The following is a 109797-nucleotide window of genomic DNA, read 5'->3' as shown; positions in this document are numbered from 1 at the left end:
CGGCGTCGACGGCCAGCTGGCCGACAAACTCACGGACGGGAGCGACGGATGACAATGGCACCCCTCGGCGGCGATGTCGCCGGCATCCGCGGGCACGCCTCGCGGTACAGCTCGACCGCCCGTGCGGTGTCGGACGCGGTCGAGATGCTGCAGGCGGTGATCGACGCGTCCGCGCAGGAGACGAGCGAGGCCGTCGAGGCCCTGGCCGGCACGATCGGCGACACGAAGACCTATCTCTCCCGTATCCGGGAGCGCTACGAGGTCGCCGGCTCCGCGCTGGCCACCTTCGCGGACGAGCTCGAGCAGGCGCAGCAGCAGGCGGCGTCCGCGATCTCCGCGCACGACGACGCGCAGCGCCGGCACACCTACGCGCAGCGCAACCTCTCGGAGGCCCGCGAAGCGACCCGACAGACGGTCGATCCCGGCGAGCTCGCCGAGGCCACGGATGCCGCGCGGCGGTACTCGTCGCTGAGCACGACGGCCGCGACCGACCTGTCGCAGGCGCAGGCCGCGTACGACGCCGCCGTCGAGCGCGTGCAGCGCGCCGGCGACACGGCGGCCTCGACGATCTCGCAGACGGTGTCGAGCGACGAGCTCAACGACTCGGCCTGGGACAACGTGCTGGATTGGGTGAACCAGAACGCCGAGTGGCTGAAGGTCGTCAAGGACGTGCTGACCATCGTGACCGCGATCGTCGGCGTGCTGTCGATCTTCTTCCCCGTCCTGGCCCCCATCGCCCTCGGCCTGGCCGTCGTGTCGATGGGACTGAGCTTCCTCTTGGCGTCGTCGGGCGACGGGTCGTGGTTCGACTTCGCACTCGACGCGATCGGCGTGCTGACCTTCGGCGTCGGCACGGCCGCCCTGGCCGGCATCAAGCTCGGCACCGTCGCCCTGCGCGGCGGCCGCGCCGCGACGCTCGCCGTCCGCAGCCCCGGAATGGTGTGGGGCAACGGCGCTCGCCAGGTCGTCGGCAATCTGCTCGACCGCGGCCTGGTGGGCTCGATCCGCCAGCCGCTGCGCATGGTGGCCGAGGAGAGCGCGAGCGTGCTGTCCGCGCGGCCGAACCTGGCACAGGTGGTGACGCGCTGGGGCGACGACGCCATCAAGGGCATCCGCGAGTCGGACAGCATCATCATCTCCGAGTTCGACCAGATCGCCGCGCAGGCCCGACTCGGCGCCGGGGGAGCCGTCGACGACCTCGTGACGAGCAGCGTCGACGGCCTGAAGGCCGTGGTCGGGACCACGGGCAAGATCGGCTCGGCACTGGACGGCTACAACGTGCTCGGCATCGGCATCAAGCTGGGCGACCAGATCGTGCACGGCGTCGAGGATCAGACGGGGGTGCAGACCCCACTGGGCACCCTCACGACGGGCCTCAACGAGGTGTACGGATTCGTTCCCGGCCTCTTCGAAGCGCCGATGGGGGCGGACTGGCGCACCCCCTCCGCCCCGTGAGGCTGCAGCGCCAGGTGGCGTGGGAGGCCCGCTTCGGCGACGGCCTCTTCGTCGCGACGATCCTGTGGATCGTGTTCGGAGCCCTGCCGACGATCGGGCTGCTCATCGGGCAGCTCGTCACCGGTGCCGTCGTCGAGAACGGGAGCGTGCCCGACGGCTTTCCTGCGTTCATGCCGCCGTGGTGGGCGGCGTACCCCCTGACACTGCTCCTGGTCGTGCTGGCGCTCGGCTCCCTGCCATTGCCCCTGCGTGGCGCGCGGGCGACGACACGCAGCACGCTTCTGACGGTGCTCGTGCTCAGCGTCAGCACCACGCTGGTCATCGCCGCCGCGACCGCCGCGGCCGAAGCCCACCAGGGCCGCGTCAACTTCTTCGGCGTCGACACCCTCGTCTTCATCCAGTTCTTCCTCATCCTCCTCACCGTCGCGCGCATGCTCCTGAGCGCGATGCGCCTGCTGCCGCGACCGTGGCGGGAGTACATCGACGAGGACGGCACCGTGGTGGCGCCGAAGGAGATCGTGCGTCGCGCCCCGCGCCGCCCGTGGGACTGGAATCGGGACCGGGCGCAGCGCCGCCCTCCGAGACCGCGGAGGACACCGTGACCGCGAAGGACACCGAGACCGCGACGGGCACCGTGACCGAGATCGCTCCCCCGCGCTACCGGCTCGTGCTGCCGCCGGGGTTCCTGCTCATCCCCGTGGCACGCTCGACCGACGCCGAGATCGCCGACCTCGTCCGTCGGCACTACCGCGACCTGCCGCGCGACAGCTACGGCCCGCAGATCGACAGGACCGCCGCCCAGCTCGTCGCCTCGGCCCGCAGCGCGCGCAACGCGGGCGTGCTCGACCTCATCGTCCCGATGGGCGTGCCGTGGCGCGCGCCCGTGTCTCTCGCGGTCGCGATCAGCACCGGCCCGGCACCGACGACCCCCGAAGACGAGGAGGCGTCGGCATCCGAGGTCCGCGAGAGCGTGACCACCTCCGCCGGGCAGGCCGAACGGGAGACGGCACGGTTCGCGGCGCCCGCCGACACCGCGGAGATGGCACCTCTCCTGCGCCTGCGTTTCGCCTGGCCGATCCCCGGCACCGACCGCCGGTTGCGCGCGGTGTGCACGGTCAGCGGCACAGCCGACCCGCAGCTCGCCCCGATCGTCGACGCCCTGGCGGAGCTCGGCGACCTTCTGCTGCGCACGCTCCGCTGGGACTGAGAGGACCCTCATGGCCATCGACATGGACTACGACCTGGACCGGTGGGTCTACGTTCCGAACGTGTTCCCCTGGGAGTCGTTCGCCGACGAGGAGCAGTGGGCGGATGCCGTCGCGCGCGCCTTCGGCGGAGACGGACCCACGGCCGCGCCGGCCGAGCTCGTCGACTGGCTGCGCGCGTACCTCGTGGGCGCGGTGCGCAACAACCGGTCGGGCACCATCCGCTTCGTGCACCTGCCGAACATCACCGCACCGCACGCGATCGTCGACGTCTACGACCTGCCGCGCCGCGAGGACGTGGCTCTGACCGACCTCACCCATGAGAACCAGGGGCCCGCCGTGCGCGAGCCCGAGGTCGTCCCGTTCGCCTCCGAGACGCTGGGGACGGGCACGAAGTCGACGCGGTGGATCCGCACTGCGGGTGACACGATCGTCCGGGCGACCAACTGGGTGTGGCGCACTCCCGAGCGCGACATCGTTGTGCTGACGGCCGGCTCGGATTTGCCGCTGGCCGAAGCGCTCGACCCCGTGGTCGACGAGCTGGCACGCAGCATCCGCCTGGCCTGACGCCGACGGTCAGGACGCCATCGCCGCCATCGACTCCTGCGCCGGCGTCGCGCACGTGAAGCGCGCGCGGTAGGCGGTCGGGGTGAGCCCGAGGGTGCGCGCGAAGTTCTGCCGCAGCACCGCCGCCGAGCCGAAGCCGCAGGCGGCGGCGATGGCGTCGAGGCCGAGATCGGTCTGCTCGAGCAGTCGCTGCGCGTGGATGATGCGCTGGCGCCCCAGCCACGCGGCCGGGGTCGTGCCGTAGTCGGCCTTGAACCGCCGGGCGAACGTCCGCGGCGACATGTGCGCACGGGCGGCGAGCTGATCCACCGACAGGTCGAGGGTGAGGTTCTCCAGCATCCATTCGGTGACCGGCGTCAGCGACAGCGACGTCGACTCGGGCAGCGGCTTGGCGATGAACTGCGCCTGCCCGCCGTCGCGCTGGGGAGGCACGACCATGCGGCGCGCGATCGTGTTGGTCATCTCGGCGCCCAGCTCGATGCGCAGCAGGTGGAGACATGCGTCGAGGCCCGCGGCGGTTCCCGCGCTCGTGATGATGCGGCCGTCCTGCACGTAGAGCACGTTCGCGTCCACGTCGATCTCGGGGTACATCGCGGCCATCGTGTCGGCGTAGCGCCAATGGGTCGTGGCCCGGCGGCCGTCGAGCACGCCCGCGGCGGCCACGACGAACGAGCCGCTGCACACCGTCAGCACCCAGGCGCCGCGCTCCACGGCGCGGCGCACGACGGCCGCGACCCGCTCGTCCACGTGGGCCCACTGCTCGCGCGGGATGGGCGTGATGACGACGAGGTCGGCCTCGTCGGCGAACGTGAGGTCGTCGTCGACGTTGATCGAGAAGCGCAGGTTGCTGGGCACGGCGCCCGGATCGGGCGCGACGACGCGGAAGTCGAAGCTGGGGATGCCGTCGTCGGACCGGTCGAGGCCGAACGCCTCGCACGCGAGCCCGAACTCGAACGGGGCGAAACCGGGCTGAATGACGCAGGCGATGGTCTTCATGGCAGGAATCCTACTCTCTTGAGCAGTCCTGCCACTCGTGGCAGAACTAAACCCAGCGTAGCTTTTCTGCCATGCTTGCTGTGATCATCCCCCTCGCGACCCTCTCGCTCATCGCGATCGGCGCCACCGTCCGCGCGCTTCTCACCGACGGCCACAGGCAGGTGCCGACGGACCCGAACCGGCTGCCGTGACTGGCCGGCCGCAACTCCTCCACCGCGGGGCGTGACGCCCCTGATCCGCGCCGATCCGACCCGCGGAGGGTCGGAGTGGAGGAGTTCGGGACGCGCCGCGCTCAGCGACCGCGGGCGACGCCGGAGACCCGGGTGACCGCGTCGAGCAGCACGTTCGCCGACCGCTCCCAGGAAAACCGCGCGATGTGGTCCGCGCCCGCCGCGATCACGGCGTCGCGGCGCACGGGATCGTCCAGCTCGCGCACCGCGGCGGCGAAGGCCGCGGCATCCGTGCCGGGGGCGTACAGCGCGCCGCCGCCCGCCACCTCGCGGAAGATCGGCATGTCGGTCACAACGGCCGGCACCCCGAGTGCGAGCGCCTCGGCGACCGGCAGTCCGTAGCCCTCATCGAGGGATGCCGACACCAGCACCGCCCGGTCGGCCAGCAGGGCGGCGTACTCGGCATCTGTGACGCCGTTGTGGAAGCGCACCGTCCCCCCGCGACCGTCGGCGAGGCGCTCGAGCTCGGCGCGCCGCTCGTCGGAGATGCGCGACAGCAGGTGCAGCGTGCGCCCGGGCAGCTCCGCCATCGCGCGGATGAGCGTCTCGACGTTCTTGTAGCCCATGAAGGAGCCCATGTAGACGAGGTTCTCCGCGCCCGGCTCGACGCCGACGCCATCCGGCAGCAGCGCCGCGAGACGCTGCGGGGCGTTCGGGATCACGACGACGGGCCGCGTCGTCAGCCGCACCCGGGCGAACTCGGCGGCGCTGGTCTCGCTCACCGTCGCGACGGTGTCCGCGGCGTTCAGGGTGAGGCGCTGCGGCACGTAGGACAGGTGGAACAACCGCCAGCCGACACGCACGTACCAGGGGAGGTTTCGCGGCGGGGTGCGGTGGCGGTAGTAGATCGTGTCGTGCAGCGTCAGGATCAGCCCGAAGCGCCGGCCGAGCGTGCCGATCGTCTGCATCGGCGAGAAGACGGCATCCGGGCGGTACCGGTTGAGCACGAGCGCCGTGAGCGGCTCCCGCACGGCGGTCGGGGCGTGGATGCGCAGTGCACGTGCGCCGTCGGGGAGGAACGCGCGCTGCGCCTCGTCGTGGATGAGGTACGCGATCTCGACATCGCGCTCGGGCGCGAGGGCGGCGACGGCGGCCGCGAGCTCCGCGGAGTAGCGGCTGATGCCGTCGTGGAAGTCGGTGCGGATGTAGCGGGCGTCGAACAGCAGGCGCATCTCAGCCGCCGATCGGTTCACCGCGATACAGCTTCTCGAAGGTGTCGAGCGTCTTCTCGATGTCGTGGATCTCCACGCCGTCGAGCGATGCCTGCTGCATCCGCAGGTACTCCTCCGGCGAGGCCGTGAGCACGCGCCGGAGCTTGTCGGCGAGGTCGTCGACGTCGCCCGGCTCGAACAGGTAGCCGTTCTCGCCGTCGCGCACGAGGTGCGGGAGGGCGACGGCATCGGCGGCGACGACGGGCAGGCCCGAGGCCATCGCCTCCATCGTCGCGATCGACTGGAGCTCGGCGATCGAGGCGATCGCGAAGACGTCCGCACGCGTGTAGGCGGCGCGCAGGTCGTCCTCTTCGACACGTCCGTAGAACGTGACCCGATCCTGGATGCCGAGGCGCTGCACGGCCTGCTCGAGGGCGCGGCGCTGGTCGCCGCCGCCGACGATGTCGAACGTGATCTCGGGCAGCTCCGGCGCGAGCTTCGCGACCGCGGCGAGCGTCACCTCGACGTGCTTCTCGGTGGTGAGCCGTCCGACGAACAGCACGCGGCGGTGGGTGCGGGGGGTCAGGTCGGGCGTGTAGTTGCGCTTGTCGATCCCGCAGCTGATCGGGATGACGCCCTGGATGTCGATGGTGCTCTCGAGGAACTCCGCCGCCTTGCGCGTGGGGGTGGTGACCGCACGCGACATGTCGAAGGTGCGCTTCGCGTCGTCCCACGCGAGCTTGACGACCACCTTGTCCAGCAGCGGCGGCAGGGTCGTGAAGTCGAGGATGTTCTCGGCCATGACGTGGTTGGTGGCGACCACGGGGATGCCGCGTTGACGGGCGATGCGGGTCAGCGCGCGCCCGAGCACGATGTGCGACTGACTGTGCACGACGTCGGCCGGCACCTCGTCGAGGAGCTTGCGGGAATAGTGCTTCGCCATCCACGGCAGCACGAAGCGCAGCCAGTCGTGCGGAGGCCAGCGCCACCCCGGCGGGCGGTGCACGGTGATCTCCTGACCCTCGATCGTCTCCCGGAACGTGCCGTGCACGGAGTGCTTCACACTCGGCGTCATGATGTGGACGTCGTGGCCGCGCCCGGCGAGTCCGGCGGCGAGGCGCTCGGCGAAGCGGGCGGCGCCGTTGACGTCGGGGCTGAAGGTGTCGGCGGCGATGACGATCGTGAGCGGCCGATGCAGGGGGGTCGGGTCGTCGGGTGTCGCGGATTCGGTCACGGGGTGCGGGGCCTATCTGTGCGGCGGCGGCGAGACCGCGGATCGCGGAGCCGCCGGCGTCGAGTCTACCCGAGGGCCTTCTCTGGCCCGGGAGGAGCCGCGCCGCGTAACGTGGTGCCATGGCTCGACTCACCGCGGATGCGGACCCGGCTCGCTGGGTCGCCGTGACGGACTCCTTCGGCTTCTCCGGGCGTCGCGCCCGCAAGAAGGCGATCCGCATGCTGCTCGGCCAGGCGAACGCGGCCGTCGGCGCGCAGCCCCGGCCCGGCGGCGGGTTCGCGGCCTGGGCGATGAGCCAGGCCGCTCCCGCCCTGATGCGCAAGGCGGCCGGGCGCGTGCTCGTCTGGGTGTGGAAGTCCGATCCCGAGCTCGTGGTCGTCATGGCGCAGATCCAGCAGCTGACGCCCCAACTGCGCACCGCACGGGCGATGATGCCGATCGAGTACGACGACACCGAGAGCTTCCGCGGCACCTACCTCGGCGTCGGCGAGCGGCTCGTCATGCCGACGCCCCCGACGCGCGAGGGGGGCACGACGCCGCCGCCGTTCGCGACCTACACGTGGGACACGGGCACGCACCTGGTCACCGTCACGGCGACCGGCGGAGACCGCGAGCGGTTCGGCACGGTGGTGCCGGCCGTCGACGACCTCGCGCGGTCGCTGCGGGTCGTGGACGACCTGTCGGTCGGCGAGAGCGCCACGGTGCTCCGCATCGACCCGGCATGATCGCGCTGGAGCCGGCGGACGGGCCGGCCGACCCGCCGTCCTCGCGCCCGCACACGGGGGTGCTGGGCGGCGGGGTGTTCCGCTACCGGTTCCGTCCGGCCGACGGCGTCGTCACCGTGGTGGTGCCGGGACTCGACGAGGTCGCGTGCACGGACGACACCGTGCTGCACTGGGCCTTCTACGCCGACGGGGATGCCGCCGTGCACGCCCCGTGGGCCGCGCTGGCGGTGACCGTCGACGCCCGCAGCGGCGAGGACCGGCTGAGCGTTGACCCCCGTGTGCGTGATCGATACGACTTCCCGATCGCCGCGGAGGCGCAGTTCGCGGCCCGGTGGAGCCTGCCCGAGCAGTGGAATGCCGACAGTGTCGGCCTGGCGCCGTTCGCCGGACGCACGGCGGCGGTCGAGGTGATTCTGGGCGCGCCGGGCCTGACCGGCGTCGACGAGGTCAGCGGCTACGTCGAGGTGCGCGTCGAGCGGATGCCGCACGGGGACCGTTCCCCCGCCGAACGCGTCGACACGCGTCGTGGTTCGCACGCGGGCGACCGGTTCTCGCGGGGGAACACGATCCCGGCCGTCGCCGTCCCGCACGGGTTCACCTTCCTCGTCCCGGCCACCGATGCCCGCGACCAGCGCTGGCCCTACCGCCCCTTCGTGCACGACGACGATGCGGGACGGCGCCTGGAGGCGGTGCAGTTCTCCCACCAGCCGAGTCCGTGGATCGGCGACCGCGGGGTGCTCCAGATGATGCCGTTCGACGGCTCCCCCGCCTCCGCCCCGGCCCGCCGGCGGCGATGGATCGCGCCGGGCTCGGAGCGCGCGCACCCGCATGTGTGGATGGCGAGCCTCGACGGCGGCCTGCGCGTGGAGGCGACGGCGACCGACCACGTGGGGCTCTTCCGGGTGCGCGCGCCGCGCACCGATGGGGACGTCGGACTCGTGATCGACCAGCCGGGTCGCCACGGCGCCCTGACCGCGACGGCGGACGCCGTGCACGGCTGGGTCGGCGAGGGCGATGCCGAGTGGGGAAACGGCGGCCGGACGTTCTTCGTGGGCGTCGTGCGGACGACATCCGGGCGGGCGGGCCGCCTCGACGACGACGGACGCGGCGACCGGGCCGGCTTCGTCGCGGGCCGCGGCGAGCTGGAGCTGCGCATCGCGATCTCGTTCGTCTCGCTGGCGCAGGCTCGCCGCTCCCTCGCGCTGGAGGCGCCGGAGCACCTCTCCTTCGATCAGCTGCGCGAGCGCACCCACGCCGCCTGGAACACCGTCGTCGATCGCGTGCGGATCCCCGACCTGCCGGCATCCGAGCGCCCGTTCCGCGGGCTCGCGCACGACGACTCCCGCGCGCAGCTGGCCTCGGCGCTGTACCGGCTGCACCTGTATCCGAACGCGGCCCACGAGAACGCGGGCACGGCGGAGCAGCCCGCACCGGTGTACGCCGACCCGTTCGTCCCGTCCGGCCCGCACTCGGCCGAGGCGACCGGCGCGCCGGTCGTGGCGGGACGCCTCGCCGTCAACAACGGCTACTGGGACACCTACCGCACCGCCTGGCCGCTGTTCTCGCTCGTCGACCCGGACGGGGCGCGACGACTGCTGGACGGCATCCTCGAGCAGCAGCGGCGCACCGGGTGGATGCCGCGGTGGTCGGCGCCCGGATACGTCGACGCGATGGTCGGCACCTCCAGCGATCAGATCCTCGCGGACGGCGAGCGCTGGGGGCTGCTGGACGATGCGGAGGCGGCGTTCGCCTCGGGGTGGCGCAACGCCGGGGAGCGCGCACCGGACGCGCGCCGCGGACGCAAGGGCATCGGCCGCGGCCGCTTCCTCGGCTACATCCCCCGCGACACGCACGAGGGCATGAGCTGGAGCGTGGAGAACGCGATCAGCGACGCCGCGCTCGCCCGGCTCGCCCGGCGGCTCGCGGCGCGGACCCCGGAGCCGTCGGCATCCCGCTACGACGCCCTCGCCCGCTGGCTCGCCAACCGCTCGCTCTCCTACCGGCAGCTCTTCGACCCCGCCGTGGGCTTCTTCCGGGGGCGGGACGCCGACGGCGCGTTCCCGGGCGGGCGATTCGATCCGCGCGTCTGGGGCGGGGACTACGTCGAGACGAACGCGTGGGGCATGTCGGTCAGCGCGGTGCACGATCCGGCGGGGCTGGCGCAGCTGTACGGCGGACCGCGGGGACTGCGCACCCACCTCGATCGGCTGTTCGCGGAGCCGGAGACGGCCGACCGGGCCCACGCCGGCTCCTACCACCAGGTCATCCACGAGCAGCGCGAGGCCCGGGCGCTGCGCAGCGGGATGTGCGCCGTCTCGAACCAGCCCGCGCACCACATCCCGTACATGTACACCGCGAGCGACGAGCCCTGGCGGGCGGGTGGGGTGGCGCACGGACTCGCGCGCCGGCTGTTCACCGGCGGCCACATCGGCCAGGGCTTCCCGGGCGACGAGGACAACGGCGAGATGAGCGCGTGGTGGCTCTGGGCGGCGCTCGGCCTCTACCCGCTCGACCCCGCCTCGGGCGCGCTCGTCATCGGCTCGCCGCTCTTCGACGACATCTCCGTGGCGCGCTCCGACGGCTCGCGCCTGCGCATCCGCACGCGGCGGAGCGGTCCGGACGCCCACGTGCTGCGCTCGGCACGGGTGAACGGGATGCCGCTCGGCGCGCCGACGCTGCCGGTCGAGGTGCTCGCGGGCGACGTCGAGCTGGAGCTGGATGTCGGCGAGGTCCCGGAGGGAGCGCTCTGGACGGCGCCGACGCCGCCGGCCGCGCCCTGGCACCGTGATCTCACGGGCACCGCCGGGCGCGCCCTCCGCTCCCGCGGGGTCTGGTTCGCCGGACGACTCTTCGACGACGGCGCGGCGCGCGGCGACCGCGGCGTGCGTCTGCGCACCGGGGCGTGGGCCGGGTGGGCGTTCCCGGCGACGACCGTCGTGACCGATGCGACGGTGACCGCGGTCGGCGCGGTCGAGGCCGACGCTCTGCAGTGGGAGGCGAGCGAGGATGCCGTGTCGTGGCGGCCCGTCGCGGTGACCGCACCGACGGCCCTGGCCCCCGACCGGACCACCCCGTTCCGCTTCGCCGAGCGGGTGCACGCCCGCTTCCTCCGGGTGCGCGCCCGCCAGTCGGTGCGGCTGCGGCAGATCGAGCTGTTCGACCTGGGCGACGCGCGCTGACGCGCCTGCAGACGGCCGCTAGGGTGGCCGCATGAGCGAGAGGGAGCGCCGCCGGCGGCCGCTGTCGCCGCGTGTGCTGCGGTGGGAGGACCGGACGGCCTGGCCGATGTTCGCCCTGTCGCTGGTGTTCTTCGCGGCGTGGGTCTGGAGCCTGGCGGACACGAAGCTGACCGTGCACCAGCAGAACCTCCTGGTGGGACTGATCGGCGTCCTGTGGATCGTGTTCATCGCCGACATCGTGGTGCGCCTCGCGATCTGCGGGTCGCCGCGCGAGTTTCTGCGCACACGATGGTTCGAAGCGGTCGCGCTGGTGATCGTCTACTTGCGTCCGTTCGTGATCCTCGCCTACCTGTGGCGGCTGCCGTGGTTCCGCGCCAGCGCCTCGCGGCAGCGGCTGCGCCTGGTGATCCTCGTCTCGATCTTCACGCTGCTGTTCGTGTTCACGGCGTCGACGCTCGTGTGGCTCGCCGAGCGGCAGGACGCCCACGCGAACATCGTCAACCTGGGCGATGCGATCTGGTGGGGCTTCTCGACCCTGGCGACGGTCGGCTACGGCGACTTCGTCCCGGTGACACCGCTCGGTCGGACGATCGCCGTGGGGCTCATGATGGGAGGGCTCATCGTGTTGGGTGTCACCAGCGCCACGGTGATCTCCGCGCTCACCGACCAGATGCACCGGGTGGGCCAGCGTCTCCAGCACGAACGCGCGCTCGACGCCGCCCGCGGCTCGACGCCGGGGGACGCCGACGATTCGATGCCATCATGAGCGCATGACCCTCGCTTCCTGGACAGCGCCCACGAGCCGGCAGAGCGCGCACGAGGAAGGCCGCCGCGAGCGCCGACGCTTCCCCCGGAGGATGCTGGCCGAACTGCCGACGCACCGGCGCGACCCCCTCGGCATCCTCTCCGCCCAGAACGCCGCCCGCGTCCCGGAGCTCGTGCCGCTGCGCGACGAGCGCATGTCGGCCAGCCCGTTCGCGTTCTATCGCGGCACCGCGGCGCTCATGGCGGACGACCTCGCGGCGGGGCCGACCAGCGGCATCCTCGTCGCGTCGTGCGGCGACGCCCACGTCGCCAACTTCGGCTTCTACGCCTCGCCCCAGCGCACGCTGGTGTTCGATCTCAACGACTTCGACGAGTCGGCATGGGCCAGCTGGGAGTGGGACCTCAAGCGCCTGGTCGCCAGCATCGTCGTCGCCGGTCAGGCGACCGGACGCGACGACGCCGTCACCGCGGATGCCGCGCGCGCCGCGGTCGTGCGCTACGCGCGGGCCCTCGCCGTCGGTGACACCACGACACCGCTCGCGCGGTTCTACCAGCACTTCGACGCCGCGGGCGGCCTGATCGGCGGCGACAAGGCGTCGCGGAAGGTGCTGCGTGCGGCGATCGCGGACGCCGAGAAGCGCACCGGCGACAAGGCCGTGCGCAAGATGACCGCCCTCGATCCCGACGGCCGGCTGCGCTTCGTGGAACAGCCGCCGACGATGACCCACGTCACCGACGAGATCGTCGCCGCGGTGGATGCCTCCCTCGCCCAGTACATCGCGACCACCCGCGCCGATGTGCAGCTCGTCCTGTCGCACTACTCGCTGTCGGACGTCGTGCGACGCGTCGTCGGCGTGGGCAGCGTGGGCACGCGCTGCTACGTGGCCGTGTTCGTCGACGGCGACGGGGCCGCCCTGCTCATGCAGGTGAAGGAGGCCGGCCGCAGCGTGCTCGAGGAGTACGGGGGCGCCGCGCAGCCCGCCGAGCTCGCCTCGTTCGTGGCGAGCCACGGGCAGGGCGGCCGGGTCGTCGCCCTGCAGCGGATCCTGCAGGGCTCGTCCGACCCGTTCCTCGGCCACTTCCGCGGCGCGAGCACCGACTACTACGTGCGCCAGTTCCGCGACATGAAGGGCGGGATCGACGCGGAGACGCTCGAGGACGCGCCCTTCCGGCTCTACGCCCAGGCGTGCGCCACGGTGCTGGCGCGCGCCCACGGCCAATCCCCGAACGCGGCGCGCGTGGTCGGGTACCTCGGCTCGGGGCGGGCCGCCGCGGAGTCCATCGTGGAGTGGGCGTACGGATACGCGGCGCTCTCCCGCACCGACTACGGCGCCTTCGTCGACGCCGTCGGCGCCCGCACCGTCTAGTCGCCGCTACTGCTCGGGATCGGCGTCCGCCGCGGGCAGCGGTCGCCACAGGACGACTTCCGTCGCCCGGCGCACGCGCGTGCCGTGGCGGAGGGTCACGACCGACCCCGTCGCCCCCGCCGCGAAGACGCGGGAGCGACGGGCGAGCTCCTCCTGTAGCCGCTGCTCCAGCTCGGCGACGCGTCGGCGCAGGCCGCGCGCCTCGTTCTCGAGCTCGATCAGCCGCGAGATGGCCGGCAGGCTCATGCCCTCGGCCGAGAGCGCGGCCACCTCGCGCAACTGCTTGACGTGACGCAGCGAGTAGCGCCGCGACCCGCCCTGGGTGCGGCCGGGGACCACCAGCCCCAGCCGGTCGTACTGGCGGAGGGTCTGCGGGTGCATGCCGGCGAGCTCGGCGGCGACGGCGATCGCGAAGATCGGGGCCTCCTCGTCGGGCTGCTCGTCGCTCATCGTCACTCCCGGGCCTTGGCCATGAGGTCGGCGCGCGGATTCTCCTTCGGCTCCAGCTCGTGGAAGCGCTCCAGCGCCTCCTTCGCCTGGTCGTCCAGGTGCGCCGGGACGGCGACCTGGACCTCGGCGAGCAGATCGCCCGTGCCCTTCGCGGTGTGGACCCCTCGGCCCTTGACCCGCAGCACGCGACCCGACGGGGTGCCGGGCGCGACGCGGAGCTTCACGGGATCGCCGCCGAGCGTCGGCACCTCGATCGTCGCCCCCAGCGCCGCCTCCGTGAAGGTCACCGGGACGGTCACGCGCAGGTTGAGCCCGTCACGCGTGAACACCGGATGCGGCCGCACGGTGACGCTCACGACGACATCGCCCGCCTCGCCGCCGTCGGGCGACGGCCGTCCGCGTCCGCGCAGCCGGATCTTCTGGCCGTCGGAGACCCCGGCCGGGATCTTCACCTTGAACGGCTTGCCGTCCTCGCCGGCGAGCGTGATGGTCTCGCCCTTGACGGCGGTCTGGAAGTCCAGCGTGGTGCGCGCGGTGACGTCGGCACCGCGCTGCGGACCGCCGTAGCCGCGGAATCCGCCGGTCGACTGACCGAAGCGTCCCGAGCCGAAGCCGCCGCCCTGGCCGAACATCGAGAACAGGTCGTCGAAGTCGGCCGACTGCGCCGATCCGCGCGACTGGCCGAAACGGCTGAAGACGTCCTCGAACCCACCGGCACCCGCGCCGGGCGCCTGGAAGCGTGCGCCTCCGGCGCCCATCGCGCGGATCTGGTCGTACTCCTCGCGCTGGGCCTTGTCGGAGAGCACGGCGTACGCCTCGCTCATCTCCTTGAACTTCGCCTCTTTCGCCGGGTCTCCCTGCGTGGAGTCCGGGTGGTAGGTGCGCGCGAGCTTGCGGTACGCCTTCTTCAGGTCGGCCTCGGACACGTCCTTGGAGACGCCCAAGACCTTGTAGAAGTCCTTGTCGAACCAATCCTGACTGGCCATGGACACCTCCTCCCGTCAGTCGGCGGAACCGGCGACGACGACCTTGGCCGGTCGCAGTTCGATCGTGCCCAGGCGGTAGCCGACCTCGACGACATCGAGGATGGTGCCGTCCTCGACCCCGCCGGGGTTCGGGGCGTGGAAGATCGCCTCGTGCTGCTGCGGGTCGAAGGCCTCGCCGGCGACGCCGTAGGTCTCCACCCCGAGGCGGGCGACGACGGCGCGCAGCTTCTCGGCGATCGCCAGCAGCGGCGAGCCCTCGACCAGATCGCCGTGCTTCTCGGCACGGTCGAGGTCGTCGAGCACCGGCAGCAGTCCCTTGGCGACCGAGCCCTTCGCGCGGGCGATCTCCACCTCGCGCTGCTCCTCGGTGCGCCGTCGGTAGTTGGCGTACTCGGCCTGCACCCGCTTGAGATCCAGCAGCAGGTCGCGGTCCTCGGGGGATGCCTCCGCCACCGCGGCCTCGTCCGTCTGCGCCGTGTCGAGGATGTCGTCGACGGTCAGCGCGTCGCCGTCATCCGCGGCCCCCTGCGAGTCGGGGCCGGAGGCGTGCGCCTCCGACCCCTCGTCACCGGGGACTTCGTCGATCGGCTCTTCGAAGTCCTTGTTCGTCATGGCTCGATTCTCTTACTTCTTCTCGTCCTCGTCGTCGACGACCTCGGCGTCGATCACGTCCTCCTCGGGGTTCGGCACGCTGCCGTTGCCCGGGTCGGCCACCGTGGGGTCGCCCTGCTCGCCCGCCGCCTGCGCCGAAGCGTAGATGGCCTCGCCGAGCTGCTGCTGCGACGCGTTGAGCTTGTCGAACGCATTCTTCACGGCATCCTCGTCGTCACCGGCGAGCGCGGTCTTCAGCGCGTCGACGTCGGCCTGGACGGAGGTCTTCACCTCGGCGGGGAGCTTGTCCTCGTTGTCCTTGATGAGCTTCTCGATCGAGTACGAGAGGGTCTCGGCCTGGTTGCGGACCTCGGCGGCCTCGCGGCGCTTCTTGTCCTCGGCGGCGTGCTCCTCGGCCTCGCGCACCATGCGCTCGATGTCGTCCTTGGGCAGCGACGAGCCGCCGGTGATCGTCATCGACTGCTCCTTGCCGGTGCCCTTGTCCTTAGCGGACACGTGCACGATGCCGTTGGCGTCGATGTCGAAGGTGACCTCGATCTGCGGGATGCCGCGGGGAGCCGGCGCGATGCCGGTCAGCTCGAACGTGCCCAGCGGCTTGTTGTCGCGGGTGAAGTCGCGCTCGCCCTGGAAGACCTGGATCGCGACCGACGGCTGGTTGTCGTCGGCGGTCGTGAAGGTCTCGCTGCGCTTGGTCGGGATGGCCGTGTTGCGCTCGATGAGCTTGGTCATGATGCCGCCCTTGGTCTCGATGCCGAGGCTCAGGGGGGTGACGTCGATGAGCAGCACGTCCTTGCGCTCACCCTTGAGGACACCGGCCTGCAGGGCGGCGCCGACGGCGACGACCTCGTCCGGGTTGACGCCCTTGTTGGGCTCCTTGCCGCCGGTGAGCTGCTTGACCAGCTCGGTGACCTGCGGCATGCGGGTCGATCCGCCGACGAGCACGACGTGGTCGATGTCGCCGACCTTGATGCCGGCCTCGGCGATGACGTCGTTGAACGGCTTCTTCGTGCGGTCGAGGAGGTCCTTGGTGAGGTCCTCGAACTTGGCGCGGGTGAGGGTCTCCGACAGCGACACGGGGCCCGAGTCCGTCAGCGACAGGTAGGGCAGGTTGATCGAGGTGCTCGTCGAGCTCGACAGCTCCTTCTTGGCCTGCTCGGCCGCCTCCTTCAGACGCTGCAGCGCGATCTTGTCGCCCGAGACGTCGACGCCGGTGGTGTCCTTGAACTGCTTGATGAGGTAGTCGACGACGCGCTGGTCCCAGTCGTCGCCGCCGAGGCGGTTGTCACCGGCGGTGGCGCGCACCTGGATCGTGGAGAAGTCGTCGTCCTTGCCCACCTCGAGCAGGGACACGTCGAACGTGCCGCCACCGAGGTCGAAGACGAGGATGAGCTCGTCCTCCTTGCCCTTGTCCAGGCCGTAGGCGAGAGCGGCGGCGGTGGGCTCGTTGATGATGCGCAGGACGTTGAGGCCCGCGATCTCACCGGCATCCTTCGTCGCCTGACGCTCGGCGTCGTTGAAGTACGCGGGGACGGTGATGACGGCGTCGGTGACGCTGTCGCCCAGGTACTCCTCGGCGTCGCGCTTGAGCTTCTGGAGGATGCGCGCGGAGATCTCCTGCGGGGTGTACTGCTTGCCGTCGATCGACTGGGTCTTCCAGTCGGTGCCCATGTGCCGCTTGACCGACGAGAGCGTGCGGTCGACGTTGGTGACGGCCTGGCGCTTGGCGGTCTCGCCGACGAGCACCTCGCCGTCCTTGGTGAAGGCCACGACCGACGGGGTCGTGCGGAAGCCCTCGGCGTTGGCGATGACCTTCGGCTCGCCGCCCTCGAGGACGGAGACGACGGAGTTCGTCGTCCCGAGGTCGATACCCACTGCACGTGCCATTGTGTTCCCTTTCGTGAAACGGATCTGAGGAAGTCTGCGGGGTTGAGTCCTACCGGCTCAACTTCGATGTGTTCCACGATAGCCCCGGCATCCACGGCTGTCAAACCCAAGTTGATATGAATCGGCTCAACTTTCGCGACGGATGCCGGGAGTAACGTGACCTGCACGCGCGATGACGCGCCACCCGGTGTTCACCGAAGGGACATACCGTGACGAACATGTCACTGCCCGACCAGCCCGCCCCGCCGGCACCCCTCGCCCGCTCGACCGGTCGTGGCGCCGTGCTCGCGTGGGGGCTGTGGGACTGGGGATCGGCCTCGATCAACGCCGTCGCCACCTCGTTCGTGTTCACCGTGTACCTCACCGGCAGCGCCTTCGGTGACGCGGCGAGCACGTCGCAAGCCCTGTCGCTGGCCCTCACCCTCGCCGGCCTGGTGGTGCTCATCACGGCGCCCATCACAGGACAACGCTCGGACGCCTCGGCGCACCGCAAGCGGTGGCTCGCCATCAACACGGGCGTCGTCGTGCTCATGCTGGCGCTGATGATCTTCGTCCGCGAAGACACCGCCTACCTGTGGTTCGGGCTCACGCTGCTCGCGGTCGGCACCATCTTCTACGAGCTGGCGAGCGTGAACTACAACGCGATGCTCTCCCAGATCTCCACGCCGCGCACGGTGGGCAAGGTCTCCGGCTTCGGCTGGGGGATGGGCTACCTGGGGGGCATCGTGCTGCTGCTCGTGCTCTACTTCGGGCTCATCAAGCCCGACGTAGGACTGTTCGGCGTCACGGGGGCCGACGGCATGGCCGTGCGCGTGTCGATGCTCCTCGCCGCGATCTGGTTCGCTCTGTCGGCCCTCCCCCTGCTGTTCGCGGTGCCGGAGAACACGCCGTCCACGCCCGGCGCGGCGCGCATCGGCTTCTTCGCCTCCTACCGGGTGCTCTTCGGGACGGTCGCCTCGCTGTGGCGCGAGAGCCGTCCGACCGTCTGGTTCCTCCTCGCCAGCGCGATCTTCCGCGACGGACTCACGGGCGTCTTCACCTTCGTCGGAGTGCTGGCGACCGGCACATTCGGGCTCACCGCCGCGGACGTGCTCATCTTCGCCATCGCCGCCAACGTCGTGGCGGGCATCGTGACCATGGCGTCGGGCTTCTTCGACGACCGGTTCGGACCGAAACCGGTCATGATCGTCTCGCTCGTCGCGCTCGTGGTCGGCGGCATCCTGATCTTCGTGCTCCACGACGGAGGGCCTGCCGTGTTCTGGGGCCTCGGTCTCGCGATGGCGATGTTCGTCGGCCCCGCCCAGTCCGCGTCGCGTACGTTCCTGGCCCGCAGCATCCCCACCGGTCGCGAGGGAGAGGTGTTCGGCCTCTATGCGACGACCGGCCGCGCCGCCGTCTTCCTCGCCCCGATGATGTTCGGCGTCTTCGTCACGCTCGGAGGCGATCAGTACTGGGGCGTGCTCGGGCTCGTCGCCGTGCTGCTCGTGGGGCTGGCACTGCTGATCCCCGTGCGTCCGCCCGCCCGCTGATCACGCCGCCCGGTCGCTGAGCGAGCGCAGCGAGTCGAAACGCGGCTCCCGCGCCGATAGATGCCGAGCCGCGCTCAGTCGCGGCGCGGGCGCCGCTCGCCGCGGTCGACACGCTCGCCCCGTTCGGGACGCTTGGCGGAGCGCTGGAAGCGGTCGGGCTTGATCTCGATGAGGCGGCCGCTGATCCGCGTGCCCTCGAGCCGCTGGAGCGTGTCGCGGGGGAGGTCGGCGGGCAGCTCCACGAGCGAGAAGTCGGGACGGATCTGAATCGCGCCGAAGTCCTCGCGACGCAGGCCGCCCTCGTTCGCGAGCGCACCGACGATCTGGCGCGGCTCGACCTTGTGACGGCGCCCGACCTCGATGCGGTACGTGGCGGTGGGTCCGCCGCTGCGCTCACGCCGGGGCCGGTCGCCGCGGTCACCGCGGTCACCGTCACGGACGGGACGGTCGCCGCGGTCCGCGCGCTCGCGGCGCGGCTCGGGGGCGTCCGCATCCAGCAGCAGCGGGGTCTCACCCTGCGCGACGACGGCGAGCGCGGCGGCGACATCCGCCTCGGGCACGTCGTGGTGCGTGACGTAGTGGTTGATGATGTCGCGGAAGCGGTCGATGCGCTCGGTCTCGGCCAGCGCCGCCGTGATCGCGTCGTCGAAGCGGGTGAGGCGCGTCGCGTTGACGTCCTCGGCGCTCGGCAGCGACATCTCGGTGAGGGGCTGGCGCGTCGCCTTCTCGATGGAGGCGAGCATCCGGCGCTCGCGCGGCGTGACGAAGCTGATCGCGTCGCCCGAGCGGCCGGCGCGGCCGGTGCGGCCGATGCGGTGGACGTACGACTCGGTGTCGATGGGCAGATCGAAGTTGACGACGTGGCTGATCCGCTCGACGTCGAGACCGCGGGCGGCGACGTCGGTGGCGACGAGGATGTCGAGCTTGCCGTCCTTGAGCTGGTTGACGGTGCGCTCGCGCTGCACCTGCGCGACGTCGCCGTTGATGGCGGCCGCGGCGTATCCGCGCGCCCGCAGCTTCTCGGCGAGGGTCTCGGTCTCGTTCTTCGTGCGGGTGAAGACGATCATGCCCTCGAAGTTCTCGACCTCGAGGATGCGGGTGAGCGCGTCGACCTTCTGCGGGTACGACACGATCAGGTAGCGCTGGGTGATGTTGGTCGCGGTCGAGGTCTTCGCCTTGACGTTGATCTCTTCGGCATCCTTCAGATACGTGCCGGCGAGGCGACGGATCTGCGCGGGCATCGTCGCGGAGAACAGCGCGACCTGCTTGCCCGCGGGGGTGTCGGCGAGGATCGTCTCGACGTCCTCGGCGAAGCCCATCTTCAGCATCTCGTCGGCCTCGTCGAGCACGAGGAACCGCAGCTCGGAGAGGTCGAGGGTGCCCTTGTCGAGGTGGTCCATGATGCGACCGGGGGTGCCGACGACGATGTGCACGCCGCGGCGGAGCGCCGACAGCTGCTGCCCGTAGCCCTGGCCGCCGTAGACGGGCAGCACGTGCACGCCGCGGAGGTGACCGGCGTAGGACTCGAACGCCTCGCACACCTGCAGGGCGAGCTCGCGGGTCGGCGCGAGCACGAGCGCCTGCGGCGTCTTCTGCGACAGGTCGAGCTGCGAGAGGATCGGCAGCGCGAACGCGGCCGTCTTGCCGGTGCCGGTCTGCGCGGTGCCGAGCACGTCGCGGCCCGCGAGCAGCGGCGGGATCGTCGCGGCCTGGATGGCCGACGGCGTCTCGTAGCCGACGTCCTTCAGCGCCTTGAGCACCGCGGCGTCGAGGCCGAGGTCGGCGAATCCGGGCGCCGCCGGAGCCTCGGCGGAGTCGGCGATGCGGGTGTCGGGCGCGGGAGCGGCCTCGACGGGATCGGTGGAGCTGTCAGAGGCCATGTGACCACGGTAGTCGCCCGGCGCCGTCACCACCCCATCGAGCCGGGCACTCCCTTGAACGGCCCGACGACGTTCGCCGTCACCCACCCGCCGTAGAACCCTCCCGGCTGCGGGGTGACGACCTCCCCGTCGACGGTGCACGCGTCCATCGGGGCGGCGTAGACGGCCACCCGATCGCGCAGGATGCCGTAGCCCGCCGAGGGCTGCGGATAGTTCCAGGCCGCCCCCGGACGGGTGAGGCCGCCGCCCACCACGTCGAGGTAGCGGGCGGCACCCTTGAACTCGCAGAACGAGGAGCCTTCGGCATCCACCAGCGCACCCGGGGCGAAGTCGGCGATCGGCAGGTAGTAGACCGGCGGATGACTGGTCTCGAGCACGCGCACCGCGTCACGCGTGTCGGCGATCAGCTCACCGCCGAGGCGGATCGTCACCCGTGCCGCGACCGGCTCGACGCGGGGCGGGCGGGGGTAGTCCCACACCGACTCCTGCCCGGGAGCCGGCGTTTCGGGGAGAGGGCGGGGCATGCGCCCACTGTACGTGCGTCGGTGTTGACTGGACGCATGACCGTGATGCCGATGTTTCCTCTCGGGGCGGTGCTCTTCCCCCACACGCCCCTGCCGCTGCGGGTGCTCGAGCCGCGGTATCTGCAGCTGATGGGCGAGCTGCTCGACAGCGACGACCCGCAGTTCGGTGTCGTGCTGATCGAGCGCGGACACGAGACCGGCGGCGGCGATCAGCGGTCCGACATCGGCACGCTGGCGCGCCTGGTCAACGTCGCGGCCGGGGCGGACGCTCTGCAGGTGGTCGCCGTCGGCACCGACCGGTTCACCGTCGACGGGTGGCTCGACGACGCCCCCTACCCGCGGGCGGAGGTGTCCCGGCGGGATCCGCTGGTGTGGAACGACGCGCTGACACCGCTGCGCACCGAGGCCGAGGCGATCGTGCGGCGGGTGCTCGGCCGGTTCCCCGACGCGCCGTGGGGAGCGCACATCGAGCTGTCGTCCGACCCGGTGGCCGCGGTGTGGCAGATCGCCGCGATCGCCCCGCTGGTGGAGTACGACCAGCAGCGGCTCCTGCGGGCGACGACGATGGGCGGCCTGCTGCAGCAGATCATCGATCTGACGCTCGAGGTCGACGAGATCTGGCCCGCCGACGACTGACGACGGCGCTCAGCCTCGCGGCCAGGCGGCGGCGAGCTTCGTGAGCAGTCGGGCGAGGTCGGCGCGTTCGGTCTCGCTGAAGTCCGCGAGGGCGGCGGCGAGGTGCTCCCGGCGCCGTCCGCGGAACCCCGTCGCGACCCGCTCCCCCGTCGGCGTGAGCGCGATGCGCGTGCGACGGGCGTCGTCGGGATCGGCCTCGCGCCGCACCAGACCCATCTCGACGCTCTGCTGCACCAGCCGCGACGCCCGCGGCTGATCCACTCCGATGGCCTCGCCGAGCTCGCTCACGCTGAGCGGGTGGGATGCCGCGTGCAGCGCTTCGATCAACCGCAGCCGCGCCGGGCCGCCCATGCGGATCGCGGGGCCGCCCTCTCGGGCGCCGGGCCAGGACGGCGGCGTCCCGACGTCGTGATGACCGCCGTGGCGACCGCGTCCGCCCCTCATCCAGGGCGGGCCGCCCACTCCCTCCTCCGCGCCCGGGGGACGCCCGTGACGGTCACCGCCGCCGGGGCCCGGACCCCGCCCGCGCAGGCGGCCGAGGGCGGCATCGATGGCATCGAGGTCGGCGTCGGAGGGTGAGGAGTCGGCATCCGGCATACCTCGAATTTACATGTCTCTTGACATGTTCCGGCATTGCATGTCACACTGCATGTACATGCACATTGACATGCAAATGGATCGCACCCGCGATCCCTCACGAAAGGACCTCCCATGGAGAACCTCACAGACATCCCCGAAACCACCCCCGCCGTCCCCAACCAGCGCGCCTTCGCCCGCGAGGTGCGCAGGGTCGCTCGTGCCCTCCGGCAGGAGCGCGCCGCCGCGTTCACGGCGGACGACATCGGCCCGCGCGAGGCGCGACTGCTGCACCTGCTCGCCTCCGATCGCGCCGCCGACCTGCCGGAGCACCTGCCGCACGGCGGCAAGCGCCTTCGCCGACTGGCCGAGCGCGGCTGGGCGACCGAGACCGACGGCACCTGGACGCTGACCGAGGCCGGCCGCGCTGCCGCCCAGCGACTCACCCAGCACCTCACCCACCGCAGGGAGGAGATCGGAACCCGCCTCGCCGCGGCCGTGTCGGCCGACGAGCTCGCGTCCGCCACGACGACCCTCGAGGCCGTCGCCCGTGCGCTCGGCGCTCCGGACGGCGACGGCCCGGAGGGCCATCCCCGACACCGCCGCCACGGCTTCGGCCCCGGCGCGCACGGCTTCGGACCGGGCGCGCACGGCCGGGGCCGGGCTCATCACGGCGAGGGCTGCCGCGACCACGCACCGCGTCAGCGCGACGCGGAGAGCGCGTACGAGCGCGGCTTCGCCGCCGGTTTCAGCGAGGGCCGCACCGCCGCCGGCGCGTGAGCCCGTCCCGAACCGGCGCGCGCCCGTCCCGAACTCCTCCGATCGACGCCCTCACCGTCGCCGCAGCCCCGCGTCCACGCGGTTCCTGCGGCGGCACGGGACGCCATTGGAGGAGTCCGGGACCGGGACCGGGCGCCCCGCGCGTCAGCGCGGCGTGCGCCGCCACCAGGACGGCATCCGGACACCCTGCTCGTTGCCGCTCTCGACGTCGAGTCCGTAGTGCTCACCGACGTAGTCGACGAGCTGGGCACGCTCCGCCCGGTCGTAGACGCGCCGCTCCCGGCGGAAGGCGATGACGGTCGACCAGCACATGAGCAGCATGACCACGCTGAACGGCAGCGCGATCGTGATCGCCGCGGTCTGCAGCGCCGACAGCCCGCCGGCGAGGAGCAGCGCGATCGCGAGCGCCGCCGTGGCGAGCGTGAAGAACACCCGCACCCACCGCTTCGGCTCCGCGTCGCCGCCGGTCGCCAGCATCCCCATCACGAGCGCGCCGGAATCGGCGGAGGTGACGAAGAAGATGCCGATCAGCACGATCGCGCCGATCGTCAGCACCTGCCCGGCGGGCAGATGCGCGAACAGCTGGAACAGCGCGCCCTGCAGATCGACGCTGCCGTCCGGGAGCAGCATCGACCCGGGGGCGTTCAGCTCCTGGTAGAGCGCGGAGCCTCCGAGCACCGCGAACCAGATGATGCCCACGAGCGTCGGCACGATCAAGACACCCAGCACGAACTCCCGCACCGTGCGCCCCTTGCTCACGCGGGCGATGAAGATGCCGACGAACGGGGCCCACGAGATCCACCAGCCCCAGTAGAACGAGGTCCAGGCCGCCTGCCACTGCTCCCCCGCCTCGCCCTGGAACGCGCTGACGGTGAAGCTCAGCCCGACGAAGTTCTGCAGGTACGCCCCGATCGACTGCACCCATTCCCGCAGCAGGTATTCGGTGTGCCCGACGACGAGCACGAACACCAGCAGAAGCGCCGCCAGCACGAGGTTGAAGGTCGACAGCCACTTCATACCCTTGGCGACGCCCGACAGCACCGAGAACAGCACGAAGACGGTGATGACGCCGATGATGACCACCTGCATGAGGGTGTCGGGGGTGCCGAACCCGGCGCTGGAGAGGCCGGCGCCGATCTGCATGACGCCCAGGCCGAGCGAGGTGGCGACGCCGAACACGGTGCCGACCAGGGCGATCGTGTCAATCACGTTGCCCCAGGTGCCGCGCACGTGCCGTCCCAGCAGAGGCTCCAACGCCCAGCGGATCGAGATCGGCCGCCGACGGCGGTGGATGGCGTAGGCCAGCGCGACCCCGACGACGACGTAGATGGCCCACGCCTGCACGCCCCAGTGCAGGTAGGTCTGGATGAGTGCGCTCTGCGCGAGCTGTGCGTCGGTTCCGGTGACGCCCGGCCGGGGCGAGACGAAGTGGCTGAGCGGCTCGCTCACGCCGTAGAACACGAGCCCGATCCCCATGCCCGCCGCGAACAGCAGGGAGAACCAGGCGCCGACCGAGAACTCCGGCTCGTCGTCGTCCTTGCCGAGCTTGATGTCGCCGAAGCGGCTGAAGCCCAGCACCAGGGCGAAGGCGACGAAGAAGGCCGAGATCAGCACGTAGTACCAGCTGAACGTGCGGACGATCGTGGCCTGCACCGCGGCGAACGCGCTCTCGGCGGTCGCCGGGAACAGCACCGCGAAGGCGGTGACCAGGACGATGATCGCCGCCGCCGGCCAGAACACCCAGCGGGCGAGCGGGCGTGAGGCCAGCGGGTCGGCCGCCGGCGCCGCCGGGCTCGCCCCGCTCATGCGCCCCGCGCTCCGGCGTCGGTGGACCCGACATCCGTGCGGTGGAAGTTCTGGAACGACCGCGACGCCGTCGGACCGCGCTGGCCGTGGTAGCGGTTGAGGTACGGGCCGGTGCCGTAGGGGTTCTCCGCCGCGGACGACAGGCGGAAGAAGCAGAGCTGGCCGATCTTCATGCCGGGCCACAGCTTGATGGGCAGCGTCGCGACGTTCGACAGCTCCAGGGTGACGTGGCCCGAGAAGCCGGGATCGATGAACCCCGCCGTCGAGTGGGTCAGCAGCCCGAGGCGGCCGAGCGAGGACTTGCCCTCCAGCCGCGCGGCGATGTCGTCGGGCAGCGTCACCTGCTCGAACGTCGACCCGAGCACGAACTCGCCGGGGTGCAGGATGAACGGCTCGTCGGGCCGCACCTCGATGAGGTGTGTCAGATCGGGCTGGTCCTCGGCCGGGTCGATGAACGGGTACTTGTGGTTGTCGAACAGCCGGAAGTACCGGTCGAGCCGCACGTCGACGCTCGACGGCTGCACCATCGCGGGGTCCCAGGGCGCGAGCCCGACCCGTCCGGTGGAGATCTCGGTGCGGATGTCACGATCGCTGAGCAGCACGCCGCCAGCCTACTGGCCGTGTCCGGCGACCGCCGCCGGGTCAGCCGTCGACGGATGCCGCGACGGCCAGAGCGGACCGGGTCAGAAGCCCGGTGATCTCCTCCGCGGGGCGATCGGAGGCGATGGCGAGTTCGATGAGCACGTCCTCCGCGAACGCGACCCAGGCGCGGGCCGCCACCCGCAGCGTCGCCGAGTCGGCGTGGCCCAGTTCCCGGAAGACGTCGAGGATGCGGCGGGCGTTCTCGTCGCGTGCCTCGTCGACGAGCTCGCGCACGACGGGGTCGCCGCTGGCGACGCCCCGTACGAGCGAGTAGAAGGTCCCGGTGTGGGCGCGCACGAACGCGACGATGCGTGCGACGGTGTCGTCGAGGCGCTCGCGCGGCGGCAGCTCCTCGCGCGGCGCGGATGCCGCGATCAGCGCGTCCCGCGCCGTCGTCACCACCGCGGTGTGGAGTCCCTGACGCGAGCCGAAGTAGTGGAACACGAGCGCCCGGGAGACGTCCTCCCGCGCGGCGAGGGCCTCGATCGTGAGGTCGTCGAGCGGCTGGGAGACGAGGAAGGCGACCCCCGAGGCGATCAGCTGGGCACGACGATCCTCCCGCGACAGGCGTCGACGCTGGTCGGAGGACATGTCCCGACCCTACCGAGCCGCTCCCCGACACCGAGGGGCCGGGCCACGTCGCAGGGGTCGGTGAGAGTTCTCTCACACTCGGTCGGCCTTATTGACTGATTGTCAATTCCGGCGCACAGTCGATGATCGAGCGCGTCGGCAGCGGAGCCGGCGCCCACGGCATCCGGAGGATCGATGAGACTCTCGAACCCGACCCGCTCCCGCGCAGGGCGCATCACCCTCGCCACCGTCCCCGTCGTCCTGGCCTCGACGTTCCTGCTGGGCGGGGTCGCGCAGGGCGCCGTCCCCGTTTCGTTCGCCGTCTCCGGCAGCCAGTTCCAGATCAGCGCCTCCAAGCTCGAGGGCACCGGCTTCTCGCAGTACGCGGGGGTCACGCAGGACACCGCGGGCGGCTCGCACAACGTCGCGATCGCGAACATCGCGTCGGCCCAGCTCTACGACCTCTGCCAGTCGGTGATCTCCGACACCCCGCTCGGCAAGGTCGGCGTGCGGATCACCGCGGGCGGCGGCGGGAATCCCGCCTCGGCGACCGATCTGCAGATCGGCATGACCGACCTCAAGGGCGACTCGTCGTTCTCGAACATCCGCATCGGCGTGGACGCGTCCACGGTCAACACGGCGGCGAAGGGTTCCGTCGGCGATTTCGCTCAGGATGCCGACAGCGTCACCATCGACAACCTCCAGCAGATCTCCTGGAGCACGCAGGCCTCCGTGTTCACGCTGACCGGCATGTCGCTGACACTGACGGACGGATCGACCGGATGCTTCTGACACGTCGGGCGGCCCGGGCGCCGCGCTCCCCCGGTCGCGGTCGGAGCTGGCGGCGCGAACGGCCGCTGGTCGGCGGCATCCTGCTCATCCTCGGCGGCCTCGTGATGTTCGGATCGAGCCAGCTCGACTTCGGCCGGCTGCACATCCACCTCGGCATCGAGGGGTTGCAGGCCGTCGTGATCCCCCTGCTGCTGATCGTGCTCGGCGCCCTGGTCATCGCGACACCGGCGCACCGCATCCTCTACGGCGTCATCGCGCTGGCGACGAGCGTCTACTCGATCGTCGGCGTCAACCTCGGCGGCTTCCTCGTCGGGTTCCTGCTGTCGGCCGTCGGCGGCATCCTGGCCGTCTCGTGGATGCCGCGACCCGGCACCGACCCCGCCGCGGAGGCAGACGCGGACGCGGACAGGGAGCCCGAGGGGGCGATCGTCCCCGACGAGGCGGTCACGCGATGACCGGTCGTCCGCGCGCCCGCGGGGCGGCGGTCGCGGCGGCGCTGCTCGCGCTCACGCCCGCCGTCATGGGGGCCGCGATCGTGCCGGCGACGTCGGTCGCGGCGTCGACCCCGCATCCGGCGGAGTGGTGCATCCCGATCATCCTGCCGTGCCACGGCGCCTCCTCGCCGTCGCCGAGTCCGTCGCCGTCGTCGTCACCCACGGAGACAGCCCCCGCCGTCCCGGATCCCGGGACTCCTGCGCCCGCACCGCCTCCCGCCCCGTCTCCCGCTCCGTCGGAGGGGAGCACGCCCCCGGCGGTCGCGCCCGTCGCCGACGAAAACGGGCCGGTGTTCACGCAGCCGTCCGCACAGCTCGGGTCGACGTCGCTGTCGGTCAGCGGGCTGCGGGGGATCTCTGTCGTGACGGTCCCCCTCGCGGACGGCTCGCGGACCACCGCGCTCAAGCTCGAAGCCGACCGCATCACGATCTCGGGCTTCAGCCTGACCGTCCGCCACGAGACCGGCCCGATCCTGACGACGACCGCCGACACGATGACGCTCGAGGGCCACGTGGCCGTCTACCTCAACTCGCTGAGCGCGACGCTGCCCGGGGGCCGGCTGCTCACCCTGGGCGCCGACACCCCGCCGCCCGCCGAGGGCCTCGAGTCGATGTTCGGCGTGACCCTCGGTCTCGTCGGGTCGACGGCGGACTCCATCACCTACACGAACACGGTGCAGCACCTGTCGGAGTGACGGGCGGGCGGCGGCCTCCGGTCGGTTTGCTAAGCTGGCCGCGCACCTCCCGGTGCATGGGGCTGTAGTTCAATGGCAGAACTTCTGCTTCCCAAGCAGACAGCGCGGGTTCGATTCCCGTCAGCCCCTCCACTTTCTTGCGCGCAGCGCCTCTTGGTATCTTTCCCGCGGGTCGCGCACCGTGCGCGAGCGAGGAGCGCGGGAGCATGACGCAGGACGCCGCACCACCCCTTCGTTTCGGCCTCCGCCGGATGACGGCCCGCGATCCCGGTGAACGGCACCGCGCCGCGAGCCCCCTGGAGCTGTTCTTCGACCTCGTCTTCGTGGTCGCCGTGTCACTGTCGTCGCAGCAGCTGCACCACATGGAGTCGGAGGGCGCGCTGGGCGTCGCCGTCCTGAGCTACATCATGGTGTTCTTCACCGTCTGGTGGGCGTGGATGAACTTCACCTGGTTCGGCACGTCGTTCGCCGTCGACGACTGGCTGTACCGCGTGATGACGATCGTCCAGATGGCCGGCGTCCTGGTGCTGGCCAGTGGCAGCGCCGCCGCGATGGAGCACCAGGACTTCACGATCGTGACGCTCGGCTACGTGATCATGCGCCTCGCGATGGTCGGGCAGTGGCTGCGCGCGGCGGCATCCGTACCCGCGTACCGCCGCGTGTGCCTGAGGTACGCGGGCGGAATCGCCCTCGTGCAGGTCGCGTGGGTGCTGCGCCTGCTGCTGCCCCCGGGCGCCGGAACGATCGCGTTCTTCGCGCTCGTGCTCGCCGAGGCGCTCGTGCCCATCTGGGCCGAGCACCGCGACCACGCCCCGTGGAACGCGCATCACATCACCGAGCGCTACAGCCTGTTCACCCTGATCCTGCTCGGCGAGTCGATCCTCGCTTCGGCGGGCGCGATCATCGAGGCCGTGCAGAAGCAGGACCACCTCGCCGAGCTGGTCGTCGTGTCGGCGGCGGCGCTGGTCATCGCGGCGGGCATGTGGTGGGTGTACTTCTCCCGCGAGCACACCGGACACATCCGCACCCTCGCCTCCTCCCTCCGCTACGGGTACTTCCACTACGTCATCTTCGCCGCGGCGGGTGCCTTCTCGGCGGGCATCGAGATCGCCGTCGACGCCATCGGCGGCGAGGCCCACCTGTCCGACATCGCCGCGCACGCCACCCTCACCGTGCCCGTGGCGCTGTTCATCCTCGGGATCTGGGCACTCACGCTGCGGACCCGGTTGACGGCGGCCGGCAACACGCTCCTGCTGCTCGGGACGGCCGCCGTCGCCGCCGCGACGTTCGTCCCCTCGACGATCGGGATGCTGCTCACCGCCGCCGTCGGCACGGTCACCGCGGTCGTCGCCGTCGAGATCGGCCCGGCCCCTCGGGGCGCGACTCAGAGGCAGGTGTCGACGACGGTCTGATCGTCCAGCACCGCCACGATGCGCTCCGCGAGCGGCCAGTAGGGCGCGTAGTGCTGCGGATCGCGGTTGATCTGCACGCGATGCGCGACCTCGGTGGGTGCGGTCTCCGATCGCTCCGGCTCGGGCACGTCCTCGACCATCGCCCGGTAGAAGAGCGTGGCGGCGGTGTACGGGTCCAGCCGTTGCTCCCGGCTCCCCCAGCCGTCCTGCTGCTGGAACAGTCCGATCGAGGTCGTCCGGGAGCCGTCCGGATTGGTGACGCCGTCCGTCTCCCAGTCGCCGTAGTCGATGTTCTGCAGACTCGACTCCCCCAGCGCGGTCATCACGGCGATGGTCTGATCCCGCGCGGACAGGCCCGCATCGCGCCCGGCGGCCACGATGGTGCGCGCGTTGTCGAGCTGCTCCCGACCGAAGCCGTCCGCCTCGGCGCAGACGGCCGCGTGATGGATCGACCGCCCGATCGCCACGCCCGCGATCCCCAGACCCACGGCGAGCACGGCGGCCACGGCGAGCGCGATCGCGCGCCGGCGGCGCAGCTGACGGCGGCGTCGGGCGCTGACCGCCGGGCGGCGGCGGCCCGCGGCTCGGCGCGACGTCGACGGGCGGCTGCTCACCTGCGGCATCCTGCCACGCCCGGCTATCCGCCAGCCGAGCGGGGGCTGACATCGCCCCCCGTCACCGCTGTCACCCGACCGGTTCGACGGCCTCGTCCGCGCGCCGTCCGGCCGAGCGCACCGCGCCGATCGAGGCGGCGATCACCAGAGCGATGCCGACGGCCTCCAACCACGCGAGATGCTGACCGAGAAGCACCCATCCGGCGAGTGCGGCGACGGCGGGGGCGAGACTCATGAGCACGGCGAAGGCCGCGGCCGGAAGACGGCGCAGGGCGATGAGCTCGAAGGCGTAGGGCAGCGTCGACGACAAGAGCGCGACGGCGGCGCCCAGCCCGAGGATCTCGGGCCGGAGGAGCGCGGCGCCGGCATCCACGATCCCGAACGGGAGGGAGAGGACGGCGCCGACGGTCATCGCGATCGCCAGCCCGTCGAGACGAGGGAACGCGGCGCCCACCCGCGACGACGCGAGGATGTAGAGCGCCCAGCTCGCCGCCGCCCCGAGCGCGAACAGCACACCGTCGAGGCGGAGCCGATCCCATCCGCCGCCGGCGAGGGCGACGACGCCGGCGAACGCGAGCAGCGCCCAGATCCAGGCCGCCCTTCCGCGTCCGGCGATGATCGAGAGGGCGAGCGGGCCGAGCACCTCGATCGTCACGGTGACCCCCAGGGGGAGCCGCTCGAGCGCGAGATAGAACAGCCCGTTCATCATCACGAGCACGACGCCGAACACCACCACGTCGCGCCACGCGGCACCGTCGCGACCCCGCAGCCGGGGACGGGCGACGATCAGGAGGATCAGGGCCGAGAAGACCAGCCGCAGCATCACCATGCCGAGCGGGCCGACGTGCGGGAAGAGGGTGACCGCGATGGCCGCGCCGCCCTCCTGGAAGGCGAGCCCGGCGACGACGAGCGCAACGGCGGCCGGAGCCGCGGACGCCCCCGCGCGACCGCTGGTCACCGGCGGCGGATCACGGGATCGGGCAGACGGCGACCGCCGCGACCTGGGCGGCCATGTCCTCGGCGGTCCACGGGAGCCCCGCCTGCGGGGCCGTGCGCCCCGAGGCGGCGGGCGCCTTGGAGGCGATCGCGGCGAGCTCCCAGGCGAGGCTCCGCACGAGGTCGGCGGAGGCGCGGGAGTTGTTCAGCGTCACGACGACGCTCATCCCGGTGTTGCGGTCGGCGAAGGCCGCCGTGAGCGCGCCGGGAACCGCTCCGTACTGCCCGACGAGACTGCCCGCCTGGTAGACGCCGCCGCGCGCCGTGAACCACGACGGGCCGTCGGCGACCGCCGGCAGTGCGTTGTCGAAGCGGCCGGCGGCGTCGTAGGGGCGCAGCCCGAGGGCCAGCGCCTGGACGTAGCGGCTCAGATCCGCGAGATCCGTGATGACACCGGATGCCGTGAACCCCGCCGCCGGCGAGAGGTCCTCGATCGGCGTCGGAGCACTGCAGGCCGCGCTACCGTCTTCGGCGTTGCCCGTCCACAGCCCGGGCAGCTGCGCGGAGCCGGTGCTCGGGAAGGAGCTGTCCGACATGCCGTTCGGGCCGAAGACGTAGTGCTGGTAGAGCTGCGCGGAGCTCTTGCCCGACGCGCGCTCGAGCGCGAGACCGAGCAGCACGTAGCCGGTGTCGGAGTCGGCGAAGACCGTGCCGGGCTGGGCCGTCGAGCCTCGCGACATGCCGTAGCCGAGAAGCTCGCGGGGGTTCCACTGCCGGGCCGGCGTCGCGCGGGTACGCGTCTCGATCGACGGCCCGTACGACGCGAGTCCCGCCGTCGAGTCGCAGAGCTGGCCGAGTGTCACGCCCCCCTGGTCGCCGAGGCCCGCCACGTACTCGCCGGCCGTGTCGTCGAGGCTGACGACGCCGTCGTGCACCAGCCCGTAGAGCACATCGCAGGTCATCGACCGCGTGGTCGCTCCCGCGTGGAAGGTCATCGTGTCGCTGACGGCGGCGCCCTCGGGCGCGGTCGTGCCGACGCCCGCCTCCCACACGCCCGACCACGGCACCCGGACGCCCACGACGGCTCCCGACGCACCGGATGCGGCGAGGGCGCGCTCGACGGCCGTCTGCAGCTGTCCCTGCACGTCCGCGGGGATGGCGGCATCCACCTGATCGGGCAGCGGCAGCGAGACGGAATCGTCCGACGAGCACGCGGCCAGCGCGATCGCCAACGCGAGCGTGCCGGCTACAGCCGCGAGACGTCGCGATCGACGAAGACCCCGCATCCTCACCCCCTGATCAGTTCTTTCAGCGTAGAACACGATGCGCACCGGACCGGACGCCGTGACACTCCTGTGACGTTTCTGTGAACGGATTTCGCCGGCGGCCGGTCGCGGGGCGCGGCGGCGCCGGCTCTAAGGTGGGTGCCATGGCGCACACCTTCGACGACGACGCCCTCGCCGGCGTGCTCGGTCACATGAACGACGACCACTCCGACGACAACCTCCTCATCGCCCGCGCCTTCGCTCCGCTCACCGATGTCGTCGGCTCCGAGATGATCGGATTCGACGGGGCGGCGGGCCGGTGGCGCGTCCGCCTCGCCGACGGCACCGAGGACGTCATCGTGGTCCCGTGGCCGGGCGGTGCCATCACGGAGCGCCGTGAGGTGCGCCGCGAGATCGTCGCGCTGTACGACGAGGCCTGCGCCCGGCTGGGGATCACGCCGCGCCCGCACTCCTGAGCATTCTCGGAGGCAACCTTCAGTTTAGGTGAGCCTTAGTTTCAGATACACTGACGGCTGTGACCGAGCCGATCCCGTTCTCCACCGCCCTGCGCGAGCGTTCGCGCTCCGCCCACTCCGGCAGCGAGCACGCCGGCTTCATGGACGACCTGATGCGCGGTCGCGGCACGCGCGACGACTACGTCGCCCTCGTCGCACAGCACTGGTTCATCTACGACGCCCTCGAGACCGCCGCCGAGACGATGCGGCACGACCCCGTCGCCGCCCCGTTCATCAGCGACAAGCTGACGCGGCTGCCCGCGATCGAGGCCGACCTGGCGTTCCTCATCGGCGACGACTGGCGCGCGCGCATCGAGCCCCTGCCCACGACGCGGCGCTACGTCGAGCGGATCCGGGAGGTCGGCACCAGCTGGCCCGGCGGCTTCGTCGCCCACCACTACACCCGGTATCTCGGCGACCTCTCGGGCGGCCTCTTCATCGGCAAGCTGATGGCGCGGCAGTTCGGCTTCGAGACCAACGGCATCGGCTTCTACCTCTTCGACGAGATCGCCGATCCCGCCGCGTTCAAGGACGTCTACCGCGAGCAGCTCGACGCGGTCGCCTGGGATGCCGCCGAACGCGAGCGCGTCATCGACGAGGTCCTGACGGCGTACCAGTTCAACACCGACCTCTTCCTCGACCTCGCCGCCGCGAAGGCCGCCACCGCGGCATCCGCCTGACTGCGCGTTTCGACTCCTCGCTGCGCTCGTCGCTCAACGACCGGGTGCCGCCCTCGGTCGTTGAGCGAGCGCAGCGAGTCGAAACGCCTGACGGTCGTCAGAAGCCGGCGGCGCGGACCCCGGCCATGAAGCGGCGGACGTCGGCATCCACGAGGATGTCGCTCGGGCGCAGCGGCCGTGAGAGGTACAGGCCGTCGAGCGAGGTGAGCCGCGACAGCGCGACGTACGTCTGTCCGGGGGCGAAGGCGCCCGAGCCGAGGTCGATGACGGCGCGGTCGTAGGTCTTCCCCTGCGACTTGTGGATCGTCACGGCCCAGGCCAGGCGCAGCGGGAACTGCGTGAACTCGGCGACGATGTCACGCGTGAGCTTTCGCGACGCCGGGTCGTACGCGTAGCGGAACCTCTCCCACACGGCCGGCTCGACGTCGACCTCCTCGCCGTCGATCTCGACGCGCACCGTGCCACCCGCGATCCGGGTCACGGTGCCGATCGACCCGTTCACCCAGCGCGGTCCGTCGCCCCGCGTGCCCACGTCGTTGCGCAGGAACATCACCTGGGCGCCGACCTTGAGCTGCAGCTCCGTGTCGGCCGGATACGACGCCTCGCCCCGGCCGAAGTCGCCGCTGATGTCGGCGCGCGCCGTCTGCACCGGCCCGGGCAGCGCGTCGAGGTGACGCTGGTTGATGCGGGAGACGATGTCGTTGCGCGTGGCGAGGGTGATGATCGGAGGCTCGCCGTCGACCGGCTCCGGGACGGGACGAGCCCCGGCGGCGTTGAGCATGCCGGCGATCTCCGCGGTCACGACCCCGTGGCGCACCGCGTTCAGCATGGCCTTGAAGCCGTTGTCGGCCTGCCGGTGGATCTCGCGCAGCTCGCGGATGTGCAGGGGCGCGCCCACCCGGCCGAGGTCGAGCAGTCCGTCCGAGCGGATCGCGGAGCCGTCGGCCGACGGTCCCGCCCACACCTGCGCGTCGAAGAACCAGAACGACCGGTAGTGGTCGTTGATGTAGCGCAGCTCATCACCGCGCGGGGGCACCGGTGACAACTGGTAGGGATCGCCGAACATGATCACCTGCACCCCGCCGAACGGCTCCGACCGGCGGCCCCGGGCCTGGCGGAGGGAGCGGTCGATGGCATCCATGAGGTCGGCGTTGACCATGGAGACCTCGTCGATCACGAGTGTGTCGATCGCCTTCAGCACACGGCGGGCCGGCTCGGACTGGTCGAGCTCGCTGTCGGCGATGAGCCCGATCGGCAGCCGGAAGAGCGAGTGGATCGTCTGCCCCTCGACGTTCAGCGCCGCCACGCCCGTGGGCGCGCACACGGCGATCTGCTTCTGCGTGTTCCACGCGAGATGCTGCAGGAGGGTCGACTTGCCGGTACCGGCCCGTCCCGTCACGAACACGTGCTCGCGAGTGTCCTCGATGAGGCGGAACAGCTCCTCCTGCTCGGCGGACAGGGCGGGGATGCTCACCGGATCCATGCTAGCCATCAGCATCCGTTTCCTAGACTGGACCTGTGGACGGGGTGGTGGGTGTCGATGCGCGCGCGGCGCAGACGCGAGGCGATGCCGCGTCGCGCCGCTCCTCCGCCCGTCGCGGAAGCCGCCGGCTGGCTCTGGACCTGACCGCCCTCGCCGTGGTCGGCGTGCTGCTGCTGGCGGCGGTCGGCGCGGCGACCGTCACGATCTACCGCGATCTCTACAGCCCCGGCGCCTTCGTCACCCGGTACCTGGAGATGCTGAGCCAGGGCCGCGCGCCGGAGGCGCTGGCGCTGCCGGGCGTCACGATCGACTCCACCGATCTGACCTCCGCGGGCCTGCCCGCCGACGCGAGCGAGGCGCTGCTGCGCCGCGCGGCGCTCGCCCCGCTCAGCGACATCCAGGTCGTGAGCGAGCAGGAGAGCGACGGCGTCGAGGTCGTGACGATGTCGTACCAGGCGGGGCCGCACCGCGGCACGTCGACCTTCCGCGTGGAGCGCTCCGGCTGGGTCGGGCTGGCGCCGACGTGGCGGTTCGCGCAGAGTCCTCTCGCCGTGATCGACCTGACGCTCCGCGGCGCCACCGCGTTCTCGGTCAACGGGTTCGCGGTCGACACGCGGCAGGTCTCGCCGGCCGGTGCGCAGGCCGATCCGCTCGCGCCGGTCGCGCTCCTCGTCTTCTCGCCCGGCCTCTACTCCATCTCGGTCGACACCCCCGTCTCCACGAGTGCGGGGGTCGCGGTCCTGTCCGACACGCCGCAGGCCCAGGTGCCCGTCGACATCCAGACGCAGCCGACGACGCAGTTCGTGGCGGTCGTGCAGGACCGCGTCGAGTCGTTCCTGACGGCGTGCACGACCCAGCAGGTGCTGCAGCCGACGGGGTGCCCGTTCGGACTCCAGGTGCGCAACCGCATCGTCGAGCCGCCGGTGTGGTCGATGGTCACGCAGCCCACGATCACGCTCGAGCCCGACGGCGCCGGGTGGGCCATCTCTGCGGCGGACGCCGTGGCGCACGTCGTCGTCGACATCCGATCGATCTTCGACGGCACCGTCCGGCACGTCGACGAGGACGTGCCGTTCCGGGTCGGCGGGACGATCACGATGCTTCCCGACGGCACCGCCTCCATCCAGGTGGAACCCGCGAGCTGAGGACGCGGTCGCCTCAGCGCGCCGCGCGGGCGTCGCGTTCGGCGAGCTCGGCGAGCCGGGCGTTGTACGCCTCCAGCTCGGCGTCGCCGGTGCGGTCGGCGTGACGGTCGCTGCGCCGCTGCGTCCGCTCGTCGGAACGGCTCCACTGGATCGCGACGGTGATGGCGAGGATGAGGGTCGGGATCTCGCCGATCGACCAGGCGACTCCGCCGCCCGTGTACTGATCGACCAGCGGCGCCTCGCCCCAGGTGCGTCCCATCGAGCCGAACCACTCCGCGACGAACAGGCCGGTGGACATCATGATCGCGATGCCGAAGAACGCGTGCATGGCCATGACGCCGATGAGGGTCAGCAGCCGGAACGGATAGGGGTAGCGCAGCGGCACCGGATCGATGCCGACGAGCGACTGCACGAACAGGTACCCCGAGATCAGGAAGTGCGCGACCATCCACTCGTGGCCGATGTGGTCGTAGAGGGTCCAGCGGAACAGGTCGGTGTAGTAGAACGCCCAGAGCGACCCGATGAACATCGCCGCGGCGAACAGCGGATGCGTGATCACCCGGGAGAACGGCGTGTGCACCGCCCACAGGATCCACTCGCGACCGCCCCGCGTGCCGTCGTCGCGCTTGGCGATGGCCCGGGAGGCCAGGGTCACGGGAGCCCCGAACACGAGCATCATCGGGATCGCCATCGACAGCAGCATGTGCCCGATCATGTGCATGCTGAACAGGTAGTCCTGATACGCGTTGATCGGTCCGCTCGTGACCCAGAACAGCGACAGCAGGCCGAGCACCCAGAGCACGGTGCGGTAGATCGGCCAGCGGTCGCCGCGGCGGTGCAGGCGCCACACCCCGGCGAGGTAGAAGAACAGCCCGAAGCCGACGGCGAAGACCCACAGGATGTCGATGTCCCACTGCGTGAACCACTGCGTGATGGTCAGCTCGGGCGGCAGCGGCGTTCCGGTCAGGATCTCGGCCGGCGTCTTCACCTCGGGCAGGGTCGTGTCCACGGGCGGCGGGGTGCGCGAGAGCGCCACCGCCGCACCGCTGGCGATGCCCATGAAGACGAGCTCGAGCGTCACGAGGCCCCAGAAGCGGCGCGCCGCGGCATCCTGGCCCGCCCGATCGGCGCGGGCGATACGGGCGATCACTCCCGTGCGATACCGCGCGCCCAGCGCGCCCAGCAGCAGCAGCGCGACCACTTTCACACCCAGCAGGGCGCCGTACGGCGACAGCAGATAGCGGGGCTCGACGACGCCGACGGCCGCGCGGGCGACGCCCGACAGCGACACGACCACGAAGGCGACGAGCGCGAGGCTCGAGTAGCGGGTCAGCACCGCGCCGAGCTCCGCGACGCGCAGCTGCGGTCGCAGCACGATGAGAAGCAGCAGGCCGCCGAGCCAGACGGCCGCGGCGACGATGTGCAGCACGAGCGCCGAGACGGCGATGTTGTGACCGGCCTCGTCGCCCGAGTGGCCCTGCGTCGCCATGGGCACGAGGCTCGCCGCAGCCAGCACCGCCACGACGAGCGTCGACGTCCACCCGCGGACGGCGAAGGTGAGCACCGTCAGGCCCGCCCCGGCGATCGTCGTGAGCGACCACGCGCGGCCCACGTCGGTCTCGACGAGGAAGCGGCCGAGCTGTCCGCCGAACTCCGCACCGACGTCGGGGGTCGCGTTGAAGATGCTGAGGAAGGTGAAGAACGCGGTGAGCCCGCTGGCCACGGTGAAGAGGGCGGCCGAGATGGATGCCGTGTCCAGCGCCGCGTCGAACGTGCTCTCCCCGGCCCGCAGCGCGAAGAGCGCGAGCACCAGCGCACCGAGCATCCCCGCCGCCGACAGGTTGACGGCGAGCGTCACGAGGGGAAGCCCCCAGCGCACGACGGGACCGGCGTCGCCGATGAGCAGGGGCGCGGCCCCGCCCCCGTACAGCAGCCCGAGCACCAGAGCGGCGAGGGCGGACGCGACGAGGATCGCGGGGCCCGCGAGGCGCAGCGCACGGGTCGAGATCACCCGTCCAGCCTACGCGGCGCCGGACACACGAAAGGGGGGATGCCGAGCGGCATCCCCCCTTCGCAGGACCGTGCTTACTTGACGGCGGCCTTGAGCTTCGAGCCCGCGGTGACCTTGACGCGCTTGCCCGCGGCGATCTTGATCTCCTCACCCGTCTGCGGGTTGCGGCCCGTGCGGGCGGCCGTGGCGACCTGCTCGAACGAGAGGAAGCCGGGGATCGTGACCTTCTCGCCCTTGGCGACGGCCTCGGAGACAGCCGAGAACAGGCCGTCGACGACGCGGCCGACGGTGGCCTGGCTCTCGCCGGTGGCGCTGGCGATGCTCGCGACGAGCTCAGTCTTGGTGATAGCCATTGGGGTTGTCCTCCAGACGGCAGCAGATGCCGCCTTCAGTGAGATCGGACCGGACGCGAGGCGACCGGTTTGGTCGGTTGGACCGTCCCCGAATATACCTACGATCCGCGGAAATCCGCGGATTTCCGGCGCTCAGACGTCATCTTCACCGGCGTGTCGGCCCGGATCGGTGACGGATGTGGCTGATGTGACCGCGGCGGGCACAGCAGAAGGCCCGGCCTCCGCGAGGAGAACCGGGCCTTCCGACGGGTGCGGTGCTTACCAGCTCGACTTGGTCACGCCGGGCAGCTCGCCCTTGTGCGCCATGTCGCGGAAGCGGACGCGCGAGATTCCGAACTTCGACAGGTAGCCGCGGGGGCGACCGTCGATGGCGTCGCGGCCACGCAGGCGCACGGGCGACGCGTTGCGGGGAAGCTTCTGCAGGCCGACGCGGGCGGCCTCGCGGGCCTCGTCGGTCGCGTTCGGGTCGACGAGGGTCTTCTTCAGCTCGGCACGCTTCTCGGCGTAACGGGCGACGACCTCCTCGCGCTGGTTGTTGCGCGCGATCTTGCTCTTCTTGGCCATGAGATCAGCGCTCCTCTCGGAATTCGACGTGCTTGCGGATCACCGGGTCGTACTTCTTCAGCACGATGCGGTCGGGGTTGTTGCGACGGTTCTTACGCGTCACGTAGGTGTACCCCGTGCCGGCAGTCGACCGGAGCTTGATGATCGGACGGACGTCCTGAGCCTTCTTCGCCATTAGAGCTTCACACCCTTCGCGAGGAGGTCCTTCACGACCGACTCGATGCCGCGGGCGTCAATGACCTTGATGCCCTTGGCCGAGACGTTCAGCGTGATCTTGCGACCGAGCGAAGGAACGTAGTAGGTCTTCTTCTGCACGTTCGGGTCGAAGCGACGCTTCGTCCGGCGGTGCGAGTGCGAGATGTTGTGACCGAAGCCGGGAACTGCTCCGGTCACCTGGCACACTGCTGCCATAGTGATTCTCCTTAGTACCGTGACACCGGACGGTGCCACCCAAGATCCCTTGTCTGCATCCCTCTGAACACAGGGATACGAACTGCGTGCTGGAGTGCGCGCAGACAAAGAGTCAGTCTAGCACGGCCGGGCGTGTCGCCTTGACTCACGCGAGCGGCCCGGCTCCCCGTCCCCACCGGAACGGCGAGACCGTGGGATCGCCCTCGATCCAGAACCGCCACGGGAACGCGGCGGTGCCCCCGACGCCGGCCACCCCGACCCGCGGACCCGCGGCGACGTCGGTGCGCGGACGGGTCGGCAGCCACAGCCGGGCGACCGCGCCGGCCCACGGCGCTCCCGTGACCGCGTCGATGCCGTCGTGCAGCGGATGCCGGAGCCCCACGGCATCCCCGAGCCGGCCGGGACCCCGCGCGAGGTCGCGGCCGGCGCGGGCCGCGGGGCGCCGCGAGAACGCGACGTCCTCTCCCGCGACGATCTCACCGGCCCGCAGCAGCACGCCACCCGCCTGACCCTCGGGACCGCACACGACGTTGACGCACGAGTGGATGCCGTGACTCAGGTAGACGTAGAGGTGCCCGGGCGGTCCCCACATCGTGGCGTTGCGGGCGGTCCGTCCGCCGCGCGCATGCGAGCCGGGGTCGGGCTCGGGGCCCGTGCCGGCGCCGTGGTAGGCCTCGACCTCGGTGAGGCGCACCGCGACCACCGCACCGTCGCTCGCGACCTCCAGCACGCCGTCGAGCAGCCGCGGCGCGACGTCGACCGGCAGCCCCGCGAGCGCCGCGCGCGTGGCCGGGACGAGACCCGTCGTCGTCATGGCGTCATCCGCGCGGAGGGGTCTGGCACCACGAGATGTCGAAGCCGGCGAGCGCGCCCACCTCGGTGCCCGCGTCGGCCCCCGTCAGCGCGACGACGTGCGTCCGCACGTGGGCCGGGAGGGGGAGGCGGTAGCCGTCGTACGGGTTCGACACGGCATCCGGCGCCACGAGGAAGGCGGCGTAGCGCCCGCTGGGCGAGACGCACGACTGGATGAGGATGTCCTTCGGGTCGACCGAGAACACGGGGGTCGCCGCCCCCGACGCGTCGACGACGTTCACGGTCGTCGAGCGCACGGTGAACCCGTCGACGACGGCGAGCACGCGCAGGGTGCTCCCGTCGGTCATCGGCGTCATCTTGTTCGTCTGGCCCAGCGCCTTGTCGGTGGGCGGCAGCGGCACCTGGGTGGCGGTCGCCAGATCGATGGCCGCCGGTCCCTCCACGCGCTCGATGATCGCGGTCGTCGTGCCGCGGGCGATGCCGTCGATGGAGACGGCCGTCCCCAGCGTGACCGGGTCGCCGCCCGACGGGGAGATGAGGGTGAGGGCGCCGTCGTAGGTGAGCATCAGGATGCTGTCGGTGCCGGGCACGAAACGCCAGTCGTCGACCCGCGACTCTCCCCCCGTGCGTTCGATCATCGTGGGTGCGGCATCGGACTGCGCGGCGGTCAGCGACGCCGTGAAGAGGCGGGCCTCGCGGGCGCCGGGAGTGCCGACCGTGGCGTCGGTGAACGTGTAGCCGATGAGATCGCCGCGATCGGCGCTCTGCAGATCGGTCACGGTGCCGTCGCCGGGCAGTGCCAGCTCGCGGACATTGCCGCCGTCGAGGTCGGTGACGACGAGGTGGGAGGTGTCGTCGTCGCCGAGGGTCGACATCACCAGGTGGCCGGACGTCGCGCGGAAGTCCTCGATGTGGGCGTTCGTGTAGACCGGCTCGGGGTCTTCTCCGGCGAGGTCGGTGCGCAGGATCGTGTCGCCGCCGGTACCGCGCTGGAGCACGTACGCGTGGAGGGGCGGCGTCGTGAAGCTGTGCTCGACGGCGGCCGTCGGCCCGCCGCCCACGCCGACGAGCCCCGCGATGGTGACGGTGTAGGAGGTGTCGTCCCACAGCGGCTGGGTGAAGCGGATGCCGACGCTGCGCCCCGACGTGTCGACCGTGAACGGCGCCGCGGGAGAGACCGTGACCTGTGCGGGTTCGACCGTCGCCAGCGACTGCGTCGTGGTGATGATCAGGCGCGAGCCGGAGGCGCTCACCGCGGCATCCGGGTCGACGCTCACGTTGGTGACGCGGGGCCCCTGCGCGACCGTCACGGCGGAGCCGGCGAGACCGACGACGGCGAGCGCGCCGACGACGAGCGCGAAGCCCACGAGGAAGGCGCGGGAGCGTCGCCGGCGCGTGCGCTCGCGGCGCGTCGCGCGATCAGTACTCATACGGGTCCTTGGGCTGGTCGACGGTCTGCACCGACGCCGGCTGGATCTGCAGGCGCCCGTCGGCGTCGCGGATCGTCCCGGTCACCGTGACCCAGGTGCCGGTCGACGGGATGCCGTCGGCGAGCGCGACCGGCACGCTGGCCGGCTGCGCGTCGATCACGCAGTGGGTGATCACGAGCCGGGTGAGCCCGAAGCCGCCGTCGGTGGGCGTGACGAAACCGGTGAGGGTGATGGTGTCCCCGTCGAACGCCTCGGGATTGGTCGCGGTCGCGAACACGCTCGCCCACTCGCCGACGCCGAACGTCGACGTGTCGCCGGTCGACGCGAGGGCCACGGTGTCGGAGCCCTGGAACAGCGGCGGCGCTCCGGTGTCGCGCTGCATGGCGAGCTCGGCCGACAGCGTCGCCGGGGGTGTGAGCACGATGGCTGCGACCACGCCCGTGGCCAGGATGCCGCCGGTCACCGTCGCGGCGGTGCCCCACACCGAGCGCGCCTCGTGCCCGTGGTCGTCGCCGTGGTCGTGTCCGTCGCCGCGCCCATGCTCGTGCGCGTCGCCGTGGTCGTGCCCGTGATCGGCCTCCGCGCCGCGCGGGAGCGCGAAGCTGAGCACGGCGCCGACCAGCGCGAGGATCGCCATCGGCACCGCGAACCAGTTCGACGAGGGGTTGATGTAGAGCGCGAGCTGACCGGTGAGCCACAGCACGACCGTGACGGCGGAGAGGCCGGCGGCGAGGCCGACGCCGAGGAGCCGGGATCCGAGGAGATCACGCAACGAGGTTCACCACCGATCCGACGGCGATGGCGAACAGCACGACGACGATCACCAGACCGCCGAGGACCTTCGTGCGGAAGGTCGTGCGCAGCAGCGCCAGCATCTTGACGTCGACGAGCGGTCCGACCAGCAGGAACGCGACGATCGAGCCGGGCGTGAACGTCGAAGCGAACGAGAGCGCGAAGAAGGCGTCGACATTGGAGCAGATGGAGACGATCATCGCGAGCGCGATCATCGCGATGATCGACAGTGCGGGGTTGGAGCCGATCGCCAGCAGTGCCGAGCGCGGCACGAGCACTTGCACGGCGCCGGCGATGGCGGAGCCGATGACGAGAGCCGGCATCACGGCGCGCAGTTCCACGACGAACTGGGCGAGGCTGCGCTGCGCCTTGCCGGGGCCGCCGCCGTGGGCGGCGTTGTCGAGCGAGAGCTCGCAGCTGGCGCGGAAGCGGTCGGTGATGAGGCCGTCCGGGTCGGGATGCCGGCTGTACAGCCATCCGATGAGGTTGGCGACGGCGTACCCGCCGAGCAGGCGGGCGATGAGGATGCCGTCGTCGAAGCCGAACGCCTGGTGGGTCGTGATGATGACGATCGGGTTGACGATCGGCGCCGCGATCAGGAAGGTGAGGGTCTCGGCGACGCCCAGTCCGCGCATCATGAGGCCGCGGGCGAACGGCACGTTGCCGCACTCGCAGACGGGGATGAGCATGCCGAGCAACGACAGCACGGCGCGGCGCGCCCACGGCGCGCGCGGCATCCACCGTTCGATGACGCCGGCGGGCACCCACACCTGCACGACGATCGACAGCAGCACGCCCAGCACGACGAAGGGCAGCGACTCGATCAGCACGCTGATCGCGAGGGTCAGTCCGTCCTGCGCCCGCGTCGGAAGCGACGGCCCGGGCGAGAGGAGAGCGATGACGACGAGCGTCGCGACGACCAGCACGCCGATGCCGACGGCCACCGCGGTGCGGACCGGCGCGGCGCGCACCTCAGTCGACACGGTCTCCGGGGCTCGCCGCCGCCCGTTGCGCCGCGCAGGCCGCGCACACGCCGAAGATGTCGACCACGTGCTCGGCCTCGGTGAATCCGTGCGCCGCGGCGGTGCGCTGCGCCCACGCCTCGACCTCGCTGGCCTCGATCTCCACGGCGAGCCCGCACGAACGGCAGATCAGGTGATGGTGGTGGCCCGTGCTGGTGCAGGCGCGGTAGATCGCCTCGCCGTCCGGGCTCTGCAGCTGGTCGGCCTCGCCGCTCGCGGCCAGCGTCGCCAGGGCGCGGTAGACGGTCGCGAGACCGATGCCGGTGTTCTCGTCGCGCAGAGTGGCATGCAGCGTCTGAGCGCTGACGAAACCGGTGGCGTCGCTCAGCGCCTCGCGCACGCGATCGCGCTGCCAGGTGTTGCGCTGGGCCATGCGGCGAGTCTACCCACGGGGTCTTGGAGCGGGCTGGACACGGCGCAGCCCGCCCTCACGCCTCGACACTGCCCCGCCGACGGACCCCGTCGATCGCACGGCAGACGAGGTAGATGAGGAAGGACAGCGTCGTGATGTACGGACTCACCGGCAGCGTGCCGGCGATCGCGAGGAGGATGCCGCCGACGGCCGCGGTGACGCCGAAGCCGGCGGCGAGCAGCGGCACCGCGACGGGACCGTTGGACACGCGCATCGCCGCCGCGGCCGGGGTGACCAGCAGCGAGAGCACGAGGAGTGCGCCGATGATGTGGACGGCGACGGCGACGACGATGCCGAGCAGGAGCATGAAGGCGAAGGACACGACCGTGGTCGGCACTCCGCGGGCGGCGGCCGACTGCGGGTCGAGGGAGTCGAAGGTCAGCGGGCGCCAGATCAGCAGGAGCGCGACGAGCACGATGGCGCTCAGCACGATCAGCACGGTGAGCTGATCGCTCTGCACCGACACGATCTGGCCGGTGAGCAGGCTGAAGCGGTTGGCGCTGCGCCCGTTGTAGAGCGAGATGCACAGGATGCCGATGCCGAGCCCGAAGGGCATGAGCACGCCGATGATCGAGTTGCGATCGCGCGCCCGCGCTCCGAGCCATCCGATGAGGCCGGCCGCGACGAGCGATCCGAAGATGGAGCCCGTCACGACGTCGAAGCCGAGCAGGAGCGCGGCGGCCGCTCCGGCGAAGGAGAGCTCGCTGATGCCGTGCACCGCGAAGGCCATGTCGCGCTGCATGACGAACACGCCGATGAGCCCGCCGACGATGCCGAGCACGGCTCCCGCCCACACCGAGTTCTGCACGAGCGCGAGGATGTCGCCGTAGCGCGAGAGCCCGCCGAAGAGCGCGTTCGCGATGTCGTCCATGTTCACGCGACAGCTCCCGGTGCGGCGGCGTCGCCGTGGTGATGGTGGTCGGCATCCGAGTCGGGGGCGCCGACGACGACCAGTCGTCCCCCGACACGCGCGACGTGCACGGGCGTGTCGTAGAGGGCGGTCAGCGTCTGCGAGGTCAGCACCTCGTCGGGCCGGCCCAGCGTGAAGCGGCCGCCCGTCAGGTAGAGGATGCGGTCGACCTTCTCGAGCACGGGGTTGATGTCGTGGGTGACCAGCAGCACCCCGGCGCCGCTCGCGGTGCGGTAGCGATCGATCAGATCGATCACGTCGCGCTGGTTGGCCAGGTCGAGGCTCGTCAGCGGCTCGTCGCACAGCAGCAGGCCCGGCTCGTCGGCGAGCGCCTGCCCGACGCGCAGCCGCTGCTGCTCGCCACCGGACAGCAGGCCCACGGGGCGGTCGGCGAAGGCGGTCGCCCCGACGGCGTCGATGAGCTCCTGCACGCGCCGACGGTCGCCGCGGCGCGGCAGGGGCGGACCGAAGCGGTGGCCGTCGACGCCGAGGCGCACGAGGTCGCGCCCGCGCATGGCCGTGTGCCGGGGCAGCGGGCGCTGCTGGGGGATGTAGCCGATGCGGCGGTTGCCGGCGTGACGGACGCGCTCGCCGAGGGCCTCGATGGTGCCGCCGGTCAGCCGCTCCAGGCCCAGCACGGCACGCAGGAGCGTGGTCTTGCCGGCCCCGCTCGGGCCGAGCACCGCGACGAGCTCGCCGGGCTGGAGCTCGAGGTCGAGGCCGCGCCACAGCTCATGGCCGCCGCGCGAGAGCGCGGCGGCCATGATGCGAAGGGGTGAGGATGTCGCCGGGGTCACGAACCCAGGGCGCTCTTGATCTGCGTGGCCATGTCGGTCATCCACGATACGTAGTTCTCGCCCTCGGGAAGCAGTTCCGACGCCTTGATGACGGGAACGCCCGCCTCGCCGGCCTTCGTCTCGACCTGCGTGGTCTCCGCGCCGGCCGCCTGCGCGTTGACGAAGACGATCTTCACCGACCCGCCGCCGACGAGGGTGAGCGCGTCCAGAAGGGTCGCGGGAGGCACGTCCTGCCCCTCCTCGACGGCCTCGCTGAAGGCGGCGGGCGTGACGTTCGTCAGACCCGCGGCTTCGGCGAGGTACAGCGGCACCGGCTCGGTGACGAAGATCTCGGTGCCGGTGTGGGCCGCCGCCACCTCGGTGAGGATCGGCGTGACCTTCGCGTCGATGTCTGCCCGGAACGCCTTCGCGTTGGCGGTGAACACGCTCGCCTCCGCGGGGTCGAGGGCGCCCAGCTGGGCGGCGATCTCGTCGGCGACGGCCGCGATGGTCTGCGGGTCGTAGAAGACGTGCTCGTTGAAGCCGTCGACGGCCTCGGACGGGTCGGAGCCCGTCCATTCGGGGGAGAACGTCACGGCGCTGATGAGCGGCGCGTCCGACTTCGCGGCATCCTTCAGCGTCGCCATGAACGGGTCGTAGCCGCCGCCGTTCTCGATGAGCAGCTGCGCGTTCTGGATGTCGAGCTGGTCGGCCGCGGTGGCCTCGAACTCGTGCGGGTCCTTGCTCTCGTCGGCGATCAGGGCGGTGACCTCGACGTGCTCGCCGCCGATCGTCTTCGCGATGTCGCCGTACACGTTGGTGGAGGCGACGACGGCGATCGTGCCGTCGGCGGAGGCGGAGGGCGTGGAGGACGCACCGGTCGAGCCGGAGCAGCCGGTGAGCGCGAGGGCGGATGCCGCGGTCAGCGCGGCGAGGAGGACGACGGGACGCTTCATGTCCCCCAGAGTACGGCTAGTGATAATCGTTATCAAATCCGGGCGGCCCGAAATGCTGTCAATCCGGGCTCTCGGCTTGAACGAGCGCACCGCGCGACGTCAGGCTGTTGTTCGGCCCCCGCGCCGACGGCGCACGCGGACGGCCCATCACCCCTTTCCGACCGTGACCTCTCCGGTCGTCGCCTTTCCGTTCCGAGGAGCCGTCATCTCACCCTGGACTCTTCTGCTGCTCGCCCTCGGCGTATCGGCGGATGCCTTCGCCGTCGCCCTGGGCAAGGGCCTCCAGCTGCGGGCCCACGTGCTGCGCACGGCCCTCGTCTTCGCGACCGCCTTCGGTGTCGCCCAGGCGGTCATGCCGCTGCTGGGTTGGCTGCTCGGCTCGACCTTCGCGGACGCCATCGCCCCGTTCGACCACTGGATCTCGTTCGGCCTGCTCGCGCTGGTCGGCGGAAAGATGCTGTGGGAGGCGCTCACCCCCGACGCGCCGACGGAGGCCGGGGAAGCCGAACACGTCCACGACGTCGAGGCGTTCACGACCCGCGAGGTCGTGCTGCTGTCGGTCGCCACCAGCATCGACGCCCTCGCCGTCGGGGTGTCGTTCGCCTTCCTGAACGTCGACGTCGCGGTCGCCGTGACCGCGATCGGTCTCGTGACGTTCGCCCTGTCGTTCATCGCGGTGTTCATCGGCTACCGCATCGGCACCCGCTTCCGCCGGCCCGCCGAGATCCTCGGCGGGCTCGTGCTGATCGGCATCGGCACGCAGATCCTCATCGAGCACCTCACCGCCTGAGCGTCGGGGACGGCTGCGGCGGTCCTGGCGCTCCTGGCGCTCCTGGCGCCTATCGCTCGCGCTCGCCGTGCCCGCTCTCGAGGGCGATCACCTTTCGGAGGCGACGCTCGAAGTCGCTTCCCCCCTGATACGTCGCGCCGAGGAAGGCGTCGACCAGCTCACGCGCCACCTGGGTTCCGACGACACGTCCTCCCAGACAGAGCACGTTCGCGTCATCGTGCTCCACGCTCTGGTGCGCCGAGTAGTGGTCGTGCGCGAGCGCCGCACGGATGCCGCGCACCTTGTTCGCGGCGATCGACACCCCGACGCCGGAGCCGCAGATCAGAATGCCGCGGCTTCCCTCCTCGCTGCGCAGGAGGGCAGTGGTCAGCTGCGCGGCGACGTCGGGGAAGTCGACGATCGCATCGTCTGCGGGTCCGATGTCCCGCACGGGCACGCCCCGCGCACGCAGGTGCGTCAGGAGGTCGCGCCGAAGATCGTGCCCTCCGTGATCCGAACCGATGATGACCGTCATGGGACTGCCCCTCCTGTCGAGTGGAGATGCCGGAGCGCCCAGCCCGACGCGGGGCGCTCCGGCATCGTGCGGATGCCGAGGTCAGCGGCGCTGGGCCGCGGCCTCCATGATCTCCAGCCCCTTCGCGTTCAGCTCGGGGATCGCCGGCATCTCGTCGTAGACGCCCGCCCCGACGAGGAACTCCGCCGTCTTGGTGAGGCTGTCCGTGAAGGCGGTCCCGCGCATCTGCTCCAGCGCCTGGTCGAAGGTCAGCCACTGCCGCGCGTCCAGCGCGTACGTGGCCTCCTCGTCGGTCGCCTCGATTCCCATCTCCTTGAGGAAGACCTGGAACGTGGCCAGCACCTCGTCCCGAGGCGTGTCGATGATCCACTCGTTGGCCTTGTACACGGCGTCGACCCACGCCGCGGCGGCATCCGGGTTCTCGGCCCAGAAGCGGGGCGTGACGACGTACGGGTCGAGGATGGACACCCCCGCCTTCTCTCCGTCGCACACCTGCACGTACTTGTCGGGGTCGGCCAGGAGGGGCGCGTTGTTGACCGAGAACAGCACGGCGGCGTTGATGTCGTCGTTCAGCATCCCGTTCGCGATGGCAGCCGGATCGAGCGGGACCGTCTCGATGTCGGCCGCGGCGACACCGAGTGCGTCGGCACAGGCGTAGAGGAGCTGGGCGCTGGTGCTGTTCGCGACGACGCCGACGGGCGTCTTGGCGAGCGCCGTCGCCGGATCGGTGCCCGCGAGGACGTCCTTGTCCATGAAGAGGATGAGGTTGCGGTACTCGTCCATCATCGCTCCGGCGGGGAGCAGACCCCAGGTCTTGTAGCCGCTGATGAGCGGCGGACCGCCCATGTACCCGACCTGCCAGTCACCGGCCGCGCCCGATGCGAGCAGGGCCGCTCCGCTCTCGGCGATCTGGAAGTCGACGTCCAGGCCCGCCTCCTTGTAGTAGCCGAGGTCCTGGGCCAGCCACAGCGAGAACCCGGTGGGCTGCGCCTGCGTCGCGATGGTGATGTGGGTCACGCCGTCGGCATCCGCCTGACCGCTGCCCCCTCCCCCCGCGCAGCCGCTCGCGGTGAGGGCGATCGTCGCCAACGTGGCGACGGTGGTGAGGACTCGGATGCTGGTTCGCTTCTTCTTCATCAAACACTCCTTTGTGGTGGACGGGCTTCTGTGGGGAACGGGCTTCGGGTGTGCGGATCAGTCGTCCGTGACGATCTCTTCCCGGACGAGAGACCAGATCCGCTGGCGGATCTCGCTGAAGTCGGCGTAGCCCATCGCCGCTTCGATGTCTGCCGCGCGCCACTCGGCATCGCGGGGGACGTGTATCTCCGCTTTGATGCGTCCCGGGCGCGCGCTCATCACGATGACGCGGTCCGCGAGATACACGGCCTCCTCGACGCTGTGCGTGATGAACAGGACCGTGTACCGATCGTGGCGGTGCAGGCGTGAGACCTCCTCCTGCAGGAGCGTCCGCGTCTGCGCGTCGAGCGCGCCGAACGGCTCGTCCATCAGGAGGATCTCCGGCCGCACGACCAGGGCGCGGGCGATCGCCACGCGCTGCTGCATGCCGCCGGACAGCTCGTGGGGGTACGAGTTCCTGAACTTCTTGAGTCCCATCAGGGCGAGCTGCGCGTCCACGCGGCGCTCGCGCTCGGCTTTCGGCACCCGCGCGACCTTGAGGCCGAACTCGATGTTGTGGAACACGGTCTGGGAGGGGAAGAGCGCGAACTTCTGGAACACGACGCTCCGGTTCGGGCCCGGCTGACCGGCGACCTTGCCGTCGACGAGGATCTCGCCCGTGGTCGCATCCTCCAGACCCGCGGCGATCATCATGAGCGTCGACTTGCCGCACCCGGACGGGCCGACGATCGTCACGAACTCACCCTCCGCGATGGAGAGGTCGCATTCGGCGAGCGCCTGCACCTCGCCCCTCTTGGTGACGAACCGCTTGGAGACGCCGCGCACCTGCATCTTCGGGACGGTTCCGCCCTCGAGGGGGACGGCCGCGGCGGTGGGGCTGTCGGTGGAGATGTCGTTCATGGGTCAGTTCCCCTTGTTCTTCGGCGCCCACGAGAAGAGCAGCCGCTGGATGCGCTGGAGGATGATGTCGAAGACCGTCGCGACGACGGCGATGCAGATCATCCCGACGATGATGATGGGCGTGGACAGGTTGGCCTGCCCCTGGAGGATGAGGTTGCCGAGGCCCTGCTTGCCCACGATGAGCTCGGCGCCGACCAGCGCCATCCACCCGTTTCCGAATCCGATGCGCACACCGGTGAAGGCGGATGCGGCGGCCACCGGGCCGACAACGGAGGCGAGGATCCGCGCCGAGCCGGCTCCGGTCGTGCGCGCCGCCTTCACGAGCAGAGGGTCGACCTGCGTGACGCCGAGGCGGCTGTTGATCACGATCGCCGGAAACGCGGCGATGAAGACGACGAGCGCCTGCGCCGACGTGTTCGCGCCCATCCACAGGACCGCGATGGGAATCCAGGCGAAGGGCGGGATGTAGCGCAGCAGCTCGAAGACGGGCGCCACGATCGCGCGGACGACGGGGATCCACGCGAGGATGAACCCCAGCGGCACCCCCACGACGATCGCGATCAGCACACCGCTCAGCCATCGGCCGAGCGACGCCAGGACATGGCCTCCGAGCGTCGCGCCGGCGAACGGCTCCACGAGGACCTGGACGAACTTCCCGGCGACCGCCGACGGCGACGGGAGCACCCGTTCGGGAACGAGCTGGAGGACGTCGGTCGCCACGATCCACAGGATCATCAGGCCCACGAGCGTCCCGGTCGTCCAGACGATGGCACCGGTGTCGAATCGTGCAGCGCGCCGCGGTCCGTCGACGACCGCGTTGGTCACGGTGGCGGGAAGGTCGTTCACGACGGTCATCGCCGTCCTCCCGGGGTGAGCAGCTTCATCAATGCGGACAACAACGCTCCGATCAGTCCGATGGTGATCATCGACACCAGCAGGATGTCGGTGTCGAGGGTGCGCGAGGAGTTGAGGGCGACGTATCCGAGTCCGCTGAGCGCGCCCAGCAGCTCGGCGGCGATGACCGTCGTCCAGGCGTTTCCCATCGCGATCTGGCCGCCGGCGAGCAACGTGGCCATCGCCGTCGGGATCACGACGCGTCCCAGGATGGTCAGCGGCGGCGCCCCGAGGACGCGTGCCGCGTTGACGAGGGTGGGCTCCACCGAGGTGACGGCGTGGATCGAGTTCAGCGTCCAGGGGACGATCGCGGAGACGAACACCACGAACACCCGCGAAGGATCCCCGATGCCGAACCAGACGAGGGCCAACGGGATCCACGCGATGGGCGGGATGGGTCGCAGCAGCTGGAAGATCGGGTAGACCGTCCACCGGGCCTTGCGCGACCAGCCGATCCACACCCCGAGAGGGATGCCGACGGCCGCCGCGAGCAGCCAGCCGGCGATGACGGTGGTCAGGCTCGAGACGATGTGCCCGCCGAGCGTCGAGCCCAGGTAGGGACGTTCGATCAAGCGGACGGCGGCATCCCACACGTCGCCCGGCGAGGGCAGGAAGAGCGGGGAGATCGCGCCTCCGGGACGTGTCACCCACGCCCAGACGGCGATCAGTGCCACGGCGGAGCCGACCGAGATGAGCAGGGACGTGAGCTTCCTGGGCTCGCGGCGCCACACCGGCTCCAGCGAGGGCCGGCGGCGGCGGGGGACGTCCTTGAGCGCGAGCGTCCTCGTCGTCGTCATCGGGCGTCCTCGGCGGTGCGGGAGGCCGGATCCGCGGACGCGGCCAGCACGGCGACGGTGCGCTTCGCCCCCTCGCTCCACAGGGAGTCCAGCGCCCGCAGGTAGGGAACGGTGAAGGCGGGCTCGTCCGCGAGGGAGCCGAACAGCTCCTCGTTGCGCAGGAAGGCCAGCGGGTCGTCCCGGCGGGCCCGCGCCGCGGCCATCACCTGCTCCTTGAGCGCGTCGACGACCTCGATCGCCTTCCCGCTCTCGTCGACCCCTGCCGCGTACCGCGCCCAGCTCGCCACGATCGCGGCGGAGAGGTGCACCTGGCCGCTCCGGGCGAGCTGATCGCGAACGACCGGCAGGAGCCACTTGGGGATGCGGTTGGAGGAGTCCGCACACAGCCGAGCGAGGGTGTCGCGCACCTCCGGGTTCTGGAAGCGCTCGATGAGCGTGTCCTTGTAGTCGGTCAGATCGATCCCAGGGACCGGCTCGAGGGTCGGCGTGCCCTCCTCGTCCATGTATCGGCGCAACAGGCGCTCGATGTCGGGATCCGTCGCCGCCTCGTGCGCGAAGGTGTAGCCCGCCAGCACCCCGAAGTAGCACATCGCCTGGTGACTGGAGTTGAGCAGACGGAGCTTCATCAGCTCGTAGGGATGGACGTCCGCGACGAACTGCGCGCCGACGCGGTCCCACTCCGGTCGATCGTTCACGAAGTCGTCCCGGATGACCCACTGCTCGAAGGGCTCGCAGACGACCGGCCACGCATCGTGCACGCCGATGGCCGCGTCGTTCTCCACCCGGTCCGCGTCCGAGGTGACCGGGGTGATGCGGTCGACCATCGTGTCGGGGAACGTCACGTGCCGCTCCACCCACGCGCCGAGCTCCGGATCCCGCCGGCTCGCGAACGCGCAGAACACACGCCGGGCGATGGCGCCGTTGCCCTGGACGTTGTCGCACGACAGGACCGTGAAGGGCGGGATGCCTCGATCCCGGCGGCGCGCAAGCGCCTCGGTGACGATGCCGAACACCGTGCTCGGTCGCGTCGGGTCTCGCAGGTCGGCGACGACGGCGGGGTTGGCGAAGTCGAACTCCCCCGTTGAGGCGGAGAAGTTGTATCCCCCCTCGGTGACCGTCAGCGAGACGATGCGGATCTCTGCGGAGGCGAGCCTCTCCAGCACCGCCTCGATGTCGTCGGGCGCGAACAGGTAGTCGACGATGCTCCCGATGATGCGACGCTCGCGGCGGCCGTCGGCGTGCGTGAGCACGAGGGTGTAGAGGCCGTCCTGCTCGCGCATGACGTCGCGCATGTGCGCGTCGGTGGGCAGCAGGCCGATGCCGCAGATGCCCCACTCCCGCGCCTGCCCGCGCTGCAGGAGGCGATCGACGTACATCGCCTGATGCGCACGGTGGAAGCCGCCCACGCCGATGTGGGCGATTCCGGCGGTGACGGCGCTGCGGTCGTAGGTGGGCCGGGCGATGTCCTCCGGCAGTGCCGCGAGGGTGTCTTGAGTGAGTCGCTCCATTGCGAGGCCTTTCTGAGGGTGCGGGGTGTTCAGCGGGCGAGCCAGCCGCCGTCGACGGCCAGGACGACGCCGTGGATGTAGGCGGCCGCGTCGGAGGCGAGGAACAGCGCCGCGCCGGCGATGTCCTCGGGGGTCCCCCATCTGCCCGCGGGGATCCGGTGGGAGACCTCTCGCGAGCGCTCCGCGTCGGCCTTGAGCTCTTGGTTGAGCTCGGTGTCGATGTATCCGGGGGCGATGGCGTTGACGTTGAGACCGCGACCCGCCCACTCGTTCGACAGCGCCTTGGTCAGCTGCGCGACGGCGCCTTTGGAGGCCGCGTAGGCGGGAGCGCGGAAGCCGCCGACGAACGACGTCATCGATGCGATGTTGATGATCTTCCCCGCCCCGTTGCGCAGCATGTCGCCGCCCAGCGCCTGACTCAGCCGGAACACGGCGCGCAGGTTGATCGACAGGATCCGGTCGAACTCGTCGAGGGGGAAGTCGGTCGAGTCGTGCCACGCCTGCAGTCCGGCGTTGTTCACCAACACGTCGACGCCGCCCGCGGCCCGCACCTGCGCGATGACCGCTTCCACGTCATCCGGCAGGGTGAGATCCGCCGCGATCCGTCGCACTCTCGCCGCATCGCCCGCCCGGTCGCTGCGCTGCACCGACGTGACGTCCGCGCCCGCGGCGACGAAGGCGTCGACGATGGCCTGACCGATGCCGCGCGAGCCGCCGGTGACGAGGACGCGCGCGCCGGAGAAATCGAAGGCGGCCGCGCCCGATCCCGTGTTCGAGGTCATTCTCGTCCCAATCATTCGAGCGGTTGAGGTGCTCGTATGATCATTTGTACGGGATGACGCCGCCCCGCGCAAGAACGAGATCGCGCGGAGCGGAACGGGGTCAGGCGCTCACGCGCTCAGGATGGCCTCCGCGAGCCGCCGATCGGCGATCAGCTCGTTGACGTAGCCGGCACGCGTGGCGGCGATGGTGGCCTCGGCACGCGCCGCCCCGAAACTGCCGGCGATCAGCCGCGGAATCCTCGCGAGCTGATCCAGGGGGATGCCGACGACGCGATTGCCGATGACGGAGTCCTCCGGCACACCGTCGGCGTCGAACAGCCGCCCGTTCATCTCGCCCACCACGCCGAGCTCGCTGGCGCGAGCGCGGTCGCGCTCCGAGGCGGCCGCGTAGACCGCGGACTCGTCCGGACGCCACGCGCCGATCGAGATCGCCGCGACGTCGATCGCATCGAACATCGCCGTGGCGGCGGAGATCATCGGCTGGCCGAGGAGCGAGCGCAATGCGCCTTCGTCCGTGACGAGCAGCGGAGACGGGATCGCATAGGCGGCTCCGCCGGACGCGCGCGCGATCCGGCGCACGAGCTCCGAGCTGTCGGGGAGATCGGCGCTGTTGCCGGCATGTCCGGCGAGCTGGACGGTCACGCACTTCGGGAGACGTTCGAGGTGCCGCGTCATCGCGACGAGCGCACGGCTCCACGACATCCCGATGACGTCGCCGGGGTGGACGGTCTCCTCCAGGATCCGCGCCATCGTGGCGCCGATGATGTCGACGACGTCGGCCGGGTCGGAGGAGTCGACGACCCATGCCGCGGTCAGCCCCAGCTTGGCCCGCAACCGCTCGCTGAGCCCGAGGTTCACGCCGTCCAGCGAACGCACCTCGATCTTGACGATCTCCAGCTCACGCGCCCGTTGCAGGAGCCGCGCGACCTGGAATCGACTGATCCCGTGCTGCTTGGCGATGTCGACCTTCGACTCGTCCTTCAGGTAGTAGGCGTGAGCCACACGGGTGATGAGTTCCTTCGAGAGGAGCGGGTCGGTGGCGGCGATGTCGGTCATTGTGGCTTCCTTGCACATGCATCACGTGGCGGGGTAGAACAGTCAGCATCCAGTGTGACACAAAAGCGCTCATATGAGCGACTCTGATTCGAGAGGCATGACGACCATGAGCAGCTCCACACCCCGCCCCCTCGGCCGCGTCGTCGTCACCGGAGCGGGCGGCGCGATCGGCGGGGCCATCGTGGCGACGCTGCGGGAACGAGGCTACGAGGTCTTCGCCACGGATGTCCGCCCCTCCGCTGACGACTCCGCCGGCGTCGTCGCCGCAGATCTCAGCGATGCCGATGGCCGCGCCGTCGTCGCCACCGCGCTCGAGGGCGCGGTCGGGCTCGTGAACGCCGCCGGCATCGCACTCTCCGCCCCCGTCGACGAGATCACCGACGACATGTGGGACCGCACGATCGACGTGAACGTGAAATCTGTGTTCCATCTCTGCCGCGCCGCCGGCACGGGACTGGTCGACGGCGGCGCGATCGTGAACATCGCCTCGACCTCGGCGCACCTCGCGCGCTTCCCCGCCTCCATGGCGTACTCGGCCTCGAAAGCCGCCGTGGTGAACCTCACCAAGGCGTTCGCCCGGGAGCTGTCGCCTCGCATCCGCGTGAACTCGGTCTGCCCGGGCCTGATCGCGACCCCCATGCAGACATCCGTCATGGAGAAGGTCGCCGAGGACACGGGCCGCGCCCTCGCCGACGTCCGCCGCGACGCCGCCGCCGGCATCGCGCTCGAGCGTCTGGGCTCGACCCGCGAGGTGGCCACCGCGATCGCTTTCCTGCTCGGGTCGGACGCCGCGTACGTCACGGGAGCCTGCCTCGACGTCGACGGCGGCCTCAGCATGCGGTGAGCGCTCATACGAGCGGTGAAATGAGATAATGGCTCTCATATGTGAGCACCTGTGCTAGCTTTCCCTCAGAGTTCGAGCCTGCGTCAGGCACGAGAGCCGTGTGAACGAATCGGAGATGATTCATGCCTCAGTCAGACACCCCGCCGAATGTGGTGTTCATCATCACGGATCAGCAGCGCTGGGACACCATCGCCGCGCTCGGGCACTCGCATGCCATCACGCCCCACCTCGACCGCCTCGTGCGGGAAGGCACCGCCTTCACCAACATGTACGTGACCTCACCGTCGTGCGCGCCCTCCCGTGCGAGCCTGTTCACCGGCCTGTACCCGCACACCACCGGCGTCTACCGCAACGACGACGTCTGGCGACACTCCTGGGTCGAGCGCGTCGCCGCTCAGGGCTACCGCTGCGTGAACGTCGGGAAGATGCACACGTTCCCCTATGACGCCGCCGTCGGATTCCACGAGCGCCACGTGATGGAGAACAAGGATCGCGGCAATCCCGAGCTGCCTTTCCTCTTCGACAACTGGGACAAGGCGCTGTGGAGCCACGGGTACGTCAAGCCCGACCGTCGGACGCTGCGCGACGTGCCCGACTACCAGGATCGTCTCGGGGCGTTCGTCTGGGAGCTTCCCGAGGAGCTGCACGTCGACAACTTCGTCGGGAACATGGCGCGGCACTGGGTGGAAGTCTTCCCGGGTCTGACGGACCTCCCCTTCTTCCTGCAGATCGGCTTCCCCGGGCCGCATCCGCCCTACGACGCCGTGCCCGCGCATCTCGATCTCTTCGAGGGGCGAGACGTGCCGGAGCCGGTGAACTCCGCGGCCGACCGTGACGGCCAGCCGTCCGTGCTGAAGGCCCTCCGCGCCGAGCACGTGCGCAACGACCACGACTCAGTCGTGCACGACGAAGACCCCGAGCGCCACCGGAGCCTGCGACAGCGCCGCCACTATCTCGCGAACATCTCCATGATCGACGCGCAGATCGGCCGCCTGCTCGACGCCCTCGAGGCACGGGGAGTGCTCGACAACACGATCGTCATCTTCACCTCCGACCACGGAGACACGCTCGGCGACCACGGCCACAGCCAGAAGTGGACGATGTACGAGGGAAGCGTGCGCGTGCCCGCCATCGTGTGGGGCCCGAAGTTCGTCCGCCAGGGATCGCGGGTCGACGGCCTCGCCTCGCTCTTCGACCTCGGCCCCACGATCCTCGAGCTCGCCGGCGCGGACATCCCCCCGTGGATGGAGGCCACCTCACTGCGCGGGGCGCTGACCGGCGACGGCTGGGAGGGACGCGCGCACGTCTTCGCCGAGCACGCCCGCGACATGATCCTCACCGAGACGGCTCTGATGACCATGGTGCGGGACACGGAGTGGAAGCTCGTGGAGTTCATCGACTCCGACGAGGGTCAGCTGTTCGACCTCCGCACCGACCCGCACGAGGAGCATTCGCTGTGGGACGCTCCCGCCGCGGCCGGAACCAAAGCCCGCCTGAAAGAGGTGATCTCCCGCTGGCGCGCGGAGAGCGCCCTCAGGACGGCGGGCTGGGCGTCGTCCTCCGTGTGAACGAGCGCCCACCCCCCTCAGGAGCCGGCGGCGATCGCGCGGATGACGCGCGCCAGCAGCGGACCGAGGGTCGCCTCGGCCGACTTCCCGGCCTCCAGCACCTCCTGGTGGCTCAGCGCTCCGGACTGGAGGCCGGCGCCCAGATTCGTGATCAGCGACAGCCCGAGGACCTCGAGCCCCGCCTCGCGGGCGGCGATCGCTTCGAGCGCGGTGGACATCCCGACGAGGTCGCCGCCGAGGCCGCGGAGCATCCGGACCTCGGCCGGGGTCTCGTAGTGCGGACCCGTGAGCTGCACGTACACGGCCTCGCCGAGCTCCGGCGCGACGGCGTGCGCGAGGGTGCGCAGCCGCGACGAGTAGAGGTCGGTCAGATCGATGAAGCGGGCGCCGGTCACGGGAGACAGCGCGGTGAGGTTGATGTGATCGGTGATCAGTGCCGCCGTGCCGGGGATGCGGTCGGGGTCGAGGGCGCCCGCGCCGTTGGTGAGGATCATCGTCTTCACACCCGCGGCGGCGGCCGTGCGGACGCCGTGGACGGTCGCGGCGACGCCGTGTCCTTCGTAGAAGTGGGTGCGCGCGCCGAGCACGAGCACCCGGGTCCCGTCATCCGTGACGAGGGAGCGGAGCGTTCCGGCGTGCCCCTGGACGGCGGAGGCACGGAAGCCCGTGACCTCGGCGGCGGGGATGTCGGCGACGGTGGTGCCGAGGTGCTCGACGGCCGTCTTCCAGCCGCTGCCGAGCGTCACGGCGATGTCGTGCTCGGCGACGCCGGTCAGACGTGCGATGTCGGCGGCAGCAGCGGCGGCCTGGTGGGTGGGGGACGGTTCAGACATCGGGGAGCCCTCTCTGGGTCGGATCGGTCATTCGGAGGCGAGGATGACGTCGGCGCGCTCGCGCGCGTCGTCCTCCTGCGGCGAGGCATCCATCGTCACGAGCGCGATCGTCTGCGCCGGCAGGGCGATGGTCTGCAGCGGGCTGAATCCGGAGACGACGCCGGCACCGACGTCGAGGCCCCAGAAGGAGAGGTGCGAGGACGACGTCGGGATCACCAGCTCGTCGGATGCCGGGACGTCGTCGATCGTCAGACGGACGCGGGCCCGACGGTCTTCCGCGGCGTGCAGAGTGAATCCGACGGTCTGCGCATCGGGCGGGATCGGCCGGTCGCCGACCAGCGCCAGGTGCGTGTCGAGGAGCTTGTGCTCGAAGCGCAGCACGCCGCCCTGCACCGACAGGAAGTAGCCGCCCTGCGCGTTGCCGGAGGACAGGATGGTTCCCGTGAGGGCGCTGACGTCGGCGGCGAGCCGGGCGCGGACGATCAGGGTGCGGTGGGAGCCGGTGACCCCGGTCGCGCCGGGGACGTGGCTCTGACCCGGACGCAGCTCGAGACGGTCCTGCGCGATCAGCCCGTGCGGGCCGGCGAGCTCGATGAGAACGCGCAGCGGGCGGTCATCGAGCGGCAGGACGTCGTGACGGCCCGCCTCCTGCCACCAGAGATCCTGAAGCCGGCGGAGCACGTCGGGGTGCTCCGCCGCGACGTCGCGCGCCTCGGCGAAGTCGGTGCGCGTGTCGTAGAGGCGCCAGGTGTCGTCGGCGTACGGCGCTCCGACCTCGTGAGCCGTCACCGCACGCCACCCGTCGTGCCAGATCGCGCGGTGGCCGAGCGTCTCCCAGTACTGCGTGGTGCGGCCGACGGGGGCCGTGGCATCCACGATGCTCTCGGCGAGACTCTCGCCGTCCATCCCGTCGGGAGCGGTCGCCCCGATGAGGTCGTAGAGCGTCGGTGCGAGGTCGACCACGTGCATGAACTGGGTCCGCACCGCGGCCCGCGACGTCTCGGGCGTGGAGATGACGAGCGGCGAGCGCACGCCGCCGAGGTCGACGAACTGCTTGTAGCGCCGGAAGGGCGTGTTCCCCGCCATCGCCCATCCCTCGGGATAGTGCGCGCCCCCGGTGACCGAGCCGACCCTGTCGAGCTCGCCGACCATCGCCGCCGCGGGGCGACGGATGCCGCTGTACGGTCCGTTGGTGTCGACGTCGCCCGTCGGGCCACCCTCGCGCGAGGCGCCGTTGTCGGAGAAGAGCGCGAACACGGTGTCATCGGTCTGACCGAACTCCTCCAGGGCGTTCAGCAGCCGTCCGATCTGCGCATCCGTGTGCTCGAGGAACCCGGCGAAGGCGGACTGCAGGTGGGTGAACACCTCGCGCTCGACGTCGGTGAGCTCCTCCCACGCGCTGACGCCCTCGTTGCGCTCGGTCAGAGGCGTGCCCGACGGGACGACGCCGGTGAGGATCTGCCGCGCGAGGCGCTCACGTCGCGTCTGGTCCCACCCCTTCGCGAACTCGTCGAGGTACTTGTCGATGAACGCGCGCGGCGCCTGGAACGGCGCGTGGGTCGCCCCGAAGGCCACCTGAAGGTAGAACGGATCGTTCGGCCGGAACGAGAGGTGGTCGCGCAGGTACGAGATCGACCTGTCGACGAGATCCTCGCTGAGGTGGTACCCGTCCCGCGTGGGGGTGGGGACGGCGTGGTTGTCCTCGTAGAGCTCCGGCTCGTACTGGTCGGTGCACCCGTCGAGGAAGCCGTAGTAGCGGTCGAAGCCGAGCGCCAGCGGCCAGTTGCCGTGCGGACCCGCGGGAGTGATCTCGTGGAGCGGGGCGAGGTGCCACTTGCCGACGAGATAGGTGCCGTACCCCTGCTCGCGCAGCACCTGCGGCAGCACGGGCGTTCCCGCCCGCACCGATCCGCGGGAGTTCGGGAAGCCGGTGTCGGTGTCGGCGAGGAACCGCATCCCGACGGCGTGGTTGTTCATCCCGGTGAGGAAGGAGGCCCGCGTCGGCGAGCACAGGGGGGTGACGTGGAAGTTGCTGTATCTCACCCCGTTGTGCGCGAGCGCATCGATGTGGGGGGTGGCGATCTCCGAGCCGAAGCATCCGAGATCGGACCACCCCGTGTCGTCCAGGATCACGACGACGAGGTTCCGTCGCGGCGTCGTGTTCGGCTCGGGCCACCACGGGACGGAATCCGCCACGGTGGTGCCGACGGATCCGCGGAAGGAAGGGTCGAGGGTCGTCATCGGTGACTGCTTTCTGCGGGGGACGGCACGGTCACCGGGTGGCCGGGGCCGTCGCGGGCGCGCTCGGGGCGGCGATGGAGACGGTGTGGCGCGGCTTCACCGTGATGGTGAACACCAGGGCGATGACCGCGATGAAGGCGATGTACATCGACACCGTCCAGGTCGCGCCGTTCGCGGCGCCGGTGAGCGCTTGAGCGATCACCGGGCCGAAGCCGCCGCCGAGCACGGTTCCGAGCTGGAAGCCGACGGACATGCCCGAGTAGCGCACGCGCGGCGGGAAGTAGTGCGCGAACAGGGTGGCCTGCTGGCTGAACAGCGTGCCGATGATGAGACCGGAGATGCCGGTGGCGAGGAACAGGCCCCCGACGGTGGCGGTTCCGATCAACAGGAACATCGGGAACGCCCACAGCACCAGGGCGACCAGCCCGACGACGAGGACCGCACGCTGGCCGACACGGTCCCCGAGACGACCGGCGATGGGCGTGATGATGAGGCTCGTCACCGACGAGAGGATGTTGGCGAGCAGGACGACCGTCGGGTCCATGCCGAGCACGTTGGAGGCGTAGCCGAGCACGAACACGCCGACCACGAGTCCGAGGGTGGCGTCGCTGGCATGGATGAAGACGGCGGCCAGGATCTGCGCGGGATAGCGACGGACGGCCTCCCAGACGGGGACCTTCACCTTGTCGTCGGCGGCTTCGATCTTCTCGAACTCGGGGGACTCGTCGACGCTGAAGCGCAGCCAGATGCCGACCAGCAGCAGGATCGCGCTCGCCAGGAACGGCACGCGCCAGCCCCACTCGACGAGCTGTTCGAGGCCGATCGTGGCCGTCAGCAACGCGACGGAGCCGCTGGACAGGATGACACCGATCGGCGCGCCGGCCTGCACGACACTGCCGAAGAAGCCCCGCTTCCCGTCGGGCGCGTGCTCGACGGCGAGGAGGGCGGCGCCGCTCCACTCCGCTCCGATGCCGACGCCCTGCGCGACACGCAGGACGACGAGGAGGATCGGGGCGACGACGCCGACCTGGGCGTAGGTCGGCAGGAATCCGATGATGAGCGTGACGCCACCGGTGAGCATGAAGCTGAAGAGCAGGATCCGCTTGCGGCCGATGCGGTCGCCGAAGTTGCCGAGGATGATGCCGCCGAGCGGACGGGCGATGAAGCCGACGGCGAAGGTCCCCAGCGCGAGGAGCGACGCGACGCCGGGGTTGTCCTGGGGGAAGAACACCCGCCCGAAGACGAGGGCGGACAGCGTTCCGAAGACGAAGAAGTCGTAGTACTCGAGGATGGAGCCGATCGTGGCGCCGGCGAGGGCGCGGGTCGACATCTGCTGCTTCGTGAGCACTCGCGGGTGGTGCGGTCGGTTCATCGGTCACTCCAGTGTGAGGCGGGGCGGGAAAAATATCGCTGGAATCGATTCCAGGAATCGATTCCGCTACGGTAGGGGATCAACAGGGCATCATGCAAGCGGTGTTCGATTCCGCCCCACCGTCGGGAACGCGAACGTCCACCGGATACCGTGGTGTGACCACGACGTGAGGAGGAACTCGCATGGCTGCATCGCGACCGGCCACCTCTCCGTCGGCCCCTTCCCCGGGGACGGCCACCATCCTGGACGTCGCCGCGTTGGCGGGCGTCTCGCGCACCACGGTCTCACGCGTCCTCAACCATCCCGACCTCGTCCCCGCCGACACGATCGCCCGCGTCGAGGGCGCGATCGACGAGCTCGGCTTCCGGCCGAGCAGCCGCGCCCGCGGCCTGCGCACGGGACGTTTCGACACCATCGCACTGCTGGTCGGCGATGCGTCGCAGCCGTTCCAGAGCGCCGTCGCGAAAGCGGTCGCGCGCGCCGCGGAGGCACGCGGCCTCAACGTGCTGCTCTGCGATCTCGATCACAGCGAGGAGCGGCTCATCACGTTCCTGCGTCAGCTTCCTCGTCAGGGCGTCGACGGGATCGTGATCTCCACGGGCGACGACGTGTCGCGCTCCCGCGCGGGCGCTGTCATCGCGGAGACCCGCGCCGGCGGAACGCCGATCGTCATCTCCGGCCGCCTCCCCGAAGACGACCTGTTCGGCGTGGGGGTGGACTTCACGTCCATCGCCGACGCGGCCACGACCCGGCTCATCGAGAACGGGTCGCGGCGGCCGATCCTGCTCATCGGCGACGCCGACACCTACGTGGGTGCGCGGTGGGCAGCCGGCTACCGCGCCGCGGTCGAACGAGCGGGCCTCGATGCCGTCGTCCTCCAGACGCAGTACTCCGACGCGACCTCCACCCAGCTCGTGCTGCGCGAACTGTCAGCGAGCACGCCGGCGGACGGGATCATCGCGGGCACCGTACCGCTCGCGCTCAGTGCGGTGCGCGCGGCGCACCACTGCGGTCGCCTCGTGCCCGACGACCTGGCCATCATCGCGTGCGAGCAGGTCGGACTGGCCGAGCTCGTCACGCCCGCGGTGTCGACCATCGGCGTCACGGCCGAAGCCAGCGGCGAGGCGCTGGTCGAACACCTGTCCCAGCTGATCGCGGGCCGCAATCCCCCGCACGCGACGCTGCCCTACGTCCTCTCGGAGAGACAGACCACGCGGCATCCGGCAGAAGGCGAGACCAGGTGAACCCGCGCGCAGGCCGGACCCTCCGGTGGATCTACCGGCACGGTACGGAGCCCGACCCCCGGTTCACCCTCGCGAACGAGCGGACGTTCCTCGCCTGGATCCGCACGTCGCTCGCTCTCATCGCGGGCGGGGTGGCACTGGAAGCGCTCGGGCTTCCGCTGCATCCCGTTCTGCGCCTGACGGCCTCCCTCATCCTCCTCACCGCCGGAGCCGCGCTGCCGCTGCTGGCGTGGGTGGGCTGGGGCCGGGCCGAGAGGGCGATGCGGCAGCAGACGCCCCTGCCCGTACCCGTCGTCGCCCTCCCCCTCGCGGTGGTCCTCGCCGTGGTGACCGTGCTGATCGTGCTCGGGCTCCTCATCGCCTGAATCGCCATGACCGAGATCTTCGACCCTGGGCTCCAGCCGGAGCGGACGCTGCTGGCGTGGCGGCGCACCCTCCTCACGATCGGCGGAGCGGGGCTCATCGCGCTGCGGCTGCTGCCGTCCGCGCTCGGCCCCTGGGCGCTGCCGGTCCCGCTCGCGATCATCGCCACCGCCGTCGCCCTCCACCTCCTGAGCGAACGACGGTTCCGGCACACGTATCGCGAGCTGACCGCCAATCGCGTCGTGCCCACGGTCGGGATGCTGACGCTCGTCCTGGCCGGGCTCGTCGCCGGCGGTGGCGTCACCGCGATCGTCGCCGTCCTCGTCCTGGCCGCACAGCACACACCGGGGGCACCATGACGACGGGACAGGACGGCGGGTCGTGCGGGCCGAACTGCTCGTGCGGAGGACCGCGACGCGACGCGTTCGTCGCGCTCGGCCCCGTGCGCCGTGCGGACGACGGTTCGGCGAGGGCCGCCGCCCACGACATCGAACAGATCCACGTGCCGGCGGGAGCGTTCCTGATGGGCGACTCGTCGGGCGATGCGAACGTCGGCGACGGCGAGACCCCGGTGCACGCCGTCGAGCTCGACGCGTTCGACATCGACGCGACCACCGTGACCAATGCGTCCTTCGCGGCCTTCGTGGAGGCGACCGGCTACGTCACCGACGCGGAGGCGTTCGGCTTCTCCGCCGTGTTCCACCTCGCGGTCGCCGCCCCCGCGGAGGACGTGCTGGGCAGGGCGCCGGGAACGCCCTGGTGGATCGGCGTGCGCGGGGCCGACTGGCGGCATCCCGGAGGGCGCGCGTCGACGGTCGACGATCTGCCCGACCACCCGGTCGTCCACGTGAGCTTCAACGACGCGATCGCCTACTGCGACTGGGCCGGACGCGCGCTGCCCACCGAGGCGCAGTGGGAGTACGCCGCTCGCGGCGGGCGGGAGTCCGAGAAGTACCCCTGGGGGGAGCGCGAACCCGGGACCGACGGTTGGCCCGTGAACATCTGGCAGGGCGAGTTCCCCCGCGTGAACACGATGGACGACGGCTATCTCACGACCGCCCCGGTGCGCTCGTTCGCCCCCAACGGCTACGGCCTGTGGCAGCCCGTGGGCAACGTCTGGGAGTGGTGCGCAGACTGGTTCGACCCCGACTACTACGCGCGCTCGCCGCGGGTCGACCCGCCGGGGCCTGCGACCGGCACCTCCCGCGTCCTGCGCGGCGGGAGCTATCTGTGCCACGTCTCGTACTGCAACCGCTACCGGAACTCGGCGCGCTCGCAGAACACGCCGGACTCGTCGATGGGCAACGCGGGCTTTCGCACGGTCTCGCGTCCGCGCTGACGCCGGACGGAGAGTCGGGATGCGCGGTGACGCCGCCGCCCGCCCGCGCGCCCGCGTGCGTGATGTCGATCGCGGTCGTGCACGTCGGGAAGGCCCTCGCCTCAGAAGGGTGGCGGGTCGGCCGGCGTGGTGGGTTCGGGGACGAATCTCACCAGGCTGGGTGGGTGGTCTTCGTAGTGGCGTCCGGCCGGTGAGGTCCACTGGAGGGTGCCGCCGCCGAGGTGTCGGATCTGCCAGGCGGTGTGGTGCTTCACGGTGTGGTGGCGGCGGCACAGGTGGGCGAGGTTGTCGGGTGCGGTGGGGCCGCCTTCTGCGGCTGCGGTGGTGTGGTCGCGGTCGCACCGGTGGGCGGGGCGGGTGCAGCCAGGGGTGCGGCAGCGCTCATCCCGGGCAGCCAGGTAGCGGCGGATTTCCGCACTGGGTCGGTAGCGGTCGACGGCGACGGGGATGCCGGTGGTCGGGTCGGTGAACACGCGATCCCAGCCGGGTGCGAGCCCTGCCAACCGGCGGGCAAGCCCCGCGTCGATGGGCCCGTACCCGGTGAGGAGGGGCGGGCCGCTGTTCGGGTCACCGGCGAGGGTGAGGGCGGGGACCGTCACCTGGATCTGCGCCGTCACCGTCTCGATACCGGCGCCGGTGGCTCGGGTGGACGCGGTGGCGGTCAGGAGCAGGTCGGTGAGGATGTCCGCACGCACCTGCGCCAGCGTGCGGGAGTCTTTCGCGGCGGTCGTGGCCGTGGCCGTGGTCGTGGTCGTGCAGGTCACGCCGGTGGGGCGGACGGGGCTGGTGATGAGCGTGTCGGCATCGGCGAGGGCATCTGCGTCGGTGGCATCCGCGTCGTCGTCGATGTCCTCGTCGGGCTGGTCGAGGATCGCCCGGCCCCGGGCGGTCAGGGTGTCGTGGATGGCGTGTGCGAGGGGTGCGGGAAGATCCGCGATGAGTCTGGCCATCCCATCGTCGAGAGGGAACAACCGGACGGAGCGTTCTTCATACGCGCGCTGCGCGGCCTCGGTGAACGCGGCAGGGTCGATGGTCGCCGCGATCGCCTTCGCCGCCGCAGTCATCCGCGCAGGCGACTCCGACCGGGCCGCCTCCAGAGCGAGGGTCTCGTACCGTGCCCGGTCCTCCTCGGTCGTCAACATCGTGCCGGTGCGGCTGATCGCCCACGCGTGACCGGCATCGATCTCCCCGCTGGCCCACACCTCAAGCGTCCGCGGGAACAGGGTCGTCAACAGGTACGCCTCCGACATCCGCCGTTGCACACCCCGATCCGACACCCGCAACGCCATCGCGAGCTCGAGAGCGACTTCCCGCAACGGTAGATCCGCATCCGACACCCGCACCGACCCACCCCGCTGCTGCGCCTCCTGCCTGAGCAACGCCGTCCGTTCCGCGACCAGTTCCACCGCGTCGGCCAGGAGCCTCGCCTCGGCGGCCTGCGCGGCAGCCGCCCGACGCCGCGCATCCACGACACCGGTCACCACGGCATCCAACCCGGGCCAGGTCGTATCACCCTCACGGGTACTCGTCAGCGCGTGCATCATCACCCCTGACCCGGCCACGACCGGAGGACAGGACCCGCAACAGAAGGTGGGCACGCGCGGGGTTTCTTCACCCCACTATAGAACAAACATTCGAAACACTCAAGAGCGACATCGATACGGTCCGCTCACGCGAGGCCCGGAAGCGCCGCCGCGAGACCGTGCACGAGGATCTCCACGCCGATCGCGAGGATGAGGAAGCCCATCACGCGCGTGATGGCGCCGACGCCCGTCGCACCGAGCTTCTCGGTGAGGGGCGTCCCGTAGCGCAGCAGCACCGCGATCGCGACGGCGATGACGAGCACGGCCGCGACGATCGCGACGCGGTCCAGGATGCCGGGATTGCGCGCCGCGAGACCGACGACGACCCCGATCGCGCCCGGGCCGGCGATCAGCGGCAGCGCCATGGGCGAGAAGCTGATGTCCGTCTTCGTCGCGGCGTGCTCCTTCTCGGCATCCGAGGCCCCCGCCCCCAGAGCGCGCGGCACGACCATGCCGAACCCGGCGTGCATCACGACCAGGCCGCCCGCGATCTGCAGCGCCCCGAGCGAGATGCCGAAGAACTCGAGGATCAGCGTGCCGAGAAGGGCGAAGACGGTCAGGATCACCGCGACGTAGACGCCCGTGAGCCACGACTGCCGGCGGCGGTCCGCCTCGTCGAGATGCGCCGCCAGCCCCGCGTAGGCGGCGACCGCGCCGATCGGATTCGTGATCGGGACGAGCGCCGCGAGCGCGGCGACGAAGACGCTCAGCATGCCTTCATTGTGGCGCAGCCGGCCCGCTCGATCAGTCGAGCAGCAGCGCGGGCTCCTCGAGGATCGACGCGACATCGGCGATGAACCGGCTCATGCCGTCGCCGTCGATGACGCGGTGATCGAACGAGCCCGAGACCGTCGTCACGAACCGCGGACGCACCTCGCCGTCGACGACCCACGGCTTCTGGCGGATCGTGCCCATCGCGACGATGCCGGACTCCCCCGGGTTGATGATCGGGGTCCCGGCATCCATCCCGAACACACCGATGTTCGTGATCGTGATCGTGCCGCCCTGCTGGTCGGCCGGGGTCGTCTTGCCCTCACGCGCGGTCAGCGTCAGCTTCTCGAGCGCCTTCGCGAGCTCGCGGAGGTTGAGGTCCTGCGCGTCCTTGATGTTCGGCACGAGCAGGCCCCGGGGCGTCGCGGCGGCGATGCCGAGGTTGACGTAGTTGCGCACGCGGATCTCGGCGGAGCCGTCCTCCTTGTCGATCCACGCGGCGCCGATCAGGGGCGTGCGCCGGACCGCCCAGATCACGGCGCGCGCCATGATCAGCAGGGGCGACACCTTGATGTCGGCGAAGTCGGGCGAGGCCTTCAGCCGCTTGACGAGCTCCATCGTGCGGGTCGCGTCGACGTCGGTCCACACCGAGACGTGGGGCGCCGTGTAGGCGGAGCGCACCATGCCGGATGCCGTGGCCTTGCGCACGCCCTTGACCGGGATCGCCTCCTCGCGCTCGCCCACGGGCGGAGCGGCGGGCGCCGGCGCGGAGACCGGGATCGTCTGCTCGCGCTCGGCGGGAGCGACCGGCGTCGCGATGTTGCGGAAGACGCTCGCCTGCTCCGCGTGGCGCACGACGTCGTCGCGGGTGACCTCCCCGGCGGGACCGGTCGGGGTGACCTCCGACAGCGTGACCCCGAGGTCGCGCGCGAGCTTTCGCACCGGCGGCTTGGCGACCACGCCGACCGACGCCCGCACCGTCTCGCCCCGCTCGGCGGGGCGCTTGCGGCGGGAGGTGGCCCCGGCACCCGTGCCGTAGCCGACGAGCACCGCACCGCCGTCGTCGTCGGATGCCGCGGCCTGCTCGGCCGGGGCGGGAGCGGATGCCGCGGCATCCCCCGCGCCGCCGGCGATGGTGATGATCGCCGCGCCGACCGTGACGGTCTGCCCCTCGGGCGCGAGCAGCTCGCCCACGGTGCCGGAGAACGGCGAGGGCAGCTCGACGAGCGACTTCGCGGTCTCGATCTCGACCAGCACGTCGTTGACCTCGACGGCGTCACCGGGCGCGACGCGCCACTGCACGATCTCGGCCTCGGTGAGTCCTTCACCGACGTCCGGCAGGTGGAAGATCTGCTCGCTCATGTCGTGGTTCTCCTTCGCGGCGGACGTTCAGTAGGCGAGGGCGCGGTCCACGGCCTCGAGGATGCGGTCGGCATCCGGGAGGTACGTGCCCTCGAGCTTGGCGGGCGGGAACGGCACGTCGAAGCCCGACACGCGCAGTACGGGCGCCTCGAGCGCGAAGAACGCGCGCTCCATGACGGTCGCCGCGACCTCAGAGCCGACCGAGGTGAATCCCGGTGCCTCCTGCGCGTAGACCATGCGGCCCGTCCGGCGCACCGAGTCGAGGATGGGGCCGTAATCGATCGGCGACAGCGAGCGCAGGTCGATCACCTCGCACGACGTGCCCTCGCTCTCGGCGAGGGCGGCGGCCTGCAGGAGCGTCGTCACCATCGCGCCGTGGCCGACGAGCGTGACGTCGGTGCCGCGGCGCACGAGGCGCGAGGCGTGCAACGGCAGCGGCCGCTCGTCGACGTCGACGTCGCCCTTCATCCAGTACTTCGCCTTGGGCTCGAGGAAGATCACCGGGTCGGGGGAGCGCACGGCATCCTGGATCATCCAGTACGCGTCGTTCGCCGTCGACGGCGACACGACCCGCAGGCCCGCCGTGTGCGTGAAGTACGCCTCCGGACTCTCCTGGTGGTGCTCGACCGCGCCGATGTGGCCGCCGTAGGGGATGCGGATGACGACGGGCATCTGCAGCGCGCCCTCGTGCCGGTTCGTCAGCTTCGCGAGCTGTGTCGTGATCTGGTCGAACGCGGGGAAGACGAAGCCGTCGAACTGGATCTCCACGATCGGCCGGAAACCCGCCATCGCGAGACCGATCGCCGTGCCGACGATGCCCGACTCCGCCAGCGGGGTGTCGAGCACCCGCCGGTCGCCGAACTCGGCCTGCAGGCCCTCGGTGACGCGGAACACGCCGCCGAGACGACCGATGTCCTCGCCCATCAGCAGGACGTGGTCGTCGGCGGCCATCGCGGCGCGCAGGCCCGCGCTGAGGGCCTTGGCCAGGGGCATGGACTCGACCATCAGACGCCTCCCTCCAGCGATGCCTCGTAGGCGGCGAGCCAGCGCCGCTGCTCCACCATCAGGGGGTGGTCCTCACTGTAGACATGGGCGAACATCGAGTCCGGCTCGATCGTGCCCAGGGCGTTGGTGCGCACCCGCACGTCGTCGGCGTAGGCCTGGGCGGCAGCATCCACGTCGTCGAAGAAGGATGCCGCGGCCCCCCGGCCCTCGAGGTACGCGCGCATCCGCGCGATCGGGTCGCGGCGGGCCCACGACTGCTCCTCGTCGGAGGTGCGGTACTTGGTGGGGTCGTCGCTCGTGGTGTGGGCGCCCATGCGGTAGGTCATCGCCTCGATCGCGCGCGGACCGTCGCCGGCGCGCGCCTCGTCGAGCGCGAGCCGCGACACCGCGTAGCTGGCGAGCACGTCGTTGCCGTCGACGAGGATCGACGGCATGCCGTAGCCCTCGGCGCGGCGGTACAGCGGAGCGCGCGACTGGGTGGCGACCGGCACCGAGATGGCCCAATGGTTGTTCTGCAGGAAGAAGACCTGGGGCGTGCGGTACGTGTTGGCGAACACCATCGCCTCGTGCACGTCGCCCTGGCTGGACGCGCCGTCGCCGTAGTAGACGACGACGGCCTCGTCGCGGTTCGCGTCGCCCGTGCCGGTGCGGCCGTCGAACACGAGCCCCATGCCGAAGCCGGTCGCGTGCAGCGTCTGCGACCCGAGCACCAGCGTGTAGATGCGCACGTTGCCGTTCTTCGGGTCGGTGGGGTCCCACCCGCCGTGGGTGAGACCGCGCATCACGCGGATGATGTCGATCGGGTCGACGCCGCGGGTCGTGGCGACGACGTGCTCGCGGTACGAGGGGAAGAGGTGGTCCTGCGGGCGGGCGGCGCGCACCGACCCGACCTGCGCGGCCTCCTGACCGAGCGACGGCGGCCACAGTGCGAGCTGGCCCTGCCGCTGCAGGTTGGTGGCCTGCCGGTCGAACGCGCGGACGACGACCATGTCGCGGTAGAACGTCTCGAGCTCGGCATCGGAGAGCGCGTCGATGAGCGGCAGGTAGCGCTCGGCTTCGGGCGTGGGGGCGAACGTCCCGTCCGCCGCCAGGACGCGCACGAGGGCCGGGTCGTCAGGCGGGGTCATGTTCCCACGCTAACGCCCTCCGCATGCGTCGTACTGCATGGGATCGACAACGGGAGCCGCGATCCGCCGTGCCCGCGCCACAACGCGCCGGGGCAAACCGCGCGACGGGGAGTTTCGGACGCCTCTGGCGACCGAAACGGCGTGGGGGCGGGTTTCGGGCGCTCGGGGCGTCCGAAACCCGGGCGAGGAGGCCTCAGCGCGGCGCGACGGATGCGGCGACGCGCACGATCGTGTCGAGCGCCTCGTGCTCGCCGATGGAGATGCGCACGCCGTCGCCCGCGAACGGGCGGACGATCAGCCCGGCCTCCTCGAACGCCGCGGCGACCTCGAGCGCGCGCTCCCCCGCGGGCAGCCAGACGAAGTTGCCCTGCGCCTCGGGGACGTCCCAGCCGGTCTCGCGCAGCCGCGCGGCGAGGTCGTCGCGGTGCCCGGCGAGGGTGCGCACACGGTCGAGCAGCTCGTCCTCGGCGTCGAGGCTCGCCAGGGCCGCCTCCTCGGCGGCGGCCGTGACCGACAGGGGGATGCCGGTGCTGCGCGCGGCCGCGAGGATGCGCGGGTCGCCCACGGCGTAGCCCACGCGCAGGCCCGCGAGGCCGTACGCCTTCGAGAAGGTGCGCAGCACGACGACGTTCGGGTGCCCGGCGGCCAGCACCGCGGGACCGGAGACGGCGTCGGGGTCGGTGACGAACTCCGCGTAGGCCTCGTCGAGGACCACCAGGACGTCGGCCGGCACCCGGGCGAGGAAGGCGTCGAAACCCGCGGCGGTCACGACGGGACCCGTCGGGTTGTTCGGACTGCACACGATGACCATGCGGGTGCGGTCGGTCACGGCATCCGCCATCGCCTCGAGGTCGTGGCCGCCGTCCACGTCGTTCGGAACCGTGACGGCGGTGGCGCCGGCGACCGTGGCCAGGCTCGGGTAGGCCTCGAAGGAGCGCCACGAGAAGAGGATCTCGTCGCCCGGTCCGCTCGTGGCCTGTGCCAGCTGGAAGAGGATCGACACCGATCCGGCCGCGATGTGCACGGCGTCGTCGCCCACCCCGAAGCGCTCCGCCAGGCGCGCGCGCAGCCGCGGCGACGACGCGTCGGGGTAGCGGTTGACGGCGACCGCCGTCTGCACCGCCGCCACGACGCTCGGCAGCGGCGGGAACGGGTTCTCGTTGCTGGACAGCTTGAACGCCTCCGCACCGGCCTGCTTGCCCTGCTTGTAGGCGGGGAGGGCGGCGATCTCGGGGCGGATGCGGACGGGCAGCTCGGTCACGGGACGAGTCTACGAGGGCGCCGCTCGACGCGTGCGGGACGACGCCTTCCCGGCGGCGCGGCCGCGTGGAACACTGGAGGGACCATGCGCTTCATCGTCCGCGTCGTCGTCAACGCCTTCGCCCTCTGGGTCGTGACGCTCCTGCCCGCCCTCGAGGTGGGGGTGACCCCGTTCGCCCCCGGCGAGACGCTGCAGCTCGTGCTGACCCTGCTCGCCGTCGCGGCCATCTTCGCCCTGGTGAACACGATCATCGGGACGGTCATCAAGATCGTCGCCTTCCCGCTGTACATCCTGACGCTCGGACTCATCTCGTTCGTCATCAACGGCCTCCTGCTCTGGATCACCGCGTGGGTCACGAGCTCGTGGGGCTGGGGGCTCACCGTCGGGGACTTCTGGCTCGGCGTCGTCGCGGCGATCGTGATCTCGCTCATCAACTGGGTCTTCGGCATCCTGCTGCGACCCCAGGAGAAGAAGCGCCGCTGACCGGCGGCCTCAGAGCCCGCCGGAGCGTCGACGCACGCGTGCGTCGTCCGCCGACGACGTGCGGCGGGCCCCGTACACGATCGACGTGACCGTCACCGCGCCCGCGAGCGGCGCGAGGCGGTCGCGCACCGCGGCGACACGCGGATCGGGCGCGGCGTCGACGAGCCCGGCGGTGTCGCGATACGCGTCGATGCCGTGCACGACCAGCGTCGCATCGGTCCACGCCGGAGCCGGGTGGGCGGTGCGCTCCACGACCAGGCTCTGCGGCGAGCCCGCCACCCCGGGCGGACCGCCCACCGCCAGGGCCGCGACCGGATCGTCGGTGTGGCGGATCGTCAGGGACAGCACCCCCGCCGGAAGCTCCGCCTGCACGGGACCCGCGATGCCGATCTGGGTGCGCACGTCGTAACCGCCCTGACGGGCCAGATGCGCTCCGATCATCGCGCCCTGCGAATGCCCGACGACGTGCAGCCGATCGCCCGCGACCGCTCCCGCCGCCGCGAGCGCCCGTTCGACCGCCTCGTACGACGACGACTCCTCGCCGAAGTACAGCTGCACGTTGGATGCCATGTCCCACGGCTCGTCGCGGTCGACGGCCGCCCGCGTGCCGCCGATGTAGACGAAGAACTCGCGCTCACCGGACGCGAACCGGTACTCCTCGACGCGGACGCGCGCCCCGTCGAGCCCGTCCTCCCCCGGCATCCGGTCGATGATCTCGACGAGCGAGCGCGGAGCCGCCGCGGCGCCGGGGGCCCGGTGCCGGCTCAGCTCCACGACGGATGCCGTCGCCCCCACCGGCCGCAGGGGTGGCGTGTCGGCGGGGATCGTGCCCCGGTCGGCCGCGCGGACGGCACCCGTGAGCAGCGTGAGGCTCGGGCCGAGCGGGCCGTAGACGCCGAGCATCCCGGCGGCGGCGCGCATCTGACCCTCGATCTCGGCGTGGCGGCCCTCGCTCCACGCCTCCGCGAGGTGCGCGGCCTCGGCGGCGACGTCGGGGGCGACGGCGAGCCGCCGGGCGGCGAGCCGCAGGCCGTCCGCGCCGCCCGCGCCGCGGATGCGCGCGAGCGCCTCCTGCTCCGCGAGCTCGTAGACCTCCGCGAGTCTGCGCACGCTGCGCGCCAGAGCGGCGGCCGCGTCTTCGGCGGCGCGCGCGCCGCCCTGCGGCGACGCCACCCAGAGCCCGCCCGCGAGCGACGACGCGTGCGCGCGTCCGAGCACCTCCCCCGCCTCCGCGAGGCGTGCCGCGAACAGGGCGAGCGTGGCCGCGAGGTGTCGGAGCGTGTCCGTGTCGACGACCACCAGCCCGCCGGATCGGATGTCGACGTCCCCCGTCATCCCGCCGCTTCCGCCAGGGCGCGGCAACGCTCGCGCCGCAGCGAACGCTCCCACTCGTCGGTCTCCGCCGCCGCGGCCGCCAGCAGCCGGGTCCAGGCGACGAGCTCATCGCGCAGCGGCGCCACGGCGGAGTTGCCGCCCGGAACCTCGTCGATCAGCGCGGGAGCGCGGGCACGGAGCTCCGCCAGCAGCGCGCTCGCCTCCCGCACCTGGGCGAGGGCGCGGTCGATGTCGTCGACGCGGTTCACCCCCCGATCGTCCCGGAAGCAGCGGCGGCAGCGGACGACGTCCGGGGGAATGTGGACGTTCCGGCGCACGCCGCCGCGGGGGAGGAGGACTCGGGCGACGACGCGAGTCCGGGCACGGAGCACTTTCGGCGCGGGAGCGACCTGCTCCACAATGGGGAGGTGACTCGCCGCGCCGCACCTTTCCGCGTCGTGTTCGTCTGCACCGGCAACATCTGCCGTTCCCCCATGGCCGAGATCGTCTTCCGCGACGTCGCGGAGCGCGCCGGACTCGGCGACCGCGTCGTCTCGACCAGCTCGGGAACGGGTGATTGGCACGTCGGTGAACGGGCCGACGCGCGCACGCTCGACGCGCTCCAGCGCCGCGGCTACGACGGCGCGCGCCACCGCGCCCGGCAGTTCACGCTCGACGACTTCGAGAGCAACGACCTCGTGGTCGCCCTCGACCGGTCTCACGAGCGCATCCTGTCGACCTGGGCGCGCACGACGGCGGATGCCGACAAGCTCGCGCTCCTGCTGTCGTTCGACGCCGACGCCCACGGCAATCTGGACGTCCCCGACCCGTACTACGCGGGGCCGGAGATGTTCGACGACGTGCTCGGTATGATCGAGAGCGCGAGTCGGGCGCTCTTCCGGCAGCTCGAACCGGCCATCCGCCCGTGCTGAGCACGTCACCCTGAGCACCGGCCGCGCGTCGACAGACACCGTGATCGGAGCCCGCGTCGTGACCACCGCGAACACCCTCGCCCACCAGCCCCTCAGCCCCCTCGACGGCCGCTACCGCGGCGCCGTCTCGGGCTTGTCCGCGTACCTCTCCGAGGCCGGCCTCAACCGCGCACGCGTCGAGGTGGAGGTCGAGTGGATCATCACCCTCACCGATCGCTCCCTCTTCGGCTCGGCACCGCTCACCGACGCGCAGAAGGACTCGCTGCGCGCCCTCTACCGCGACTTCGGGCAGACGGAGATCGACTGGCTCGCCACGACCGAGTCGGTGACCCGGCACGACGTCAAGGCCGTCGAGTACCTCGTCCGCGACCGACTGCAGACCCTCGGGCTCGAGGCTGTCGCCGAGCTCACGCATTTCGCCTGCACGAGCGAGGACATCAACTCCGCCTCCTACGCCCTGACCGTCAAGCGTGCGGTCGACGAGGTGTGGCTGCCCAAGCTCCGTGTCGTCATCGATGCCCTCGGCACCCTCGCGCACGAGCACCGGGATGCCGCGATGCTCTCGCGCACGCACGGTCAGCCGGCGACGCCGTCGACGATGGGCAAGGAGCTCGCCGTCTTCGCGTGGCGCCTGGAGCGCGTCGCCGCGCAGATCGCGGGCGGCCAGTACCTCGCCAAGTTCTCGGGCGCGACCGGCACCTGGTCGGCCCACCTGGCCGCGGCTCCCGAGGTCGACTGGCCCGAACTGTCGCGCACGTTCATCGAGGGCCTCGGCATCGACTTCAACGTGCTGACGACGCAGATCGAATCGCACGACTGGCAGGTCGAGCTGTACGACCGGGTCCGCCACGCCGGCGGCATCCTGCACAACCTGGCCACCGACATCTGGACCTACATCGCGATGGGCTTCTTCGCGCAGATCCCGGTCGCCGGGGCCACCGGGTCGTCGACGATGCCGCACAAGATCAACCCCATCCGGTTCGAGAACGCCGAGGCGAACCTGGAGATCTCGGGCGGCCTGTTCACGACCCTCGCCTCGACGCTCGTGACGAGCCGGATGCAGCGGGACCTCACCGACTCGACGACGCAGCGCAACATCGGCGTCGCCTTCGGCCACTCCCTCCTCGCGCTCGACAACCTGCAGCGCGGTCTCACCGAGATCTCCCTCTCGCGCGACGTGCTGCTGGCCGACCTCGACGCGAACTGGGAGGTGCTCGCCGAGGCCATCCAGACCGTCGTGCGCGCCGAGATCGTGGCGGGCCGATCGCAGATCACCGACCCGTACGCGCTCCTGAAGGAGCTCACGCGGGGCCGCCGGGTGGGCGGCCCGGAGCTGGCGGAGTTCGTGCGCACCCTCGACATCGGGGATGCCGCGAAGGAGCGCCTGCTGGCGCTGACCCCCGCCGGCTACATCGGCCTGGCCGACGAGCTCGTCGACCGCGTCTGAGGGCGTTTCGACGCGGCTCGGCGCGTCCCGCGAAAGGTCAGTCGCGCGGCGTGGAACCGTCGTCGGACGCGTCGGGGGATGCCGCGGCATCCGCATCGTCGACGAGCACGCCGTGGTCGACCTCGCGGGTCACCTGGGCGGGGTCGACGGCGAGCATGCACAGCGCGATGATCACGAGGGTGGCGATGAACGCGATCCCGGCCACCACGAGCGCCACGACCACGACGTGCACGCGTTCGTCGCCCGTCAGGTCCTGGAAGAGGCCCATCGACACGAGCGTCACGAGACCGGCGAAGAGGGCCGCGGCGAAGGCGAAGCCCAACAGCTGAACCGGCTTGAGGAGATCACGGCGGGTGGTGCGCGGCGTGCTCATGCGGATTCTCCTGACGAGACGGGCTCCGCGGCGATCGGGCGGCGCGGCGAGAAGCCGGCGATGCCGAGGAAGACGGCGATGACGGCGGCGTACCCGCCGAACAGACCGACCCCGATCGTGATGCCGGTCAGCGTGAAGCTGCGCCCGGCCTCGGAGATGAAGTATTCGAGACTGTAGGCGGGATTGACGAGGAGCAGGGCGACGCCGAGCGCGAGGGTCACCGCACCGATCAGGATGCCGTCGCGACCCTCGTCGCGGTACTCGCCCCGCCGGAGGCGGATGCCGCCGACCAGCTCGGCGATCCCGGACGCCGCCGCCCAGACGATGACGACGACGAAGAAGAGCGCGGTCGAGCGCAGCCCCGGGATGCCGGTCGCCATCCCGGCCACGAGCGTCAGGACACCGAGAAGGACGGGCGCCGCGCGGCGCTCCCGCGGGTACACCAGCCAGGCGCCGATCAGCAGCACGAGGGCGGTCGCGATCGCCCAGCCGCTGAAGACCGCGAGGCCCACGGCGGCCGAATGGTCGGGCGAGAACGTGACCATGACCGCGGCGACGGCGGCCAGGAGCGCGCGGCCGAGCTGCACATGACGCACGTCGAAGGCGCGCGTCGGGCGCTCACCGGCACCGGTGGTGCGGGAGGCAGCGGGGGCGTCGTCGGACACGTCGGACTCATCGGATCGGGGAAGGCGGAACCTCACCAGTCTAGGTCGTCCGCCGCCGGGATCCGCCTCCGACCGCCACGGCACCGCGCCGGCGCGGCCTCAGCCGGCGGCCGCCTCCACGAGGGCGCGGAGCTTCTTTTCCACGGCGGGAGTCACCGCGACGACGGCGAACGAGGTCGCCCACATGTCGCCGTCGTCGAGGAAGGCGTCCTCCTGGAAGCCGACCGTGCCGTAGCGCGTCGCGAACTTGCTCGCCGGCTGATAGAACACGACCACCTTGCCGTCGCGCGCGTAGGACGGGAAGCCGTACCAGGTCTTGGGCTCGAGCTGGGGAGCGACCTCGGAGACCACGCGGTGCAGCAGCGTCGCCACCTCCCGGTCGGTGCCGTGCAGCCCCTCGATCGCCTCGACGCACGCCTCCAGCTCCTTCGCGAGCTTCGCGGCGCCCTTGAGGCCCTTCGTCGTGCGCAGTTCCTCGGCGCGCTGGCGCATCGCCGCGCGCTCGTCGTCACTGAATCCGCCGGTGGTGTCGGCCATGTCGGTCCTCTTCTTTCCTGGTCGGCGCTCAGGCCGCGGGAGGGGTCTGCTGGATGCGGATGAGGTTGCCCGCGGGGTCGCGGATCGCGGCATCCCGCAGACCGTAGTCCTGATCGGTCGGCTCCTGCACCACGTCGGCGCCCGCGGCCGCGATGCGGGCGAATTCGGCGTCGAGGTCGTCCGAGGCGAGGTTCACGCCGAAGTAGCTCCCCTTGGCGACCAGCTCCTGCAGGGCGAGCCGCTCCTCGTCGCTGATGTCGGTGCCGACCCCGACCGGATGCAGGACGATCGCGGTGTCCGGCTGACCGACGGGACCCACGGTGATCCAGCGGAGGTCCTCGTAGCCGACGTCCAGACGCACCTCGAACCCGAGCACGTCGCGGTAGAACTCCAGCGACGCCTCGGCATCGACGTGGGGAGGAAGGAGGAGTGGATGCTGATACCCATGCGGCTCACGATAGGCCCGGTCGCGGGCCCTCCGCTTCTCGATTCCTGATCGGTCTGGTCAGCCGGCGCGCGATGCACGGCAGCATCCCCGCGCGCACGGGAGCACCGCGCTCCCGGTAGCGCCCGGGCGAGACGCCGACGAGCTCGGTGAAACGCGTCGTGAACGTGCCCAGCGACGCGCACCCGACCGCGAGGCTCACCTCCGTGACGCTCAGCTCGGTGGTGCGCAGCAGCGTCATCGCGCGCTCGATCCGCCGGGTCATGAGGTAGGAGTACGGCGTCTCCCCGTACGCCCGCCGGAACTGGCGCGACAGGTGACCGGCCGAGATGTGCACGGCGCGCGCCAGGGCGGCGAGGTCGAGGGGCTGCGCGTAGTCGCGGTCCATCATGTCCCGGACCCTCCGCATCCGCACCAGCGTGTCGAGGTCGATCCCCGAGGTCACGGCCGTGCGGGCCCCCGGGCTCCATCGCCCGCGCGGATCGCCTCCACCGTGCGGAGCACCTCCAGGCTGCGGCGCTGGTCCGGGGCCGGGTCGGCGTCGCCGCGCACGAGCGCGGCGAAGCGGGCGACCTCGAACCGCATGTTGTTGTCGGGGCCGTCGATCTCGATCTCCTCGCGGATGCCGGAGAAGAGGTCGAGCACGAGACGGCGGGGCGCCGTGATCTCGTCGATCTCGATCGTGCCCAGCTCGCCCTGGATCTCGTTCGGTCGGCGCGAGGCCCCGATCTTCGAGAACGCGATCTGCGCGACGAAACCGTCGTAGTCGAGCACGGCGGCCCCGGCGCCGTCCGCACCCGTCGCGATCGCGACCGTCGCCCCGAGCACGCGGGAGGGCGCCCCGAACAGCTCGATCGCGGCGCTGAGCGGGTACACCCCGAGATCGAAGAGCGCTCCGCCGGCGAGCGCCGGATCGAAGATGTTGGGCGTCTCGCCGGCGAGCACGAGGTCGTACCGCGCGGAGCGCTGGCTCTGCCCGAACGACACGAGGCGCACCGCGCCCACCCGCGGCAGCAGTTCGCGCAGGCGGCTCATCCCCGGGTCGTAGACGTTGCGCATCCCCTCGAACACGACGACCCCGCGATCGCGGGCGTCGTCCACGAGACGCGCGAACTCGTCCGCCGTCGGGGTCGCGGGCTTCTCCAGGAACACGTGGACCCCCGCCGCGATCGCCGCGGCGGCCTGCGCCGCGTGGGCCCCGTTCGGCGAGCCGACGTAGACGGCATCCACCTCGCCCGTCGCCAGCAGCGCGTCGAGATCCGTGCTCACCCGGTCGATCCCGAGCCGGTCGGCGAAGGCCCGCCCGCGGTCGGCGTCGCGCGAGAACACGACGTCGATGCGGATGCCGGGCGTCTGCGCGACGGCATCCGCGAACTTCTCGGTGATGGTGCTGGTGCCGATCGTGGCGAGTCTGATCACGCCCCCAGGATAGGCGCGCGGGCGTCGCCTCCGGAATGGATGCCGCGCGCCGAGGGTTGGGCCTGAGCATGAAGGCACTCGTCTACTCAGATTTCGGCGGAAACGATCGTTTCGAGCTCACCGAGCGGGAGGAGCCCCACGTCGGGCCCGACACGCTGGTCGTGCGGGTCGTCGCCGCGGGCATCAACCCGGTCGACTACAAGATCCGCGAGGGCTACCTGCGCGGCCTCATCGACACCCAGCTGCCGGCCGTGCCCGGTTGGGACGTCGCGGGCATCGTCGAGAAGGCCGGACTGGACACGCCCGAGTTCGCCGTCGGCGACCCGGTGCTCGCCTACGCCCGCGCCGACGTCGTCGGCCACGGGTCGGTCGCCGAGCTGATGCCGGTGCCGGTGCGCGCCGCCACCCGCAAGCCCGACGGGCTCTCCTTCGAAGCGGCCGCCGCGCTCCCGCTCGCGGGGCTGACGGCGCTGCAGACGCTCGAGCGTGCCGCGGTCGGCGCGGGGCAGAACGTGCTCATCCACGGCGCCGCGGGCGGCGTCGGGTCGTTCGGCGTGCAGCTCGCGCGGCTGCGCGGCGCGCGGGTGGTCGGGACCGCCTCCGAGCGCAACCACGCGTACCTGCGAGAGCTCGGCGCCGAACCGGTCGTCTACGGAGACGGGCTGGTGGACGCGGCCCGCGCGCTCGTGCCGTCGGGGTTCGACGTCATCGTGGACTTCGTCGGCGGGTCGACCCTCGACACCACGCGCGAGCTCCTCGCCCCGGGCGGCGTGGTCGCCTCCATCGCCGACAGCCGGGCACGCACCGAGTTCGGCGGGCACTACATCTGGGTGCGACCGGATGCCGCCCAGCTCGGCGAGCTCGCGCAGCTGGCCGCGGCCGGCGACCTGCGCGTGGAGATCGCGTCGACCTACCCGCTCGACGAGGCGGCCGCCGCCTACGCGGAACTCGAGGAGGGCCACACCCGCGGCAAGATCGTCGTCACCGTCTGATCCCGACGGGCGGGGCCGGCTGAGGCTCAGGGGCGCAGCGGCAGCAGGGCGGCGAGGTCGGCACGCGTGCCCGATGCGTGGATCCGGCCGGCGGCCACCGCATCCGCCCACCGCTCGGCGCCGGTCGCGAGAGCGATCCACGTCGCCGCATCCGTCTCGACGACGTTCGGCGGCGTGCCGCGCGTGTGCCGCGGGCCCTCGACGACCTGCACCGCGCCGAAGGGCGGCACCCGGACCTCGACCGTGTTGCCGGGCGCCTTCTCGGCGAGCAGCTGCAGGAGGTAGCGCACCGCGGTGGCGAGGGCGGTGCGCGCCGGCGGCGTGCCGGCATCCGCGGCACCGGCCACCGCGGCGAGCGCGTCGCGGCCGTCACCGGTGGAGATCTTGCGGACCATCCCTCCACGCTAGCCCGTGACGAACGTCGGATCTGCGGGCCCGGCGACGGCGCGGCCCGCGCCCTGGCGCGGTATGCGGCGCCGGGCGGCCGGGAGTTCCGACGATCGTCACGCAGCCGCGGCGCGACGGGCCCGTCGGTAGGCTGGCCGGGTGCGCATTCTCGTCCTCGGTTCCGGTGCCCGCGAGCACGCCATCCTCCTCGCACTGAAGGGAGAGGGCGCCGGGCACGAGCTGTTCGCCGCCCCCGGCAACGCCGGCATCGCCGCCGACGCGACGATCGTCGCCGACCTCGACGCGAACGCGCCCGCCGCGGTCACGGAGTACGCGAACGACCACGACATCGACCTCGTCGTCATCGGCCCCGAAGCGCCCTTGGTCGCGGGCGTCGCCGATGCCCTGCGCGAGCACGGCATCCCGGTGTTCGGGCCCGGCAAGGCGGCGGCCCAGCTGGAGGGCTCGAAGGCCTTCGCGAAGCGCATCATGGATGCCGCCGGTGTGCCGACCGGGCGCGCGACGCGGGCGACGACCCGCGCCGAGGTCGAGGCGGCCCTCGACGCCTACGGCGCACCGCACGTCGTCAAGGCCGACGGTCTGGCCGCCGGCAAGGGCGTCGTCGTGACCGACGACCGCGACGCGGCCCTCGCGCACGCCGACACCTACCTGCCCACCGGACCGGTGCTCGTCGAGGAGTTCCTCTCGGGCCCCGAAGTCTCCCTGTTCTTCGTGAGCGACGGCGACACGGTGCGGGCGCTCAGCCCCGCCCAGGACTTCAAGCGCGCCTTCGACGGCGACGCCGGCCCGAACACCGGCGGCATGGGCGCCTACTCTCCCCTGCCGTGGCTGGCCGACGACTTCGGCGGCGAGGAGGCCTTCGTCGCCGAGGTGACCCGCACGGTGGCCGAGCCGGTCATCCGCACCCTGGATGCCGAGGGCACCCCGTTCATCGGGCTGCTGTACGCGGGACTCATCCTGACGGCCGACGGCATCAAGATCATCGAGTTCAACGCGCGCTTCGGCGACCCCGAGACCCAGGTGGTCCTCGCGCGTCTGACGAGCCCGCTCTCCCGGCTGCTCATGGCGGCCGCGTCCGGGACGCTCGAGGACGAGCCCGCGCCCACGTTCGCCGACACCGCTGCCATCACGGTCGTGCTCGCGAGCGAGGGCTATCCCGAGGCGCCGCAGACCGGCCGGGTCATCACGGGCACGGATGCCGCGGCATCCGTCGCCGGCGTGCACCTGGCGCACGCCGCCACCGCCGACCGGGACGGCGCACTGGTCGCCACCGGTGGCCGGGTGCTGAACGTCGTCGCGACGGGCGGCACGTTCGCCGAGGCTCGCGAGCGCGCCTACGCCGCTCTCGGCGAGATCGCGCTCGACGGCGCGCACTTCCGACGCGACATCGCCGCCCGGGTCGCCGTCGACTGACGGCCCGGACGGCGATGGCGTGCGCGGCGGCGCGCGATCAGCGCTTGTCGAGGTGCGGCGGGCGCTTCATGAACAGCACCGCCACGACGCCGATCAGCATCACGATCGCCGGCAGCAGGATGGTCTGCGCCATCGCGCTGGAGAACCCGTCGACGACGAACGAGGGCAGCTGCCCCGAACCGAAGTCGCCGCCGGCGTCGGATGCTCCGGGGAGGTTGGCCTCGAGCCGCGACTGCATGAAGGCGGCGATGGCGGCCGAGCCCAGCACCGAGCCGATCGTGCGCGTCGTGTTGTAGATGCCGGCGCCGGCGCCCGCCTGACGCGGCTCCAGGTTGCGGGTGGCCGTCGTCGCCAGCGGCCCCCACATGCCCGAGTTGCCGATGCCCATCATGAGCGACGGGAGCAGGAACATCCAGATCGGGGTGTCGGCGTGCATGAGCGACGCGTACCAGAACAACGATCCCGCGACCAGGAGAAGACCCGGCACCAACAGCACGCGCGCGTCGACGCGGTCGAGCAGACGTCCCGTGAGCGGCGACAGCACACCCGCGGCCACGGCCATCGGCACGAGCAGCAGCGCGGACTCGGTGGGGGTGAGACCGCGGGCCAGCTGCACGAAGAACATGAGCGGCAACGACATGCTCGTCACGGTGAAGCCGACCGTGGCGATCGTGATGTTGGCGACCGAGAAGTTGCGGTCGCGGAAGAGCCCGAGCGGCACGAGCGGTTCGCTGCGCGTCTTGGCCTGCTGCCAGATGAACACGGCCATCACGAGCACGCCGCCCGCGATCATCGTCCACACCCACGCGGCCCAGTCGAAGTGCTCGCCCTCCTGCAGCCCGAACACGATCAGGAAGAGACCGATCGCGCTGAGCACGACGCCGATCAGGTCGAAACGGTGCTCGTGGGTCGGGAGGTTCGGCACCAGCATCCACGCGAGCACGAAGCCGATGACGCCGACGGGCAGGTTGACGAAGAAGATCCACTCCCATCCCAGGCCGTCGACGAGCAGGCCGCCGGCCAGCGGGCCGACGAGCATCGCGACGCCCGAGGTGGCACCCCACAGGCCCATGGCGGCGCCGCGGGCGTTCGGCGGGAAGGTGCGGGTGATGACGGCCATCGTCTGCGGCGTCATGAGTGCCGCGCCGAGGCCCTGCACCGCGCGGAACACGATGAGCATCTCGAGGGTCCCCGACAGGCCGCAGCCGAGGGAGGCGAGCGTGAAGATCGCGAGTCCGATGAGGTAGATGCGCTTCGGGCCGAACCGGTCGCCGAGGCGCCCGGTGATCAGCAGCGGCACGGCGTACGCGAGCAGGTAGGCCGAGGTGACCCACACGACGTTGTCGAGGTTGTTGGTGGACGGGTCGAGCGCCGCCTTGATGGCGGGGTTCGCCACCGAGACGATCGTGGTGTCGACCAGGATCATGAAGAACCCGATGACGAGCGCCCAGAGGGCCGGCCACGGGCTGCGTTCGGGGGTGGGCGCGGGCGCGGTCACGTCGCGCGTGCGTTGTTCGGTCATGAGCGTGCGGCTTCTCTCTGTGCCAGGTAGCGATCGGTTTTCTCGTGTGATCCCCACACGAAGTCGGGGTGGGCGAGCCGGCCCAGCAGGGCGGCGAGCCAGTCATGGTCGGCGGCGAGCAGGGCCCGTTCGCGGTCGATCTCGAGGAGGTACTGCTCGACGACGGGCGCCCCGGCATCCCGCGCGCCGCGGATGCCGTCGGCCAGCTCGTCCCGCGCGGCGGCGAGCGCCGCCAGGCGTGCCGTCAGCAGCGCCACGGTCTCGTCACGGTCGAGGTTGTGGGCCTCGGCGAGGGCCACCCGGAACTCGACGGGCCGGTCGATCAGCGGGAGCTCGCGGCGCACCCACTCCTCGACGGCGCGATGCCCGGTGTCGGTGAGGGCGTAGGTCGTGCGCTCCGGGCGGTTCCCGTCGCGGTCGACTCCGATCTCGGCCACCAGCCCGTGCTTCTCGAGCCGTGCGACGGTGTGGTAGACCGTGCCGTTGGTGATCGCGACGATGCGGTCGTCGCGGCGGTGACGCAGGAGCCGGATCATCTCGTAGGGATGCATGTCGTCCTCCCGCAGCAGCGCGAGAACCATCACCCCCAGCGGTGTGAGCCGGTTCATGGCGGTCTTCACGGCGACTCCTTCGATGATCGTTCGACTACTCCATATCGACTAGTCCATGTGGACTATACCGGGATTTCTCCCGGCGCGCTAGCGTCTGCTCATGGGCCCCGACGCGCGCACCGTCTTCGACGACATCGCCGCGGAGTACATGATGCTCCCGGGCGTCGACATCGGTCCGATGTTCGGCAGCGAGGGCCTGCGCATCCGCGGAAAGGTCTTCGCCTTCCTGGGCTATCGGTCGGGACTGATCGCAAAGCTGCCCGAAGAGCGGGTCACCGCGCTCGAGCGGACCGGCAGAGCCGAACGCATGACCATGCGCGGCCGCGCGATGCGCGAGTGGGTCTTCGCGGGTCCGGACGCCCTCGACCTCTGGCCCGACATCGTCGCGGAGGGGTACGCGTTCGTCGACCGCATCACGCCGCGCTGAGCATCCCGCGCGCACCGCGCCGCCCCGCGATAATGGACGCGTGACCGACGCCTCCTCGAACTCCGAAGCGCCCTCCCCCGCCACCGACCTGCCCGGCTGGACCCACGTCTACTCCGGCAAGGTGCGCGACCTGTACCGGCCCGAGCCGGCGGCGGGCGCACGGGCCGACCGCATGCTGGTCGTCGCGAGCGACCGCGTGAGCGCGTTCGACCACGTCCTCAGCCCCGGCATCCCCGGCAAGGGCGAGCTGCTCACCACGCTCAGCCTGTGGTGGTTCGACCAGCTCGCGGGCGCGGACGGCGGCCGCCGCATCCCCAACCACCTCGCCGCCACGCATGCGCTCGCGCCCGCGTCGGACGACGCGGTCGACCTCGTCCCCGCCGCCGTCGCCGGACGGGCGATGGTGGTGCGCAGCCTCGACATGCTGCCGATCGAGTGCGTCGTGCGCGGCTACCTGACCGGCTCGGGCTGGAAGGAGTACGTCGCCGAGGGGACGGTCTGCGGCATCCCCCTGCCGGCGGGCCTGCAGGACGGCGACCGCCTCCCCGAGCCGCTGTTCACCCCGGCGTACAAGGCGCCGATGGGCGAGCACGACGAGAACATCTCGTTCGCCCGCACCGAGGAGCTCGTCGGCGCGGAGCGCGCGGCGCAGCTGCGCGACCTCTCGCTCGAGATCTACCGGCGCGCCGCCGCGACCGCCGAGGCGAAGGGCCTGATCCTCGCCGACACGAAGTTCGAGTTCGGCGTGGATGCCGACGGCGTGCTCACCCTGGCGGACGAGGTGCTCACGAGCGACTCGTCGCGGTACTGGGATGCCGCGGCCTGGGCGGCCGGTTCCACCCCCGCGGAGCGGATGGCGAGCTTCGACAAGCAGATCGTCCGCGACTGGCTCGCCGCCGCGTGGGACGGGCAGGGGACGCCCCCCGAGCTGCCCGCGGAGATCGTCGAGCGCACGGCGGACAAGTATCGCGAGCTGCTCGAGAAGCTCACCGGCTGACGGGGAAGCGCGCGGCACCGGTCGGTGCGTGAGCGGGCGGGATGCTCAGCCCCGGATCGCCTCCGCCGGGTTCGCGCGAGCCGCCGCGAGCGCGGGATACGTGGCGGAGACCACGCCGGTCACCGTGCCGAGCAGAAGCCCCACTGCCGGCAAGGTCGGGTCGAGGACCGGCACCCACCCCTGTATCGCGGCCGTCACGAGAAGGGTGAGGATCCCCACGGCTCCTCCGGCGATGCCCCCGGCCGCGCCGATCACAGCTCCCTCCAACGTGAACATGCGCCAGATCGCCGATCGACTCGACCCGATGGCACGGCGTAGGGCGATCTCGGGCGCTCGGCTGCGCACGGAGAGGTACATCGCCGTGGCGGCGCTCAATGACGCGAGCGCGAGCAGAACCACCGAGCTGACACCGATCAACGTCGCCAGATCCTCCCCCACGCCCGTGCGCAGCCGGCGCAGGTCGGCGACCGTGGACACGCGCACCGCGGCGGGGTTGCCGGGGTCGAGGCTGAGCGGGATGGCCTCCGCGACCGGTGCCGGCGAACCGACCCGAGTGCGCACGAGCAGTTGCGGTGCGCCGTGGTGCACGGTGTCGTAGAGAGCCGCCGACGCGATGACCCCGCCGGCCACCCCGCTGTCGCGCCCCGGTGCGCTGACGACGCCCACGATGTCCACGGCGACGTCGTCGATCCAGATCCGTTGCGTCGAACCGGAACCGACCACGCCGAGCCGTGCGGCGGCGTCCGCTCCGAGGATCGCCACCGGCCCCGCCCAGTCGTTGTCGAGAAGCGCAGCGGCGTGGGCGGGAGACACCTCGATGCCCTGAGCGTCCAGGTAAGCGGCATCCGCGATGACGACGTTCCCGGTGAACCGGTCCTGACCCAGCCGAGGGCTCTGCGCCAGGGCCGTGACGGTGGCGTCCCCCGAGGTGATCGCCGCGGAGAACCCCGCTTCCTCCACGCCGTCGAGCAGACGGATCCGGCTCAGGTCTCGATCGATGTCCTCCAGCGTGGATCCCGTCGGCTCCACGGTGATCTCATCGAGACCGGCGGTGGTGATGCGCTGGGAGACCTGGGCCGCGGCGCTCTGACTGATGCCGAGGGAGGCGACCAACCCCGCCGTGCCGAGGAGGAACGCGAGGAGCAGGAGCAGCGCGCGCACCGGCGCGTTGGCGTGGTGAGACACGGCTTCGAGCGTCTCGTCCACCACCGTGCGCACTCCGCGGCGCAACCTACCGGCCCGCGCTTCGGGGGGCGGCCCGTCCGGACCCGCGTCGGGGCGGAGGCGGAACGGGTCGTCGGCGACCGGCTCCGCGTCCGTGAGACGCCCATCGGACAGCCGGAATCGTCGGCCCGCCTGCGCGGCGACGCGCTCGTCATGGGTGATCATCACGATGGTCGTCCCCGCCTCGTTCAACGAACGGAGGTAGTCGAGCAGACGCCGGGAGTTCGCGGAATCGAGCGCGCCCGTCGGCTCGTCCGCGAGGATCAGACGGGGTGACGTCGCGATCGCACGAGCGATGGCGACCCGCTGACGCTCACCTCCTGAGAGGTTGCGACCGAGCGCCCCGGCGCGCGAGAGCAGGCCGAGACGCTCCAGCGCCAGCGCGACCTCCACACGTCGTCGCGCCAACGACACCGACTGCACCCGCAGACCCAGCGCCGCATTCTCGGCGGCGGTGGCATCTCCCATGATGTGCGACGCCTGGAAGACGAACCCGATCGCCCGCGAGCGCAGCGCGTCGCGCTGTCGTTCGCTGAGCGAGCGCACATCCACACCGTCGACCACGTACTCGCCGGCATCGGGCTCGTCCAGGAGGCCCAGCACATTCAGCAACGTGGACTTCCCGGCTCCGGACGGGCCGACGATGGCGACGAACTCGCCCTCGTAGACGTCGAAGCTCACGTCGCGCAACGCCTGCACGGTATCGCCGGAACCGCCGGAACCGCCGAAGGAGCGTCCGACTCCCCGCAGCCTCAGCAGGGGAGCGCGACCCGGCGCGCCCGATCCGCTCATTCCGGCATCCCCAGCCGCATGCCGACGCGAAGCCGATCGTTCGGAGCCACCGCGACCCATCCGCCGGCTTGTGCCGTCACCTCGACCGCGATCCGGCCCTCCGCCGCGGCGGCCGCGCTCTCCTCAAGGCCCTCCTCGGCCTCGGCGGCACGCTCGCCGGCGCTGCGGAACTCCCGCACGAACGTGCCCTCATCGTCGGTCTGGACGGCCACCAGCGGGACCGCGAGACCGGTCGGCTCCGGCGCACGCGAGCGCACGGTGAGCGGTTGCCCGGCGTCCGCGACCAGCGACGGCGGCAACGCGACGGAGATCTGCTTGCCCCCGGCCCCGGAGACCGCATCCGTGCTGAACTCGCCGATGGCGAGCACCGTGGACGAGACGGGGGCGCCGCCGCCGGCAGACACCATCACCTCCTGGCCGACGGTGAGCCGGTCGGCTTCGAGCAGCGTCGCCCGGGCGACGAGCGTCGGGGGCGCGGTCTGCACCGTCATCAGCGGCGTCTCGCCGTCGAGAACGGTACCCACCTCGGCCGCCCGCACGAGGGTGCCGTGATCGACGGGAATCCGGGCGAACTCCCGCCAGCGAATCGTCTTCCCCTCCGTATCCGGAGACAGCTGGTAGCCGCTCGCCGTGTACAGGCGACGCATCGCGTCGATCGTCCCCTCGTCGAGGACGCCGGTGACCGTGACGCCGCGGTAGTCGAGATCGGCCAGCATCACCTGCAAGGCGCGCACGTCGGCCCCCTCGGCGCCGACCTGCAGATCACGGTAGAGCGGAGTGGCCGCCGGCACGGTGATGACGGGCCGACCGGAGACCTCGGCGACGACGGTCCCGTAGTCGATGAGATCGCCCGGCAGGACGCGCATCGCGCTGACGACGCTCCGCTCGGCGCCCAGAAGGTACTCGGGGCCCCGGACGATGTCGTAGCTGGCACCGGCGACGACACCGGCCGACAGTTGGAGCTCGGCGGCGACGACCCGCTCTTCGACGAACAACGTCGGCTCGACGCGCGTCGTCGCGTTGTCGACCGCCTCTCTCTCCGGCGCCACCAGCATGGCTCCGGCGACGAACGACGCGGCCAGCATGACGATCACCACCGCCACGAAGGCGATGATCCGTCCGGGGTGCTGCACGCGGCGGAGCCGGACGATCGCTCCCGTCGCGGAGCCTCTCGTCTCGGAGGCGTCGTCACCGGTGGGCTCGGATGAATCGGTGGGTACCATCGTCGTCGCTTTCCTGGGAGCCGGACGGCTCGACCGTAACCGACCGCACGCGGCGGCGTCGGCGTGCCCCGCGCGGTCGCGAGCATCGCGCCACGGCGCGGACGACCCGAGATGACGCGGACTTCCGGCGTTGCCCGCGGATCGTGCCGTGGGCCGGGGCCGCCGAATCCGCGCGCCTTTTTCATCCGACCGAGTGAAATCTCGCGACGGATTTCGCTCGCGGACCCGCTCCGATCCGCGCGATCACGCGGCGGGCGCGGGAGAGGCCGTCGACGCGCCGGAACCCCGCCACCCGCATTGGCGCTAGCTTGCCGCCAGCGAGCCGATGCCACGCTCGCCCGTCGCCGACAGGCACGACACAAAAAGGGGAGATCGACCATGAAGAAAGCACGTCTCGGATTCGCCATCGCGGCCGCCGTCGCCGGCGTCGTCGCATTCGCTTCGCCCGCGCAGGCCTCCATCGTCATCTACGACGACATCATGTACGGAGGGGGATCGCGCGACCTCGGCAACGGCCTGCAGGTGGCACTCGGAGCTGGAACGACCGCGCGAGCGCCGTCAAGATCAGCGGAACGACCGCGAAGCTGTATGAGCACGAGAACTACGGCGGCGCCTCCACGCCGACGTGGAGCTCGAACAAGTCCAACCTCGTCGACCACCACTTCAACGACCTCACCAGCAGCGTCTACTGACGCCGTACGGCACCACACCGCGAAGAGATTGGTCGGCGATCGATGACATCCCGCTCGGCATCCGTGATCCTGCTCGCGATCGTGGGGATGGCCGCACTGAGCGGCTGCTCCCCCACCAGCCCGCAGACGGAGGACGACTGGGGAGAGGTCTCGATCGCCGACTATTCGCACGTCACGGCGCGTCTGAACTATGAGACCGGCACCGTGGAGATGCCGTTGGACGCCGTGCGAGCCGTCACCCCCGAAGTGGCCAACAAGAGTCGCCGCGCGATCTGGGCCGTCACGGACGCGTGCATGGCCGAGCACGGGCACCCGCGGGTGAGCGCGGACGTCTCCTGGCCCGCCATCGCCCCCGACGAGGATCGTCTCTACGGGCGCTGGAGCACGGCGCTCGCGAGTCGATTCGGTGCGGTGCCGTCACCGGACACGCTCGAAGGGTTCCGCATCGACACCGTGGCGCGCGGCGTCGCCTACAACTCGCAGCTCACCCCGTGCTGGGACGGGATGCAGGAAGTGCTCGCGCCGGAGCTCACGTTCATCGAGAGCTCGACCAACGTCGACTATCAGGTCTACCGCCAGGCGGCGCGCGCGACGCTGGACTCCCCCGAGGGCAAGGCCGCCCTCCAGAAGCGCACCACGTGCATGGAGAACGAGGGCGTCGTGGTCGATCCCGAGACATCCATGCCGAGCTCCGACTACGGCACGGGAGAGCGGGCCGACGAGACGATGGTGCGAGTCGCCGTGGTCGCCGCCCAATGCAGCGAGCAGACCGGAGCCATCCAAGAGCTGTACGACCTCACTGCGCGCTATCAAGCCGCGTACATCGACCAGCGCGAGGCGCAGTTCGTCGCCCTCGAGGAGCACGCGACAGCGGTCGAGGCGCGACTGGACGAGGTGCTTCGCGATCCGGATGCCGCGTGGGCTTCGCGGCCCGCGGGCTGACGCACGATTTCTCGCCGACCGACTTTCACGGCGCGCGTGCGCGGCTCACAGCCGGCTCCCAGGTAGCCTGACCTCGGCATCCCGCCACCCCGACGACCACCGGATCTCGACGACCGAGGAGCACGCGCATGCCCATCTGGACCCCGCACGGAGACGGCCGCACCGTCGAGCCCGGTGCCGTCGTCAAGCCGCACGAGCGGCTCGGATGGCCGGCCACGATCGCCATCGGCGCCCAGCACGTGGTCGCGATGTTCGGCGCCACGTTCCTCGTGCCGCTGCTGACGGGCTTCCCCGTGTCGACGACGCTGCTGTTCTCCGGCCTCGGCACCCTGCTGTTCCTGCTGCTGACGGGCAACCGTCTGCCGAGCTACCTCGGCAGCTCGTTCGCGTTCATCGCGCCGATCCTCGCGCTCGGCCCCGGCGACGGCAAGGCCCTGCAGACCGGTGAGCAGATCAGCCAGGCGCTGCTGGGCGTGTTCGTCGCGGGTGTGCTGCTGGCCGGCATCGGCTTCCTCGTGCAGGCGACCGGCACCGGCTGGATCGAGCGGCTCATGCCGCCCGTGGTCTCGGGCGCGATCGTCGCCCTGATCGGGTTGAACCTGGCGCCGGTGGCGTGGACCAACTTCCAGCAGGACGCACTGCTCGGCGCGATCACGCTGGCCGCCTGCATCCTGTTCGCGGTGTTCTTCCGCGGGTTCCTCGGGCGCATCTCGATCTTCCTCGGCGTCGTCGTCGGCTACATCGTCGCCGCCCTCCTCGGCCGGGTGGACTGGTCCGGGGTGGCGGATGCCGCCTGGATCGGCCTCCCCCAGTTCCACCTGCCGGCCTTCGGCGACGCGCACGCCTGGGCGATGCTCCCGATGTTCCTGCCGGTGATCCTCGTGCTCATCGCCGAGAACGTCGGCCACGTCCGCGGTGTCGCGACGATGACCGGCGACCCCTCGATCAACAAGCGCACCGGGCGTGCGCTCATCGCCGACGGCCTCGCGACCACGATCGCCGGTCTCGGCGGCGGCTCGGGCACCACGACCTACGGCGAGAACATCGGCGTCATGGCCGCGACCCGCGTGTACTCGACCGCGGCCTACTGGGTCGCCGGCATCGTCGCGATCCTGCTCGCGTTCTCCCCCAAGGTGGGCGCGGTCATCTTCGCCATGCCGGCGGGCGTGCTCGGCGGTGTGACGACCGCCCTCTACGGGCTGATCGGCGTCATCGGGATCAAGATCTGGGTCGACAACCAGGTGGACTTCTCCCGCCCGGTCAACCAGTACACCGTGGCCGTCGCGTTCGTCATCGCGATCGCCGGGTTCACGATGAACCTCGGCACGCTGAGCTTCGGCGCCATCGTGCTCGGCACCGTCGCCGCCCTCGTGATCTACCACCTCGGCAACGCCATCGCGCGGGCGCGCAAGACCGGCGCCGACGACGGCGGCCCGATCGTGCCCATCGGCCCGCTGGGCGGCGATCCCGAGAACGTGGGCTGAGCCCGCGGCATCCGCCGCCGGATCAGGCGGAGGCGCGGACGACGAGCTCGGTGGGCAGGATGGTGACGTGCGGCGGGGTGCCGCCGGCGAGGATCGACAGCAGGACGTCGGCCATCTTCTCGCCCTGCTCGTGCGAGGGCTGGCGCATCGTGGTGAGCAGCGGGTTGACCGTGCGCGCGACGGGCGAGTCGTCGAAGCCGATGATCGCGATGTCCTCGGGCACGCGCACGCCCGCCCGCCCCAGCGCGGCGAGGGCGCCGCGCGCCATGAGGTCGCTCGCGACGAACAGGGCGTCGAACGGCACGCCGGAGTCCAGGATGCGCTGCATCGCGGCCGCCCCGCCGTCGGCGGTGAAGTTGCCGTCCTCGACGGCGGCCGCCTCCAGCCCCGCGTCCGACAGCGCCTCCTGGTAGCCCACGAGACGGTCGATGCCGGCCGGCATGGTGACCGGCCCCGCGATCGTGGCGATCCGGCGGAATCCGCGTCCGATCAGGTACGCGGTGGCCTCGCGGCCGCCCGCGACGTTGTCGACGTCGACGTAGAAGTCGCGATCGCGCTCGCGCACCGGGCGACCGCCGTACACGACCGGCACGACGTGCGCGATGCGGTCGATGAACGTGTCGCTGGTGTGGTGCGACACGACGATCGCGCCGTCGACGGCACCGCTGCGCACATACGCCGAGGTCTTGTCGCCCGGATCGTCACTCGCGATGATCAGGTTCAGCACGTACTCCGAGCGGCTGAGCCGGGCGTTGATGCCCGAGACGATCGAGGCGAAGAACGGGTCGCCGAAGAACCGCGTGGTGTCCTCCGGGACGACGAGGGCGATCGCCATCGTCGCGCGGCTGGCGAGCGAGCGCGCGGCCCGGTTGGGCACGTAGTTGAGCTCGGCGATGGCGCGCGTGACCGCCTCCAGCGCCGCCGGGCTCACGGCCGTGGAGCCGTTGACGACGCGGGAGACGGTCGACCGGGACACCCCCGCGGCGGCGGCGACCTCTTCGATGGTCGGTGCGACTCGCGGCGTGTCGATGGTCACGGCTACCTCTGAAGGCTGGAGATCTGAGTGGGGGTGATCTGGACGGCGGGTCGGGGCAGCGGCACCGCCGCGTCCTCGATCGCGCGAGCGTCGATGACCCGACGATACTCCAGCGCGCTGTCCTTCGCGGTGCGCACCTGGGTCGCGTAATCGACGTGCACGATGCCGAAGCGCTTGGCGTATCCCCAGGCCCACTCGAAGTTGTCCAGGAGCGACCAGTAGAAGTAGCCGCGCACGTCCACGCCGGCATCCGCCGCGTCGAGGATCGCCTCCAGATGACCGAGCAGGAAGCGGGTGCGCTCGACGTCGTGCACGCGCGCGACGCCGTCCTCCACGACGAGCTCGTCGTCGTACGACGCGCCGTTCTCGGTGACGTACAGGGCGGTGCCCGCGGGCGCGGCGTACTCGTCCCCCACGCGCTGCAGGAGGCGGGTGAGCCCCTCGGGCTGCACCTCCCAGTGCATGTTGGTGCGCGGCAGGCCGCGGTCGTGCCAGTAGATCCCCTCGTGCGACGGGAAGGGGGATGCCGCCGGGCGGTCGGTGGGCGCGTCGCCGGGAAGCGGCGGCTCGGGGTCGGGGGATCCTCCGACGAACTCGCCGTGGTAGTAGTTCACGCCCAGCGCGTCCAGCGGCTGGGAGATCGTGGCGAGGTCGCCCGGCCGGTTCGCCTGCACGAGGGCCTCGATCGCCTCCGGAGCGACCGCGCGGATGTCCTCGACCACGTCGGCCGGGTACTCCCCCCGGAAGATCGGGTCGAGGAACCAGCGGTTGAACTGGCCGTCGATGCGCCGGGCGGCGTCCGCGTCCGCGGCATCCGCAGGGTCGACCGCGTCGGCCACCGTGAGGTTGAGCGTGATGCCCAGGCTCAGGTCGGCGTCGCGCTCGCGCAGCTCGCGGACGACGGCGCCGTGGCCGAGCAGGAGGTGGTGCGCGGCGAGCACGCCGTCGGTCACGCTGTAGCGCCCCGGCGCGTGGATGCCGGCGGTGTAACTGAGGAAGGACGAGCACCACGGCTCGTTGAGGGTCGTCCAGTTCTGCACCCGGTCGCCGAGGGCGTCGTGCACGCTCAGGGCGTACTCGACGAACTGCTCGCTCGTGGAGCGCACGGTCCAGCCGCCCTGCTCCTCGATGGCCTGCGGCATGTCCCAGTGGTACAGGGTGAGCCACGGCAGGATGTCCGCCGCCCGCAGCTCGTCCACGAGACGCTCGTAGAAGTCGAGCCCCTTGCGGTTGATCGGTCCGCCGTCGGGGCGCACCCGCGACCACGAGACCGAGAAGCGGTAGGTGTCGAGCCCGAGGTCCTTCATGAGGGCCACGTCGTCGCGGAAGCGGTGATAGTGGTCGCACGCGACGTCGCCGTTGTCGGCGGCGATGACCGCTCCGGGCACCCGGCTGAACGCGTCCCAGATGGAGGCCGTGCGGCCGTCCTCGAAGGCCGCACCCTCGATCTGGTAGGCGGCGGTGGCCGCGCCGAAGAGGAAGCCCTTCGGGAACGGGCGCGAGAACTCTGTCATGAATCGACCTTTCTGAAGCGGTCCGGGCCTCAGCCCTTGACCGCGCCTTGCATGATGCCGCTGACCAACTGTTTGCCGGCGAAGACGAACAGGATCAGCAGAGGGATGGTCGCCAGGAGCACCCCCGCCAGCACGATCGAGTAGTCGATGAAGTAGTTGGACTGCAGCAACGATAGAGCCACCGGAAGCGTGGGGTTCTGCCGATCGAGCACGATGAACGGCCAGAAGAAGTTGTTCCACGCCGACACGAAGGTGAACAGGGCCAGCATCGCCGCCGCGGGACGCGCGGCGGGAAGGCCCACGGTCAGGAACGTGCGGAACGAGCTCGCCCCGTCGACCCGAGCCGCTTCGATGAGCTCGTCGGGCACGGCCTGGCGGAGATACTGCGTCATCCAGAACACGCCGAAGGCGCTCACCAGCGCGGGCACGATGATCGCGCCGAGCTGGCCGGTCCAGCCGAGGTCGCTGAAGAGGATGTACAGCGGCACGACGCCGAGCTGCGTGGGAACGGCCATCGTCGCGATGACGAACACCAGCAGCCAGCTGGAGCCCTTGAACTTCAGCTTCGCGAACGCCCACCCGGCCAGGGTGGAGAAGAACACGACCGAGATCGCGATCAGGCCGGAGCTGATGATCGAGTTCCACAGGGCCACCCAGAAGTTGACCGCCGGGTCGTTGACGACCTTCGCCGCGTTCGCGAGGAAGTTCCCGCCCGGGATCCACGACATGTTGGGGTCGCGGATCGTGTACGAGTCGCCCGAGCCGATCAGCAGCGACCAGTAGAACGGGAAGAGGCTGCCGACGAGCACGGCGGCGAGGCAGGCGTAGACGATCCAGCCCGGGCGGGTGCCCTTGACGTGGCGCGGGCGGCGCGTCCTCGCACCCTTCTTCGGGGCGGGCAGCGCGTCGTCGACGACGGGGACGGCCTGTTCGTTGAGGACGCTCATCGCGTCACCTCCGCTGATTCGTTCGTGCGACGGGGTTCGGATGCCGCGGCGCGGTCGGCCGCGACCGCCGCGCGGGCGGCCCGCGCCGCGGCGCGCATCTGGGCGCGGGTGAGGCTGTTGCGACTGCCCTCGTCACGCACGAGGTTGCGGGTGATGAAGAGGTTGATGATGCCGATCACCAGGATGATGAGGAAGAGGATCCACGCCAGCGCCGCTGCGCGGCCCAGGTTCCACTGCCCCCACCCGATGTCGTACAGCCAGAGCGAGATCGTCAGCCACTGGTTGTTCGCACCGCCGGTGCCCGTCTGGTCGTACATGCGCGGCTCGTCGAAGATCTGCAGGCCGCCGATGGTGGACGTGATGATGACGAAGATCAGCGTGGGCCGGAGGCTGGGCAGGGTGATCGCGAAGAACTGACGCACCTTGCCGGCGCCGTCGACGGTCGCGGCCTCGTAGTAGTCGCGCGGGATGGCCTGCATCGCCGCGAGGAGGATGAGGGTGTTGTACCCGGTCCACCGGAAGTTCACCATCGTGGCGATGGCGATGTGGCTCGCGAAGGTGTCGGAGTGCCACATGACCGGGGGCAGGCCGATGCTGCTGAGCCAGGTGTTGATGATGCCGTACTGGTCGCCGAACATGTTGGAGAAGACCAGGGCGACGGCGACGGGCGCCATCACGTACGGGACGAGCACGCCCATGCGCCAGAAGGTCTTGGCGCGGATGTTCTGGTCCAGCAGCGCTGCGATGACCACGGCGGCGATGAGCTGCGGCACGGACGAGAGCAGGAAGATGCTGAAGGTGTTGCGCAGCGCCGCCCAGAACTTCGGGTCGGAGATCACCGTGGCGTACTGGTCGAACCCGACGAAGGTTCCCGAGTTGCGCACGAGGTCCCAGTCCATGAAGGAGATCACCGCGGTGTACCCGATCGGGAAGAGCCCGACGACGAGGAACAGGATGAAGAACGGGGAGATGTAGAGGTAGGGCGAGAGCTTGAGATCCCACGAGCTCAGCCGGCTGCCGAAGCCGATGCGCTTCGGGGCGCGGGAGGTGGTGGTGGTCACGGCATGTCCTTCGGGAGTCGATGGGCACCGGTCGTTGAGCGAGCGAGGCGAGTCGGAACGCCCGAGCGGGCGGGCGTTCCGACTCGGATGCCGACGGCATCCTCGCTCAACGACCGGTGAAGGGGATTACTTGATGGCGGCGACTTCCGTCTGCCACTGGGCCCACGAGGCCGCCTTGTCCTGCGTTCCCTCTTCGACGCGGGTCAGAGCCTTCTGCATCGCGTCGTTGATCTGGAAGTAGAACTGTCCCTTGAAGGGCGAGACCGTCACCGCGTTGGCACGGTCGGTGAGGATCTGGCCGACCGGAGCGTTGTTGAAGAACTCGTTCTTCGAGCTCAGCAGGGTGTCGGACTTCATCGCGTCGACCTGGCTCGGGAACGTGCCGGCCGCCTCGAACGCCTTGAGCTGCGTGTCGGGGCTGGTGAGCCAGTCGGCGAGCTGCTGCGCGGCCGCGACGTTCTTGCCGTTGGCGGGAACGGTCAGGTACGAGCCGCCCCAGTTGCCGCCGCCGCCGGGGAAGACGTTGGCGATGTCCCAGCCCTTGACGTCCTTGGCGTTGCCGGAGATGACGCCGAGCATCCAGCCCGGGCAGAGCATCGTGGCGAACGAGCCGTTGGACAGGCCCGCCATCCAGTCGTCGGACCACTGGCTGAGGTGCGCGGACTGCGTCGCGGAGGCGTCGAGCACCTGGTTGTAAATGGTCTCGACCTTCGGGTCGATGTCGATCTTGCCGTCCGAGGGGTTCTCGTACGCGGCCTCGATCTGGTTGACCATGCCCTGGTACGTGCCGCCGGCGGAGTCGAAGAACGCCTTGCCGGTCGCGGCGGTGTACTTCGCGCCGGTGTCGAAGTAGGTCTTCCAGTCGCCGGTCAGCAGCTTCGCGACCTCCTCGCGGTCGGTCGGCAGGCCGGCGGCGGCGAACAGGTCGGAGCGGTAGCAGACGCCCTCCGGCCCGATGTCGGTGCCGTAGCCGATGAGGTTGCCCTGCGCGTCGGTGGCGGCCTTGACCTTCCAGTCGAGCCAGCGGCTCTTCAGGTCGGTGGGGACCGGCGCGAGCAGGTCGGAGTACTTCATGACCTCGGGCAGCCAGTCGACCTCGATGGCCTCGATGTCGGCCAGGCCGGTCTTGCCGAGCTTCTGGAAGTAGTTGGCGCGTGCGTCGTTGCTCGTCGCTGCCTTGTTGTGGACGATCGTGACGTTCGGGTGCTCCTTCGTGTACTCGGCGAACAGGGCGTCCGAGTATCCGAAGTCGTTGAAGGTCGCCACGGTCAGCGTGACCTTCTCGTTGGGATCGGCCGTCGCCGCCGTGCCGCTGCCGCCGGCACAGCCGGCGAGCACGAGGGCGGAGGTGGTCAGGGCGCCGGCCACGAGGCCGATGCGCCGCAGTGCGCGTGTGTTCACGTGTCACTCCTTTGTGGATGTGTTGCAGGTGCGTGTTCGCGTTCCCGCCCTCCCGCGCCATCGCATCGATGTGGGAATGGGAGCGCTCTCACCGGACAGCGACGACGTTATGGGATCGCTCCCAGGAACACAAGGGAGCGCTCCCATGAGTGCATCACGGTTGTGTAACGGCAGCCGTGACAATCCGGCCGCGGCCGCCCTCCCGGTCGGCTCCGCGAAGGCCGCGCGCGCCCGTAGACTGGTGCCGACCCCTCCCTCGATCCGCGGTGCGCCGGCCCACCGGCATCCGCGATCGCGGGGCGACCGGAAGCCGCGGCCGTGCGCGGCCCACAGGAGGACCGAATGCCCACCATCGTCGTCGACGTCATGCCCAAGGCCGAGCTGCTGGACCCGCAGGGCAAGGCCGTGGCCGGCGCCCTGGACCGCCTCGGCGTCGAGGGCTTCTCGTCCGTCCGGATCGGCAAGCGCTTCGAGCTGACCGTCGACGTCGCCGACGAGAAGACCCTGGAGACCGTGCGCACCCTCGCCGCCGACATCCTGTCGAACGCGGTGATCGAGGACGTCGTGGGCATCGAGGTCGTCGAGTGACCGCCCGCATCGGGGTCATCACCTTCCCGGGCTCGCTCGACGACGGCGACGCGCACCGCGCGATCCGCCTCGCCGGCGCCGAGCCCGTCGCCCTGTGGCACGGCTCGCACGACCTCGAGGGCGTCGACGCCCTCGTGCTCCCGGGCGGCTTCAGCTACGGCGACTACCTGCGCGCGGGCGCGATCGCCGCACTCGCGCCGATCATGTCCGAGGTGAAGGATGCCGCGGCGCAGGGCATGCCCGTCCTCGGCATCTGCAACGGCTTCCAGATGCTCGTCGAGGCGCACCTGCTGCCCGGCGGGCTCATCCGCAACGCCCACCAGCAGTTCATCCGTCGCGACCAGCGCCTGCGCGTCGAGAACGCGACGACCGCCTGGACCTCGCAGTTCGAGGCCGGCCAGGAGATCACGATCCCGCTGAAGAACGCCGACGGCGGGTACATCTGCTCCACCGAGACGCTCGAGCGGATCGAGGGCGAGGGGCTCGTCGCCTTCCGCTACCTCGGCGTGAACCCCAACGGCTCGCTCGACGACATCGCCGGTCTCACCAACGCGCGCGGCAACGTGGTGGGGCTCATGCCGCACCCCGAGCATGCGGTGGAGCCCGGCTTCGGCCCCGACACCCCCGAGGCCATGCGCTCCGGTGTGGACGGTCTGGCCTTCTTCACGTCGGCGATCGCCGCCGTGGTGGGCGCCGCCGCGTAAATCCGCGACGCGGGCGCCCCTGCGGTCGCGCCCCTCGCCGGGTCGTAGCCTGGCCGAAACATGGCGGCGATATCGTCGCGGCATGACGGCACTCGCGACCTCCTACACGGCCTCCCTGCCCGGCTGGCTCATCGCCGACCTGGACGCCCTGCCGACGGCTCTGCCCTCGGCCGAGGAGCAGATGCGCCTGGTGAACGAGCTCGCCGACCGCAACTGGCGCGCGGGCAACGGCGGCCCCTTCGCCGCGATCGTGGTCGACGAGTCGACGGGCGCGCTGGTGTCCGTCGGCGTCAACGTCGTGCTCGAATCCGGCGTCACCTCGGCCCACGCCGAGGTCATGGCGCTCGCGCTCGCCCAGCGCGCCCTCGGACGGTGGGACCTCGGCGCGGGCGGCGCCCGCCTGACGCTCGTGGTCAACTGGCGCCCGTGCGTGCAGTGCTACGGGGCCACGATGTGGAGCGGTGTGCGCTCTCTCGTCGTCGCGGGCGAGGGCGACCTCCTGGAGGAGCTCACCGGCTTCGACGAGGGCCCGATGGTCGACGACTGGGCCGCGCAGTTCGAGCGGCGCGGCATCCGGGTGCGCACCGGCGTCGGCTACGACGACGCCGTCGCCGTCTACCGGGCCTACGGCGCGAGCGACGCGGTGGTCTACAACGCCCGCGGCGCCGTCGAGGTCTGACCCGCGCGCCGTCAGCGCGGCAGGCTCACACCACGTTCGGCCGCGTACTCCTGGACCGCGGCGACGAACGCGGCGCGGCGCGCCGGGGTCAGCCAGGACGCCTCGAAGGAGTTGATCGCCAGCTGGGCGAGGTCGGCCTCGGTGAGCCCCGCCTGCTGCGCGAGCGCGACGTAGTTCTCCGCGACGTACGCGCCGAAGTAGGCCGGGTCGTCGGAGTTGATCGTCACGCGCACGCCCTCGCGCAGCAGCGTCACGATCTCGTCGGCCTTCATCTGGGCGGTCACGAACGAGTTCGACACGGGACAGCACGTGAAGCCGAGGCCGCGCTCCTTCGCGAGCGCGATGAGCTCGGGGTCCTCGACGATGTTGGTGCCGTGGTCGATGCGGTCGACGCGGATGTCGCGGAGCACCTCGCGGATGTTGTCGATCGAGCCGACCTGGTCGATGTCGCAGTGCATCGTCAGGAAGAAGCCCTCGGCCTTCGCCCTCGCGAAGACGGCGGCGAACTTCGACGGCGGGTTGTCGCGCTCGTCGGAGTCGAGCCCGACGCCCACGATCCACTGCTTGTAGGGGAGCGCCTCCATGAGGGTCGCCATGGCGAACTCGGCGGAGAAGTCGCGCAGGAAGCAGAGGATCAGCTCGGCGGAGATGCCCAGCTCGTCCTGAGCCCGCACGGCGGCGCGGCGGTAGCCGCCGATGACGTCGGAGAAGGGCACGCCGCGGCTGGTATGCGCCTGCGGGTCGAAGAACATCTCGGCGTGGACGACGCCCTGCTCCTTCGCGCGCAGCAGGTAGGCCCAGGCCAGGTCGTGGAAGTCGTCCGCCGTCTGCAGCACCTCCATCGCCGGGTAGTAGACGGCGAGGAAGCTCGTCAGGTCGGTGAAGTCGTAGGTGGCGCGCACCTCGGCGACGCTCGTCTCGGCGAGGCGGATGCCGTTGCGTTCGGCGAGCGCGAACTTCAGCTCGGGCTCGAGCGTGCCTTCGAGGTGGAGGTGGAGCTCTGCTTTGGGCAGGCCGAAGGCGAACTCGGCGAGGTCGGACATCGTGGACCTTTCGGGGCGGGGGATCAGGCGCGGTCGGACATGCCCATGCGGGCGAGGAGGACCGCCTCCAGGATATGGACGAGGTTGTACAGCAGCAGCGCCGCGACGGTGATCACCGCGACCGACGACCACAGAGCGGAGAACTGCGCGGCGGCGATGTAGCCGCCGAACGCGCCGCCGATGCCGCCGCCGACGGCGAGCCACTCGGCCAGCAGCGCCCCGGTGATGGCACCGGGCACCGAGATGCGCACCGCCGCGAGCAGCGAGGGCAGCGCACTGGGCAGCGCGACCTTGCGCAGCGTCGTCCACGACGATCCGCCGTAGACCTCGACGAGGTCGTTCATGTGCGCCGGCGCGGACTTCAGGCCGAAGGCGATCGTGACGAGGGCGGGAAAGAGCACGACGATGCCGCCGAGCACCGCGATCGTCGCGAAGTCGCGGGCGAAGATCAAGATGATGACGGGAGCCATCGCGATCAGCGGCACCGATCGCAGCAGCATCGCGAGCGGCATCAGGGCGTGCTCGACACCCGCGCTCAGCTGGAACAGCGCGGCGACCAGGATCGCCACGAGCAGCCCGGCGACGAAGCCGATCGCGGCGTGGCCGAGCGACACCCACAGCTGGCCGAAGACGGTGGCGCGGTTGGCCTCCGCGGCGGGAACGGTGAAGAGGTAGTTCCACACGTCGAGCGGTCCCTTGCCGACGTACGGGCTCACCCGGAACGCCCACAGCGCACCGGCCCACAGCACGAGCACGGTCACGACCGTCAGCACGAGGGTGAGCACGCTCGACCCCAACGCGCGCAATACGGCCGTGCCGCTCATCGGCGGGCTCCCTTCGCCCAGGGCGCCACGAGGCGGGCCACGACGCCGAGCAGCGCGTAGCCGACCAGGGCGACGGCGCCGGAGACGAGGGCGAGCGCCCAGACCCGTGGGGCGTCGAGCGCCTGCTGCGCGGCGATCATCGCCGGCCCCACACCGAGCTCCACCTTGCCGAAGAACTCGCCGAGCACGGCACCGAGGAAGGCCGCCGGCACGGCGATCTGCAAAGCGTTGAGCACGGACGGCAGCGCCGCGATCAGCCGGATCTTCCGCAGCTGCGTCAGCCGCGATCCGCCGTAGACGGCGACCACGTCGAGGCTGGCCCGGTCGGCGGCCTTGAGGCCGAGCAGCGCGCCGACGACGGTCGTGAAGAAGACCGCGAGGGCGGCGAGGAAGGATGCCGTCCCCGACGGCTCGCCCGGCTTGGGCACCGGGATGATGACCACGAGCAGCATGCCGATCGCGACGATCGGGATGCAGTAGGTGATGATCGCGAGCTGCATCACCACGCCCTCCAGGCGCGGCACCACGAGCACGAGGGCGGAGAGCAGCAGCGCGAGGCCGTTGCCCCACAGATACCCGGTTCCCGCCTCACTGATCGTGACGGAGAAGTTGCGGGCGAAGTACGACCATCCGCTGTCCACGATCTCGGCGACGACCTGCGGCGGGGTGGGGATGGCCTGGACCCCGCCCGGGCCGACGCGCGCGAACACGGTGGCGGCGAGCACCCACCACAGCAGGATGATCCCGACGCCGCCCAGCACGCCCGTGAGCCAGGCCGGGAGGCGGACGGCGCGGCGGGTGAGGCCGCGCGTCATCGCCTGGTCAGTGGTCATCGGCCGCGGCGCCTCCCGCGCCGAACAGCAGCTCGGATGCCCGGTCGACGTAGGCGTGGAACTCCGGCGTGCGCATCATCTCGGGCAGCCGCGGACGCGGCAGGTCGATCTCCATGACCTCCTTGACGCGACCCGGACGCGGGCTCATCACCGCCACCTGATCGGAGAGGAAGATCGCCTCGGAGATGCCGTGCGTCACCATGAGGGTGGTCGCCGGCTTCTCGGTCCAGATGCGCAGGAGCTCGAGGTTCAGCTTCTGCCGCGTCATGTCGTCGAGGGCGCCGAAGGGCTCGTCGAACAGCAGCACCGACGGCTTCATGATGAGCGAGCGCGCGATCGACACGCGCTGACGCATGCCGCCCGACAGCTGCGCCGGCTTCGCCTTCTCGAAGCCCTTGAGCCCGACCAGCTCGATCATCTCGCGCACGTAGTCGCGGTCGACGGGACGGCCCGCCACCTCGAACGGGAGCTGGATGTTGGACTGCGCGCTGCGCCAGGGCAGCAGCGCCGAGTCCTGGAACGCGATGCCCAGCTCCCCCGCCTTGCGCAGCTCCTTCGGGCTCTTGCCGTCGACGCGCGTCGTTCCGCTCGTGGGCTCCTCCAGCCCCGCGAGGATGCGCAGGATCGTGGACTTGCCGCAACCGGACGGCCCGAGCAGCGACAGGAACGATCCCTGATCGGTGTGCAGATCGGCATCCTGCAGCGCCACCACCTGCGTGCGACCGACCGTGAAGGTCTTGTTGAGTGCGGTGATCTGCAGACCGGTGCCCGGGCTCATCGCCTGGGCACCGGTCCGGGTGGCCGTGTCGGTCACGAAAGCTCCGTCGTCCCCGGCCTCAGCCCGCGTACGCGACGAGGCTCGGGTCCTCGGCGTAGACCTCAGAGAGGAGGCTGAGGTCGAACAGGTCGGATGCCTTGAGCGTGATGCCGGCGCCGGCGAGGCTCTCGATCGTCATGCTCTGGAGCTTGTCGGAGATGGTGAACAGGCCGTTGGCAACGGTCTCGTCCGAGACGACGAGCTCGTTCTGCGCCTTCGATCCGGCGAGCGTCTTGGCGGGGTCGAGCCCGAGGTCGGCGCCGTACGTCGACATGGCCAGGTCGGCACCCTCCTGCGGGTCGGCGAGCGCATCCTTCCAGCCGCGGATCTCGGCCTTGAGGAACGCCTTGAGCATCTCGCGCTTGTTGGCGATGGTGTCGTCCGTCGCCGCGACGGTCTCCGCGACGAAGGGGAGGCCGTTCTCGGCGAACGGGAGGTTGGTGGTCGCGATGCCCTTCATCTCCAGCGTGATCGCCTCGTTCGTGAGGTACGCGACGAAGCCGTCGACCTCGCCGTTGACCAGCGGTGCCGGGTCGTACTGGACCGGGACGATCGTCAGCTCGGAGGGGTCGATGCCGTTCGCGCTCAGCAGCGCCTTGAACAGCGACGCGTTGGAGTCCTGCACGCCGATCTTCTTGCCCTTCAGGTCGGCGGGGGTCGAGATGTTGCCGCCGCTCTTGAGCGAGAGGATCGTGAAGGGGTTCTTCTGGAACGTCGCGCCGATGATCTTGACCGGCGCCCCCTCGTTCGCGACGGCCGCGCCGACCGACACCGAGTCGCTGAGGGCGACCGTGGCCGTGCCGCTGGCGAGCTCCGCCACACCGGTGGACGGACCGGGGACGAGGTTCACCGAGGAGAACCCGGCCTCCTTGTAGTACCCCTTGCTGTCGGCGATGTACTCGCCGGCGAACTCCTCGTTCTTGATCCAGCTCAGCTGCACCGTCAGGTCGCCGTAGTCGGCCGCGGCCGACGCGGACGGGTCGGACGACGACGCCGACGAGGAGGAGCAGCCGACGAGGGCGGCGACGGCGAGGGCGGTGCCCGCAAGGGCGGCGGCGGCGCGGCGAGCGCGTCGCGAGGAAAGGATGCTCATGTGCTGTGATCTCCGTGTTCTTGACGGTTCTCTTCGGGGCGAGGACCTCGTGCGCCACCGGCGCGACTGCAAGCGACGCTAGGAGATGCACGTTTCGCGGACATCGGGGGTCTGTTTCGGGGCGGTTACGCCTCCGTCGGACGACGGTCGACATCGCGCCCGTGCCAGAGGTCGGCGCACTCCACCGCCTCCGCGCCGTGCGCGCGCAGGTAGCCGCCGGCGCCGCGGTCGGCACGCAGCGACGCCCCCAGCGGGCCCCAGTGGTCACGGCCGATGAGCACGGGATGCCCGGGAGCGCCGGCGTAGCGCGCCCGGCGGAGACTGCTCGGCCCGGCATCCCGCATCACCCGACGGCAGGCGGATGCCGGGAGCTCCGGGACGTCGACCGGCACCAGCAGCGCGGCCGCGGCGGCGGTCCCGGCGGCCGCGTCGAGGCCGGCCCGGACGGAGGCCGACAGCCCCTCGCGCCACCGCGGGGCGCGGACGACGACGGCCTCGCGGGGCACGTGGACGGCGGCGTCGTCGGCCGCGGCGCCCAGCACGACGAGCACCGGGTCGCACCCGGCGGCCCGGAGCGTCCGCACCGCGCGGGCCAGCCACGGCTCGCCCGCGGCGTCGCGCGCGAGCGCCTTCGGCCCGCCGAAGCGGGTGCCCGCACCCGCCGCGAGCACGATGGCGCAGACGGTCACAGACGCGCCATCGGAGCCCGCGGCACCGCGCAGATCACCGCGCGCGGCGCTGCGGGCCGCTCGCGCGTCGGCGGCGCCGGGGCGGTGCCGCCGTGGATCGCACCGGCGAGGGTCGACAGCGCAGCTCCCGATCCGCCGTGACGGTCGGCGACGATCTCGGCCAGGATCGACAGCGCCGTCTCGTCGGCCGAGACGGCGCCGAGGTCGAGGCCGATCGGAGAGCGCAGGCGCGCGAGATCGCGGTCGCCGACACCGGCCTCGCGCAGCCGCCGCATCCGGTCGTGGTGCGTGCGCCGGCTGCCCATCGCGCCGACGTAGTCGGCACCGGAGGCGAGCGCGACGCGCAGCGCGGGAACGTCGAGGCGCGGGTCGTGGCTGAGCACGCAGATCGCGGTCGGGCCTTCGAGACTCTGCGTCGCGAGGTAGCGGTCGGGCCAGTCGACCACGACCTCGGCTCCCGGGAAGCGGTCGACGCTCGCGAAGACCTCCCGCGGGTCGACGACCACGACGCGGTGGCCGAGGGCGGCGCCCAGCCGGGCGAGCGCGACGGCGAACTCGACGGCGCCGACCACGATGAGCCGTGGCCGCGCGCCGACCTCGACGACGACCGCGTCGGCATCCGTACCGGCATCGCCGTCATCGTCACCGGCCTCGATGACGAATCCCGCGCCGGTGAGCGGCCCCGACGTGACGAGACGGAACCGGGTCGGGATGCCGCGGGCATCCCGTTCGGCCAGCAGCGCCAGCTGCGCCGCCGCCGCACCGGCCGGCGGAACCGGGCGCACGAGGACGTCCACCGCCCCGCCGCAGGTCAGGCCGATCGCGAGGCCCTCGCCGTCGCTGTAGCCGAAGGTCTCGACCGAGGCGTCACCGGTCGCGATCGCCTCCAGAGCGCGCTCGTAGACGGCGCCCTCGACGCAGCCCCCGGACACGTTGCCGAACACCCCGGCCGCCGAGACGATCATGCTCGAGCCGACCGGACGCGGCGCGCTGCCCGACGTGCCGACGACCGTGGCGATCGCGAACGCTCGCCCCTCGCGCACCCATCGGGCCGCCGGGGACAGGATCTCGCGCATGGCCGCCACGCTAACCACCGCTCGTTGCGGGCCTGTTGCGGGCGCGTGAAACACGGGCGAAACGGCGCTCTGTTTCACTCGATCACCATCGGGCCCGCGCAGGCGAACGCGCCGCGCACCCATCGAACGAGTAACGGAGCAGCACCATGGACATCACCACCGTCCGCGCGTTCCGCCTCGCGCACACCCGCGACGACCTCGTGCTCGCGCCCGGAGAGGTCGTCATCGCGGGCGGCACGTGGCTGATGAGCGAGCCGCAGCCGGCGGTGACCGGCTTCGTCGATCTGACCGGGATGGACTGGCCCGACATCGAGGTCGCCGCGGACGGCCTGCGCATCGGAGCCACCTGCACGATCGCGCGTCTCGTGGCCTTCGCCGCGGAGGCGCCGATCGAATGGACCGCCGCATCCCTGATCCCGGATGCCGCGAATGCCCTCCTCGCCTCGTTCAAGATCTGGAACACCGCCACCGTCGGCGGGAACGTCTGCCGGGCCTTCGCCGCCGGCGCGATGGTGTCGCTGTGCGTCGCCCTCGACGGTGTCGCCGAGATCTTGAGCGGGGCGGGCGATCGCGAGCTGCCGGTCGCGGAGCTGGTCACCGGCAACGGGACGACGGCGCTCGCTCCCGGTGAGGTGCTGCGCAGCATCCGCCTGCCGGCCGCCGCGCTGCGCTCGCGCGCCGCGCTGCGCAAGATCGCCCTCGCCGAGCACGGGCGCTCGGGTGCCGTCGTCACGGGCCGCGTCGACCCCGACGGCACGAGCGTCTTCACCGTCACGGCGGCCACGTGGCGCCCGACCGTGCTGCGCTTCCCCGCCGTGCCGGATGCCGCGGTCCTCGCCGCGGCGGTCCACGGCGCCGCGGGCTACTACACCGACCCCCTCGGGTCGGCGGACTGGCGCCGCGGTGTCAGCGCCGTGCTCGCCGAGGAGATCCGGAGGGAGCTGACATGAGGTGGACCGTCGACGGCGCCGAGAGGGATGCCGACCCCCGCCCCGGCCAGTGCCTGCGCACGCTGCTGCGCGAGACGGGGCACACGCAGGTCAAGAAGGGCTGCGACGCCGGCGACTGCGGCGCCTGCACGGTGCTGCTGGACGGCGAGCCGGTGCACTCCTGCCTCATCCCCGCGGTCCGGGTCGAGGGACGCGCCGTCACGACGGCGGCGGGGCTCGCACCCGGCGACGAGCTGCACCCCGTGCAGGAGGCGCTCGCCTCCGGTTTCGGCTTCCAGTGCGGGTTCTGCACGCCGGGCATGAGCGTGACGGCCTCCACCCTGTGCGCGTCCGATCTCGACGACCTCGACCGACGCATGAAGGGCAATCTCTGCCGCTGCACCGGCTACCGTCCGATCCGCGAGGCGATCATGACGGCCGTCCGCGAGACCGGACCGTCGCGCCGCGAGCGGGTCGTCGCTCCGCCGGAGGCGCCGGTCGTGGGGCGCTCGGTTCCGCCGGAGGCCGGGCCGCGACTGACGCAGGGACGCGAGCCCTTCACCTTCGACCTCGAGCCCGGCCATCCGGCGACCGACGCGCTGGTGCTGCGGCTGGTCACGAGCCCGCACGCCCACGCGCGGATCACCGGGATCGACGTCTCCGCGGCTCGCGCCGTTCCGGGCGTCGTGGCCGTCCTGACGCACCGGGACGTGCCCGACGTGCGCTACTCCACGGGTCGGCACGAGCACCGCACCGACGACCCCGACGACACGCGCATGCTCGACGACGTCGTCCGCCACATCGGCCAGCGGGTCGCCGCGGTGGTCGCCGAGACCGCCGAGGCCGCCGACGAGGCGTGCCGGCTCGTCCGCGTCGACTACGCGCCGCTGCCCGCCGTGTTCGATCCCGACGAGGCGCGACGACCCGGCGCCCCGCTGCTGCACCCCGAGCGCACGCCCGACGACCGCGTCGACGAGGCGGGACGCAACGTCATCGCGAGCGTGCACTCCGGCCCCGACGTCACCGCGGCCCTCCGCGCGAGCGCCGTGACCGTCAGCGGCACCTGGCAGACCTCGCGCGTGAGCCACGCGCAGCTCGAGACCCACGGGTCGATCGGCTGGATCGATGACGAGGGTCGCCTCGTCATCCGCTCCTCCACGCAGGTGCCGTTCCTCACGCGCGACGAGCTCGCCCGCATCCTCGGGCTCGACCGCGACCGCGTCCGGGTGCACGCCGCGCGCCTGGGCGGGGGCTTCGGCGGCAAGCAGGAGCTGTTCACCGAAGACCTCGTCGCCCTCGCGGTGCTGCGCACGGGCCGGCCGGTCGCGTTCGAGTTCACGCGCGCGGACGAGTTCCAACGCGCCGCCGTGCGGCATCCGATGCGAGTGAGCGTCACGCTGGGCGCCGACGACGAGGGCCGGCTCACAGCCATGGCGATCGACGTGCTGAGCGACACGGGCGCCTACGGCAACCATTCCCGCGGCGTGATGTTCCACTCGCTCGCCGAGTCTACGACGATCTACCGGGTGCCGCTCAAGCGACTGGACGCCGAGGTCGTCTACACGAACAACGTCCCCTCCGGCGCCTTCCGCGGCTACGGGCTCGGGCAGATCGTGCTCGGCGTGGAGTCGGCCATGGACATGCTGTCCGAGCGGCTCGGTATCGACCCGTTCGAGCTGCGGCGCCGCAATGCGGTGACACCGGAGGACGATCCGGAGCACGACGACCTCGTCTGGGGCAGCTATGGGTTCGACCAGTGCCTCGACCTCGCCGAGTCGGCGCTGCGGCGCGGCAACGGGGCCGAGGCGCCCGCGGGCTGGCTCGTCGGCGAGGGCGTCGCCGCCGCGATGATCGCCACGATGGCGCCTTTCGGCCACATCGCGCACACGAGCGCGACGCTGCGCGCCGACGGCACCTACCTGGTGCGCGCCGGGACGGCGGAGTTCGGCAACGGCACGACGACCGTGCTCCGCCAGATCGCCGCGACCGACCTCGCCGCCGACCCCGCCCGGATCGCCCTGTGGCACGCCGACACCGACGCGGTCGCGCACGACACCGGCGCATTCGCGTCCGCCGGCATCACCGTCGCCGGCAAGGCGCTGCACGCCGCGTGCCTCGCCCTGGCGGCGCGACTGCGCGACGACGCGGCGGCACTGACCGGCACGGATGCCACCCACGCCCGACTCATGCCCGACGGCGTATACACACCCGCACGAGTGGTGTCTTTCGCCGAGCTGACGGCGGACGGCGAGATCTCGGCCGACGGCAGCGAGGCCGGCGAGCAGCGCTCGCTCGCCTTCAACGTGCACGCCGTGCGCGTCGCGGTCGATCCGCGGACGGGCGTCGTCCGCATCCTCCAGTCGATCCAGTCGGCGGATGCCGGATTCGTGATGAACCCCGCGCAGTGCCGCGGCCAGATCGAGGGCGGCGTCGCACAGGGGATCGGCAGCGCGCTCTACGAGGAAGTCATGGTCGACGAGGGCAAGGTCGTCACCCCGGTCTTCCGGCTCTACCGCGTGCCCCAGTTCGGCGACGTACCCGAGACCGAGGTCTACTTCGCCGACACCGCCGACGAGCTCGGACCCTTCGGGGCGAAGTCGATGAGCGAGTCGCCGTACAACCCGGTCGCGCCCGCGATCGGCAACGCGATCGCCCGCGCGCTCGGCGCCCGCCCGTACGTCCAGCCGTTCCGCCGCGACCGCGTCTGGCGCCTGGCGTCGCCGCACCGCGACTCCTGACCCGGTCGGGGTGGGGCTGGGT

The 109797-nt window shown here is 71.3% G+C and carries 113 protein-coding genes and 1 tRNA gene (1 of these 114 only partly in view); 41 read left to right on the top strand and 73 right to left on the bottom strand.

Annotation, left to right across the window (positions count from 1 at the left end; genetic code table 11):
• The 5 genes in view from AC1Q49_RS04075 to AC1Q49_RS04055 are tightly spaced (at most 10 nt apart) and all read left to right on the top strand, a layout consistent with a single transcriptional unit that may run on beyond the window.
• Nucleotides 1-52, top strand: the 3' portion of a protein-coding gene (locus tag AC1Q49_RS04075; RefSeq protein WP_191009419.1) for a hypothetical protein. The gene continues 242 nt to the left of window position 1, outside the view; 52 of the gene's 294 nt are visible here — the last part of the coding sequence; the start codon falls outside the window, past its left edge; it ends in the stop codon at nt 50-52.
• A complete protein-coding gene (locus AC1Q49_RS04070) occupies nt 49-1455 on the top strand; it encodes a hypothetical protein (RefSeq protein WP_492491029.1) in 1407 nt (468 codons plus the stop codon). Before AC1Q49_RS04075 ends, AC1Q49_RS04070 begins: the two co-directional genes overlap by 4 nt.
• Nucleotides 1452-2057, top strand: coding sequence for a hypothetical protein (locus tag AC1Q49_RS04065; RefSeq protein WP_492491027.1), 606 nt, complete (start codon nt 1452-1454; stop codon nt 2055-2057). The genes AC1Q49_RS04070 and AC1Q49_RS04065 overlap by 4 nt, the downstream gene beginning before the upstream one ends.
• Nucleotides 2054-2662, top strand: coding sequence for a hypothetical protein (locus AC1Q49_RS04060; protein ID WP_492491026.1), 609 nt, complete (start codon nt 2054-2056; stop codon nt 2660-2662). Before AC1Q49_RS04065 ends, AC1Q49_RS04060 begins: the two co-directional genes overlap by 4 nt.
• Before the next feature lie 10 nt (nt 2663-2672).
• Entirely contained in the window at nt 2673-3227 is a 555-nt protein-coding gene (locus tag AC1Q49_RS04055; protein ID WP_060959721.1) for a hypothetical protein, read from the top strand.
• Between the two features lie 9 nt (nt 3228-3236).
• On the opposite strand, the gene AC1Q49_RS04050 is transcribed toward AC1Q49_RS04055, so the two are convergent.
• The 3 genes from AC1Q49_RS04050 to AC1Q49_RS04040 all read right to left on the bottom strand — a co-directional run bounded on the left by AC1Q49_RS04050 (nt 3237) and on the right by AC1Q49_RS04040 (nt 6838).
• The gene (locus AC1Q49_RS04050; RefSeq protein ID WP_492491024.1) at nt 3237-4223 is read right to left on the bottom strand and encodes a GlxA family transcriptional regulator; all 987 of its coding nucleotides are present in this window, start codon (nt 4221-4223) and stop codon (nt 3237-3239) included.
• Between the two features lie 292 nt (nt 4224-4515).
• Complete coding sequence (locus AC1Q49_RS04045) at nt 4516-5625, bottom strand: glycosyltransferase (RefSeq protein ID WP_492491022.1); 1110 nt, start codon at nt 5623-5625, stop codon at nt 4516-4518.
• 1 nt (nt 5626) lies between these two features.
• Nucleotides 5627-6838, bottom strand: coding sequence for a glycosyltransferase (locus AC1Q49_RS04040; RefSeq protein ID WP_060959724.1), 1212 nt, complete (start codon nt 6836-6838; stop codon nt 5627-5629).
• Nucleotides 6839-6957: 119 nt separating this feature from the next.
• Between AC1Q49_RS04040 and AC1Q49_RS04035 the strand changes: the two genes are divergently transcribed.
• Genes AC1Q49_RS04035 through AC1Q49_RS04020 form a run of 4 tightly spaced genes read left to right on the top strand, consistent with a single transcriptional unit; the run spans nt 6958 to nt 12874 of the window.
• The gene (locus AC1Q49_RS04035; RefSeq protein WP_101305365.1) at nt 6958-7563 is read left to right on the top strand and encodes a hypothetical protein; all 606 of its coding nucleotides are present in this window, start codon (nt 6958-6960) and stop codon (nt 7561-7563) included.
• Complete coding sequence (locus AC1Q49_RS04030; RefSeq protein ID WP_492491021.1) at nt 7560-10742, top strand: GH92 family glycosyl hydrolase; 3183 nt, start codon at nt 7560-7562, stop codon at nt 10740-10742. Before AC1Q49_RS04035 ends, AC1Q49_RS04030 begins: the two co-directional genes overlap by 4 nt.
• Nucleotides 10743-10773: 31 nt before the next feature.
• The gene (locus AC1Q49_RS04025) at nt 10774-11508 is read left to right on the top strand and encodes a potassium channel family protein (protein ID WP_060959727.1); all 735 of its coding nucleotides are present in this window, start codon (nt 10774-10776) and stop codon (nt 11506-11508) included.
• Nucleotides 11509-11512: 4 nt separating this feature from the next.
• Nucleotides 11513-12874: a DUF2252 domain-containing protein gene (locus AC1Q49_RS04020; protein ID WP_492491019.1), complete on the top strand. Its 1362-nt coding sequence runs from the start codon at nt 11513-11515 to the stop codon at nt 12872-12874.
• Between the two features lie 6 nt (nt 12875-12880).
• On the opposite strand, the gene AC1Q49_RS04015 is transcribed toward AC1Q49_RS04020, so the two are convergent.
• The 4 genes from AC1Q49_RS04015 to dnaK are packed head-to-tail and all read right to left on the bottom strand — an operon-like array spanning nt 12881 to nt 16806.
• The gene (locus AC1Q49_RS04015; RefSeq protein ID WP_101307131.1) at nt 12881-13324 is read right to left on the bottom strand and encodes a heat shock protein transcriptional repressor HspR; all 444 of its coding nucleotides are present in this window, start codon (nt 13322-13324) and stop codon (nt 12881-12883) included.
• A 2-nt stretch (nt 13325-13326) separates the two neighbouring features.
• Complete coding sequence (locus AC1Q49_RS04010) at nt 13327-14310, bottom strand: DnaJ C-terminal domain-containing protein (protein ID WP_060959729.1); 984 nt, start codon at nt 14308-14310, stop codon at nt 13327-13329.
• Between the two features lie 15 nt (nt 14311-14325).
• Complete coding sequence (locus tag AC1Q49_RS04005; RefSeq protein ID WP_101305361.1) at nt 14326-14922, bottom strand: nucleotide exchange factor GrpE; 597 nt, start codon at nt 14920-14922, stop codon at nt 14326-14328.
• A gap of 12 nt (nt 14923-14934) precedes the next feature.
• Nucleotides 14935-16806 carry a molecular chaperone DnaK gene (dnaK, locus tag AC1Q49_RS04000; RefSeq protein ID WP_101305360.1) on the bottom strand — a complete coding sequence of 624 codons (1872 nt, stop codon included), beginning with the start codon at nt 16804-16806 and terminating at the stop codon, nt 14935-14937.
• A 218-nt stretch (nt 16807-17024) separates the two neighbouring features.
• Between dnaK and AC1Q49_RS03995 the strand changes: the two genes are divergently transcribed.
• A complete protein-coding gene (locus AC1Q49_RS03995; RefSeq protein ID WP_060959775.1) occupies nt 17025-18335 on the top strand; it encodes an MFS transporter in 1311 nt (436 codons plus the stop codon).
• 74 nt (nt 18336-18409) lie between these two features.
• On the opposite strand, the gene AC1Q49_RS03990 is transcribed toward AC1Q49_RS03995, so the two are convergent.
• Together AC1Q49_RS03990 and AC1Q49_RS03985 are read right to left on the bottom strand one after the other, a co-directional pair.
• Nucleotides 18410-20215: a DEAD/DEAH box helicase gene (locus tag AC1Q49_RS03990; protein ID WP_492491018.1), complete on the bottom strand. Its 1806-nt coding sequence runs from the start codon at nt 20213-20215 to the stop codon at nt 18410-18412.
• A gap of 26 nt (nt 20216-20241) precedes the next feature.
• Nucleotides 20242-20739 carry a DUF427 domain-containing protein gene (locus AC1Q49_RS03985; RefSeq protein WP_060959732.1) on the bottom strand — a complete coding sequence of 166 codons (498 nt, stop codon included), beginning with the start codon at nt 20737-20739 and terminating at the stop codon, nt 20242-20244.
• A 36-nt stretch (nt 20740-20775) separates the two neighbouring features.
• Here AC1Q49_RS03985 and AC1Q49_RS03980 point away from each other — a divergent pair, with 36 nt between their 5' ends.
• A complete protein-coding gene (locus tag AC1Q49_RS03980) occupies nt 20776-21375 on the top strand; it encodes an LON peptidase substrate-binding domain-containing protein (RefSeq protein WP_492491017.1) in 600 nt (199 codons plus the stop codon).
• A gap of 9 nt (nt 21376-21384) precedes the next feature.
• Here AC1Q49_RS03980 and AC1Q49_RS03975 read toward each other — a convergent pair whose 3' ends face one another.
• Nucleotides 21385-21972, bottom strand: a complete 588-nt coding sequence (locus tag AC1Q49_RS03975) for a MarR family winged helix-turn-helix transcriptional regulator (RefSeq protein WP_492491016.1) — start codon at nt 21970-21972, stop codon at nt 21385-21387.
• Between the two features lie 114 nt (nt 21973-22086).
• Between AC1Q49_RS03975 and AC1Q49_RS03970 the strand changes: the two genes are divergently transcribed.
• Entirely contained in the window at nt 22087-22731 is a 645-nt protein-coding gene (locus AC1Q49_RS03970) for a hypothetical protein (protein WP_492491015.1), read from the top strand.
• Between the two features lie 144 nt (nt 22732-22875).
• Here AC1Q49_RS03970 and AC1Q49_RS03965 read toward each other — a convergent pair whose 3' ends face one another.
• From AC1Q49_RS03965 to AC1Q49_RS03955, 3 genes are read right to left on the bottom strand one after another with little or no spacing between them, the layout of a single operon-like run.
• Nucleotides 22876-24537, bottom strand: coding sequence for a BCCT family transporter (locus AC1Q49_RS03965; RefSeq protein ID WP_492491014.1), 1662 nt, complete (start codon nt 24535-24537; stop codon nt 22876-22878).
• Nucleotides 24534-25139: a dCTP deaminase gene (gene dcd / locus AC1Q49_RS03960; RefSeq protein ID WP_061782197.1), complete on the bottom strand. Its 606-nt coding sequence runs from the start codon at nt 25137-25139 to the stop codon at nt 24534-24536. Before dcd ends, AC1Q49_RS03965 begins: the two co-directional genes overlap by 4 nt.
• A gap of 40 nt (nt 25140-25179) precedes the next feature.
• Complete coding sequence (locus AC1Q49_RS03955) at nt 25180-25770, bottom strand: TetR/AcrR family transcriptional regulator (protein WP_060959736.1); 591 nt, start codon at nt 25768-25770, stop codon at nt 25180-25182.
• A gap of 174 nt (nt 25771-25944) precedes the next feature.
• Between AC1Q49_RS03955 and AC1Q49_RS03950 the strand changes: the two genes are divergently transcribed.
• Nucleotides 25945-26541, top strand: a complete 597-nt coding sequence (locus AC1Q49_RS03950; RefSeq protein WP_060959737.1) for a DUF6230 family protein — start codon at nt 25945-25947, stop codon at nt 26539-26541.
• Complete coding sequence (locus AC1Q49_RS03945; RefSeq protein WP_492491013.1) at nt 26532-26996, top strand: DUF6114 domain-containing protein; 465 nt, start codon at nt 26532-26534, stop codon at nt 26994-26996. Before AC1Q49_RS03950 ends, AC1Q49_RS03945 begins: the two co-directional genes overlap by 10 nt.
• Here AC1Q49_RS03945 and AC1Q49_RS03940 read toward each other — a convergent pair.
• The gene (locus AC1Q49_RS03940) at nt 26986-27198 is read right to left on the bottom strand and encodes a hypothetical protein (protein WP_492491012.1); all 213 of its coding nucleotides are present in this window, start codon (nt 27196-27198) and stop codon (nt 26986-26988) included. The genes AC1Q49_RS03945 and AC1Q49_RS03940 overlap by 11 nt on opposite strands.
• Before the next feature lie 127 nt (nt 27199-27325).
• On the opposite strand from AC1Q49_RS03940, the gene AC1Q49_RS03935 reads away from it, so the two are divergent.
• The 3 genes from AC1Q49_RS03935 to AC1Q49_RS03925 all read left to right on the top strand — a co-directional run bounded on the left by AC1Q49_RS03935 (nt 27326) and on the right by AC1Q49_RS03925 (nt 29142).
• Nucleotides 27326-27730 (top strand): hypothetical protein, encoded by a 405-nt coding sequence (locus AC1Q49_RS03935; protein ID WP_492491011.1) that lies wholly within the window; start codon nt 27326-27328, stop codon nt 27728-27730.
• 58 nt (nt 27731-27788) lie between these two features.
• Nucleotides 27789-27862: transfer RNA gene (locus tag AC1Q49_RS03930), tRNA-Gly, on the top strand.
• A gap of 119 nt (nt 27863-27981) precedes the next feature.
• Entirely contained in the window at nt 27982-29142 is a 1161-nt protein-coding gene (locus AC1Q49_RS03925) for a low temperature requirement protein A (RefSeq protein ID WP_492491056.1), read from the top strand.
• On the opposite strand, the gene AC1Q49_RS03920 is transcribed toward AC1Q49_RS03925, so the two are convergent.
• The 3 genes from AC1Q49_RS03920 to AC1Q49_RS03910 all read right to left on the bottom strand — a co-directional run bounded on the left by AC1Q49_RS03920 (nt 29115) and on the right by AC1Q49_RS03910 (nt 31978).
• Nucleotides 29115-29756, bottom strand: a complete 642-nt coding sequence (locus tag AC1Q49_RS03920) for a peptidase M23 (RefSeq protein WP_232783968.1) — start codon at nt 29754-29756, stop codon at nt 29115-29117. The genes AC1Q49_RS03925 and AC1Q49_RS03920 overlap by 28 nt on opposite strands.
• A 70-nt stretch (nt 29757-29826) precedes the next feature.
• Nucleotides 29827-30714: an EamA family transporter gene (locus AC1Q49_RS03915; RefSeq protein ID WP_492491009.1), complete on the bottom strand. Its 888-nt coding sequence runs from the start codon at nt 30712-30714 to the stop codon at nt 29827-29829.
• Between the two features lie 10 nt (nt 30715-30724).
• A complete protein-coding gene (locus AC1Q49_RS03910) occupies nt 30725-31978 on the bottom strand; it encodes a serine hydrolase domain-containing protein (RefSeq protein ID WP_101305348.1) in 1254 nt (417 codons plus the stop codon).
• A gap of 143 nt (nt 31979-32121) precedes the next feature.
• On the opposite strand from AC1Q49_RS03910, the gene AC1Q49_RS03905 reads away from it, so the two are divergent.
• Both AC1Q49_RS03905 and AC1Q49_RS03900 read left to right on the top strand, forming a co-directional pair.
• Nucleotides 32122-32433, top strand: a complete 312-nt coding sequence (locus AC1Q49_RS03905) for a DUF2470 domain-containing protein (RefSeq protein WP_101305347.1) — start codon at nt 32122-32124, stop codon at nt 32431-32433.
• Between the two features lie 59 nt (nt 32434-32492).
• Nucleotides 32493-33152 carry a biliverdin-producing heme oxygenase gene (locus tag AC1Q49_RS03900; protein WP_060959744.1) on the top strand — a complete coding sequence of 220 codons (660 nt, stop codon included), beginning with the start codon at nt 32493-32495 and terminating at the stop codon, nt 33150-33152.
• 97 nt (nt 33153-33249) lie between these two features.
• On the opposite strand, the gene AC1Q49_RS03895 is transcribed toward AC1Q49_RS03900, so the two are convergent.
• Nucleotides 33250-34635, bottom strand: coding sequence for an ATP-dependent DNA helicase (locus tag AC1Q49_RS03895; RefSeq protein ID WP_267956420.1), 1386 nt, complete (start codon nt 34633-34635; stop codon nt 33250-33252).
• Nucleotides 34636-34682: 47 nt separating this feature from the next.
• Between AC1Q49_RS03895 and AC1Q49_RS03890 the strand changes: the two genes are divergently transcribed.
• Complete coding sequence (locus AC1Q49_RS03890) at nt 34683-35780, top strand: hypothetical protein (RefSeq protein ID WP_492491055.1); 1098 nt, start codon at nt 34683-34685, stop codon at nt 35778-35780.
• A gap of 13 nt (nt 35781-35793) precedes the next feature.
• Here AC1Q49_RS03890 and AC1Q49_RS03885 read toward each other — a convergent pair whose 3' ends face one another.
• The 13 genes from AC1Q49_RS03885 to AC1Q49_RS03825 form a co-directional block, all read right to left on the bottom strand.
• On the bottom strand, nt 35794-37788 hold the full coding sequence (locus AC1Q49_RS03885; protein WP_060959779.1) for a bifunctional copper resistance protein CopD/cytochrome c oxidase assembly protein: 1995 nt from the start codon (nt 37786-37788) through the stop codon (nt 35794-35796).
• A 77-nt stretch (nt 37789-37865) separates the two neighbouring features.
• Complete coding sequence (locus tag AC1Q49_RS03880) at nt 37866-38144, bottom strand: HU family DNA-binding protein (protein ID WP_005051774.1); 279 nt, start codon at nt 38142-38144, stop codon at nt 37866-37868.
• A gap of 258 nt (nt 38145-38402) precedes the next feature.
• Nucleotides 38403-38708, bottom strand: a complete 306-nt coding sequence (rpsN, locus tag AC1Q49_RS03875; protein ID WP_005051773.1) for a 30S ribosomal protein S14 — start codon at nt 38706-38708, stop codon at nt 38403-38405.
• Nucleotides 38709-38712: 4 nt separating this feature from the next.
• Nucleotides 38713-38883 (bottom strand): 50S ribosomal protein L33, encoded by a 171-nt coding sequence (gene rpmG / locus AC1Q49_RS03870; protein WP_005051772.1) that lies wholly within the window; start codon nt 38881-38883, stop codon nt 38713-38715.
• Complete coding sequence (rpmB, locus tag AC1Q49_RS03865) at nt 38883-39119, bottom strand: 50S ribosomal protein L28 (RefSeq protein ID WP_060959747.1); 237 nt, start codon at nt 39117-39119, stop codon at nt 38883-38885. Before rpmB ends, rpmG begins: the two co-directional genes overlap by 1 nt.
• A 145-nt stretch (nt 39120-39264) precedes the next feature.
• A complete protein-coding gene (locus tag AC1Q49_RS03860; protein WP_191009403.1) occupies nt 39265-39933 on the bottom strand; it encodes a DNA-3-methyladenine glycosylase in 669 nt (222 codons plus the stop codon).
• A 4-nt stretch (nt 39934-39937) separates the two neighbouring features.
• Nucleotides 39938-41362 (bottom strand): hypothetical protein, encoded by a 1425-nt coding sequence (locus AC1Q49_RS03855; RefSeq protein WP_492491007.1) that lies wholly within the window; start codon nt 41360-41362, stop codon nt 39938-39940.
• Entirely contained in the window at nt 41352-42134 is a 783-nt protein-coding gene (locus tag AC1Q49_RS03850) for a TIGR03943 family putative permease subunit (RefSeq protein WP_492491006.1), read from the bottom strand. Before AC1Q49_RS03850 ends, AC1Q49_RS03855 begins: the two co-directional genes overlap by 11 nt.
• On the bottom strand, nt 42127-43137 hold the full coding sequence (locus tag AC1Q49_RS03845) for a permease (protein ID WP_061782192.1): 1011 nt from the start codon (nt 43135-43137) through the stop codon (nt 42127-42129). Before AC1Q49_RS03845 ends, AC1Q49_RS03850 begins: the two co-directional genes overlap by 8 nt.
• Nucleotides 43127-43549: a Fur family transcriptional regulator gene (locus tag AC1Q49_RS03840; protein WP_060959752.1), complete on the bottom strand. Its 423-nt coding sequence runs from the start codon at nt 43547-43549 to the stop codon at nt 43127-43129. The genes AC1Q49_RS03845 and AC1Q49_RS03840 overlap by 11 nt, the downstream gene beginning before the upstream one ends.
• Nucleotides 43550-43604: 55 nt before the next feature.
• Nucleotides 43605-44459: a metal ABC transporter permease gene (locus tag AC1Q49_RS03835; RefSeq protein WP_267956415.1), complete on the bottom strand. Its 855-nt coding sequence runs from the start codon at nt 44457-44459 to the stop codon at nt 43605-43607.
• Nucleotides 44460-44461: 2 nt separating this feature from the next.
• On the bottom strand, nt 44462-45262 hold the full coding sequence (locus AC1Q49_RS03830; RefSeq protein WP_492491005.1) for a metal ABC transporter ATP-binding protein: 801 nt from the start codon (nt 45260-45262) through the stop codon (nt 44462-44464).
• A gap of 29 nt (nt 45263-45291) precedes the next feature.
• Nucleotides 45292-46230, bottom strand: a complete 939-nt coding sequence (locus AC1Q49_RS03825) for a metal ABC transporter solute-binding protein, Zn/Mn family (RefSeq protein WP_492491004.1) — start codon at nt 46228-46230, stop codon at nt 45292-45294.
• Nucleotides 46231-46393: 163 nt separating this feature from the next.
• Between AC1Q49_RS03825 and AC1Q49_RS03820 the strand changes: the two genes are divergently transcribed.
• Nucleotides 46394-47020: a manganese efflux pump MntP gene (locus AC1Q49_RS03820; protein ID WP_060959756.1), complete on the top strand. Its 627-nt coding sequence runs from the start codon at nt 46394-46396 to the stop codon at nt 47018-47020.
• A gap of 49 nt (nt 47021-47069) precedes the next feature.
• On the opposite strand, the gene rpiB is transcribed toward AC1Q49_RS03820, so the two are convergent.
• From rpiB to AC1Q49_RS03780, 8 genes are all read right to left on the bottom strand, one after another.
• A complete protein-coding gene (gene rpiB, locus AC1Q49_RS03815) occupies nt 47070-47534 on the bottom strand; it encodes a ribose 5-phosphate isomerase B (protein ID WP_101305339.1) in 465 nt (154 codons plus the stop codon).
• An 81-nt stretch (nt 47535-47615) separates the two neighbouring features.
• Complete coding sequence (locus AC1Q49_RS03810; protein WP_492491001.1) at nt 47616-48671, bottom strand: ABC transporter substrate-binding protein; 1056 nt, start codon at nt 48669-48671, stop codon at nt 47616-47618.
• A gap of 57 nt (nt 48672-48728) precedes the next feature.
• Nucleotides 48729-49571, bottom strand: coding sequence for an ABC transporter ATP-binding protein (locus AC1Q49_RS03805; protein WP_223848786.1), 843 nt, complete (start codon nt 49569-49571; stop codon nt 48729-48731).
• Between the two features lie 3 nt (nt 49572-49574).
• The gene (locus AC1Q49_RS03800) at nt 49575-50426 is read right to left on the bottom strand and encodes an ABC transporter permease (RefSeq protein WP_492491000.1); all 852 of its coding nucleotides are present in this window, start codon (nt 50424-50426) and stop codon (nt 49575-49577) included.
• The gene (locus AC1Q49_RS03795) at nt 50423-51262 is read right to left on the bottom strand and encodes an ABC transporter permease (protein WP_101305336.1); all 840 of its coding nucleotides are present in this window, start codon (nt 51260-51262) and stop codon (nt 50423-50425) included. Before AC1Q49_RS03795 ends, AC1Q49_RS03800 begins: the two co-directional genes overlap by 4 nt.
• Complete coding sequence (locus tag AC1Q49_RS03790) at nt 51259-52770, bottom strand: mannitol dehydrogenase family protein (RefSeq protein WP_492490998.1); 1512 nt, start codon at nt 52768-52770, stop codon at nt 51259-51261. Before AC1Q49_RS03790 ends, AC1Q49_RS03795 begins: the two co-directional genes overlap by 4 nt.
• 29 nt (nt 52771-52799) lie before the next feature.
• A complete protein-coding gene (locus AC1Q49_RS03785) occupies nt 52800-53552 on the bottom strand; it encodes an SDR family NAD(P)-dependent oxidoreductase (protein WP_492490996.1) in 753 nt (250 codons plus the stop codon).
• Nucleotides 53553-53660: 108 nt separating this feature from the next.
• Nucleotides 53661-54608, bottom strand: a complete 948-nt coding sequence (locus AC1Q49_RS03780; protein ID WP_157831545.1) for a sugar-binding transcriptional regulator — start codon at nt 54606-54608, stop codon at nt 53661-53663.
• 106 nt (nt 54609-54714) lie between these two features.
• Between AC1Q49_RS03780 and AC1Q49_RS03775 the strand changes: the two genes are divergently transcribed.
• Complete coding sequence (locus tag AC1Q49_RS03775) at nt 54715-55452, top strand: SDR family NAD(P)-dependent oxidoreductase (protein ID WP_492490995.1); 738 nt, start codon at nt 54715-54717, stop codon at nt 55450-55452.
• Nucleotides 55453-55574: 122 nt separating this feature from the next.
• On the top strand, nt 55575-57020 hold the full coding sequence (locus tag AC1Q49_RS03770; RefSeq protein ID WP_492490993.1) for a sulfatase family protein: 1446 nt from the start codon (nt 55575-55577) through the stop codon (nt 57018-57020).
• Between the two features lie 17 nt (nt 57021-57037).
• On the opposite strand, the gene AC1Q49_RS03765 is transcribed toward AC1Q49_RS03770, so the two are convergent.
• Genes AC1Q49_RS03765 through AC1Q49_RS03755 form a run of 3 tightly spaced genes read right to left on the bottom strand, consistent with a single transcriptional unit; the run spans nt 57038 to nt 61466 of the window.
• The gene (locus AC1Q49_RS03765; protein ID WP_492490992.1) at nt 57038-57853 is read right to left on the bottom strand and encodes a purine-nucleoside phosphorylase; all 816 of its coding nucleotides are present in this window, start codon (nt 57851-57853) and stop codon (nt 57038-57040) included.
• 27 nt (nt 57854-57880) lie between these two features.
• Nucleotides 57881-60094: an arylsulfatase gene (locus AC1Q49_RS03760; protein ID WP_492490990.1), complete on the bottom strand. Its 2214-nt coding sequence runs from the start codon at nt 60092-60094 to the stop codon at nt 57881-57883.
• A 31-nt stretch (nt 60095-60125) separates the two neighbouring features.
• On the bottom strand, nt 60126-61466 hold the full coding sequence (locus AC1Q49_RS03755; protein WP_101305328.1) for an MFS transporter: 1341 nt from the start codon (nt 61464-61466) through the stop codon (nt 60126-60128).
• Between the two features lie 182 nt (nt 61467-61648).
• Here AC1Q49_RS03755 and AC1Q49_RS03750 point away from each other — a divergent pair, with 182 nt between their 5' ends.
• From AC1Q49_RS03750 to AC1Q49_RS03735, 4 genes are read left to right on the top strand one after another with little or no spacing between them, the layout of a single operon-like run.
• Complete coding sequence (locus AC1Q49_RS03750) at nt 61649-62710, top strand: LacI family DNA-binding transcriptional regulator (protein ID WP_061782191.1); 1062 nt, start codon at nt 61649-61651, stop codon at nt 62708-62710.
• Nucleotides 62707-63075 carry a YidH family protein gene (locus tag AC1Q49_RS03745; protein ID WP_060959761.1) on the top strand — a complete coding sequence of 123 codons (369 nt, stop codon included), beginning with the start codon at nt 62707-62709 and terminating at the stop codon, nt 63073-63075. Before AC1Q49_RS03750 ends, AC1Q49_RS03745 begins: the two co-directional genes overlap by 4 nt.
• Nucleotides 63076-63081: 6 nt before the next feature.
• Nucleotides 63082-63432, top strand: a complete 351-nt coding sequence (locus tag AC1Q49_RS03740) for a DUF202 domain-containing protein (RefSeq protein WP_101305326.1) — start codon at nt 63082-63084, stop codon at nt 63430-63432.
• Nucleotides 63429-64412: a formylglycine-generating enzyme family protein gene (locus tag AC1Q49_RS03735; RefSeq protein WP_492490989.1), complete on the top strand. Its 984-nt coding sequence runs from the start codon at nt 63429-63431 to the stop codon at nt 64410-64412. The genes AC1Q49_RS03740 and AC1Q49_RS03735 overlap by 4 nt, the downstream gene beginning before the upstream one ends.
• Nucleotides 64413-64513: 101 nt before the next feature.
• Here AC1Q49_RS03735 and AC1Q49_RS03730 read toward each other — a convergent pair whose 3' ends face one another.
• From AC1Q49_RS03730 to AC1Q49_RS03705, 6 genes are all read right to left on the bottom strand, one after another.
• Nucleotides 64514-65974, bottom strand: coding sequence for an HNH endonuclease signature motif containing protein (locus AC1Q49_RS03730; protein WP_492490988.1), 1461 nt, complete (start codon nt 65972-65974; stop codon nt 64514-64516).
• A 107-nt stretch (nt 65975-66081) separates the two neighbouring features.
• Complete coding sequence (locus AC1Q49_RS03725) at nt 66082-66708, bottom strand: MarC family protein (protein WP_492490987.1); 627 nt, start codon at nt 66706-66708, stop codon at nt 66082-66084.
• A 31-nt stretch (nt 66709-66739) separates the two neighbouring features.
• Nucleotides 66740-68068 carry a dihydrolipoamide acetyltransferase family protein gene (locus AC1Q49_RS03720; protein WP_061782411.1) on the bottom strand — a complete coding sequence of 443 codons (1329 nt, stop codon included), beginning with the start codon at nt 68066-68068 and terminating at the stop codon, nt 66740-66742.
• A gap of 27 nt (nt 68069-68095) precedes the next feature.
• Nucleotides 68096-69073 (bottom strand): alpha-ketoacid dehydrogenase subunit beta, encoded by a 978-nt coding sequence (locus AC1Q49_RS03715; protein WP_060959764.1) that lies wholly within the window; start codon nt 69071-69073, stop codon nt 68096-68098.
• Complete coding sequence (locus AC1Q49_RS03710) at nt 69073-70200, bottom strand: thiamine pyrophosphate-dependent enzyme (RefSeq protein WP_191009386.1); 1128 nt, start codon at nt 70198-70200, stop codon at nt 69073-69075. Before AC1Q49_RS03710 ends, AC1Q49_RS03715 begins: the two co-directional genes overlap by 1 nt.
• Nucleotides 70201-70393: 193 nt before the next feature.
• A complete protein-coding gene (locus tag AC1Q49_RS03705) occupies nt 70394-71461 on the bottom strand; it encodes a histidinol-phosphate transaminase (protein WP_101305321.1) in 1068 nt (355 codons plus the stop codon).
• Nucleotides 71462-71545: 84 nt separating this feature from the next.
• Between AC1Q49_RS03705 and AC1Q49_RS03700 the strand changes: the two genes are divergently transcribed.
• A complete protein-coding gene (locus tag AC1Q49_RS03700) occupies nt 71546-71944 on the top strand; it encodes a phage holin family protein (RefSeq protein WP_060959767.1) in 399 nt (132 codons plus the stop codon).
• A gap of 9 nt (nt 71945-71953) precedes the next feature.
• Here AC1Q49_RS03700 and AC1Q49_RS03695 read toward each other — a convergent pair whose 3' ends face one another.
• Both AC1Q49_RS03695 and AC1Q49_RS03690 read right to left on the bottom strand, forming a co-directional pair.
• Entirely contained in the window at nt 71954-73279 is a 1326-nt protein-coding gene (locus tag AC1Q49_RS03695; protein ID WP_492490985.1) for a hypothetical protein, read from the bottom strand.
• The gene (locus AC1Q49_RS03690; protein ID WP_492490983.1) at nt 73276-73527 is read right to left on the bottom strand and encodes a hypothetical protein; all 252 of its coding nucleotides are present in this window, start codon (nt 73525-73527) and stop codon (nt 73276-73278) included. Before AC1Q49_RS03690 ends, AC1Q49_RS03695 begins: the two co-directional genes overlap by 4 nt.
• 159 nt (nt 73528-73686) lie before the next feature.
• Here AC1Q49_RS03690 and AC1Q49_RS03685 point away from each other — a divergent pair, with 159 nt between their 5' ends.
• Complete coding sequence (locus AC1Q49_RS03685) at nt 73687-74190, top strand: low molecular weight protein-tyrosine-phosphatase (RefSeq protein ID WP_082734313.1); 504 nt, start codon at nt 73687-73689, stop codon at nt 74188-74190.
• Nucleotides 74191-74248: 58 nt separating this feature from the next.
• On the top strand, nt 74249-75637 hold the full coding sequence (gene purB, locus AC1Q49_RS03680; protein WP_198553664.1) for an adenylosuccinate lyase: 1389 nt from the start codon (nt 74249-74251) through the stop codon (nt 75635-75637).
• Nucleotides 75638-75674: 37 nt separating this feature from the next.
• Here the strand turns inward: purB and AC1Q49_RS03675 are convergent, their stop codons facing one another.
• The 6 genes from AC1Q49_RS03675 to AC1Q49_RS03650 all read right to left on the bottom strand — a co-directional run bounded on the left by AC1Q49_RS03675 (nt 75675) and on the right by AC1Q49_RS03650 (nt 79076).
• The gene (locus AC1Q49_RS03675) at nt 75675-76010 is read right to left on the bottom strand and encodes an amino acid transporter (protein ID WP_492490982.1); all 336 of its coding nucleotides are present in this window, start codon (nt 76008-76010) and stop codon (nt 75675-75677) included.
• The gene (locus AC1Q49_RS03670; RefSeq protein ID WP_060960747.1) at nt 76007-76675 is read right to left on the bottom strand and encodes an acyl-CoA synthetase; all 669 of its coding nucleotides are present in this window, start codon (nt 76673-76675) and stop codon (nt 76007-76009) included. Before AC1Q49_RS03670 ends, AC1Q49_RS03675 begins: the two co-directional genes overlap by 4 nt.
• A 99-nt stretch (nt 76676-76774) precedes the next feature.
• Nucleotides 76775-77212: a hypothetical protein gene (locus tag AC1Q49_RS03665; RefSeq protein ID WP_060960748.1), complete on the bottom strand. Its 438-nt coding sequence runs from the start codon at nt 77210-77212 to the stop codon at nt 76775-76777.
• Between the two features lie 28 nt (nt 77213-77240).
• Complete coding sequence (locus AC1Q49_RS03660; protein WP_492490980.1) at nt 77241-77588, bottom strand: VOC family protein; 348 nt, start codon at nt 77586-77588, stop codon at nt 77241-77243.
• 76 nt (nt 77589-77664) lie between these two features.
• Nucleotides 77665-78048 (bottom strand): helix-turn-helix transcriptional regulator, encoded by a 384-nt coding sequence (locus AC1Q49_RS03655; protein WP_492490979.1) that lies wholly within the window; start codon nt 78046-78048, stop codon nt 77665-77667.
• Between the two features lie 50 nt (nt 78049-78098).
• The gene (locus AC1Q49_RS03650; RefSeq protein ID WP_060960750.1) at nt 78099-79076 is read right to left on the bottom strand and encodes a Gfo/Idh/MocA family protein; all 978 of its coding nucleotides are present in this window, start codon (nt 79074-79076) and stop codon (nt 78099-78101) included.
• A 68-nt stretch (nt 79077-79144) separates the two neighbouring features.
• Between AC1Q49_RS03650 and AC1Q49_RS03645 the strand changes: the two genes are divergently transcribed.
• The gene (locus AC1Q49_RS03645) at nt 79145-80068 is read left to right on the top strand and encodes an NADP-dependent oxidoreductase (protein ID WP_492490977.1); all 924 of its coding nucleotides are present in this window, start codon (nt 79145-79147) and stop codon (nt 80066-80068) included.
• Between the two features lie 26 nt (nt 80069-80094).
• Here the strand turns inward: AC1Q49_RS03645 and AC1Q49_RS03640 are convergent, their stop codons facing one another.
• A complete protein-coding gene (locus AC1Q49_RS03640) occupies nt 80095-80463 on the bottom strand; it encodes a sterol carrier family protein (RefSeq protein WP_492490976.1) in 369 nt (122 codons plus the stop codon).
• Between the two features lie 151 nt (nt 80464-80614).
• Between AC1Q49_RS03640 and purD the strand changes: the two genes are divergently transcribed.
• Nucleotides 80615-81889 carry a phosphoribosylamine--glycine ligase gene (gene purD / locus AC1Q49_RS03635; RefSeq protein ID WP_492490975.1) on the top strand — a complete coding sequence of 425 codons (1275 nt, stop codon included), beginning with the start codon at nt 80615-80617 and terminating at the stop codon, nt 81887-81889.
• 37 nt (nt 81890-81926) lie between these two features.
• On the opposite strand, the gene AC1Q49_RS03630 is transcribed toward purD, so the two are convergent.
• Both AC1Q49_RS03630 and AC1Q49_RS03625 read right to left on the bottom strand, forming a co-directional pair.
• Nucleotides 81927-83411, bottom strand: a complete 1485-nt coding sequence (locus AC1Q49_RS03630; RefSeq protein ID WP_060960753.1) for an MFS transporter — start codon at nt 83409-83411, stop codon at nt 81927-81929.
• The gene (locus tag AC1Q49_RS03625; protein WP_060960754.1) at nt 83408-84031 is read right to left on the bottom strand and encodes a PadR family transcriptional regulator; all 624 of its coding nucleotides are present in this window, start codon (nt 84029-84031) and stop codon (nt 83408-83410) included. Before AC1Q49_RS03625 ends, AC1Q49_RS03630 begins: the two co-directional genes overlap by 4 nt.
• 91 nt (nt 84032-84122) lie before the next feature.
• Between AC1Q49_RS03625 and AC1Q49_RS03620 the strand changes: the two genes are divergently transcribed.
• Both AC1Q49_RS03620 and AC1Q49_RS03615 read left to right on the top strand, forming a co-directional pair.
• Nucleotides 84123-84449, top strand: a complete 327-nt coding sequence (locus AC1Q49_RS03620) for a hypothetical protein (RefSeq protein ID WP_492490974.1) — start codon at nt 84123-84125, stop codon at nt 84447-84449.
• Between the two features lie 40 nt (nt 84450-84489).
• On the top strand, nt 84490-85446 hold the full coding sequence (locus tag AC1Q49_RS03615) for a phosphoribosylaminoimidazolesuccinocarboxamide synthase (RefSeq protein ID WP_492490973.1): 957 nt from the start codon (nt 84490-84492) through the stop codon (nt 85444-85446).
• A gap of 45 nt (nt 85447-85491) precedes the next feature.
• On the opposite strand, the gene AC1Q49_RS03610 is transcribed toward AC1Q49_RS03615, so the two are convergent.
• Nucleotides 85492-87462: an ABC transporter ATP-binding protein/permease gene (locus AC1Q49_RS03610; RefSeq protein WP_060960757.1), complete on the bottom strand. Its 1971-nt coding sequence runs from the start codon at nt 87460-87462 to the stop codon at nt 85492-85494.
• Nucleotides 87459-88685, bottom strand: a complete 1227-nt coding sequence (locus AC1Q49_RS03605; protein ID WP_205281999.1) for a peptidoglycan-binding domain-containing protein — start codon at nt 88683-88685, stop codon at nt 87459-87461. The genes AC1Q49_RS03610 and AC1Q49_RS03605 overlap by 4 nt, the downstream gene beginning before the upstream one ends.
• A 734-nt stretch (nt 88686-89419) precedes the next feature.
• Between AC1Q49_RS03605 and AC1Q49_RS03600 the strand changes: the two genes are divergently transcribed.
• Both AC1Q49_RS03600 and AC1Q49_RS03595 read left to right on the top strand, forming a co-directional pair.
• A complete protein-coding gene (locus AC1Q49_RS03600) occupies nt 89420-90319 on the top strand; it encodes a hypothetical protein (RefSeq protein WP_061782416.1) in 900 nt (299 codons plus the stop codon).
• A 128-nt stretch (nt 90320-90447) separates the two neighbouring features.
• Nucleotides 90448-91803, top strand: coding sequence for a uracil-xanthine permease family protein (locus tag AC1Q49_RS03595; protein ID WP_492490972.1), 1356 nt, complete (start codon nt 90448-90450; stop codon nt 91801-91803).
• A gap of 22 nt (nt 91804-91825) precedes the next feature.
• Here AC1Q49_RS03595 and AC1Q49_RS03590 read toward each other — a convergent pair whose 3' ends face one another.
• The 5 genes from AC1Q49_RS03590 to AC1Q49_RS03570 all read right to left on the bottom strand — a co-directional run bounded on the left by AC1Q49_RS03590 (nt 91826) and on the right by AC1Q49_RS03570 (nt 97762).
• Nucleotides 91826-92839 (bottom strand): LacI family DNA-binding transcriptional regulator, encoded by a 1014-nt coding sequence (locus AC1Q49_RS03590; RefSeq protein ID WP_492490971.1) that lies wholly within the window; start codon nt 92837-92839, stop codon nt 91826-91828.
• Between the two features lie 2 nt (nt 92840-92841).
• Nucleotides 92842-94353: a GH1 family beta-glucosidase gene (locus AC1Q49_RS03585; RefSeq protein ID WP_492490970.1), complete on the bottom strand. Its 1512-nt coding sequence runs from the start codon at nt 94351-94353 to the stop codon at nt 92842-92844.
• Nucleotides 94354-94382: 29 nt separating this feature from the next.
• Nucleotides 94383-95300, bottom strand: a complete 918-nt coding sequence (locus AC1Q49_RS03580) for a carbohydrate ABC transporter permease (protein ID WP_060960764.1) — start codon at nt 95298-95300, stop codon at nt 94383-94385.
• Entirely contained in the window at nt 95297-96361 is a 1065-nt protein-coding gene (locus AC1Q49_RS03575; protein WP_061782418.1) for a carbohydrate ABC transporter permease, read from the bottom strand. Before AC1Q49_RS03575 ends, AC1Q49_RS03580 begins: the two co-directional genes overlap by 4 nt.
• Before the next feature lie 126 nt (nt 96362-96487).
• On the bottom strand, nt 96488-97762 hold the full coding sequence (locus AC1Q49_RS03570; RefSeq protein WP_060960765.1) for an ABC transporter substrate-binding protein: 1275 nt from the start codon (nt 97760-97762) through the stop codon (nt 96488-96490).
• A gap of 342 nt (nt 97763-98104) precedes the next feature.
• Here AC1Q49_RS03570 and purS point away from each other — a divergent pair, with 342 nt between their 5' ends.
• The 3 genes from purS to AC1Q49_RS03555 all read left to right on the top strand — a co-directional run bounded on the left by purS (nt 98105) and on the right by AC1Q49_RS03555 (nt 99733).
• Entirely contained in the window at nt 98105-98350 is a 246-nt protein-coding gene (gene purS / locus AC1Q49_RS03565) for a phosphoribosylformylglycinamidine synthase subunit PurS (RefSeq protein ID WP_060960766.1), read from the top strand.
• The gene (purQ, locus tag AC1Q49_RS03560; protein ID WP_492490968.1) at nt 98347-99054 is read left to right on the top strand and encodes a phosphoribosylformylglycinamidine synthase subunit PurQ; all 708 of its coding nucleotides are present in this window, start codon (nt 98347-98349) and stop codon (nt 99052-99054) included. Before purS ends, purQ begins: the two co-directional genes overlap by 4 nt.
• Before the next feature lie 82 nt (nt 99055-99136).
• Nucleotides 99137-99733 (top strand): nucleoside deaminase, encoded by a 597-nt coding sequence (locus AC1Q49_RS03555; protein ID WP_240191153.1) that lies wholly within the window; start codon nt 99137-99139, stop codon nt 99731-99733.
• 11 nt (nt 99734-99744) lie between these two features.
• On the opposite strand, the gene add is transcribed toward AC1Q49_RS03555, so the two are convergent.
• The 7 genes from add to AC1Q49_RS03520 form a co-directional block, all read right to left on the bottom strand.
• Nucleotides 99745-100776 carry an adenosine deaminase gene (gene add, locus AC1Q49_RS03550; RefSeq protein WP_492490966.1) on the bottom strand — a complete coding sequence of 344 codons (1032 nt, stop codon included), beginning with the start codon at nt 100774-100776 and terminating at the stop codon, nt 99745-99747.
• Between the two features lie 23 nt (nt 100777-100799).
• Nucleotides 100800-101600 (bottom strand): ABC transporter permease, encoded by an 801-nt coding sequence (locus AC1Q49_RS03545; protein WP_492490965.1) that lies wholly within the window; start codon nt 101598-101600, stop codon nt 100800-100802.
• A complete protein-coding gene (locus AC1Q49_RS03540) occupies nt 101597-102433 on the bottom strand; it encodes an ABC transporter permease (RefSeq protein WP_492490964.1) in 837 nt (278 codons plus the stop codon). The genes AC1Q49_RS03545 and AC1Q49_RS03540 overlap by 4 nt, the downstream gene beginning before the upstream one ends.
• Nucleotides 102423-103211, bottom strand: coding sequence for an ABC transporter ATP-binding protein (locus AC1Q49_RS03535; RefSeq protein ID WP_492491054.1), 789 nt, complete (start codon nt 103209-103211; stop codon nt 102423-102425). The genes AC1Q49_RS03540 and AC1Q49_RS03535 overlap by 11 nt, the downstream gene beginning before the upstream one ends.
• A 58-nt stretch (nt 103212-103269) precedes the next feature.
• Entirely contained in the window at nt 103270-104343 is a 1074-nt protein-coding gene (locus AC1Q49_RS03530; protein ID WP_101305302.1) for an ABC transporter substrate-binding protein, read from the bottom strand.
• A 125-nt stretch (nt 104344-104468) separates the two neighbouring features.
• Complete coding sequence (locus AC1Q49_RS03525; protein WP_492490962.1) at nt 104469-105032, bottom strand: nucleotidyltransferase family protein; 564 nt, start codon at nt 105030-105032, stop codon at nt 104469-104471.
• Nucleotides 105029-106108, bottom strand: coding sequence for an XdhC family protein (locus tag AC1Q49_RS03520; protein ID WP_492490961.1), 1080 nt, complete (start codon nt 106106-106108; stop codon nt 105029-105031). The genes AC1Q49_RS03525 and AC1Q49_RS03520 overlap by 4 nt, the downstream gene beginning before the upstream one ends.
• A 146-nt stretch (nt 106109-106254) precedes the next feature.
• Here AC1Q49_RS03520 and AC1Q49_RS03515 point away from each other — a divergent pair, with 146 nt between their 5' ends.
• Together AC1Q49_RS03515 and AC1Q49_RS03510 are read left to right on the top strand one after the other, a co-directional pair.
• Nucleotides 106255-107058 carry an FAD binding domain-containing protein gene (locus tag AC1Q49_RS03515; RefSeq protein ID WP_492490960.1) on the top strand — a complete coding sequence of 268 codons (804 nt, stop codon included), beginning with the start codon at nt 106255-106257 and terminating at the stop codon, nt 107056-107058.
• Entirely contained in the window at nt 107055-109775 is a 2721-nt protein-coding gene (locus AC1Q49_RS03510) for a molybdopterin-dependent oxidoreductase (protein WP_492490958.1), read from the top strand. Before AC1Q49_RS03515 ends, AC1Q49_RS03510 begins: the two co-directional genes overlap by 4 nt.
• Nucleotides 109776-109797: the final 22 nt, after the last annotated feature.

It is taken from the genome of Microbacterium sp. MPR-TSA4 (assembly GCF_058792815.1).
The sequence above is the reverse complement of the archived record's forward strand: the minus strand, read 5'-3'. Positions and strand labels throughout refer to the sequence as shown.

Coding starts and splice junctions, on each gene's coding strand:
- AC1Q49_RS03800 (WP_492491000.1), bottom strand. CDS start 50,426: ATGACCGTCGTGAACGACCTTCCCGCCACCGTGACCAACGCGGTCGTC.
- AC1Q49_RS04070 (WP_492491029.1), top strand. CDS start 49: ATGACAATGGCACCCCTCGGCGGCGATGTCGCCGGCATCCGCGGGCAC.
- AC1Q49_RS03860 (WP_191009403.1), bottom strand. CDS start 39,933: ATGACGACGACGGGTCTCGTCCCGGCCACGCGCGCGGCGCTCGCGGGG.
- AC1Q49_RS03955 (WP_060959736.1), bottom strand. CDS start 25,770: ATGTCCTCCGACCAGCGTCGACGCCTGTCGCGGGAGGATCGTCGTGCC.
- AC1Q49_RS03770 (WP_492490993.1), top strand. CDS start 55,575: ATGCCTCAGTCAGACACCCCGCCGAATGTGGTGTTCATCATCACGGAT.
- AC1Q49_RS03895 (WP_267956420.1), bottom strand. CDS start 34,635: ATGGATCCGGTGAGCATCCCCGCCCTGTCCGCCGAGCAGGAGGAGCTG.
- AC1Q49_RS03510 (WP_492490958.1), top strand. CDS start 107,055: ATGAGGTGGACCGTCGACGGCGCCGAGAGGGATGCCGACCCCCGCCCC.
- AC1Q49_RS03785 (WP_492490996.1), bottom strand. CDS start 53,552: ATGACCTCGAACACGGGATCGGGCGCGGCCGCCTTCGATTTCTCCGGC.
- AC1Q49_RS04005 (WP_101305361.1), bottom strand. CDS start 14,922: ATGACGAACAAGGACTTCGAAGAGCCGATCGACGAAGTCCCCGGTGAC.
- purS (WP_060960766.1), top strand. CDS start 98,105: ATGCCCACCATCGTCGTCGACGTCATGCCCAAGGCCGAGCTGCTGGAC.
- AC1Q49_RS03990 (WP_492491018.1), bottom strand. CDS start 20,215: ATGGCCTCTGACAGCTCCACCGATCCCGTCGAGGCCGCTCCCGCGCCC.
- AC1Q49_RS04020 (WP_492491019.1), top strand. CDS start 11,513: ATGACCCTCGCTTCCTGGACAGCGCCCACGAGCCGGCAGAGCGCGCAC.
- AC1Q49_RS03825 (WP_492491004.1), bottom strand. CDS start 46,230: ATGAAGCGTCCCGTCGTCCTCCTCGCCGCGCTGACCGCGGCATCCGCC.
- AC1Q49_RS03700 (WP_060959767.1), top strand. CDS start 71,546: ATGCGCTTCATCGTCCGCGTCGTCGTCAACGCCTTCGCCCTCTGGGTC.
- AC1Q49_RS03640 (WP_492490976.1), bottom strand. CDS start 80,463: ATGGTCCGCAAGATCTCCACCGGTGACGGCCGCGACGCGCTCGCCGCG.
- AC1Q49_RS03810 (WP_492491001.1), bottom strand. CDS start 48,671: ATGAAGAAGAAGCGAACCAGCATCCGAGTCCTCACCACCGTCGCCACG.
- AC1Q49_RS03725 (WP_492490987.1), bottom strand. CDS start 66,708: ATGCTGAGCGTCTTCGTCGCCGCGCTCGCGGCGCTCGTCCCGATCACG.
- rpsN (WP_005051773.1), bottom strand. CDS start 38,708: ATGGCCAAGAAGAGCAAGATCGCGCGCAACAACCAGCGCGAGGAGGTC.
- AC1Q49_RS03755 (WP_101305328.1), bottom strand. CDS start 61,466: ATGAACCGACCGCACCACCCGCGAGTGCTCACGAAGCAGCAGATGTCG.
- AC1Q49_RS03530 (WP_101305302.1), bottom strand. CDS start 104,343: ATGAGCATCCTTTCCTCGCGACGCGCTCGCCGCGCCGCCGCCGCCCTT.
- AC1Q49_RS04045 (WP_492491022.1), bottom strand. CDS start 5,625: ATGCGCCTGCTGTTCGACGCCCGCTACATCCGCACCGACTTCCACGAC.
- AC1Q49_RS03595 (WP_492490972.1), top strand. CDS start 90,448: ATGCCCATCTGGACCCCGCACGGAGACGGCCGCACCGTCGAGCCCGGT.
- AC1Q49_RS04025 (WP_060959727.1), top strand. CDS start 10,774: ATGAGCGAGAGGGAGCGCCGCCGGCGGCCGCTGTCGCCGCGTGTGCTG.
- AC1Q49_RS03790 (WP_492490998.1), bottom strand. CDS start 52,770: ATGGAGCGACTCACTCAAGACACCCTCGCGGCACTGCCGGAGGACATC.
- AC1Q49_RS03675 (WP_492490982.1), bottom strand. CDS start 76,010: ATGAGCACGCCGCGCACCACCCGCCGTGATCTCCTCAAGCCGGTTCAG.
- AC1Q49_RS03740 (WP_101305326.1), top strand. CDS start 63,082: ATGACCGAGATCTTCGACCCTGGGCTCCAGCCGGAGCGGACGCTGCTG.
- AC1Q49_RS04055 (WP_060959721.1), top strand. CDS start 2,673: ATGGCCATCGACATGGACTACGACCTGGACCGGTGGGTCTACGTTCCG.
- AC1Q49_RS03780 (WP_157831545.1), bottom strand. CDS start 54,608: ATGACCGACATCGCCGCCACCGACCCGCTCCTCTCGAAGGAACTCATC.
- AC1Q49_RS03905 (WP_101305347.1), top strand. CDS start 32,122: ATGGCGCACACCTTCGACGACGACGCCCTCGCCGGCGTGCTCGGTCAC.
- AC1Q49_RS04015 (WP_101307131.1), bottom strand. CDS start 13,324: ATGAGCGACGAGCAGCCCGACGAGGAGGCCCCGATCTTCGCGATCGCC.
- AC1Q49_RS03645 (WP_492490977.1), top strand. CDS start 79,145: ATGAAGGCACTCGTCTACTCAGATTTCGGCGGAAACGATCGTTTCGAG.
- AC1Q49_RS03630 (WP_060960753.1), bottom strand. CDS start 83,411: ATGACCGAACAACGCACGCGCGACGTGACCGCGCCCGCGCCCACCCCC.
- AC1Q49_RS03950 (WP_060959737.1), top strand. CDS start 25,945: ATGAGACTCTCGAACCCGACCCGCTCCCGCGCAGGGCGCATCACCCTC.
- AC1Q49_RS03985 (WP_060959732.1), bottom strand. CDS start 20,739: ATGCCCCGCCCTCTCCCCGAAACGCCGGCTCCCGGGCAGGAGTCGGTG.
- AC1Q49_RS03710 (WP_191009386.1), bottom strand. CDS start 70,200: ATGACCCCGCCTGACGACCCGGCCCTCGTGCGCGTCCTGGCGGCGGAC.
- AC1Q49_RS03695 (WP_492490985.1), bottom strand. CDS start 73,279: ATGACGGGGGACGTCGACATCCGATCCGGCGGGCTGGTGGTCGTCGAC.
- AC1Q49_RS03975 (WP_492491016.1), bottom strand. CDS start 21,972: ATGCCGGATGCCGACTCCTCACCCTCCGACGCCGACCTCGATGCCATC.
- AC1Q49_RS03605 (WP_205281999.1), bottom strand. CDS start 88,685: ATGGTACCCACCGATTCATCCGAGCCCACCGGTGACGACGCCTCCGAG.
- AC1Q49_RS03775 (WP_492490995.1), top strand. CDS start 54,715: ATGAGCAGCTCCACACCCCGCCCCCTCGGCCGCGTCGTCGTCACCGGA.
- AC1Q49_RS03880 (WP_005051774.1), bottom strand. CDS start 38,144: ATGGCTATCACCAAGACTGAGCTCGTCGCGAGCATCGCCAGCGCCACC.
- AC1Q49_RS03545 (WP_492490965.1), bottom strand. CDS start 101,600: ATGAGCGGCACGGCCGTATTGCGCGCGTTGGGGTCGAGCGTGCTCACC.
- AC1Q49_RS03840 (WP_060959752.1), bottom strand. CDS start 43,549: ATGGCCCAGCGCAACACCTGGCAGCGCGATCGCGTGCGCGAGGCGCTG.
- AC1Q49_RS03765 (WP_492490992.1), bottom strand. CDS start 57,853: ATGTCTGAACCGTCCCCCACCCACCAGGCCGCCGCTGCTGCCGCCGAC.
- AC1Q49_RS03580 (WP_060960764.1), bottom strand. CDS start 95,300: ATGAGCGTCCTCAACGAACAGGCCGTCCCCGTCGTCGACGACGCGCTG.
- AC1Q49_RS03965 (WP_492491014.1), bottom strand. CDS start 24,537: ATGAGCGGGGCGAGCCCGGCGGCGCCGGCGGCCGACCCGCTGGCCTCA.
- AC1Q49_RS03970 (WP_492491015.1), top strand. CDS start 22,087: ATGGAGAACCTCACAGACATCCCCGAAACCACCCCCGCCGTCCCCAAC.
- dnaK (WP_101305360.1), bottom strand. CDS start 16,806: ATGGCACGTGCAGTGGGTATCGACCTCGGGACGACGAACTCCGTCGTC.
- AC1Q49_RS03555 (WP_240191153.1), top strand. CDS start 99,137: ATGACGGCACTCGCGACCTCCTACACGGCCTCCCTGCCCGGCTGGCTC.
- AC1Q49_RS03735 (WP_492490989.1), top strand. CDS start 63,429: ATGACGACGGGACAGGACGGCGGGTCGTGCGGGCCGAACTGCTCGTGC.
- AC1Q49_RS03805 (WP_223848786.1), bottom strand. CDS start 49,571: ATGAACGACATCTCCACCGACAGCCCCACCGCCGCGGCCGTCCCCCTC.
- AC1Q49_RS03665 (WP_060960748.1), bottom strand. CDS start 77,212: ATGGCCGACACCACCGGCGGATTCAGTGACGACGAGCGCGCGGCGATG.
- AC1Q49_RS03830 (WP_492491005.1), bottom strand. CDS start 45,262: ATGGCCGCCGCGCTCTCGCGCGGCGGCCATGAGCTGTGGCGCGGCCTC.
- AC1Q49_RS03715 (WP_060959764.1), bottom strand. CDS start 69,073: ATGGTCGAGTCCATGCCCCTGGCCAAGGCCCTCAGCGCGGGCCTGCGC.
- rpiB (WP_101305339.1), bottom strand. CDS start 47,534: ATGACGGTCATCATCGGTTCGGATCACGGAGGGCACGATCTTCGGCGC.
- AC1Q49_RS04035 (WP_101305365.1), top strand. CDS start 6,958: ATGGCTCGACTCACCGCGGATGCGGACCCGGCTCGCTGGGTCGCCGTG.
- AC1Q49_RS03610 (WP_060960757.1), bottom strand. CDS start 87,462: ATGAGCGGATCGGGCGCGCCGGGTCGCGCTCCCCTGCTGAGGCTGCGG.
- AC1Q49_RS03980 (WP_492491017.1), top strand. CDS start 20,776: ATGACCGTGATGCCGATGTTTCCTCTCGGGGCGGTGCTCTTCCCCCAC.
- AC1Q49_RS03600 (WP_061782416.1), top strand. CDS start 89,420: ATGACATCCCGCTCGGCATCCGTGATCCTGCTCGCGATCGTGGGGATG.
- AC1Q49_RS04030 (WP_492491021.1), top strand. CDS start 7,560: ATGATCGCGCTGGAGCCGGCGGACGGGCCGGCCGACCCGCCGTCCTCG.
- AC1Q49_RS03855 (WP_492491007.1), bottom strand. CDS start 41,362: ATGAGTACTGATCGCGCGACGCGCCGCGAGCGCACGCGCCGGCGACGC.
- AC1Q49_RS03795 (WP_101305336.1), bottom strand. CDS start 51,262: ATGACGACGACGAGGACGCTCGCGCTCAAGGACGTCCCCCGCCGCCGC.
- AC1Q49_RS03925 (WP_492491056.1), top strand. CDS start 27,982: ATGACGGCCCGCGATCCCGGTGAACGGCACCGCGCCGCGAGCCCCCTG.
- AC1Q49_RS04010 (WP_060959729.1), bottom strand. CDS start 14,310: ATGGCCAGTCAGGATTGGTTCGACAAGGACTTCTACAAGGTCTTGGGC.
- rpmG (WP_005051772.1), bottom strand. CDS start 38,883: ATGGCGAAGAAGGCTCAGGACGTCCGTCCGATCATCAAGCTCCGGTCG.
- rpmB (WP_060959747.1), bottom strand. CDS start 39,119: ATGGCAGCAGTGTGCCAGGTGACCGGAGCAGTTCCCGGCTTCGGTCAC.
- AC1Q49_RS03540 (WP_492490964.1), bottom strand. CDS start 102,433: ATGACCACTGACCAGGCGATGACGCGCGGCCTCACCCGCCGCGCCGTC.
- AC1Q49_RS03620 (WP_492490974.1), top strand. CDS start 84,123: ATGGGCCCCGACGCGCGCACCGTCTTCGACGACATCGCCGCGGAGTAC.
- AC1Q49_RS03720 (WP_061782411.1), bottom strand. CDS start 68,068: ATGAGCGAGCAGATCTTCCACCTGCCGGACGTCGGTGAAGGACTCACC.
- add (WP_492490966.1), bottom strand. CDS start 100,776: ATGTCCGACCTCGCCGAGTTCGCCTTCGGCCTGCCCAAAGCAGAGCTC.
- AC1Q49_RS03835 (WP_267956415.1), bottom strand. CDS start 44,459: ATGGACGACATCGCGAACGCGCTCTTCGGCGGGCTCTCGCGCTACGGC.
- AC1Q49_RS03750 (WP_061782191.1), top strand. CDS start 61,649: ATGGCTGCATCGCGACCGGCCACCTCTCCGTCGGCCCCTTCCCCGGGG.
- AC1Q49_RS03655 (WP_492490979.1), bottom strand. CDS start 78,048: ATGATGGACCGCGACTACGCGCAGCCCCTCGACCTCGCCGCCCTGGCG.
- AC1Q49_RS03520 (WP_492490961.1), bottom strand. CDS start 106,108: ATGCGCGAGATCCTGTCCCCGGCGGCCCGATGGGTGCGCGAGGGGCGA.
- AC1Q49_RS03535 (WP_492491054.1), bottom strand. CDS start 103,211: ATGAGCCCGGGCACCGGTCTGCAGATCACCGCACTCAACAAGACCTTC.
- AC1Q49_RS03585 (WP_492490970.1), bottom strand. CDS start 94,353: ATGACAGAGTTCTCGCGCCCGTTCCCGAAGGGCTTCCTCTTCGGCGCG.
- AC1Q49_RS03945 (WP_492491013.1), top strand. CDS start 26,532: ATGCTTCTGACACGTCGGGCGGCCCGGGCGCCGCGCTCCCCCGGTCGC.
- AC1Q49_RS04050 (WP_492491024.1), bottom strand. CDS start 4,223: ATGAAGACCATCGCCTGCGTCATTCAGCCCGGTTTCGCCCCGTTCGAG.
- AC1Q49_RS03760 (WP_492490990.1), bottom strand. CDS start 60,094: ATGACGACCCTCGACCCTTCCTTCCGCGGATCCGTCGGCACCACCGTG.
- AC1Q49_RS03995 (WP_060959775.1), top strand. CDS start 17,025: ATGTCACTGCCCGACCAGCCCGCCCCGCCGGCACCCCTCGCCCGCTCG.
- AC1Q49_RS03515 (WP_492490960.1), top strand. CDS start 106,255: ATGGACATCACCACCGTCCGCGCGTTCCGCCTCGCGCACACCCGCGAC.
- AC1Q49_RS03910 (WP_101305348.1), bottom strand. CDS start 31,978: ATGCGGGGTCTTCGTCGATCGCGACGTCTCGCGGCTGTAGCCGGCACG.